The 111,068-nt window shown below is 72.4% G+C and carries 106 protein-coding genes and 1 pseudogene (1 of these 107 running past the window's edge); 54 read left to right on the top strand and 53 right to left on the bottom strand.

Annotated features, from left to right (window positions below; genetic code table 11):
- Positions 1-3,855, top strand: partial view of a Pls/PosA family non-ribosomal peptide synthetase gene (locus ACLJOU_RS35005; RefSeq protein ID WP_410573540.1) — the 3' portion only. Its footprint begins 177 nt before the window's first position; 3,855 of the gene's 4,032 nt are visible here — the last part of the coding sequence; its start codon lies beyond the left edge, outside the window; its stop codon occupies positions 3,853-3,855.
- Positions 3,856-3,935: 80 nt separating this feature from the next.
- Positions 3,936-5,351 (top strand): M1 family metallopeptidase, encoded by a 1,416-nt coding sequence (locus ACLJOU_RS35000; protein WP_410573539.1) that lies wholly within the window; start codon positions 3,936-3,938, stop codon positions 5,349-5,351.
- A 14-nt stretch (positions 5,352-5,365) separates the two neighbouring features.
- Here the strand turns inward: ACLJOU_RS35000 and ACLJOU_RS34995 are convergent.
- Positions 5,366-6,195, bottom strand: a pseudogene (locus tag ACLJOU_RS34995) (class I SAM-dependent methyltransferase).
- A gap of 55 nt (positions 6,196-6,250) precedes the next feature.
- Between ACLJOU_RS34995 and ACLJOU_RS34990 the strand changes: the two are divergent.
- The 5 genes from ACLJOU_RS34990 (at position 6,251) to ACLJOU_RS34970 (ending at position 13,397) form a co-directional block, all read left to right on the top strand.
- Positions 6,251-6,895 (top strand): TetR/AcrR family transcriptional regulator, encoded by a 645-nt coding sequence (locus tag ACLJOU_RS34990; protein ID WP_410573538.1) that lies wholly within the window; start codon positions 6,251-6,253, stop codon positions 6,893-6,895.
- Positions 6,896-7,020: 125 nt separating this feature from the next.
- Positions 7,021-9,315: a glycosyl hydrolase family 95 catalytic domain-containing protein gene (locus tag ACLJOU_RS34985; RefSeq protein ID WP_410573537.1), complete on the top strand. Its 2,295-nt coding sequence runs from the start codon at positions 7,021-7,023 to the stop codon at positions 9,313-9,315.
- Positions 9,316-9,341: 26 nt separating this feature from the next.
- Positions 9,342-11,615 carry a glycosyl hydrolase family 95 catalytic domain-containing protein gene (locus tag ACLJOU_RS34980; RefSeq protein ID WP_410573536.1) on the top strand — a complete coding sequence of 758 codons (2,274 nt, stop codon included), beginning with the start codon at positions 9,342-9,344 and terminating at the stop codon, positions 11,613-11,615.
- Positions 11,616-11,657: 42 nt separating this feature from the next.
- On the top strand, positions 11,658-12,542 hold the full coding sequence (locus tag ACLJOU_RS34975) for a peptidylprolyl isomerase (protein ID WP_410573535.1): 885 nt from the start codon (positions 11,658-11,660) through the stop codon (positions 12,540-12,542).
- Between the two features lie 162 nt (positions 12,543-12,704).
- Positions 12,705-13,397, top strand: coding sequence for a DUF4184 family protein (locus tag ACLJOU_RS34970; protein WP_410573534.1), 693 nt, complete (start codon positions 12,705-12,707; stop codon positions 13,395-13,397).
- On the opposite strand, the gene ACLJOU_RS34965 is transcribed toward ACLJOU_RS34970, so the two are convergent.
- Positions 13,371-14,237 (bottom strand): PDR/VanB family oxidoreductase, encoded by an 867-nt coding sequence (locus ACLJOU_RS34965; protein WP_410573533.1) that lies wholly within the window; start codon positions 14,235-14,237, stop codon positions 13,371-13,373. The two genes, ACLJOU_RS34970 and ACLJOU_RS34965, sit on opposite strands and share 27 nt — an antisense overlap.
- Before the next feature lies 1 nt (position 14,238).
- Positions 14,239-14,859 (bottom strand): MSMEG_1061 family FMN-dependent PPOX-type flavoprotein, encoded by a 621-nt coding sequence (locus ACLJOU_RS34960; RefSeq protein ID WP_410573532.1) that lies wholly within the window; start codon positions 14,857-14,859, stop codon positions 14,239-14,241.
- A gap of 57 nt (positions 14,860-14,916) precedes the next feature.
- Here ACLJOU_RS34960 and ACLJOU_RS34955 point away from each other — a divergent pair, with 57 nt between their 5' ends.
- On the top strand, positions 14,917-15,534 hold the full coding sequence (locus tag ACLJOU_RS34955; RefSeq protein WP_410573531.1) for a TetR/AcrR family transcriptional regulator: 618 nt from the start codon (positions 14,917-14,919) through the stop codon (positions 15,532-15,534).
- Positions 15,535-15,548: 14 nt separating this feature from the next.
- Here ACLJOU_RS34955 and ACLJOU_RS34950 read toward each other — a convergent pair whose 3' ends face one another.
- Positions 15,549-16,451, bottom strand: coding sequence for a phosphotransferase (locus tag ACLJOU_RS34950; RefSeq protein WP_410573530.1), 903 nt, complete (start codon positions 16,449-16,451; stop codon positions 15,549-15,551).
- Positions 16,452-17,024: a LuxR C-terminal-related transcriptional regulator gene (locus ACLJOU_RS34945; RefSeq protein ID WP_410573529.1), complete on the bottom strand. Its 573-nt coding sequence runs from the start codon at positions 17,022-17,024 to the stop codon at positions 16,452-16,454.
- 22 nt (positions 17,025-17,046) lie between these two features.
- Between ACLJOU_RS34945 and ACLJOU_RS34940 the strand changes: the two genes are divergently transcribed.
- Entirely contained in the window at positions 17,047-18,015 is a 969-nt protein-coding gene (locus tag ACLJOU_RS34940) for a histidine kinase (RefSeq protein ID WP_410573528.1), read from the top strand.
- Here ACLJOU_RS34940 and ACLJOU_RS34935 read toward each other — a convergent pair.
- Positions 17,978-18,661 (bottom strand): TetR/AcrR family transcriptional regulator, encoded by a 684-nt coding sequence (locus ACLJOU_RS34935; protein ID WP_410573527.1) that lies wholly within the window; start codon positions 18,659-18,661, stop codon positions 17,978-17,980. The genes ACLJOU_RS34940 and ACLJOU_RS34935 overlap by 38 nt on opposite strands.
- A 94-nt stretch (positions 18,662-18,755) precedes the next feature.
- Here ACLJOU_RS34935 and ACLJOU_RS34930 point away from each other — a divergent pair, with 94 nt between their 5' ends.
- Positions 18,756-19,877: a serine hydrolase domain-containing protein gene (locus tag ACLJOU_RS34930; RefSeq protein ID WP_410573526.1), complete on the top strand. Its 1,122-nt coding sequence runs from the start codon at positions 18,756-18,758 to the stop codon at positions 19,875-19,877.
- Here the strand turns inward: ACLJOU_RS34930 and ACLJOU_RS34925 are convergent.
- Positions 19,835-20,563 (bottom strand): polysaccharide deacetylase family protein, encoded by a 729-nt coding sequence (locus tag ACLJOU_RS34925; protein WP_410573525.1) that lies wholly within the window; start codon positions 20,561-20,563, stop codon positions 19,835-19,837. The two genes, ACLJOU_RS34930 and ACLJOU_RS34925, sit on opposite strands and share 43 nt — an antisense overlap.
- Before the next feature lie 105 nt (positions 20,564-20,668).
- On the opposite strand from ACLJOU_RS34925, the gene ACLJOU_RS34920 reads away from it, so the two are divergent.
- Both ACLJOU_RS34920 and ACLJOU_RS34915 read left to right on the top strand, forming a co-directional pair.
- The gene (locus tag ACLJOU_RS34920; protein ID WP_410573524.1) at positions 20,669-20,884 is read left to right on the top strand and encodes a helix-turn-helix domain-containing protein; all 216 of its coding nucleotides are present in this window, start codon (positions 20,669-20,671) and stop codon (positions 20,882-20,884) included.
- Positions 20,884-21,546: a Clp protease N-terminal domain-containing protein gene (locus ACLJOU_RS34915; protein WP_410573523.1), complete on the top strand. Its 663-nt coding sequence runs from the start codon at positions 20,884-20,886 to the stop codon at positions 21,544-21,546. The genes ACLJOU_RS34920 and ACLJOU_RS34915 overlap by 1 nt, the downstream gene beginning before the upstream one ends.
- A 126-nt stretch (positions 21,547-21,672) precedes the next feature.
- Here the strand turns inward: ACLJOU_RS34915 and ACLJOU_RS34910 are convergent, their stop codons facing one another.
- Both ACLJOU_RS34910 and ACLJOU_RS34905 read right to left on the bottom strand, forming a co-directional pair.
- Positions 21,673-22,482 carry an NAD-dependent epimerase/dehydratase family protein gene (locus ACLJOU_RS34910; RefSeq protein ID WP_410573522.1) on the bottom strand — a complete coding sequence of 270 codons (810 nt, stop codon included), beginning with the start codon at positions 22,480-22,482 and terminating at the stop codon, positions 21,673-21,675.
- Positions 22,483-22,505: 23 nt separating this feature from the next.
- On the bottom strand, positions 22,506-23,315 hold the full coding sequence (locus ACLJOU_RS34905) for an IclR family transcriptional regulator (RefSeq protein ID WP_410573521.1): 810 nt from the start codon (positions 23,313-23,315) through the stop codon (positions 22,506-22,508).
- Positions 23,316-23,468: 153 nt separating this feature from the next.
- Between ACLJOU_RS34905 and ACLJOU_RS34900 the strand changes: the two genes are divergently transcribed.
- From ACLJOU_RS34900 to ACLJOU_RS34870, 7 genes are all read left to right on the top strand, one after another.
- Complete coding sequence (locus ACLJOU_RS34900) at positions 23,469-24,980, top strand: sodium:solute symporter family protein (protein ID WP_410573520.1); 1,512 nt, start codon at positions 23,469-23,471, stop codon at positions 24,978-24,980.
- Positions 24,981-25,031: 51 nt separating this feature from the next.
- Complete coding sequence (locus ACLJOU_RS34895; protein ID WP_410573519.1) at positions 25,032-25,967, top strand: 5-dehydro-4-deoxyglucarate dehydratase; 936 nt, start codon at positions 25,032-25,034, stop codon at positions 25,965-25,967.
- Positions 25,967-27,223 (top strand): glucarate dehydratase family protein, encoded by a 1,257-nt coding sequence (locus tag ACLJOU_RS34890; protein WP_410573518.1) that lies wholly within the window; start codon positions 25,967-25,969, stop codon positions 27,221-27,223. Before ACLJOU_RS34895 ends, ACLJOU_RS34890 begins: the two co-directional genes overlap by 1 nt.
- A gap of 4 nt (positions 27,224-27,227) precedes the next feature.
- Positions 27,228-28,355 carry a hypothetical protein gene (locus tag ACLJOU_RS34885; protein WP_410573517.1) on the top strand — a complete coding sequence of 376 codons (1,128 nt, stop codon included), beginning with the start codon at positions 27,228-27,230 and terminating at the stop codon, positions 28,353-28,355.
- 15 nt (positions 28,356-28,370) lie between these two features.
- The gene (locus tag ACLJOU_RS34880; RefSeq protein ID WP_410573516.1) at positions 28,371-29,816 is read left to right on the top strand and encodes an aldehyde dehydrogenase (NADP(+)); all 1,446 of its coding nucleotides are present in this window, start codon (positions 28,371-28,373) and stop codon (positions 29,814-29,816) included.
- Positions 29,817-30,209: 393 nt separating this feature from the next.
- On the top strand, positions 30,210-32,585 hold the full coding sequence (locus ACLJOU_RS34875; RefSeq protein ID WP_410573515.1) for a polysaccharide lyase 8 family protein: 2,376 nt from the start codon (positions 30,210-30,212) through the stop codon (positions 32,583-32,585).
- Positions 32,586-32,655: 70 nt separating this feature from the next.
- The gene (locus ACLJOU_RS34870) at positions 32,656-34,131 is read left to right on the top strand and encodes a flavin-containing monooxygenase (protein ID WP_410573514.1); all 1,476 of its coding nucleotides are present in this window, start codon (positions 32,656-32,658) and stop codon (positions 34,129-34,131) included.
- 3 nt (positions 34,132-34,134) lie between these two features.
- Here the strand turns inward: ACLJOU_RS34870 and ACLJOU_RS34865 are convergent, their stop codons facing one another.
- Positions 34,135-34,764 carry a winged helix-turn-helix transcriptional regulator gene (locus ACLJOU_RS34865; protein WP_410573513.1) on the bottom strand — a complete coding sequence of 210 codons (630 nt, stop codon included), beginning with the start codon at positions 34,762-34,764 and terminating at the stop codon, positions 34,135-34,137.
- An 88-nt stretch (positions 34,765-34,852) separates the two neighbouring features.
- Here ACLJOU_RS34865 and ACLJOU_RS34860 point away from each other — a divergent pair, with 88 nt between their 5' ends.
- The gene (locus ACLJOU_RS34860) at positions 34,853-35,221 is read left to right on the top strand and encodes a VOC family protein (RefSeq protein ID WP_410573512.1); all 369 of its coding nucleotides are present in this window, start codon (positions 34,853-34,855) and stop codon (positions 35,219-35,221) included.
- A 249-nt stretch (positions 35,222-35,470) separates the two neighbouring features.
- On the opposite strand, the gene ACLJOU_RS34855 is transcribed toward ACLJOU_RS34860, so the two are convergent.
- The 6 genes from ACLJOU_RS34855 to ACLJOU_RS34830 form a co-directional block, all read right to left on the bottom strand.
- Positions 35,471-35,593 carry a 50S ribosomal protein L36 gene (locus ACLJOU_RS34855; RefSeq protein ID WP_410573511.1) on the bottom strand — a complete coding sequence of 41 codons (123 nt, stop codon included), beginning with the start codon at positions 35,591-35,593 and terminating at the stop codon, positions 35,471-35,473.
- A gap of 75 nt (positions 35,594-35,668) precedes the next feature.
- Positions 35,669-36,877, bottom strand: coding sequence for a VWA domain-containing protein (locus ACLJOU_RS34850; protein ID WP_410573510.1), 1,209 nt, complete (start codon positions 36,875-36,877; stop codon positions 35,669-35,671).
- Positions 36,874-39,057, bottom strand: coding sequence for a DUF5682 family protein (locus tag ACLJOU_RS34845; RefSeq protein WP_410573509.1), 2,184 nt, complete (start codon positions 39,055-39,057; stop codon positions 36,874-36,876). The genes ACLJOU_RS34850 and ACLJOU_RS34845 overlap by 4 nt, the downstream gene beginning before the upstream one ends.
- Complete coding sequence (locus ACLJOU_RS34840) at positions 39,054-40,139, bottom strand: ATP-binding protein (protein ID WP_410573508.1); 1,086 nt, start codon at positions 40,137-40,139, stop codon at positions 39,054-39,056. Before ACLJOU_RS34840 ends, ACLJOU_RS34845 begins: the two co-directional genes overlap by 4 nt.
- Entirely contained in the window at positions 40,136-41,521 is a 1,386-nt protein-coding gene (locus ACLJOU_RS34835; protein WP_410573507.1) for a DUF5691 domain-containing protein, read from the bottom strand. The genes ACLJOU_RS34840 and ACLJOU_RS34835 overlap by 4 nt, the downstream gene beginning before the upstream one ends.
- A 280-nt stretch (positions 41,522-41,801) precedes the next feature.
- A complete protein-coding gene (locus tag ACLJOU_RS34830; protein WP_410573575.1) occupies positions 41,802-43,109 on the bottom strand; it encodes an SWIM zinc finger family protein in 1,308 nt (435 codons plus the stop codon).
- Between the two features lie 166 nt (positions 43,110-43,275).
- Between ACLJOU_RS34830 and ACLJOU_RS34825 the strand changes: the two genes are divergently transcribed.
- Both ACLJOU_RS34825 and ACLJOU_RS34820 read left to right on the top strand, forming a co-directional pair.
- Positions 43,276-43,785, top strand: coding sequence for a PadR family transcriptional regulator (locus ACLJOU_RS34825; RefSeq protein WP_410573506.1), 510 nt, complete (start codon positions 43,276-43,278; stop codon positions 43,783-43,785).
- Positions 43,785-44,384 (top strand): GyrI-like domain-containing protein, encoded by a 600-nt coding sequence (locus ACLJOU_RS34820; RefSeq protein WP_410573505.1) that lies wholly within the window; start codon positions 43,785-43,787, stop codon positions 44,382-44,384. The genes ACLJOU_RS34825 and ACLJOU_RS34820 overlap by 1 nt, the downstream gene beginning before the upstream one ends.
- On the opposite strand, the gene ACLJOU_RS34815 is transcribed toward ACLJOU_RS34820, so the two are convergent.
- The 3 genes from ACLJOU_RS34815 to ACLJOU_RS34805 all read right to left on the bottom strand — a co-directional run bounded on the left by ACLJOU_RS34815 (position 44,369) and on the right by ACLJOU_RS34805 (position 47,942).
- On the bottom strand, positions 44,369-44,632 hold the full coding sequence (locus tag ACLJOU_RS34815) for a hypothetical protein (protein WP_410573504.1): 264 nt from the start codon (positions 44,630-44,632) through the stop codon (positions 44,369-44,371). The two genes, ACLJOU_RS34820 and ACLJOU_RS34815, sit on opposite strands and share 16 nt — an antisense overlap.
- On the bottom strand, positions 44,632-46,698 hold the full coding sequence (locus ACLJOU_RS34810) for an AMP-binding protein (protein WP_410573503.1): 2,067 nt from the start codon (positions 46,696-46,698) through the stop codon (positions 44,632-44,634). The genes ACLJOU_RS34815 and ACLJOU_RS34810 overlap by 1 nt, the downstream gene beginning before the upstream one ends.
- 305 nt (positions 46,699-47,003) lie before the next feature.
- A complete protein-coding gene (locus tag ACLJOU_RS34805) occupies positions 47,004-47,942 on the bottom strand; it encodes a helix-turn-helix transcriptional regulator (RefSeq protein ID WP_410573502.1) in 939 nt (312 codons plus the stop codon).
- A gap of 85 nt (positions 47,943-48,027) precedes the next feature.
- On the opposite strand from ACLJOU_RS34805, the gene ACLJOU_RS34800 reads away from it, so the two are divergent.
- Positions 48,028-48,420, top strand: coding sequence for a VOC family protein (locus ACLJOU_RS34800; protein WP_410573501.1), 393 nt, complete (start codon positions 48,028-48,030; stop codon positions 48,418-48,420).
- On the opposite strand, the gene ACLJOU_RS34795 is transcribed toward ACLJOU_RS34800, so the two are convergent.
- Positions 48,374-48,814: a hypothetical protein gene (locus ACLJOU_RS34795; RefSeq protein WP_410573500.1), complete on the bottom strand. Its 441-nt coding sequence runs from the start codon at positions 48,812-48,814 to the stop codon at positions 48,374-48,376. The two genes, ACLJOU_RS34800 and ACLJOU_RS34795, sit on opposite strands and share 47 nt — an antisense overlap.
- An 87-nt stretch (positions 48,815-48,901) precedes the next feature.
- Between ACLJOU_RS34795 and ACLJOU_RS34790 the strand changes: the two genes are divergently transcribed.
- Genes ACLJOU_RS34790 through ACLJOU_RS34770 form a run of 5 tightly spaced genes read left to right on the top strand, consistent with a single transcriptional unit; the run spans position 48,902 to position 53,968 of the window.
- Complete coding sequence (locus ACLJOU_RS34790; protein WP_410573499.1) at positions 48,902-49,747, top strand: helix-turn-helix domain-containing protein; 846 nt, start codon at positions 48,902-48,904, stop codon at positions 49,745-49,747.
- Positions 49,744-49,932: a DUF397 domain-containing protein gene (locus ACLJOU_RS34785; RefSeq protein ID WP_410573498.1), complete on the top strand. Its 189-nt coding sequence runs from the start codon at positions 49,744-49,746 to the stop codon at positions 49,930-49,932. Before ACLJOU_RS34790 ends, ACLJOU_RS34785 begins: the two co-directional genes overlap by 4 nt.
- A 49-nt stretch (positions 49,933-49,981) precedes the next feature.
- Entirely contained in the window at positions 49,982-50,731 is a 750-nt protein-coding gene (locus tag ACLJOU_RS34780) for a 3-hydroxybutyrate dehydrogenase (RefSeq protein WP_410573497.1), read from the top strand.
- A 53-nt stretch (positions 50,732-50,784) separates the two neighbouring features.
- On the top strand, positions 50,785-52,110 hold the full coding sequence (locus tag ACLJOU_RS34775) for an MFS transporter (protein ID WP_410573496.1): 1,326 nt from the start codon (positions 50,785-50,787) through the stop codon (positions 52,108-52,110).
- Position 52,111: 1 nt separating this feature from the next.
- Positions 52,112-53,968 carry a helix-turn-helix domain-containing protein gene (locus tag ACLJOU_RS34770; RefSeq protein ID WP_410573495.1) on the top strand — a complete coding sequence of 619 codons (1,857 nt, stop codon included), beginning with the start codon at positions 52,112-52,114 and terminating at the stop codon, positions 53,966-53,968.
- Between the two features lie 3 nt (positions 53,969-53,971).
- On the opposite strand, the gene ACLJOU_RS34765 is transcribed toward ACLJOU_RS34770, so the two are convergent.
- Complete coding sequence (locus ACLJOU_RS34765; RefSeq protein ID WP_410573494.1) at positions 53,972-55,054, bottom strand: hypothetical protein; 1,083 nt, start codon at positions 55,052-55,054, stop codon at positions 53,972-53,974.
- A gap of 210 nt (positions 55,055-55,264) precedes the next feature.
- Between ACLJOU_RS34765 and ACLJOU_RS34760 the strand changes: the two genes are divergently transcribed.
- The 3 genes from ACLJOU_RS34760 to ACLJOU_RS34750 all read left to right on the top strand — a co-directional run bounded on the left by ACLJOU_RS34760 (position 55,265) and on the right by ACLJOU_RS34750 (position 58,462).
- Positions 55,265-55,552, top strand: coding sequence for a hypothetical protein (locus tag ACLJOU_RS34760; RefSeq protein ID WP_410573493.1), 288 nt, complete (start codon positions 55,265-55,267; stop codon positions 55,550-55,552).
- Positions 55,549-57,744: a TOMM precursor leader peptide-binding protein gene (locus ACLJOU_RS34755; RefSeq protein ID WP_410573492.1), complete on the top strand. Its 2,196-nt coding sequence runs from the start codon at positions 55,549-55,551 to the stop codon at positions 57,742-57,744. The genes ACLJOU_RS34760 and ACLJOU_RS34755 overlap by 4 nt, the downstream gene beginning before the upstream one ends.
- 289 nt (positions 57,745-58,033) lie before the next feature.
- Positions 58,034-58,462, top strand: a complete 429-nt coding sequence (locus ACLJOU_RS34750; protein ID WP_410573491.1) for a hypothetical protein — start codon at positions 58,034-58,036, stop codon at positions 58,460-58,462.
- A gap of 60 nt (positions 58,463-58,522) precedes the next feature.
- On the opposite strand, the gene ACLJOU_RS34745 is transcribed toward ACLJOU_RS34750, so the two are convergent.
- Complete coding sequence (locus ACLJOU_RS34745) at positions 58,523-59,737, bottom strand: alpha/beta hydrolase family esterase (protein WP_410573490.1); 1,215 nt, start codon at positions 59,735-59,737, stop codon at positions 58,523-58,525.
- 192 nt (positions 59,738-59,929) lie between these two features.
- Here ACLJOU_RS34745 and ACLJOU_RS34740 point away from each other — a divergent pair, with 192 nt between their 5' ends.
- The gene (locus tag ACLJOU_RS34740; protein ID WP_410573574.1) at positions 59,930-61,258 is read left to right on the top strand and encodes a 3-hydroxybutyrate oligomer hydrolase family protein; all 1,329 of its coding nucleotides are present in this window, start codon (positions 59,930-59,932) and stop codon (positions 61,256-61,258) included.
- A 413-nt stretch (positions 61,259-61,671) separates the two neighbouring features.
- Positions 61,672-62,076, top strand: a complete 405-nt coding sequence (locus ACLJOU_RS34735) for a hypothetical protein (protein ID WP_410573489.1) — start codon at positions 61,672-61,674, stop codon at positions 62,074-62,076.
- 41 nt (positions 62,077-62,117) lie between these two features.
- On the opposite strand, the gene ACLJOU_RS34730 is transcribed toward ACLJOU_RS34735, so the two are convergent.
- From ACLJOU_RS34730 to ACLJOU_RS34715, 4 genes are all read right to left on the bottom strand, one after another.
- Complete coding sequence (locus ACLJOU_RS34730) at positions 62,118-62,906, bottom strand: aminotransferase class IV family protein (protein WP_410573488.1); 789 nt, start codon at positions 62,904-62,906, stop codon at positions 62,118-62,120.
- Between the two features lie 69 nt (positions 62,907-62,975).
- Complete coding sequence (locus tag ACLJOU_RS34725) at positions 62,976-63,950, bottom strand: TolB family protein (protein ID WP_410573487.1); 975 nt, start codon at positions 63,948-63,950, stop codon at positions 62,976-62,978.
- Entirely contained in the window at positions 63,947-65,200 is a 1,254-nt protein-coding gene (locus ACLJOU_RS34720; RefSeq protein WP_410573486.1) for an MFS transporter, read from the bottom strand. Before ACLJOU_RS34720 ends, ACLJOU_RS34725 begins: the two co-directional genes overlap by 4 nt.
- A 4-nt stretch (positions 65,201-65,204) precedes the next feature.
- Positions 65,205-66,080: an alkaline phosphatase family protein gene (locus ACLJOU_RS34715; protein ID WP_410573485.1), complete on the bottom strand. Its 876-nt coding sequence runs from the start codon at positions 66,078-66,080 to the stop codon at positions 65,205-65,207.
- A gap of 222 nt (positions 66,081-66,302) precedes the next feature.
- On the opposite strand from ACLJOU_RS34715, the gene ACLJOU_RS34710 reads away from it, so the two are divergent.
- The 6 genes from ACLJOU_RS34710 (at position 66,303) to ACLJOU_RS34685 (ending at position 69,978) form a co-directional block, all read left to right on the top strand.
- On the top strand, positions 66,303-66,548 hold the full coding sequence (locus tag ACLJOU_RS34710; RefSeq protein ID WP_410573484.1) for a hypothetical protein: 246 nt from the start codon (positions 66,303-66,305) through the stop codon (positions 66,546-66,548).
- Positions 66,545-67,513: an FAD:protein FMN transferase gene (locus ACLJOU_RS34705; protein ID WP_410573482.1), complete on the top strand. Its 969-nt coding sequence runs from the start codon at positions 66,545-66,547 to the stop codon at positions 67,511-67,513. Before ACLJOU_RS34710 ends, ACLJOU_RS34705 begins: the two co-directional genes overlap by 4 nt.
- Positions 67,510-68,061 (top strand): ferric reductase-like transmembrane domain-containing protein, encoded by a 552-nt coding sequence (locus ACLJOU_RS34700; protein WP_410573481.1) that lies wholly within the window; start codon positions 67,510-67,512, stop codon positions 68,059-68,061. The genes ACLJOU_RS34705 and ACLJOU_RS34700 overlap by 4 nt, the downstream gene beginning before the upstream one ends.
- A complete protein-coding gene (locus ACLJOU_RS34695; RefSeq protein ID WP_410573480.1) occupies positions 68,058-69,185 on the top strand; it encodes an NADH-ubiquinone oxidoreductase-F iron-sulfur binding region domain-containing protein in 1,128 nt (375 codons plus the stop codon). Before ACLJOU_RS34700 ends, ACLJOU_RS34695 begins: the two co-directional genes overlap by 4 nt.
- Positions 69,182-69,376 (top strand): ferredoxin, encoded by a 195-nt coding sequence (locus tag ACLJOU_RS34690; RefSeq protein ID WP_410573479.1) that lies wholly within the window; start codon positions 69,182-69,184, stop codon positions 69,374-69,376. The genes ACLJOU_RS34695 and ACLJOU_RS34690 overlap by 4 nt, the downstream gene beginning before the upstream one ends.
- Positions 69,377-69,471: 95 nt before the next feature.
- On the top strand, positions 69,472-69,978 hold the full coding sequence (locus tag ACLJOU_RS34685; RefSeq protein ID WP_410573478.1) for a GNAT family N-acetyltransferase: 507 nt from the start codon (positions 69,472-69,474) through the stop codon (positions 69,976-69,978).
- A 29-nt stretch (positions 69,979-70,007) separates the two neighbouring features.
- On the opposite strand, the gene ACLJOU_RS34680 is transcribed toward ACLJOU_RS34685, so the two are convergent.
- The 3 genes from ACLJOU_RS34680 to ACLJOU_RS34670 form a co-directional block, all read right to left on the bottom strand.
- Positions 70,008-70,298 (bottom strand): hypothetical protein, encoded by a 291-nt coding sequence (locus ACLJOU_RS34680; protein WP_410573477.1) that lies wholly within the window; start codon positions 70,296-70,298, stop codon positions 70,008-70,010.
- Positions 70,299-70,502: 204 nt separating this feature from the next.
- The gene (locus tag ACLJOU_RS34675) at positions 70,503-72,434 is read right to left on the bottom strand and encodes a serine/threonine-protein kinase (RefSeq protein WP_410573476.1); all 1,932 of its coding nucleotides are present in this window, start codon (positions 72,432-72,434) and stop codon (positions 70,503-70,505) included.
- 37 nt (positions 72,435-72,471) lie between these two features.
- Positions 72,472-73,437: an SDR family NAD(P)-dependent oxidoreductase gene (locus tag ACLJOU_RS34670; protein WP_410573475.1), complete on the bottom strand. Its 966-nt coding sequence runs from the start codon at positions 73,435-73,437 to the stop codon at positions 72,472-72,474.
- Between the two features lie 129 nt (positions 73,438-73,566).
- On the opposite strand from ACLJOU_RS34670, the gene ACLJOU_RS34665 reads away from it, so the two are divergent.
- Entirely contained in the window at positions 73,567-74,115 is a 549-nt protein-coding gene (locus ACLJOU_RS34665) for a DUF6069 family protein (protein WP_410573474.1), read from the top strand.
- Between the two features lie 2 nt (positions 74,116-74,117).
- On the top strand, positions 74,118-74,534 hold the full coding sequence (locus ACLJOU_RS34660; RefSeq protein WP_410573473.1) for a nitroreductase/quinone reductase family protein: 417 nt from the start codon (positions 74,118-74,120) through the stop codon (positions 74,532-74,534).
- Positions 74,535-74,555: 21 nt separating this feature from the next.
- Here the strand turns inward: ACLJOU_RS34660 and ACLJOU_RS34655 are convergent, their stop codons facing one another.
- From ACLJOU_RS34655 to msrA, 5 genes are all read right to left on the bottom strand, one after another.
- A complete protein-coding gene (locus ACLJOU_RS34655; RefSeq protein WP_410573472.1) occupies positions 74,556-75,359 on the bottom strand; it encodes an ABC transporter permease in 804 nt (267 codons plus the stop codon).
- On the bottom strand, positions 75,356-76,333 hold the full coding sequence (locus ACLJOU_RS34650) for an ATP-binding cassette domain-containing protein (protein ID WP_410573471.1): 978 nt from the start codon (positions 76,331-76,333) through the stop codon (positions 75,356-75,358). Before ACLJOU_RS34650 ends, ACLJOU_RS34655 begins: the two co-directional genes overlap by 4 nt.
- A gap of 63 nt (positions 76,334-76,396) precedes the next feature.
- Positions 76,397-76,912 carry an OsmC family protein gene (locus ACLJOU_RS34645; protein WP_410573470.1) on the bottom strand — a complete coding sequence of 172 codons (516 nt, stop codon included), beginning with the start codon at positions 76,910-76,912 and terminating at the stop codon, positions 76,397-76,399.
- Between the two features lie 74 nt (positions 76,913-76,986).
- Entirely contained in the window at positions 76,987-79,272 is a 2,286-nt protein-coding gene (locus ACLJOU_RS34640) for a M4 family metallopeptidase (RefSeq protein WP_410573469.1), read from the bottom strand.
- A gap of 315 nt (positions 79,273-79,587) precedes the next feature.
- Positions 79,588-80,103, bottom strand: a complete 516-nt coding sequence (gene msrA / locus ACLJOU_RS34635) for a peptide-methionine (S)-S-oxide reductase MsrA (RefSeq protein WP_410573468.1) — start codon at positions 80,101-80,103, stop codon at positions 79,588-79,590.
- Positions 80,104-80,242: 139 nt separating this feature from the next.
- Here msrA and ACLJOU_RS34630 point away from each other — a divergent pair, with 139 nt between their 5' ends.
- The gene (locus tag ACLJOU_RS34630) at positions 80,243-80,611 is read left to right on the top strand and encodes an STAS domain-containing protein (RefSeq protein ID WP_410573467.1); all 369 of its coding nucleotides are present in this window, start codon (positions 80,243-80,245) and stop codon (positions 80,609-80,611) included.
- 68 nt (positions 80,612-80,679) lie between these two features.
- Here the strand turns inward: ACLJOU_RS34630 and ACLJOU_RS34625 are convergent, their stop codons facing one another.
- Positions 80,680-80,976 (bottom strand): hypothetical protein, encoded by a 297-nt coding sequence (locus ACLJOU_RS34625; RefSeq protein ID WP_410573466.1) that lies wholly within the window; start codon positions 80,974-80,976, stop codon positions 80,680-80,682.
- Positions 80,977-81,098: 122 nt separating this feature from the next.
- On the opposite strand from ACLJOU_RS34625, the gene ACLJOU_RS34620 reads away from it, so the two are divergent.
- A complete protein-coding gene (locus ACLJOU_RS34620) occupies positions 81,099-82,010 on the top strand; it encodes a hypothetical protein (RefSeq protein ID WP_410573465.1) in 912 nt (303 codons plus the stop codon).
- A 121-nt stretch (positions 82,011-82,131) separates the two neighbouring features.
- Positions 82,132-82,557, top strand: a complete 426-nt coding sequence (locus ACLJOU_RS34615) for a L,D-transpeptidase (RefSeq protein ID WP_410573464.1) — start codon at positions 82,132-82,134, stop codon at positions 82,555-82,557.
- Here the strand turns inward: ACLJOU_RS34615 and ACLJOU_RS34610 are convergent.
- Positions 82,512-82,973: a hypothetical protein gene (locus ACLJOU_RS34610; RefSeq protein WP_410573463.1), complete on the bottom strand. Its 462-nt coding sequence runs from the start codon at positions 82,971-82,973 to the stop codon at positions 82,512-82,514. The genes ACLJOU_RS34615 and ACLJOU_RS34610 overlap by 46 nt on opposite strands.
- Before the next feature lie 122 nt (positions 82,974-83,095).
- On the bottom strand, positions 83,096-83,521 hold the full coding sequence (locus ACLJOU_RS34605; RefSeq protein WP_410573462.1) for a hypothetical protein: 426 nt from the start codon (positions 83,519-83,521) through the stop codon (positions 83,096-83,098).
- A gap of 104 nt (positions 83,522-83,625) precedes the next feature.
- Here ACLJOU_RS34605 and ACLJOU_RS34600 point away from each other — a divergent pair, with 104 nt between their 5' ends.
- Entirely contained in the window at positions 83,626-84,987 is a 1,362-nt protein-coding gene (locus tag ACLJOU_RS34600; RefSeq protein ID WP_410573461.1) for an NAD-dependent succinate-semialdehyde dehydrogenase, read from the top strand.
- 279 nt (positions 84,988-85,266) lie between these two features.
- Positions 85,267-85,638: a DUF742 domain-containing protein gene (locus ACLJOU_RS34595; protein WP_410573460.1), complete on the top strand. Its 372-nt coding sequence runs from the start codon at positions 85,267-85,269 to the stop codon at positions 85,636-85,638.
- Positions 85,639-85,654: 16 nt separating this feature from the next.
- On the opposite strand, the gene ACLJOU_RS34590 is transcribed toward ACLJOU_RS34595, so the two are convergent.
- Both ACLJOU_RS34590 and ACLJOU_RS34585 read right to left on the bottom strand, forming a co-directional pair.
- Positions 85,655-86,224 (bottom strand): DinB family protein, encoded by a 570-nt coding sequence (locus tag ACLJOU_RS34590; protein WP_410573459.1) that lies wholly within the window; start codon positions 86,222-86,224, stop codon positions 85,655-85,657.
- A 13-nt stretch (positions 86,225-86,237) separates the two neighbouring features.
- On the bottom strand, positions 86,238-89,513 hold the full coding sequence (locus ACLJOU_RS34585; RefSeq protein WP_410573458.1) for a glucodextranase DOMON-like domain-containing protein: 3,276 nt from the start codon (positions 89,511-89,513) through the stop codon (positions 86,238-86,240).
- Between the two features lie 122 nt (positions 89,514-89,635).
- Between ACLJOU_RS34585 and ACLJOU_RS34580 the strand changes: the two genes are divergently transcribed.
- Positions 89,636-90,046, top strand: coding sequence for an ATP-binding protein (locus tag ACLJOU_RS34580; protein ID WP_410573457.1), 411 nt, complete (start codon positions 89,636-89,638; stop codon positions 90,044-90,046).
- Between the two features lie 6 nt (positions 90,047-90,052).
- Here the strand turns inward: ACLJOU_RS34580 and ACLJOU_RS34575 are convergent, their stop codons facing one another.
- From ACLJOU_RS34575 to ACLJOU_RS34550, 6 genes are all read right to left on the bottom strand, one after another.
- Positions 90,053-90,784, bottom strand: coding sequence for an ANTAR domain-containing protein (locus tag ACLJOU_RS34575; protein WP_410573573.1), 732 nt, complete (start codon positions 90,782-90,784; stop codon positions 90,053-90,055).
- A gap of 275 nt (positions 90,785-91,059) precedes the next feature.
- Positions 91,060-91,362 carry an STAS domain-containing protein gene (locus ACLJOU_RS34570; protein WP_410573456.1) on the bottom strand — a complete coding sequence of 101 codons (303 nt, stop codon included), beginning with the start codon at positions 91,360-91,362 and terminating at the stop codon, positions 91,060-91,062.
- Complete coding sequence (locus ACLJOU_RS34565) at positions 91,359-95,438, bottom strand: SpoIIE family protein phosphatase (RefSeq protein ID WP_410573455.1); 4,080 nt, start codon at positions 95,436-95,438, stop codon at positions 91,359-91,361. The genes ACLJOU_RS34570 and ACLJOU_RS34565 overlap by 4 nt, the downstream gene beginning before the upstream one ends.
- Before the next feature lie 83 nt (positions 95,439-95,521).
- Positions 95,522-95,938 (bottom strand): ATP-binding protein, encoded by a 417-nt coding sequence (locus ACLJOU_RS34560; RefSeq protein ID WP_410573454.1) that lies wholly within the window; start codon positions 95,936-95,938, stop codon positions 95,522-95,524.
- Positions 95,935-97,524 (bottom strand): PP2C family protein-serine/threonine phosphatase, encoded by a 1,590-nt coding sequence (locus tag ACLJOU_RS34555; protein ID WP_410573453.1) that lies wholly within the window; start codon positions 97,522-97,524, stop codon positions 95,935-95,937. The genes ACLJOU_RS34560 and ACLJOU_RS34555 overlap by 4 nt, the downstream gene beginning before the upstream one ends.
- Positions 97,524-97,904, bottom strand: coding sequence for an STAS domain-containing protein (locus ACLJOU_RS34550; protein WP_410573452.1), 381 nt, complete (start codon positions 97,902-97,904; stop codon positions 97,524-97,526). The genes ACLJOU_RS34555 and ACLJOU_RS34550 overlap by 1 nt, the downstream gene beginning before the upstream one ends.
- A 168-nt stretch (positions 97,905-98,072) precedes the next feature.
- Here ACLJOU_RS34550 and ACLJOU_RS34545 point away from each other — a divergent pair, with 168 nt between their 5' ends.
- Positions 98,073-98,456 carry an STAS domain-containing protein gene (locus ACLJOU_RS34545; protein ID WP_410573451.1) on the top strand — a complete coding sequence of 128 codons (384 nt, stop codon included), beginning with the start codon at positions 98,073-98,075 and terminating at the stop codon, positions 98,454-98,456.
- Positions 98,457-98,475: 19 nt separating this feature from the next.
- Here the strand turns inward: ACLJOU_RS34545 and ACLJOU_RS34540 are convergent, their stop codons facing one another.
- Complete coding sequence (locus tag ACLJOU_RS34540) at positions 98,476-99,699, bottom strand: PP2C family protein-serine/threonine phosphatase (RefSeq protein ID WP_410573450.1); 1,224 nt, start codon at positions 99,697-99,699, stop codon at positions 98,476-98,478.
- An 82-nt stretch (positions 99,700-99,781) separates the two neighbouring features.
- Here ACLJOU_RS34540 and ACLJOU_RS34535 point away from each other — a divergent pair, with 82 nt between their 5' ends.
- Both ACLJOU_RS34535 and ACLJOU_RS34530 read left to right on the top strand, forming a co-directional pair.
- Positions 99,782-100,501, top strand: a complete 720-nt coding sequence (locus ACLJOU_RS34535; protein WP_410573449.1) for a histidine phosphatase family protein — start codon at positions 99,782-99,784, stop codon at positions 100,499-100,501.
- Positions 100,479-101,348, top strand: coding sequence for an NAD(P)H-hydrate dehydratase (locus tag ACLJOU_RS34530; protein WP_410573448.1), 870 nt, complete (start codon positions 100,479-100,481; stop codon positions 101,346-101,348). Before ACLJOU_RS34535 ends, ACLJOU_RS34530 begins: the two co-directional genes overlap by 23 nt.
- 187 nt (positions 101,349-101,535) lie before the next feature.
- Here ACLJOU_RS34530 and ACLJOU_RS34525 read toward each other — a convergent pair whose 3' ends face one another.
- The 3 genes from ACLJOU_RS34525 to ACLJOU_RS34515 all read right to left on the bottom strand — a co-directional run bounded on the left by ACLJOU_RS34525 (position 101,536) and on the right by ACLJOU_RS34515 (position 103,990).
- Positions 101,536-102,255 carry an SDR family oxidoreductase gene (locus tag ACLJOU_RS34525; RefSeq protein ID WP_410573447.1) on the bottom strand — a complete coding sequence of 240 codons (720 nt, stop codon included), beginning with the start codon at positions 102,253-102,255 and terminating at the stop codon, positions 101,536-101,538.
- Positions 102,252-103,100 (bottom strand): oxidoreductase, encoded by an 849-nt coding sequence (locus ACLJOU_RS34520; protein ID WP_410573446.1) that lies wholly within the window; start codon positions 103,098-103,100, stop codon positions 102,252-102,254. Before ACLJOU_RS34520 ends, ACLJOU_RS34525 begins: the two co-directional genes overlap by 4 nt.
- Before the next feature lie 68 nt (positions 103,101-103,168).
- Positions 103,169-103,990 carry a helix-turn-helix transcriptional regulator gene (locus tag ACLJOU_RS34515; RefSeq protein WP_410573445.1) on the bottom strand — a complete coding sequence of 274 codons (822 nt, stop codon included), beginning with the start codon at positions 103,988-103,990 and terminating at the stop codon, positions 103,169-103,171.
- Between the two features lie 256 nt (positions 103,991-104,246).
- Here ACLJOU_RS34515 and ACLJOU_RS34510 point away from each other — a divergent pair, with 256 nt between their 5' ends.
- Positions 104,247-106,544: a PHB depolymerase family esterase gene (locus ACLJOU_RS34510; protein ID WP_410573444.1), complete on the top strand. Its 2,298-nt coding sequence runs from the start codon at positions 104,247-104,249 to the stop codon at positions 106,542-106,544.
- Positions 106,545-106,623: 79 nt separating this feature from the next.
- Complete coding sequence (locus ACLJOU_RS34505) at positions 106,624-106,836, top strand: hypothetical protein (protein WP_410573443.1); 213 nt, start codon at positions 106,624-106,626, stop codon at positions 106,834-106,836.
- 182 nt (positions 106,837-107,018) lie between these two features.
- On the opposite strand, the gene ACLJOU_RS34500 is transcribed toward ACLJOU_RS34505, so the two are convergent.
- Positions 107,019-107,534, bottom strand: coding sequence for an ATP-binding protein (locus ACLJOU_RS34500; RefSeq protein WP_410573442.1), 516 nt, complete (start codon positions 107,532-107,534; stop codon positions 107,019-107,021).
- A 248-nt stretch (positions 107,535-107,782) separates the two neighbouring features.
- Between ACLJOU_RS34500 and rho the strand changes: the two genes are divergently transcribed.
- The gene (rho, locus tag ACLJOU_RS34495) at positions 107,783-108,844 is read left to right on the top strand and encodes a transcription termination factor Rho (protein WP_410573441.1); all 1,062 of its coding nucleotides are present in this window, start codon (positions 107,783-107,785) and stop codon (positions 108,842-108,844) included.
- A 4-nt stretch (positions 108,845-108,848) separates the two neighbouring features.
- Here the strand turns inward: rho and ACLJOU_RS34490 are convergent, their stop codons facing one another.
- A complete protein-coding gene (locus tag ACLJOU_RS34490) occupies positions 108,849-109,025 on the bottom strand; it encodes a hypothetical protein (protein ID WP_410573440.1) in 177 nt (58 codons plus the stop codon).
- Positions 109,026-109,399: 374 nt separating this feature from the next.
- On the opposite strand from ACLJOU_RS34490, the gene ACLJOU_RS34485 reads away from it, so the two are divergent.
- Positions 109,400-110,338: a PrsW family intramembrane metalloprotease gene (locus tag ACLJOU_RS34485; RefSeq protein ID WP_410573439.1), complete on the top strand. Its 939-nt coding sequence runs from the start codon at positions 109,400-109,402 to the stop codon at positions 110,336-110,338.
- A gap of 4 nt (positions 110,339-110,342) precedes the next feature.
- Here ACLJOU_RS34485 and ACLJOU_RS34480 read toward each other — a convergent pair whose 3' ends face one another.
- Both ACLJOU_RS34480 and ACLJOU_RS34475 read right to left on the bottom strand, forming a co-directional pair.
- Positions 110,343-110,543 carry a DUF3072 domain-containing protein gene (locus ACLJOU_RS34480; RefSeq protein ID WP_364287026.1) on the bottom strand — a complete coding sequence of 67 codons (201 nt, stop codon included), beginning with the start codon at positions 110,541-110,543 and terminating at the stop codon, positions 110,343-110,345.
- A 66-nt stretch (positions 110,544-110,609) separates the two neighbouring features.
- A complete protein-coding gene (locus ACLJOU_RS34475; RefSeq protein ID WP_410573438.1) occupies positions 110,610-111,032 on the bottom strand; it encodes a hypothetical protein in 423 nt (140 codons plus the stop codon).
- Between the last annotated feature and the right edge of the window lie 36 nt (positions 111,033-111,068).

Below are 111,068 nucleotides of genomic sequence, written 5' to 3'. Positions count from 1 at the left end.
CGGCGGCTCCTCGACGAGGTCGACGCCTACGGGCGCCGCCTCCGCGGCCACGGCGTCGGCCTCGGCGACCGCGTCGGCATCCGGATCTCCTCCGGCACCGCCGAGCTGTACATCGCCATCCTCGCCACCCTCTCCGTCGGCGCCGCCTACGTGCCGGTCGACGCGGACGACCCGGACGAGCGCGCCGAGCTGGTCTTCGGGGAAGCCCAGGTCGCGACGATCGCCACCGACGGCGAGATCCACGTCCACAGCACCCCGAGCGGCCGCGAAGGCCGTCCCGGGCCCGCGGACGACGCCTGGATCATCTTCACCTCCGGCTCCACCGGCAAGCCCAAGGGCGTCGCCGTCACCCACGCGAGTGCCGCCGCCTTCGTCGACGCCGAGGCCGAGCTCTTCCTCGCCGACGAGCCGATCGGCCCCGGTGACCGCGTCCTGGCCGGGCTGAGCGTCGCCTTCGACGCCTCCTGCGAAGAGATGTGGCTGGCCTGGCGCCACGGCGCCTGCCTGGTCCCGGCGCCGCGCGCGCTGGTCCGCACCGGCGTCGACCTCGGCCCGTGGCTGGTCGCGCAGCGCATCACCGTCGTCTCGACCGTGCCGACGCTGGCCGCCCTGTGGCCGGCCGACGCGCTCGAGGACGTCCGGCTGCTCATCTTCGGCGGCGAGGCGTGCCCGCCGGAGCTCGCCGAGCGCGTCGCCGTCGAAGGCCGCGAAGTCTGGAACACCTACGGCCCGACCGAGGCCACCGTCGTCGCCTGCGCCGCGCAGCTGACCGGCGAGGGCCCCGTCCGCATCGGCCTCCCGCTCAACGGCTGGCAGCTCGCCGTGGTCAACGACGAGGGCGAGCCGGTCGCCATGGGGGAGACCGGCGAGCTCGTCATCGGCGGCGTCGGCCTGGCCCGCTACCTCGACGCGGCCAAGGACGCCGAGAAGTTCGCGCCCCTGCCGTCGCTGGGCTGGGAGCGGGCCTACCGCTCGGGTGACATGGTCCGCGCGGAAGAGGAAGGCCTGCTGTTCCTCGGCCGCCTCGACGAGCAGGTCAAGCTCGGCGGCCGCCGCATCGAGCTGGGCGAGGTCGACGCCGCGCTGCAGGCCCTCCCGGGCGTGCAGGGCGCGGCCGCCGCGATCCGCCGCACCAAGGCCGGAAACCAGGTTCTCGTCGGGTACGTGGTCCCCAGCGCCGCTGTGTCGGATGCCGCCTCCGCGGGAAAGAGCGCGTCGGCGGTTTCGGATGCCGCCTCCGCGGGAAAGAGTGCGTCGGCGGTTTCGGATGCCGCCTCCGCGGGAAAGAGTGCGTCGGCGGTTTCGGATGCCGCCTCCGCGGGAAAGAGTGCGTCGGCGGTGTTCGACCACGACCAGGCGGCGACGCGCCTGCGCGAGCAGCTTCCCGCCGCGCTGGTGCCGCTGCTCGCCGTCGTCGACGACCTGCCGACCCGCACCTCCGGCAAGGTCGACCGCGCCGCCCTCCCGTGGCCGCTGTCCACAGTGGAGGCTTCCGGGCTGACGCCGACCGAGACGTGGCTCGCCGAAGGCTGGGCCGAGATCCTCGGCGTGTCGGTCGACAGCCCGAAGGCCGACTTCTTCACCCACGGCGGCGGCAGCCTGACCGCCGCGCAGGTGGTCGCCCGCATCCGCACCCGGCACCCGCAGGTGTCGGTGGCCGACATCTACGCCCACCCCAAGCTGGGCGCGCTGGCGGCGATGCTGGACGCGTTGAGCGGGCAGGCCACCGAACGCCGGGACGTCACCCCGACCAAGCGCCGGGCCGGGGTCATCCAGACGCTGCTGATGGTTCCGCTGATGGGCCTGGTCGGGCTGCGCTGGGCGACGCTGGCCGCCGCGCTGTCGAACGTCCTGTCGCTGCTCGGGTTCGCCTGGGCGCCGACGCTGAGCTGGGCCTGGATCGGCCTGGCCTGGGTGGTGCTGTTCAGCCCGGCGGGCCGGATCGCCATCGCCGCGGGCGGCGCACGCGTGCTGCTTTCCGGTGTCCGCCCGGGCACCCACCCGCGCGGCGGCAGTGTCCACTTGCGACTGTGGACGGCCGAGAAGCTGGCCGAGTTCTCCGGCGCGGACAGCATCGCCGGCGCGTCCTGGATGACGACGTACGCGAAGGCGCTCGGCGCGCGGATCGGCAAGGACGTCGACCTGCACTCGCCGCCGCCGGTCACCGGCTTCCTCAAGCTGGGCCGCGGTGCCGCGATCGAGCCCGAGGTCGATCTGACCGGCCACTGGGTCGACGGCGACGTCGTGCACATCGGCAAGGTCCGCGTCGGCGCGGAGGCCCGGGTGGGTGCGCGCAGCACGCTGTTCCCGGGGGTCCGGATCGGCAAGGGTGCGGAGATCGCGGCCGGGTCGACCGTCCGCGGCGCCGTCCCGGCCGGGCAGCGCTGGGCCGGTTCGCCCGCCGCGCGCGTCGCCAAGGACGAGCGGGACGCGCTGAAGTGGCCGTCGAGCCGGCCGCCGCGGTCGCACTTCTGGGCCGCCGTCTACGGGGTGACCTCCCTGGCCCTCGGGTTCCTGCCCGGCGTGGCCGCGCTGGCCGGGGTCGCCGTGCTCGGCTACGCGATCGCCGGTGCTCCGACGCTGCTGGACGCGTTCACCCGCGCCCTGGTCTTCGTCCCGGTCGCGACCGCCGCGTACTTCCTCGCGTACATGCTGCTCGTGCTGGTCGGCGTCCGGTCGCTGAGCATCGGCATGGTCGAGGGCTACCACCCGGTGCACGGCCGCGTCGCCTGGCAGGTCTGGGCCACCGAGCGCCTGATGAGCATGGCCCGCGAAGGGCTGTTCCCGCTGTACGCCAGCCTGTTCACGCCGGTGTGGCTGCGGCTGCTCGGCGCGAAGGTGGGCCGCAACGTCGAGGCGTCGACCGTGCTGGCGCTGCCGAAGATGACCAAGGTCGACAGCGGCGCGTTCCTGGCCGACGACACCATGGTCGCCACCTACGAGCTCGGCCACGGCTGGCTGCACGTCGCCCCGGCCCGGATCGGCAAGCAGGCGTTCCTCGGCAACTCGGGGATGACCGCCCCCGGGCGGTCGGTGCCGAAGCGCGGCCTGGTCGGCGTGCTGTCGTCGACGCCGCTGAAGGCGAAGAAAGGCTCGTCGTACCTCGGGATGCCGCCGCTGCCGGTCCGCCGCGCGGTCGGCGAGGCCGACACGAGCCGCACCTACACCCCGGCGCTGCACCTGAAGGCGGCGCGGGCGCTGGTCGAGCTGTGTCGGATCGTCCCGGTCATGTGCGGTGTCGCGCTGACCGTCGTCGTCGCGTTCGCCCTGTTGTGGACGGCGACGGCGTTCGGCTTCGGCGTCGCCCTGCTGCTGGCCGGGCCCGTGCTGCTGGCCGCCGGCGTGGTCGCGGCGCTGACCGCGACGGTGATGAAGTGGCTGCTGGTCGGGAAGTTCCGCGAGGTCGACCACCCGCTGTGGAGCTCCTTCGTGTGGCGCAACGAGCTGGCGGACACCTTCGTCGAGGCCTTCGCGGTGCCGTGGCTGATCGGCTCGGTCGGCGGCACGCCGCTGCTGACCGCGTGGCTGCGCACGATGGGCGTCAAGATCGGCCGCGGCGTCTGGCTGGAGACGTACTGGCTGCCCGAGGCGGACCTCGTTTCCCTGGGCGACGGCGCGACCATCAACCGCGGCTGCGTCGTGCAGACGCACCTGTTCCACGACCGGATCATGAGCATGTCGAGCGTGACCCTCAACGAAGGCGCGACGCTCGGCCCGCACGGCATCGTGCTGCCGGGCGCGGGAATCGGTGCGCGCACGACGGTCGGCCCGGGCTCGCTGGTGACCCGCGGCGACGAGGTACCCGCCGACACGCGCTGGCTGGGCAACCCGATCTCGGCGTGGCCCGGTAAGTAACGAATGCGGACCAGGCGCGCCGGGCTCACCCGCGGCGTGCGAGCCTGATGCCAGCACGCACGACGAAAGGTTCGCCACGGGTGATTGCGAAGGCTCCGGCTCCCGGCGCGGACACCTCCGGTGACCCCTACCTGCCCGCGCACGGCAACGGCGGCTACCGGACCCGGCACTACGACCTCGCCCTCGACTACAAGGTCGCGCCGAACCGGCTCTCGGCCTCGGCGGTGATCACCGCCGAGGCGACGCAGGCGCTTTCCCGCGTCAGCCTCGATTTCGGTGAGTTCCGGATCAACCGCGTGCTGGTCGACGGAAAGGCCGCGAAGTACCTCAAGCGTGGGGCGAAGCTGCACGTCAAGCCGGCCAAGTCGATCGCGGCGGGTGCGGTGTTCACCGTCGAAGTGCACTACGTCGGCAACCCGCGGCCGGTCGGGAGCCGCTGGGGCGACGTCGGCTGGGACGAGCTGACCGACGGCGCGCTGGTGGCGAGCCAGCCGGTCGGGGCGCCGTCGTGGTACCCGTGCAACGACCACCCCTCGGACAAGGCCGCGTACCGGGTGAGCGTGACGACGGCGTCGCCGTACCTGGTCGCGGCAACCGGCACCCTGGTCGAGCGTTCGACGTCGGCGAGCACCACCCGCTGGGTGTTCGAGCGGCGCGAGCCGACGGCGACGTACCTGATGAGCGTGCAGATCGGCCGCTACGACGAGGTCGAGCTGACCGGCCGCGGCTGGTTCCCCCACACCGGGGTGGGGCTGCGCCGGCTGAGCCTCGGCATCGGGCGTGCGAGCGGCCAGGTGGAGTCGATTTTCGAGACGGTGCCGCAGCGCGCGGCCGTGCCGCCGCGCCTGCGCCGCCTGTTCGACCGCGACTTCGGGCGGCAGGGCCGGATGATGGAGTTCCTGCAGCGGCTGTTCGGCCCGTACCCGTTCGCCGAGTACGTCATCGTGGTCACCGACGACGCCCTCGACGACCCGATCGAGGCGCAGGGCATGGCCATCTTCGGCGCCAACCACGTCGACGGCCGCCGCACCCACGAGCGGCTGGTGCTGCACGAGCTGGCCCACCAGTGGTTCGGCAACAGCCTCACGGTGGCGGATTGGCGCCACATCTGGCTGAACGAGGGTTTCGCTACGTACGCCGAGTGGCTGTGGTCGGAGGAGTCGGGCGGCCAGTCCGCTGCGGCGCTGGCCCATAGCTGGTACGCGCGCATCAAGGCCAGGCCGGCGGACGTCCGCATCGCCGACCCCGGGGTGTCCCGGATGTTCGACGAGCGCGTCTACAAGCGCGGCGGGCTGACGCTGCACGCGCTGCGGGCCGAGATCGGGGACCCGGCGTTCTTCGCGCTGCTGAAGTCGTGGGCCGAGGAGCACCGGCACGGGCTGGTCACGACGGAGCAGTTCGTGGCGGCCGCCGAGGCGCAGGCGGGGCGGTCGCTGAGCGCGTTCTTCAGCCGCTGGCTGTACACGCCGGCGTTGCCGCCGCTGCCGGGAGCCTGACGGGTGCCCGCCGATCAGCGCCGGGTGGCGCCGACCACCCACACCGCGCCGGGAATGCGGACGCCTTCGGGGGTTTCGTAGGGCTCGATCCCTTCTCGCAGCTGTCGCCGCGTCCGTTCGAGGACGTCCGGGGCGAGACCGGCCAGGTTCACGCGCACCGGCCCCTGGCCGAGGATGAACTCGGCCGCGTCGTCGGCGTCCCGGCCGTAGTCCATCGGTGCGGTGACCGGTTCGACCTCGACGGCGCCGAACCCGGCCGCGGCCAGCACCTCGTGGATCCGTTCCGGGTCGACCAGGGAACCCATGCCCCGGGAGGCGGGCGACGGTCCGCGCAGCAGCGGCTTCAGGGCCGCGGTGGCACGGGCGTAGTCGCTGTCCGGGGTGCCGCCCTGCGGGCCGAGGAACGCCAGCCGGCCACCGGGCCGCAGCGCGCGCCGGATGTTGGCGAAGGCGGCCACCGCGTCGGCGAAGAACATCACCCCGCCCCGGCTGATCGCGACGTCGAAGCCGGCGTCGGAGAGGGGTGGACCTGAGCGTCTCCCTGCTCGAACCGGACGTTGCCGATGCCCGCCGCGTCGGCGCGAGCGCGTGCCAGCATCGGGGCCGAGAGGTCGATGCCGACGACGTGCCCGCGGCAAGCCTGCCGCGCGGCCAGCAGCGTGACGTGCCCCGTACCGCAGCCGACGTCGAGGACGCGGTCGTCCGGGGCGATCGCGGCGGCGCGGAAGAGGCTGTCGTTGAAGGCGCCGACGATGGCGTTGTACCGGGCGCGGTGGCGCGCCCAGTGGGCCCCTTCCCAGCCGTTCCAGGCTTCGGCTTGCTGCGTGTTGGCGATCGTCGGCACGGCGGCCTCCCGGGGGCGAGCTACTAGAGTCGAACTCTAGAGTTACACTCTAGCCATGGAACAGCGCAAGAGCGGGCCGAAGGCGCCTCGCAACGCCACGCAGACCCGGGAGCGGATGCTGACGGCGGCGCGCGAGCTGTTCGTGCGCAACGGCTACGGCGCGACGACCCTCAAAGAGGTCGCCGACCGGGCCGGCGTCGCCGTGCAGACGATCTACTTCACCTTCGGCAACAAGCGAGTGCTGCTCAAGGAACTGGTCGACGTGGCGATCGCGGGTGACCTGGCGCCGGTGGCGACGCTCGACCGGCCGTGGTTCCGGGAGGCGCTGGCCGCCCCGGCCGCCGAAGCCCAGTTGCGGCTGCACGTCCGGGGCACACGCGGAATCCTGGAGCGCGTCGCTCCGATCGTCGAGATGCTGCGCGCCGCCGCCGCGGCCGACCCGGCGCTCGCCGCGCAGTGGGACGATGACGTCGACCCGCGGTTCGCCGTGCACCTCGAAGCCGCCCGGTCGCTGGTGACCAAACCGGGCGTGCGGGCCGGGATGACCGCCGGGCACGCGGCCGATGTCCTGTTCGGACTGCTCAGCCCGGAGCTTTACCAGGTGTTCGTCCGCGACCGCGGCTGGCCGGCCGAGCGGTGGGAGGGCTGGGTCGGCGACACGCTGGTCGCTCAGCTGTGCGCCCCGGGGCTCCAGGGTTGATTCATCGGATGTATCTGCCGCTGTCCGGGTGAACCTCTCTGGTTTTTCGGGCACCTCTCTGCAAGTATGGCCGGACGCCGCCGCATGATCTCGCCGAAACGTAGTATGAATTCGGAGGATGCTTCATGGACGCAGTGTCCCGGCGGACGGTGCTCCGCTCCGCCTCGGTGCTCGCGGGAGTCGCGGCCTTCGGGGGTCTCTGGGCCCGCGCGGCGCCTCCCGCGCTCGCGGGCCGGACCGATCCGCACCGGGAAGTCGCCGAAGACGCGCGGATGGTGTGGCGGCGGCTGCCGAAGAGCTGGCAGGACGGCCCGTTCCTCGCCAACGGCTACCTCGGTGCCCAGGTGTACGCCGGGAAGACCCCGAACACGCTCAAGTTCATGCTGAGCCACACCGAGGTGCAGGACCAGCGCATCCAGTGGGAAGCCGGGATCGGGCTGTCCCGGCTGCCCATCGGGTACCTCACGTTCACCCTGGCCGGCGCGATCACCGGCGTCGACTGGACGCTCGACCTCTACAACGCCGAGCTGGGCGGCACCATCACCACCACGCAGGGCTCGGTCGCCTTCTCCGCCGTCGTGCACAACGACCTGGGTGTGCTGCTCGTTTCGCTCACCGCGAGCGCAGGGGAGGCGAAGGCCGCGTGGGCGTTCCAGCCGCTGGAGTCGGCCACCACCCGGACCGTCCGCAAGCCACCCGAGTACGTCGCCAACCCGGCGCCCGAGCTCGGTGACGGCTACTGCGCCCAGCCGATGCTCGCCGGCGGCGGGTACACCACGGCGTGGCAGGAACGCGCCATCGGCACGCGACGGCTCCTCGCCGCCGCCGTTGCCTACAGCTTCCCGGGCACCACGCACACCGCGGACGCGCGCTCCGCCGTCCGGAAAGCGCTTGCCGGTCGGCCGGACGTGCTGCTCGCTCGGCACCGCCGCTGGTGGAACGACTACCACCGGCGCAGCTTCGTTTCGGTGCCCGACAAGCAGGTCCAGCGGTTCTACTGGATCCAGCTGTACAAGATCGCGGCCGCCACCCGCGCGGGCGGGCCGGTCGTGTCCGAATGGGGACCGTGGTTCCCCGAGGTCGGCAACAGCTGGACCGCCGTCTGGTGGAACCTCAACGTCCAGGTCACCTACCCGATCGTCAACAGCAGCAACCACCCCGAACTCGACGCCGTCACCGAAACCTTCCGGCGCGACCACGCGAACCTCGAGGTGTCGGTCCCCCCGGCGTACCGCGACGGCGACACCTACGCCCTCTCACACCCCGGTGACCGGCGGCTGCGCCCCGGCGGGACACGCTCGGTGGGTGTCCCCGGCACGACGTCGAAGACCGACCAGACCGGAAACCTGCTGTGGGGGCTGCACAACGTCTGGCTGGCCTACCGGCACCACCTGGACAAGCGCGTGCTCCGCGACGTCCTGTACCCCACGCTGGCGAAGGCGCTGAACTTCTACCGGCACTTCCTGTTCGCCAGCCCGGACGGGTTGCTCCACCTGCCGCTGACGCGGTCGCCGGAGTACGCCGACGCGCCCGACTGCACCTACGACCTGTCGCTGATCCGCTGGGCCGCGCGCACGCTCGTCGACGCCGCCCGGATCCTGTGCCTCGACGAACCGCGGGTGCCGATGTGGCGGGAGATCGGTGCAAAACTGGTGCCGTACCACGAGGATCCCGCCAACGGCGTGCTGATCGGTGACGGCGTCCCGCTCGCCGCGTCCCACCGGCACTTCTCGCACCTGCTGTGGTTGTACCCGTTGCGGGAGAAGGTCTGGGACCGCCCGGGCGACCGCGACCTCATGACGCGCACCTTCACCCACTGGGCCGCCGACCAGTCCGCCTGGCACGGCTACAGCTACGCGGCCGCGTCCTCGATGAACTCCGTGATGGACGCGCCCGAGGAAGCGTTGCGGTACCTGAAGTTCTTCCTCGACCGGAACATCGTGGCCGACACCGGACTGACCGCCAACACGATGTACCGCGAGGGCGCCAACTTCGCCATCGAGAGCCCGATCACCGCGGCCCAGTCCGTTGTGGACATGCTCATGCAGGGAGCCGGCGGGGTGCTCAAGGTGTTCCCGTCGGTGTCGGCGACCTGGCGAGACGCCTCGATCGCCGGTCTGCGTGCCGAAGGCGCGTTCCTCGTGGACGCCTCCCGCCGCGACGGCACGACGGAATTCGTCCGGGTGCACAGCGAAGCCGGCGAGCCCCTGGTGCTTCAGCACGGGATCGCCGGGGACATCGACGTCCGCGACGAGCACGGGCACCGGCTGCCGTGGCGCCCGGCCGGGCCCGGGCGGATCGCGATCGGGCTGCGGCGCGGCGGTACCGCCGTCGTCACCCCGCGGGGCGGGCGGCCGGACTTCGCGCCCCGGGACGTCCCCGCGCTCGGCCCCGCCCCGGTGTGGGGCCTGCCGAGCTGAGCCGGAGCTTTCGACGAGGAGGTCGGATGGACATCACCCGCAGGACCGTGCTCGGCGGCGCACTCGCCGGGCTGGCCGCAGGCGCGACCGGGCGCACGCCGGCGCTCGCGGAACCGGGGAGCGACGACTTCGGCTGGGCCGGGTTCCTCGGCACCGCGGACCTGCACTGGCGGCGGCTGCCGAAGACCTGGTACGAGGGTCCGTTCCTGGGCAACGGGTTCCTCGGCTCCGGCGTCTACGCCGAGCCCGGGCGGAACGCGATCCGGTTCAACGTCCAGCACAGCCAGGTGCAGGACCACCGGCCGGAGTTCGGCTCGCTGTTCGGGCTGGCCCGGCTGCCGATCGGGTACTTCACGCTCGAACCGGCCGGCGCGATCACCGCGATCGACTGGCGGATGGACCTGTGGAACGCCGAGCTGACCGGCACGATCACGACGGCGGCGGGCAGCCTGAGCCTACGAGCGATCGTCCACACGGCACAGTCGCTGCTCGCCGTCGAGATCCGGCCGTCCGAAGGGGAGCGCGGGTTCAAGTGGGTGTTCCACCCGGCGGCCGCGGTCAGCCCGCGCGCCGATCCCGTGTGGAACAAGCCGCCGCCGGCCGGGTACACCGCGAACCCGCCGGTGCAGCTGTCGGCGAGCGGTGACGCGCAGCTGGCCGTCCAGCCGCTGGTGGCCGGCGGCGAGCACGTGACGGCGTGGCGGGAGGTCACGCGCGGCGGCGCACGCACGTTGTACACGTCGGTCGCGTGGTCGCACCCCGAGAAGACGTCGGTGGCCCGGGCGCTGGGCACGGTCCGCCGCGCGCTCCCGTTCGCCGCGCTGACGCAGGACCACCGGCGCTGGTGGCACGACTACTACCGGCGGAGCTTCCTGTCCGTTCCGGACACCCGGCTGCAGAGCTTCTACTGGATCCAGCTTTACAAGGTCGCTTCGGCGGCTCGGCGTGACGCACCGGTGATGGCAACATCGGGGCCGTGGCTGGAGAACACGCCGTGGCCGGCGACGTGGTGGAACCTCAACGTCCAGCTCGAGTACTGGCTGATCCACGGTTCGAACCACCTGGAGCTCGACGCCGTCAGCTACGCGCTGGACAGGTACCGGGCCAACCTGACCAGCCAGGTCGCTTCGCCGTACCAAGCGGACTCGGCGGGTATCCCGCGGACGACGGACATGACGCTGCTCAACGGCGTCTCCAACACCACCAGCGGGTTCCCCGTCGGCGTCCCCGGGCAGGACACGCCGACGCCGGAGGTCGGCAACCTGACCTGGGCACTGCACAACGTCTGGCTGTCCTACCGGCACACCATGGACTCCCGGCTGCTCCGGAACACGCTGGTTCCCTTGCTGCGCAGGGCGATCAACTACTACCTGCACTTCCTCGCGCCGGGCCCGGACGGGAAGCTGCACCTGCCGCCGACGTTCTCGCCCGAGTACGGCGTCAACGCCCCGGACTGCACCTACGACCTTTCGCTGATCCGCTGGAGTTGCCGGACGCTGCTGCAGCACGCTCCGGGCGATCCGCTGGCGCCTCGATGGCGGAACGTCCTGGCGACCTTGGTGGACTACCCCGCCGACGGCAACGGCTACATGATCGGGGCCGGGGTGCCGTTCGCGAAGTCGCACCGGCACTATTCGCACCTGCTGCAGATCTACCCGCTCCACGACGTCACCTGGGAGCAGCCGGAGCACCGGGCGATCATCGAGACGTCGCTGAACCACTGGGTGGGCTTCGAAGGCGCGCTGCAGGGCTACACGTTCACCGGGGCGGCGTCGATCTCGGCGCAGATGCTGCGCGGCGACCAGGCGGCGTTCTACCTCGGCGAGCTGCAGCGGCGGTACATCCAGCCGAACACGATGTACAAGGAGTCCGGGCCGGTCATCGAGACGCCGCTGTCGGCAGCGAAGTCCCTGCAGGACATGCTGGTCCAGAGCTGGGGCGGCGTGCTGCGGCTGTTCCCGGCGGTGCCCACGGCCTGGGGCGACGTCGCCTTGCGGGACTTCCGCACCGAGGGCGCGTTCCTGCTCAGCGCGTCCCGCATCGGCGGGAAGACGCGGTGGCTGAAGGTGCACAGCGAGGCCGGGACGCCGTGCGTGCTGCGGCCGAGCATCGACGGCGAGCTCGCGGTGACGGACGCACGCGGCCGGGCGCGGCGCTGGCGTCGCCTGGCCAACGGGGACGTCCAGGTCGAACTGGGGTGCGGGGAGGAGGCGTTCGTGTACCGGAAGGGGGACCGGCCGGACTTCGGCGTCCGGCCGGTACCGCCGGGTGGGTCCGCCGCGCCGTGGGGACTGCCGTGACCCGTGGTTTCGCTATGGTGCTCTCCGACGAGGGGAGCGTGGATGAGCGAGCCGGGCGGCAGACCGGGGCCCTACCCGCAGTTGCCGCCGCCGAAGCGGCCGTCGGCCACGGCGGTGGTGCTGGTCACCGGGTCGGTCGTGGTCGTCGTGGTGATGGTGCTGGCCTTCCTGGCGTTCGGCTCGCCCGGGTTCCTGCGCAAGCCGGACGGGCAGGCCGACGGTGAGTTCTGGTCGTCGATGGCATCGCCGCTGCCTTCGTCCGGTCCGCCGTCGGTCACGCCCGGCACGCCGGCGGCGATCCCCGGCGAGCGGGCCCCGATGCCGAAGCGCACGAGGCCGTTGGCCGACCCCGTGACGTGCGCGTTCACCCCGGATCCCGGGGCACCGGCGCCGAAGAAGGTCGCGTTGCCGCCGGACGGCCCGGCGCCGTCGACCGGGACCGTCGCCGTGCGGCTGGCGACGACTGCGGGCGACATCGGGCTGAGCCTGGACCGCGCGCTGGCGCCGTGCACGGTGGTGAACTTCCTGAGCCTGGCCCGGCAGGGCTTCTACGACGGCACGTCCTGCCACCGCCTGTCGGTGACGACCGGGCTGCAGATGCTCCAGTGCGGCGACCCGGTCGGCGACGGCACGGGCGGCCCGGGTTACACGATCCGCGACGAGGTGTTCCCCGAGCTGACGTACGGCCGCGGCGTCCTCGCGATGGCCAAGACCACGGCCCCGGACACCGGCGGTTCCCAGTTCTTCCTGGTCTTCGGCGAGACCGACATCCCGCCGGACTACACGGTCTTCGGCAGCATCGACGACCCGGGCCTGCAAACCCTCGACGCGATCGCCCAACGCGGAATCGACCCGGCCAAACCAGGCATCGGCGACGGCAGCGGCCCACCCAAAACCCCCGTCACCCTCACCCACGTCTCTTCTTGACCGTGCAGCAAGAGGCATCACGCGTGATGCCCCTCCGATCACGCGTGATGCCCCTTCAAGTACGGGCTAGGAGGATCCGGAGGGTCGTGAAGAGGGTGGGGGAGAGGGGAGTCCGTTGCCGTTCACCTTCGCGCACCCGGCCGCCGTGGTGCCGCTGGCCCGGTGGCTGTGGCTGCCCGGCTGGTCGCGGGGTCGCTCGCACCTGACATCGCCTACTACGTGCCGCTCCCGGGCGGGGACCTGACTCACGAGCCCGTCGGCCTGGTGAGCGTCGACCTGCTGCTCGGGATGGCGCTGGTGGCGGTGGGGTACGGCGTCCTCGCGCCCGTGCTGGCGCTCGGCCCGGCCGGCTGGCGGGAGCGGGTGCCGCGGCCGGGGTACCGCTTCCCGTGGCCGGGCTCGGTCGTGGTGGGCGCGGCGACGCACCTGCTGTGGGACGCGTTCACCCACACCGGCGGGTTCGCCGTCCGGCACTGGGCGTGGCTGCGGGTGTCCGTCGTGGGGCCGCACCGGCTCTACAACGTGGTCGGGTATGTGTCGTCGGCCGGTGGCCTGGCCGTGCTCGCGGTGCTGGTGGTGCGCTGGTACCGCCGGGCACCACGGGCGGCGCGGGCGTGGCCGGTGCTGCCCCGCACCGGCCGGCTGGTGGTGGCGGCCGGGCTCGGTGCGGGACTGGTGGTGGGCGCGCTGGTCGGGCTGACGGACCCGGTGAGCCGGGTCAGCGGGTACGACTGGGTGCGCTGCCTGCTGATCGGCGCGGTCCGCGGCGCAGTGGTCGCGGTGGCTTGCTACGTTCTCGCCTGGCCCCTGGTCAGGCGCCGGCTGCGGTCAGAGGTCCAGCACCAGGCGGGGTGAGCGCGCGCGGGACACGCACGGGTACATCCGGCCCGCCGCGGCGCCGATGTCGTCGCGGTGCTCCGGTTCGCCCGCCAGGACCACGACCTCGCAACTTCCGCACACCCCTTCCCGGCACGCGGACGGCACCGGGCGGCCCGCGTGGTTCAGCGCGTCCAGGAGCGTCTCGTCGGCCGGAACCTGGATCGTGCCCCCGGACCGGGCGCACTCCACCTCGAACGGCGTATCCGGCCCGAACGTGCGCCGGGTCGGCTCGAAGCGTTCCGTGCGGAGCCGCGGGAACACCGCCTCGGCCGCGTCCACCATCGCCGCCGGGCCGCAGCAGTACACCTCCGCGGCCGGGAACTCCGCCGCCAGCGCCGCGAGGTCCGGGCGCCCGAGCCGCACGCGGTCTCCGTACCGCGCCGAGAGTTCCGCGGCGAAGGGACGGCCCGCGTACGCCAGTGTCACCGCGGCACCGGACGCGACCGCGGCCCGCAGCATCGGCACGATCGGCGTGATCCCGATCCCGCCCGCCACGAACAGGTACTCGGCCGCCGGCACCAGCGGGAAGTGGTTGCGCGGCAGCGAAATCGACAGCGTCCGGCCCGGTTGCAGGAACAGGTGGACGTACTCCGAGCCGCCCCGGCTCAGCGGGTCGTGGCGGACCGCGATGCGGTAGGAGGACAGGTCGGCCGGGTCGCCGCACAGCGAGTACTGGCGCGTCAGCCAGTTCGGCAGCTCCAGATCGATGTGCGCGCCGGGTTCCCACGGCGCCAGCGGGCCTTCGTCGCCGCGCAAGGTCAGCGACACGACGTCGTCGGTGAGGCGCTCGATGCGGTCCAGGGTCGTCTTCTGCATGTCAGTACAGCTTCCGGTAGCCGTCTTCGAGGAGCTGGTCGAGCAGCGCCGGTTCGAGGTTCATCTTCTCGGCCGCGATCTCGCCGGCCGACGGCAGTTCCGCCGCGAGCGCCTGGCTCGCCGGGTCCCACAGGCGTGACCGGATCAGCGCGCGGCCGCAGTGGAAGTACACCTCGGCCACGTCGACGACGATCGCGAACACCGGGGCCTTCGCCTCGGTGCGCATCCGGGCGAGCACGTCCGGGTCGTCGGTGACGTACGCACTTCCGTTGACGCGCAGGGTTTCCCGCATGCCGGGGACGAAGAACAGCAGGCCGACGCCGTCGTTCTCGGCGATGTTGCGGAAGGAGTCGGCGATCTTGTTGCCGGGCCGGTCGGGCAGGGCCAGGGTGCGCTCGTCGAGCACCTTGACGAAGCCGGGGTAGTCGCCGCGGGGCGAGCAGTCGGTGCGGCCCGCGGCGTCGGCGGTGGCGAGCGCCAGGAACGGCGAGTGCGCGATGAAGCGGCGGGCGTGCGGGTCGATGCGGTCGCCGATCTTGGCCTTGATCATCGCCTCGGGCTCGCCCAGCCGGGCCCGCACCTCGGCCACGGAGACGCGGCGCAGCGTGTTTGTGCTGGTCATGGCACAATTATGAGCAAATACTCAGATCTTGACTACTCGCTTTCGGGAGAGGTTGCCGTGCCACCGGACCAGCGCCGCATCCAGCCACGTAAACAGCCGCGGCAGGTGCGCGCCGAGCTGACCCGGCAGCGGATCCTGACCGCGGCTGCTCACGTTTTCGCCGACCACGGCTACGCGGCCGGCACCACCAACCGCATCGCCGAGCGCGCCGGCATCTCGATCGGCTCGCTGTACCAGTACTTCCCGAACAAGGACGCGATCCTCGCCGAGCTGCTGACCCGCCACCTCGACGACGGCACGGCGGCCGCGGCGAAGGTCCTGACCGGCCCGCTGCCCGCCTCGATCGAGGAGGTGTTGCGCGTGTTCGTCCGGCTCGCGGTCGAAGCCCACCGCGACGACCCGCACCTGCTGCGCATGCTGCTGGAGCAGGCCCCGCGGTCGAACGAGCTGCTCGAGCGGATCGGCCGGGTGAAGCAGGACATGGTCGGCCACACCCGCAAGCTCCTGGAGGGCCACCCGGAGGTCCGCGTCGCCGACACCGCGACGGCGGCCCGCCTGGTGATCGCGACGGTCGAGCTGGCGGTCCACGACCTGCTGGCCGAGCCCGACCCGATCGACCCCCGGCGGCTCGAGGACGAGATGGTCGCGATGCTGACCCGGTACGTCAAGGGGTGAGCTGCCGGACGGGCTCAGGCGTTCGCTCGCCGGAGGCGTTCGGCCGCCTGCTGTCGGACGGCCACCCCGCACACCGGGCGGTCGCCGTGCAAAGCTTCCCAGCGGGCGTTGTGCAAGGCCGGCCAAAGGCTCGCCGCCCACGCGATCTCCCGTTCTTCCGGGGTGAACCACCGTCCGCGCAGCTCCTGGTAGGCGATCAGGAACGCCGCCGAGCTCTCGATCGGGGCCAGGGCCGGCGGCGAGGCATTCGCGAACGCGCCCGACGCCGCGCCCACCAGGGCAGCCTCCGGTTGCCACGCCAGGCTGTCCCAGTCGTCGACCGACCGGATCGTCCCGTCACGCCAGCGGAGGTTCTGCGCTTCGAAGTCCGCGTGGCCCAGTGCGCACGGCAGGTCCGCGGCCAGCAAACGCTTGCGCGCCCGGTGCGCCGTCTCGATCACCACGGCCGGCACCACGCTCTGGTCGCGGGCATCCAGGAAGCCGATCGACGGCCACAAACCCGGGTCTGCGTGGTCCCAGCGCACCCACCGCGGATTCGGCAGCGGCGGCGGAACGTCCACGGCGGCCAGCTCGGTCATCAGCCGGGCGAACACCTCCGCGTAGCGCACGGCGACCAACGGGGTGTCGCCCGGCAACGGGCCGCCGCCGGGCCGGAACTCCTCCGCGTGCACGGCCAGAGTGGCGACGGTGGTCATCGAGGTCAGGGGCCGTGGGCACGGGAACCCGTTCGTCGCCAACCGGGCTTGCGCCGCAATACAAGCCGCGGCCCGGCCCGGGTTCGCCCGCGCTTTGACCACGACCTCGCGCCCGTCGGCCAGCCGCAGGCCCACCACGTCCGACAGGGATCGCCGGGCGAACAGCACTCCGGCCGGGGCCGCGCCCAGGTGGTACGTGCACCAACCCGGCAGCCAGTCCACTCAGCGGTCCCTGGCCACCAGGGCCGCCTGGGTGCGGCTGGTCACGCCGAGCTTCGCCAGCACGTTCCCCACGTGCACCTTCACCGTCCGCTCGGCCAGCCGGAGGCGGGCCGCGATGTCGCGATTGGACAGTCCCTCGCCGAGCAGCTCCAGCACGTCCCGCTCGCGGGGTGTCAGCGTGCCGCCGCTGCTCAGGGCCGCCGCCGCGGCCGGGCTCAGTGCCGTCATGCCCTCGTGGGCCGCCCGGATGGCCGCGGCCAGCTCGTCGCCCGAGGCGTCCTTCAGCACGAACCCCGCCGCGCCCGCGCCGAGGGCCTCGCGGATTTCGCGCGGACGGCCCACCGTCGTCAGCATCAGCACCCGGGGGCCGCTGAGCCGGCGCAGGACCTGGAGGCCGTCCATGCCGGGCAGGTACAGGTCGAGCAGCACGACGTCCGCCTCGACCGGCGACACGAGCAGCTGCGGCCCGCTCGCGTACTGCCCGACGACGTCGAGGTCCGGCTGTGCGCCCAGGATCAGCGCGATGCCCTCGCGCACCAGGGCGTGGTCGTCGACGACCTGAACCCGGATCATGCCCGCACTCTACTGTCGGCCCATGCGTCAGTCTTTCGGCACGACGGCGGCCGTCGCCGCGGTGTTCTTCGCCAGCGGGGCGTGGACGCCGCAGCAAGGGTGGGTCGCGGCCGGGCTCAGCGCGGCCCAGCTCGTCCCGCTGCTGTGGGCCCGCCGCGCCCCGGAGCTCGTGCTCGTGGTGGTGACCCTCGCGACGGCCGGACACCTGCTGCTCGACCAGCCGCGCAACACGATGTACGTGCCGGTGCTGCTCGCCCTCTACAGCACGCCCCGGCGGTGGCTCGCGGCCGCCGCGGCCCTCGTGGTCGGCGCCGCGGTGTTGCCGGCGAAGGGCCCGCTCGACGGCACCGTCCTCGCCGTCACGATCTCCGCGGTCGCCTGGCTGCTGGGTGCCGAGCGCCGCCGGGCGCTCGCCGAGCGGGCCGAACGCGCGGCCCGGCGGCTGCACGACACGCTCGCCCAGACCACGGCCGTCATGCTCGTGCAGGCCGAAACGCTGCGCGCGGTCGGCGACCTGACCGACGCCGACCGCGAACGCCTCGACACGCTCCTGGCGGCCGGCCGGGGCGCGCTCACGCTCGTCCGCCGCACGCTGGACGACCTGCGCGACGACGCCGACCGCGCCCCCGACCTCGCGGAGGTGCTGGCCCGGCTGCGCACCGCGGGCCTGGTGCTGGACCGCGATCCGGTGCTGCCCGCGTTGCCGCGGCCGGTGCGGGAGCTGGCCGAGCGGTTCGTCGCCGAAACCGCCGTGAACGCGTTGCGGCACAACGGACCCGGTGTCCGCCTCCGGCTCGACGTCGACACCGGTGCGCAGCTGACGATCACGGCGCGGAACCCGCTGAAGGGGTCGTCGCACGGAGGCGGCGGTTACGGGCTGGCCGGGCTCGCGGAGCAGGCCGCGGCGGACGGGGGAGCGGTGTCGTTCGGGCCGAGGGACGGCGAGTGGGTGGTCAGCCTCGCGCTGCCGGGCGTGCGGGTCCCGTCCTGACCGCGGCTTCCACGGCGGCGAGCTGGGCGGCGATGAGCTCCTCGAACGCCGCGCGGCGGTCGGCCCCGAGCGGCCGGACCTCGCGGGCGAAGTGGGCCAGGGCGGGGAAGCGTTCGGGATCGGCGCCGAGCACCGCGACGCGGAACAGCTCCATGCCCTGCTCGTGTTCCTCGGGGGTGACGGTGCTGACGCCGGCCTCGGAAGCGATCAGCGCGGCGAAGAGGATCGCGATCCGGTGGTAGCGCGCGGGAATTTCCGCGTCCGGCAGGCCTGACGCGCGCAGGGCCTGCAGCGCCTCTTCCATGACCAGCCGGGATCCCGTGCCGCTGGAGGCGTAGCGCCCCCAGACCACGGCGATCTGCGGCTGCTCGCCGAACGCCTTCCGCAGCCGCAGGGCCAACGCCGTCAGGCGCTGCTTCCAGTCCCCCTCGGGACGGTAGCCGTCCATCGCGCCCACGAGGATCCGGTCGGCGAGGGCGCGCAGCAGCTCGGTCTTGGTGCGGAAGTGCCGGTAGAGGCTCGAGGAGTCGGTCCCGAGCTCCGCGGCGAGCTTGCGCACGCTGAACGACTCGGCGTCGCTCCGGCGCAGCAGGTCCGCCGCCGTGTCCAGGATTTCTTCGGTCGTCCAACGCCTTCGGTTCGCCATCTCGTCCCTTCGCCGCCGTCAGCCTACCTCATGCACTTGCTGTTGCACGCGGTGCGTGCATAATGAGGACACTTCCCTTCCGAAAGGAGTCCCCATGGATTACGCGCAGCTGGACGCCGCGCTCGACGCGGTGCACCGGGCCGGCGTCCCGGGCGTGTTCGCCGAGGTACGGGCCGGTGACCAGGTCTGGCGCGGCGCCGCCGGGGTCGCCGACACCGACACCGGCCGGCCCGTCTCCGCCGGGATGCGGCACCGCGTCGGCAGCGTCACGAAGACGTTCACCGCCGCCGCCGTGCTGCGGCAGGTCGAGCAGGGCCGGATCGGGCTCGACACCCCGATCGGCCACTACCTGCCGAAGCTGGTGCCCGGCGAGCGCGGGCGGGCGATCACCGTCCGGATGCTGATCGACCACACCAGCGGGCTCGCCGAGTACCTCCCGTACGCCTACCCGAGCCTCAAGGCGTTCCCGGACCTGGCCGCCACCCGGCCGGACAGCCTCGACGAGCACCGGTGCACGCGGTTCGACCCGGTCGAGCTGATCGCCATGGGCGTCGGCGCGCCGCCGGTCGGTCCGCCCGGCGTGTACTCGAACACCAACTACCTGCTGCTCGGCCGGCTCCTGGCGCACGTGACCGGCGGCAGCGCGGAGGAGTGCATCACCCGCGACGTCATCGACCGCGCCGAGCTCCGCGACACCGCCTTCCCGGCCGGGACGCACGTCGAGGGGCCGCACTCGAAGCTGTACGAATCGTGGTTCGGCATGATCGACCCGCCTCGCGACTACAGCGTCTTCGACATGTCGTGGGTGGGCCCGGCCGCTTCGCTGATCTCGACGGTCTCGGACCTCAACCGCTTCTACGGGCGGTTACTGGCGGGCGACATCGTCTCACCGGCTTCGCTGGCGGAAATGCGGCGGACGGTCCGGATCGTCTCCCAGGAGGGCAAGCTGATCGACTACGGCCTCGGCCTGCACCCGGTGGAGCCGGTGGAGCCGGTGGAGTCGGCGGAGTTCTGGGGCCACGGCGGCACGGTCTGGGGTGGCGGAACCCTGGCGGCGGCCCGCGCGGACGGCACGCGGCAGTTCGCGATCGCGGTGAACCGGCAGCGCTGGAACCGGCTCGACGAGTCGGGCCGCCCCCAGCCGCACGCGATCGACGGCGCGCTCGCCGCCCTCTACCGGGAGGCGATGAGCTGTGACACCGTCACGAACCGGTAGCCGCGCTGCTTGAGCTGGTCGAGGATCGGTCCGATCGCCCGGCGTGTCTGCTCACGCGAGGCGTACATGGCGTGCAGCAGCACGATCGAGCCCGGCCGGACCTGGCCGACGACGGCCCGTTCGACCGTGGCCGCGTCGGGGGTGCCGTCCGAATCGGGGGCCACGTCCCAGGTGATCGTCGTGCGGTGGTGGGCCGCGAGGTACTGCGGGAGCGCGAAGAGCTTCTTGCCGTTCGGTGGCCGGAACAGGATTTCGCCGGTGTAGCCGGTCGTGCGGATGAGGGCGTCGGTGGCTTCGACCTCGTCGGCGACCCAGGACGGCGTCACCCCGATCATCCGGTCGTGGCTGAAGCTGTGGTTCCCGATCTCGTGCCCGGCGGCGGCGATGGCGCGGGCGAGGTCCGGGTGCGCGGCGATCTCGCGGCCGATGAGGAAGAAGGTCGCGGGCACCTGGCGGGCGTCCAGCGTGGCCAGGATCGCCTGGGTGCCCGCCGGGTCGGGTCCGTCGTCCAAGGTGAGGGCGACGACCTTCTCGGAAGTGTCGACGCGGTCGACGAGGGTGCCGAAGAACTGGAACGTCCGCGACTTCGACACCGCGAACAAGGTGATCGCGGCCCCGAGGACGACGACCAGCGCGCTCGCCACGACGAGGGCCCACTTCCGCGCGCGGCGGGATTTCAAGATCATGGCCGCCACCCTGGCGGTGGCGCCCGGATGAGGGGAAGCCGCGAAGGTACTAGTACCCGTCAGCATATGTTGACGCTGCCGCGTTCGTCAGCATATGCTGACACGGTGAGCTTGCCGACCGACCTCGACCACGCGGTGCGCAGCACCGACCCCGACGTCGCGCTGCGGGCCGTCGCGCGGTTGCGGCGGCTGACCGAACAACTGGAGGCCGACCAGGTGGCCGCGGCGCGGCGGGCCGGCTGGTCGTGGCAGGACATCGCCGAGCGGCTCGGCGTCACCAAGCAGACCGTGCACCGCAAGTACCGCGGCCGGGAGGGCTGATGTTCAAGGGGGACCATCCGGCGGTCGGCCGGGCGATGCGCCGGGCTTCGGTGCTGGCGCGGGAATTCGGGCATCCGCGGGTCGGCAGCGAACACCTGCTGCTCGCGCTCACCGAAGGACCGCTGTCCGGTGTGGACGGCGTCGAGCAGGCCGTGCACCGGGCGGCTCCGGACGGCGCGGGCGTGGCCGCCGACCGCGAAGCGCTGGCCGTGCTCGGTGTCGACCTCGGGGCCCTGCCGGGCGCCCTCGCGGACCGGCCGCCGGCGAAGGAGCCGGTGCTGCCGCTGGGGGTGGGGAAGGCGCGGTGGCGGTGCGCTCGGGCGGAGCCGCCGATCGGCCTGGACGTCCAAGCCGCGTACGCCGCGTCCCTGCGGCTCGCGCTCGCCCGCCGGGAACGTCAGCACCGCATCGAACACCTGGCGTTGGCGCTCGTTGCGCTCGATCCGGGTGCCGGGTGGGTGCTGCGGGCGGCCGGGGCCGATCGCGAAGAACTGCTGGTGCGCTTGGCTTCGGCCTTCCCGTCGCCGCGGCGGAACCGGCTGCTCATGGTGGAACGCCGGGTGGGGTGCCGGTCGCGGTGCCGGGACATCGTGCGCCGGTACCGGCACACGACTGGTCGCGCGGTCGTCTCGCCGTCCGCGCTCAGTGCTTTGGTGCACTGACGCCGGTTCCGCTTGTTGTCCAGTCGCCAGCGCCCCAAGGCGGCCTTCGGTGCGTCAGACGCACCGAAGGCCGCCTTGGGTGCGTCTGACGCAACCAAGGCCACATTGGGGCGCTTGGGGCCCGGGTCAGAGGGGGTTGAACACGCCCAGCGGCGCTGTGCAGAACGGGCCGCCGACGTACTCGGCCGCCGGGCCGGTCGGGGCGGGCTTCGAAGCCAGCTGCTCCGCGTACACCTCCGCGTCGTCCAGCGACTTGTAGCCCAGCGCCTCCGCCTCCTCCAGTGAGTAGATCCGGCGGGTGTTGTCCGAGACGCCCCAGATCAGGCGGTAGCCCGGGGAAGGCGCCGAAAGGCACGCTTCGAACAGGCGGGCGCCGTCGTCGGGGGAGAGCCACGTCTGCAGGCCGCGGGGGCCCAGCGGCAACGGTGTCTCGAAGCACGAACCGATGCGGATCACGATCACGTCCATGCCGAAGCGGGAGTGGTACAGGCTGCCCAGTGCCTCGATCGCCGCCTTGCTGACGCCGTAGTACGTGTCCGGACGCGGTGACGAATCCGCCGGGAGGTCGGAGTCGACCCGGCGGAAGCCCACCGCGTGGTTGCTCGACGCCAGGATGACCCGCCGGATCCCCGCGGCCTGCGCCGCCGCCAGGACCGTCTGCGTTCCGTTGATGTTGACGTCCAGCGTGGCTTCCCACGTGTTCTCGCGACTGTGGCCGCCCAGGTGGATCAGCGCGTCGACGCCTTCGCACGCTTCCGCCATCGCCGCCGGGTCGGTCACCGACGCCGTCACGATCTCTTCGGAAGCGTCGGCGGCGGCCGCCTGCGGGGCCAGGTCGAGCAGGCGCAGCACCCGGCCTTCGCGCTTCAAGCGGGGCCGCATCAGGGTGCCGACGACACCCGCCGACCCGGTGATGAGCACGCGCTGGTCCGTCATGGGGTTCCTCTCACACAGAAGGGTTAACGGATGCCGGCCCGGCGCAGCTGCTGCCCGAGCTCGGCGGTGGTCTCGGCGAGCAGCTCGCCGACGCGGCGGGCGTCGTCGTCACTCACCTGGGCGATCGGCATCGAGCAGCTGATCGCGTCGGTGCCGGGAATGCGGTACGGGATCACCGCGGCGACGCACCGGACGCCGAGCGTGCCCTCCTCGATCTCCGCGGCGTACCCGCGTTCGCGCGTCGCGGCGCACTCGGCATGCAGGCCCTCGAGCGTGGTGATGGTGTTCGGCGTCAGCGCGGTCAGCGTCGCCGGCATCAGCGCCTCGATCTCGTCGTGCGTGAGCTCCGCCAGCAGCGCCTTGCCCAGCGCGGTCGCGTGCGCGGGCAGCGTGCGCCCGACGCGCGAGACCAGGTGCGTCGAGCGCTGCGACTCCCGCGTCTCCAGATAGACGACCTCGGTGCCGTTGCGGCGCGCGAAGTGGGCGGTGAAGCCGGTCTTCTCCCGGATGCGCTCGAGGGCCTCGGTGGCGAACGGGACGACGGCGTCGCGGTCCAGGTACGCCGTGCCGCAGATCAGCGCGCGGACGCCGAGGCGGTAGCGGGCGGTGTTCGTGTCGGCCTCCAGCCAGCCCGCCTCCAGCAGCGTGCGCAGCAGGCCGTGCAGGGAGGAACGCGGGAACCCGGTGCGCGCGTGCAGGTCCGACAGGGACAGCCAGACGTCGTTGGCCGCGAAGGTCTCGATGAGGTCGACGGCCCGGCGGGCGGACTTGACGCCCGAGCTCTCGGCGGGGGCGCCATCGGCTGCCGCCGGATTGTCCACCTTCTGCGGCATTTGCGTGCCTCCGTCCGGCCGTTGACTTGTGACCCCGGCCATATTAGCGTCCCGAACAACGTTCTTATGGATGAACATAATCACTATAACAGACTCCGTTCATGGATGTGAACAGTGGCACCACATCGACGTGGACGCGGAAGGGAGCCTGCGGTGCACGCACTCGACTGGACGATGGTCTGCGCGTACTTCGCGCTGATGATCGTGATCGGCTGGTGGTCGCACAAGAGAGTCAGCGACGTGAAGGACTTCTTCACCGCCGGCGGCCGGATGCCGTGGTGGCTGGCCGGCATCTCGCACCACATGTCCGGCTACAGCGCCGTGCTCTTCGTCGCGTACGCGGGCGTGGCGTACACCAGCGGCGTCACCGTCTACTTCTGGGGATTCGCCAGCATCGGCATCGGCGTGGGCATCGGCAGCTGGCTGTTCGCCGCCCGCTGGAACCGGTTGCGCTCGAAGCTCGGCGTCGCGTCGCCGCTGGAGTACCTGGCCAAGCGGTACAACGTGCCGACGCAGCAGGCGCTGGCCTGGAGCGGCAGCCTGCTGAAGATCTTCGACATCGCGGCCAAGTGGTTCGCCGTCGCGACCCTGCTGCACGTCTTCGCCGGGCTGGACTACAACCTCGGCATCCTCATCACCGGCGCGGTCACCCTGGTCTACTGCACCATCGGCGGCCTGTGGGCCGACGCGCTCACCGACTTCGGCCAGTTCGTCATCCAGGCCATCGCCGCCGTCGTGATGATCGTGGTCGTCCTCGGCAAGCTGGGCGGGATCTCCGCGCTCTGGACAATGTGGGACAAGCTGCCCGAAGGCCACGTCGACCCGGTCACGTCCAAGTACACCACCATCTTCCTGCTCGTCTACGTGCTGGTGAAGACGCTGGAGTACAACGGAGGCATGTGGAACCTGGCGCAGCGGTACATGGCCGCGCCGACCACCCAGGAGGCGAAGCGGGGTGCGCGGCTCTCGTCGGCGCTGTACCTGTTGTGGCCGCTGGTGCTGATGTTCCCGATGTTCGCGGCGCCGCTGCTCATCCCGGGTGTCAAGGACCCGACGCAGTCCTACGCGATCATGACGACGACGTTCCTGCCGCCGGGCCTGATCGGCCTGGTGCTGGCCGGCATCTTCTCGCACACCATGGCGATGGTTTCCTCCGACGCCAACGCGATCTCCGCGGTCATCACCCGCGACATGATCCCGGCGATGTTCCGCCGCACCCGGCAGTGGACCGATGTCCAGGGCCTCAAGGCCGCGCGGATCACCACCGTGATCTTCGTCGCGCTGACCATGCTGGTGGCCACCCAGGCGCAGAACCTCGGCGGCGTGCTGCAGATCGTCGTCAACTGGGTCGCCGCGCTGATGGGCCCGATCTCGATCCCGCTGCTGCTGGGCATGCTGCCGTGGTTCCGCAAGTGCGGCCCGCGCGCGGCGCTGATCTCCTGGGCGGGCGGCCTGATCGACTACGCGCTGGTGTACTACGTCTTCAAGGCGAACCAGACCGTGCTGGTCGCGACGCCGATCCTGGTCTCGCTCGCGCTCTACGTCGGTCTCGGGCTGCTCGCCCCCGAGCGCAGCGCGGCCGCCGATGAGATCGTCGACACCGTGAACACCGCCGACGGCGACGACGTCGACCGCACGCAGGAAGGCACGACCGTGCCCGCCTGACGCAGGCCACACCCGGCCGAACCCGAAAAAGGAACGAGAGAGCAAAAACTGATGGCACAGAACGAGATCGAGCTGGACGGCCTGCTGGCGTTCCCCCTCACCCCGTTCACCGAAGACCTCGAGGTCAACCTCGACGCGCTCGCGGAGAACGTGGAGAGCCACATCGCGGCGGGCGCCGGTGCGCTGTTCGTCGCGTGCGGCACCGGCGAGTTCAGCTCGCTCTCGCCCGCCGAGGTCGCCTCGGTGCTCGCCCGGGCCCGGGAGGTGGCCGCCGGCCGCGTCCCGGTCTGGGTGGGCGCCGGGGGCGGTGCGGCGGCCGCGCGGGCCGGGATCGCGGCGGCCGGGGAGGGCGGCGCGGACGGCGTCCTCCTGCTGCCGCCGTACCTGGTCACCGGGCCGTCTTCGGGGCTGGTGGACTTCGTCCGCTACGCCGTCGGCGACTCGTCCGTGCCGGTCATCGTCTACCACCGCGGCACCGGCGTGTACACCGCGCCGGCGGCGGCTTCCCTGCTGGACATCCCGTCGGTGGTCGGCCTCAAGGACGGCTACGGCGACGTCGAGTGCATGACCCGGATCGTCACCGCGATCCGGTCGCTGGACACCGAGCGGTCGCGGAACTTCCTGTTCTTCAACGGGTTGCCGACCGCGGAGGTCTCGGCCAAGGCGTACGCCGCGATCGGCGTCGCCCGGTACTCCTCGGCGGTGCACTGCTTCGCCCCGGAGATCGCCCACCGCTTCCACCGCGCGCTCGGCGAGGGTGACACGCGGGTGATGGACGCCCTGCTCACCGGGTTCTACCTGCCGCTGGTGGCGCTGCGGGACGAGACGCCCGGCTTCGCCGTCTCGCTGGTCAAGGCCGCCGCCCGGCTGCGCGGCGACAAGGTCGGCCCGGTGCGGCCGCCGCTGGTCGAGCCGACGCCGGAGCAGATCCACCGGCTCGAGAAGGTCGTGGAGGACGGCTTCGTGACCCTGAAGGGGCTCGGCTGATGCAGATCCTCGACGTGGTGCTGACCCCGGTCGCGTTCGCCGATCCGCCGCTGCTCAACGTCATGGGCGTGCACGAGCCGTTCGCGCTGCGCAGCGTCGTGCAGGTCAAGTGCGAAGACGGAATCGTCGGGCTCGGCGAATCCTACGGCGACGAAGCGTTCCTCGGCGAGGTGCGCAAGGTGCTGCCGCGGCTGCGCGGCCACGACGTGTTCGACCTGCCCGGCCTGCAGCGGCTGGTCGCGGAGGCGCTGTCGGACACGGTGCTGACCGACGCGCACGGCCTGATCGGCGGGTTCTCCATCCGCAAGACCATCGCGAGCGTGTACTCGCTGTTCGAGGTCGCCTGCCTGGACGCGCAGGGGCACTACCTGGGCCGTCCGGTGACCGACCTGCTCGGCGGCAAGGCCCGCGACGCCGTCGAGTTCTCCGCCTACCTGTTCTACAAGTACGGCAAGCACGTCGACGGCCGCGAGGACACCTGGGGCGAGATCACCACGCCCGAGACGCTGGTCGGCTCGGCGAAGCGGATGATCGACGAGTACGGCTTCCGCTCGATCAAGCTCAAGGGCGGTGTCTACGAGCCCGCGCAGGAGGTCGACGGCGTCCGCGCCCTGGCCGAGGCGTTTCCCGGGCACCCGCTGCGGATCGACCCGAACGGCGCCTGGACCGTCGAGACGGGTATCCGGGTGGCTCGCGAGCTCGACGGTGTCCTGGAGTACCTGGAGGACCCGACGCCGGGCATCGAGGGCATGGCGCAGGTCGCGGCCGAAGCTTCGATGCCCCTGGCCACCAACATGTGCGTGGTGAACCACGGTGACATCGAGCCGGGGTTCCGGGCGCGGGCGATCGGCGTGCTGCTGTCCGACCACCACTTCTGGGGCGGGTTGCGCGCCACGCAGGCGTTGTCGGTGACGTGCGAGAGCTTCGGCGTCGGCCTGTCGATGCACTCCAACAGCCACCTCGGGATCAGCCTGGCCGCCATGGTGCAGGTCGCCGCGGCGACACCGCACCTGACCTACGCGTGCGACACGCACTGGCCGTGGAAGGTCGAGGACGTCATCGAGCCCGGTGTGCTGGAGTTCCGCGAAGGTGCCGTCGCGGTGCCCACGACTCCCGGGCTCGGGATCACCCTCGACGAGGACGCGCTGGCCCGCCTGCACGAGAACTACGTCCGATGTGGACTGAAGAAACGGGACGACGTGACCTACATGCGCCGGTACGTACCCGGGTTCGAGCCGAACACGGCGAGGTGGTGAGCCGGTGAAGGTGACGGGATACGCCTACCCGTGGGACGTTCTGGAATCCGGTTTCGCCGCGCGGGTCCAGGCGCTCGGCGTGGACGAAGTGGCCGTGGCGCTGTCGTACCACAGCGCACGGGCGGCGACGCCCTGGTCGCCGTCCCGGACGGCCGTCGTGGCGCGGCACGCGGCGTTCTACCGCCCGGTGGCCGACGGGTGGGGCGGGCTGCGTCCGTCCACTCCGGACTGGGTGGCGGGGCCGGATTCCGGGGGTGACGCCGTCCGGCTGCTCAACGAGGCCGGGATCCCGGCCGCCGCGTGGATCGTCCTGACCCACAACTCCCAGCTGGGCTACGAGCACCCGGACGTCGTCGTCCGCAACTGCTTCGGCGAGAGCTATCCGTGGGCGCTGTGCCCTTCGCGGCCCGAGGTGCGCGAGTACGCCGCTGCCGTGGTCGCGAATTCGGTCGCCGGGCTGGAGCTGGCGTCGGTGATCCTCGAGGCGTGCGGCCCGCTCGGCGCGGTGCACCAGCACCAGCACGAGAAGACCGACGGCGTGTGGGCGCCCGCGGTGGCGCGGCTGCTGTCGATCTGCTGCTGCGACGCCTGCGCCGCTGCGTGGGACATCGATGCGGAGACCGTCCGGGCCCAGCTCGTCGAGGAGGTCCGGCGGCTGATCGCCACCGGTGACCTCGGGATCACCGGTGACCGGTTGCCGCCGGAGCTGACCCAGATGCTGCTGCGGGTCCGGCAGCGGGCGACCGACGACCTGCGAACGGCGGTTTTGACCGCGCTGCCGCCGGGCATCCGGATCGTGCTGCACGGCGCCCTGGACCCGTGGGTCACCGGCGCGCTGCCCGGGTTGACGCCGTCGGCGCCCGACGACGTCGACGCGGTCGTATTGTTCGGGTGGGCCCCCGCCACGGGTGCCGAGGCCGTCGCGGCGGCCCGGGAGGCCCTGCCCGAACGGGTCGCGATCGGCAGTTACATCACGGCGGTCGCCGCCGCGCCGGTGCCGGACATCGCCGCGTACGTCGGCGAGCTGGCCAAGGCGGGGGCCGCCGAGCTGCACCTGTACCACCTCGGCTTGGCCGGTCCGGGTCGCTGGCCCGACCTGGAAACGGCCACCGCCGCCGCCCATGAGAACTGAGGAGCTGTACCCCACATGAGCCAGGCCACTGACGCCGCCACGCTCGAGAAGATCCTGGCGGGAGCCGCGGAAGCCGCTCGTCCCGCCGCCGAAGCCACCCCGGCCGAACGCGCCGGCTGGCTGACCGCCGTCGCCGACGCCCTCGACGCCGCCGCGGGCGAACTGGTCCCGCTGGCGCACGCCGAGACGCACCTGCCCGAGACGCCGCGGCTGGCCGGCGAGCTGAAGCGCACGACCTTCCAGCTGCGCCTGTTCGCCGAGGTCCTCGCGGACGGCGAATACCTCGGGGCCACCGTCGACCACGCCGACCCGGACTGGCCGATGGGCCCGCGCCCGGACATCCGCCGCGTCAAGACGGCGATCGGGCCGGTGCTGGTGTTCGCGGCGAGCAACTTCCCGTTCGCGTTCAGCGTCGCGGGCGGGGACACGGCGTCCGCGCTGGCCGCGGGCTGCCCGGTGGTCCTCAAGGCCCACCCCGGTCACCCGGAGCTGTCCGCGCAGACCGGGTCGGTCGTGCGGGAGGCGCTGATCAAGGCGGGCGCGCCCGCGGCGCTGTTCAACGTGATCTTCGGCCAGGAGGAGGGCGTCACGGCGCTGAAGGACCCGCGGATCGCGGCGGCGTCCTTCACCGGCTCGATCCCCGGCGGCCGGGCGCTGTTCGACATCGCGAACGCGCGGCCGCGGCCGATCCCGTTCTACGGCGAGCTGGGCAGCGTCAACCCGGTCGTGGTCACCGAGGCCGCGATCGCCGCGCGCGGGGAGGCCGTGGCGAAGGGGTACGCCGGGTCGTTCACCCTGGGCGCCGGCCAGTTCTGCACCAAGCCGGGCCTGCTGTTCCTGCCGGAGGACCACGGCCTGACCGACACGCTGCGGGCGGCGCTTTCCGGGGCGGTCGCCCAGCCGATGCTGAACGACCGCATCGCTGCCGGGTACGCCTCGCGGTTGTCCGAGCTGCGGAAGGTCCCGGGTGTGGAGGTCGTGTCTTCGGCGGATTCCCCGTTCACCCCGACCCTTCTGGCGACGACGGGCAAGCAGTTCCTCGAGGGCGGTGACACCGTGCACGAGGAGTGTTTCGGGCCGGCGTCCCTGATCGTCACGTACGCCGACCAGGCCGAGCTGCTGCGCCTGCTGGAGGTGCTCGAACCGGGGCTCACCGCCACCATTCACGGCGAAGAGTCCGATGTGGACTGGCTGCGGCCGGTGCTGCCGTCACTGGCCCGCATCGCCGGCCGGCTGCTGTGGAACGACTGGCCCACCGGCGTGACGGTGAGCTGGGCCCAGCAGCACGGCGGCCCGTACCCGGCCACCACGGCCCCGACGACGACTTCGGTCGGAACCGCGGCGATCGAGCGGTTCCTGCGCCCGATCGCCTGGCAGGGCTTCCCGGACGCGTTGTTGCCCGAACCCCTGCAGGAGGCGAACCCCTGGCAGCTGCCCCGCCGCACCGACGGCACCCGCTGATCGACTGACCCGCGGGGGCGCCCCCCGGTTTCCACACTACCGGCGGGCACCGACAGTTGCCGGCGCCACTGCTCCTCTCGGGGCGCCGCCGCTCCTCGGGCCGCCGGGCCCGCGGGGGCGCCTCCCGGTTCCAGATTACCGTTCGGCACCGACAGTTTCCGGCGCCACCGACCTCGCGCCACCGTCCCGACCTCACCGATCGCAAGCACCGGACCCGCGGGGGCGCCCCCTGGTTCCACTCTATCGCTCGGCACCAACAGTTTCCGGTGCCGAGAGCCGAAGACGTCACCCTCAGGACCACCAAACCCCGAGGGCGACCCGAAAAACCGACTCCGCCGCCGCACAACCGAAATTCCCCCGTAAGCCGAGGATGTCTTCTTGGGAGGCATTGCCATGCCCGTGAACCGGAGAAATGCCCTGCGCGGCGGTGCCCTGGCGGCCGCTTCCACCGTGCTCCTGACCCGACCGGCCTTCGCCGCGAGCGGTGCCACCGCACCCGCGGCCGCACCCGGGAGCGCGGTGCCCGCCGCGACCGCGCCCATCGTCGCCGCCTACCGGCAGCTGCAGACCGGCATCCACCGGCCGTCGCCGGAACGCGCCGAAGCCCTGGCCAACCTCGGCCGCGTCGCCAAGGCCTACAACGCCAGCCTGTCCGTGGCCGGCGGCGGTGCTCCACTGTGGACGGACCTGCCGCTCGTCCCGGGCAGTGACTACACTACGTCGATGTACGCGCGGCTGCGTGCGATCGCCGTCGACTGGGGCACGCCGGGCGGGGCACTGTCGGGTGACCCGGTCGTGCTCGACCGCATCAAGGCGGCCCTGGAACTCATCTACACCAGCCAGTACAACGAGAACGTCGGCGAGCTCGGCAACTGGTACACCTACGAAATCGGCATCCCGTACTACCTGCTGCACACGTTGTCGGTGGTCGCCGACCACCTGACCGCCGAGCAGCTCGCGCGGTACCTCAAGCCGGTCAAGCGGTTCGTCGGCAACCCGAACCTGCGCGCCAACAACACGTCCGTGGTCGAAACCGGCGCCAACCGCGCGGACAAGGCGCTCATCTCGATCGTGGCGGGCGCGCTGCTCGGCGACACCGCTTGGATCAGGACCGGCATCGACGCGCTCACCGACGTCGCCGGCGGGGGCGCGGCGAGCGTCGTCGCGAAGCTGGACCGCGCGGCGGGCGACGGCTTCCACGTCGACGGCTCCTTCATCCAGCACGACACCATCCCGTACCCCGGGCACTACGGCATCGTGCTGCTGACCGCGCTCGCCGGCGCCATCCACGTCACGCAGGGCACCGAGTACGCGCTACCGCAGCCGCTGAAGGACAAGATCTACGCGCTGGTCGCGGACAGCTTCGCGCCGTTCGTCTACGCGGGCGCGCTGATGGAGCCGGTGCGCGGGCGGATGCTGTCGCGCCAGGGCGAAACCGGTCACGACATCGGCCACCAGCTCACCGTCGCGACGCTGGTGCTGGCCCGGACGGCGGCCGGCAAGACGAAGACCGACCTCAACGCCCTCGCCGCGAAGTGGCTCAAGGAAGGCACGTACGCGCCGTTCCTCAAGATCCCGGACCCCGAACGGTTCGCGCCCGGCCCGGACCTGGTGGCGACGCCGGGCATCGAGTTCGCGCAGGACATGCTGGCGTCGGGCGCGCGGCCGGCCCGGGTCGAGGCCACCCACCGCATCTTCGGCCAGCAGGACCGGCTGGTGCACGTCACCGAAGGGTGGTCGGCGTCGCTGGGGGTCAGCTCGACGCGGATTTCGCGCTACGAAGCCATCAACGGCCAGAACCTCAAGGGCTACCACGTCGGCGACGGCGTGCTCTACACGTTCCTGCCGAACGCCAAGGGCCACTACACCGACGCCTACTGGCCGACGGTCGACCCGCTGCTGCTGCCCGGCACGACCGAGCACGACGGCCCGGTCGACCCCAAGTTCGGCGGGGTGCCGGTCGGCCCGAACGCGCACACGGGCGGCGTCCGCTGGGACGCGCGCCACGGCGCTTACGCGTTCGACTTCAGGAACTGGGACGGCTCGCTGGTCGCGAAGAAGTCGTGGTTCTTCACCCCGGCCGGGATCGTCTGCCTGGGCGCCGGGATCACCGGCACGTCGTCCGCCGCGGTCCGCACGACGATCGAGAACCGCAACCTCGGCGAGGGCGGCCGCGGCGTGCTGCTGGCCGACGGCCGTCGGGTGGCCACCGACCTCGGCAAAGCTTCGGTGCTGCGGCGACCGCGCTGGGCGCACCTGGAGAACGTCGGCGGGTACGTGCTCCTCGACGACGCTTCGGTGACGGCGTTGCGCGAAGACCGGACGGGTGCGTGGCGCGACATCGACACGGGCGCCAACACCAAGGGCACCACGACGCCGAACACGCGCCGGTACCAGAAGCTCGTCCTGGAGCACGGGGTGAAGCCGACGGACGCGAAGTACGCGTACGCGGTACTGCCGGGGGCTTCGGTGATCGACACGCTGACCGCGTCCTGGGCGTGGCGGGTGCTGGCGAACACCCCGGTGGTGCAGGCGATCCGGGTAATCGGCGGCACGGTGCTGGCGAACTTCTTCGCCGCGGGCTCGGCCGGCGACGTCACCGTGTCGGGCCCGGCGTCGGTCGCGGTCGGCCGTTGCGGAGCACGGACCCAGCTCGCGGTGTCGGATCCGACGCAGCTGCAGGACAGCGTCACGGTCACGGTCCGCGGCCGGTCGGTCGAAGTGCCGTTGAAGGGCACCTTCGGCGCCACGAAGGTGGTCGCGTTGTAGGCAGGCTTCCCGCCGGGCCGGTGCCCCGACCCGGTCCGGCGGGGTCCCCACCTCCGTTAGGCTGCCGGGCATGACTGTCGCCGAGCACGTGGACGTCCTGATCGTGGGCGCCGGCCTGTCCGGCGTCGGCGCGGCCTGCCGGCTCCAGGAACGCTTGCCGGGCAAGACGTACGTCGTGCTCGAGGCGCGTGACACGATCGGCGGAACCTGGGACCTCTTCCGGTACCCGGGCATCCGGTCGGATTCGGACATGTTCACCCTCGGCTACCCGTTCCGGCCGTGGAAGGACCCGAAGGCGATCGCCGACGGACCGTCGATCCTGAGCTACATCCGTTCGACGGCCGAGACGTTCGGCGTGACCCGGCACATCCGCTTCGGTCACCGGGTCACGCAGGCGTCCTGGTCGTCACCGGACGCGCGGTGGACGGTCTCGACCGCGCACGGCGCGACGTTCACCTGCCGCTTCCTGTACCTGTGCAGTGGTTACTACTCCTACGAGTCGGGGCACGTCGTCGACTTCCCGGGCCGGGACGAGTTCGCCGGCGAGATCGTGCACCCGCAGCACTGGCCCGATTCGCTGGACTACACGGACAAGCGGGTCGTGGTGATCGGCAGTGGCGCGACGGCGGTGACGCTGGTCCCCGCGCTCGCCGCACGCGCTTCGCACGTGACGATGCTGCAGCGGTCGCCGTCGTACATCGTGGCGCGGCCGGGCCGGGACGCGCTCGCCGACCGGATCCGCGCGCGCCTGCCGGAGAAACTGGCGCACCGCGTGGTCCGCGGCAAGAACGTCGTGCTGGGTACGGTGTTCTTCCAGCTGATGCGGCGGCTGCCGCGCCGGGCGGCGCTGGTGCTGCGCAAGCGCGTGGCGGCGCAGCTGCCGGCGTCGATCCCGGTGGATCCGCACTTCGTGCCCTCGTACGACCCGTGGGACCAGCGGCTGTGCCTGGTGCCGGACGCCGACCTGTTCCAGGCGTTGCGGTCCGGCAAGGCGGACATCGTGACGGACCGGATCACGCGGTTCACGCCGTCCGGCGTGGCGCTGGAATCGGGCCGCTCGCTCCCGGCGGACGTCATCGTGACGGCGACGGGTCTGCGCCTGGTGGCGTTCGGCGGGATTTCGCTGACGGTCGACGGCCGGGAGCTCGACCCGGGGGAGCAGCGCGCGTACAAGGGCACGATGTTCGGCGGCGTGCCGAACCTGGCGTGGTGCGTGGGGTACACGAACAGCTCGTGGACGCTGCGGGCGGATCTGGCGTCGCAGTACGTCTGCCGCCTGCTGGCGTACCTGGACCGCACCGGCTACGCGTTCTGCGTGCCGGACGCGACCTCGGCGGCGGGCGCGGGCCGGCCGCGGCCGATCGTGGACCTGCAGTCCGGGTACATCAAGCGGGCCGCCGCGGGCCTGCCGAAGCAGGGCGGGCGGCGGCCCTGGATGATGCGCCAGAATTACCTGCTGGACCTGGCGGACATGCGGTTCAGCCGCGTGGACGACGGCGTGCTGCGGTTCGGCCGCGCGGAGGACCGGGCAACCGCGGCGGGCTGAGGCTCAGCTCTCGCGTTCGCGCAGCAGGCGGCGGACGGCGTCCCGGTCGCCGTCGACCGTGACCTGGCCCTTTTCGATGGCGTCGTCGAGGTGGTCCGGCCGGTCGAGCAGGGCGTTCAGCGTCGCCGGATCGGTCCGGATCGTGGCGTCCGGGGCGCCGGGTTCGCCCGGTTCGACCGTCAGGCGGCCCGGCTCGGTGCGGACCGTCCACACGCGAGGGTCGAGTTCGACGCGGTAGCAGGCGGTGCCGCGCGGGCGGGCGGATCCGCGGAGGAACAGCAGCACGGACGTGACGTTCAGCGACGCGGGCGGGGGACGCGGGACGCGCGCGCCCCACGCGCCCAGCGCCAGGAGGACCGGTTCCAGCTCGCGACCCCACTCGGTGAGCTCGTAGACGGCCGACGCGGCCGGCGGCGGCAGCTTCCGGCGCGCGACGACGCCGTGGTTTTCGAGCTCGCGGAGCCGGTCGGTGACCAGGTTCGAGCTGGCGCCCGGCAGCGCGCGGCGGACGTCGGAGAACCGCTGCGGCCCGAGCAGCAGCTCGCGCACCACGAGCAGGGCCCAGCGTTCCCCCACGACGTCCAGCGCGCGGGCGATCGTGCAGGCGTCCCCGTAGCTGCGGCTCGTCGGCATGGTCTGACTGTACAAGTACGTAGTTGTTTTTAACAACTGCCAGCGCGTACGGTGGGCCGCGTTCGGACGTCGAGAGGAAGGAACGGTCATGGGCCGACCGGTCGTGCACTTCGAGATCATCGGCACCGACCCGGCGCGCCTGCGCGGGTACTACGGCGAGCTGTTCGGCTGGCGGTTCGACACGTCCGGCCCGGTGTCGGACCAGGTGTCGGAGCCGGGCGAGTACGGGTTCGTGCAGCCGGACGGCATCCCGGGCGGCGTCGGCGGCGGCGCGGGCCACGAGAGCCACGTGGTGTTCTACGTGGGAGTCCCGGACGTCGCGGCGGCGCTGGCGGAGGCCGAACGCCTCGGCGGCACCCGCCGGATGGGCCCGGACCGCGCCCCGGGGCGGGACCTGGTGGTCGCCCACTTCATCGACCCGGAGGGGAACCTGGTCGGCCTGGCAGGTCCGGCCTGATCAGCCGGAGGGGCCTCGAGTGCTGCTGAGGGTGCGCCAAGGGACGTCACACGTGATCAGGAAGCCATCACGCGTGATTGAAGGGACATCACGCGTGATTGAAGGGGCATCACGCGTGATTGAAGGGGCATCACGCGTGATTGAAGGGGCATCACGCGTGATTGAAGGGGCATCACGGTGATGCCCCTCCAATCACGGGTGGGCCCCGGAACCGCGTGGGTTCCGGGGCCTGGGTGCGTCTGTCGCGCGTCAGCCCTGGCGGGCCTTCGAGCGCGGGTTGTCCTTGTTGATCACCAGCACCTTCGTCCCCCGGCGGATGACCTGGGCACCCGGCTGGCGGGCGAGCGAGCGGATCGAGCTGCGGACCTTCATGGCGAGCCGTCCTTCCTGCGGGAGCTGCGTCCCACGTCCTCTTCAACCGGCCGCCGGTCAGTTTCATTCCGCAACTCAGCTGCTCGCGCGAGCCACCCAGCTCTGCAGGTCGTCGCCGCGGATGGCCGCGGCCATCAGGTCCGGGAACTGGTCCGGGGTGCACGCGAAGGCCGGGATGCCCAGCTCGGCCAGGGCTGCCGCGTTCTCGTGGTCGTACGAGGGCGCGCCCGAGTCCGACAGGGCCAGGAGCGTCACCACCTGGACCCCCGCGCCGGCCAGCTCGGCCATCCGGTGCAGCAGTTCCTCTTCGTCGCCGCCCTCGTAGAGGTCGCTGATCAGCACCAGCAGCGTCCGCTCCGGGCGCTCGACCAGACTCTGGCAGTACGCGATCGCCCGGTTGATGTCCGTGCCGCCGCCCAGCTGGGTGCCGAACAGGACGTCGACCGGGTCGGCGAGGTGCTCGGTGAGGTCCGCGACCTCCGTGTCGAACGCCACGAACGAGGTCTTCAGCGCCCGCATCGACGCCAGTACCGCGCCGAACAGCCCCGAGTACACCACCGACTCCGCCATCGAGCCCGACTGGTCGACGGCCAGAACCACGTCCCGCTGCACCGCCTGCTGCCGCCGCCCGAAGCCGATCAGCTTCTCCGGGACGATCGTGCGCAGGTCGGGGGAGTAGTGCTTGAGGTTCGCGTGGATCGTGCGCGCCCAGTCGACGTCACCCGGCCGCGGCCGGTGCGTGCGCGACGCCTTGTCCAGCGCGCCCCGGATCGCCGCGCGGGTGCGCTCGGCGAGCCGCTCCTCCAGCTCGGTGACGACCTTGCGGACGACCTCGCGCGCGGTCTCCTTGGTCTCCTCCGGCAGCACGCCGTTCAGCGACAGCAGCGTGCCGACCAGGTGGACGTCCGGCTCGACCGCCGACAGCAGCTCCTTTTCCAGCAGCATCCGGGTGAGCCCGAGCCGGTCGACCGCGTCGCGCTGCATCACCTGGACGACGGTGCTGGGGAAGTAGCGGCGGATGTCGCCCAGCCAGCGCGCGACCCGCGGCGCGGAGGCGCCCAGGTTCGCACTGCGCGGGCCGCCCGTGGCTTCTTCGTCGGGTTTGTCGTAGAGGGCGGCCAAAACCGCGTCCACGCCACTGTCCTCATCGGACAGTTGTGCGTCCTCGAGCCCGGTCCCGGGCCCGGCGCCATCGCCGCCCAGCACCAGCCGCCAGCGCCGTACCCGGTCGGGCGCGGTGTCGATTGCCGCCTCCGCGGGAGGGAGTCCGTCGGCGGTGCTCATGCTCCCACCCCCAAGAGCGTCGCCAGGACCGGCAGCACGCGCTCGGCCCGGTCCTCGTCCAGTTCGTCGGCCACCGGCACCGCCCGCGCGGCACCGGTGAGCCCGGCCGCGCGCTGCCCGATCGCCCGCTTCTCGGGCCCGCTGAACGCGCCGAACGTGCGGCGCAGCAACGGAAGCACCTCGGTGAAGACGTCGGCGGGGATCGCCGCCAGCCACGCGTCGATCACCCGCAGCAGGCCCTCGTCGTGCACCAGCAGCAGTGCGCCGCCGTCGAAGAAGCCCTCGACGTACGCCGCGCCCGCCGACGGGACGACGCCCGGCGTGAGCGCCCGGCCCAGCCGCAGTTCGACGTCGAGCGCGTCGAACAGCCCGGCGTCGTGCAGGATCCGGGTGAGCCGCCCGGCCAGCAGCGGGGGCAGCGACGGCCGTTCCGCCAGCCGGGCCAGCGCCGCCAGCCAGCGGTCCTTCGGCTCGTCGCCCAGCAGGGAGGTCGCGTCGTGCACGCCGTCGACCAGCTTGGCCAGCCGAGCCGCGGCGTCGTCGTCGATGCCGTGGGCGGCCGGAGGCAGGCCGGCGCAGATCCGGTCCAGCATCCGGTCGGCGACCGCGCGCAGCGCGGCGGTGTCGGTGCCGCGGACGTTCCCGTACCGCGTCGCCCTGGCCAGCGCGGGCAGCGCGGACATCAGCCGCGCGACGTCCGCGTCCGCCGCCGCCCGGGCGTCCAGGGCCGCGAGCGCCTCCGGCAACGCCTCGGGCAGGTCGGCGAGCAGGCAGTTCTCGACCGCCGTGGTGACCTCGTCCAACGGTGGGGTGCCCTCGACGGTGGCGCGCACCGCGGCCGTGGCCGCCGACGGCACGGTGGTGCCGTACACCGCCGCCGCGACCAGGTCGACCTCGAACGACGGCTCCCAGGCCAGCGCCCACGTCTCGCGGAAGGTGCCCTTGTTCCGCCGCGCCGACGCCTCCCGACTGCCCCATTCGATGCCGAGGATCCGCAGCCGGTGCAGCAGCTTCGACCGGTCGAGCCCGCCCGGCGTCCGCAGATCGAGGTCCAGCTCCTTGACGACCGGGTCCTTCTTGAGCCGCAGGCGTTTCGCCGTCGCGGTCAGGTCCGCGGCCAGCGGTGGCTGCGGGACCCGGTCGGGCACCTCGCCGAGCCGCTCGCCGACCACCAGCCGCCGCGTGACCAGCTCGACCTGCACCTCGTCGCCGCCGCACAGCACCGATCGGGTGGCTTCGATGACCTCGGCGAGCCCGGCCGACGAGCGGCCCCGCAGCGTCGCGAGGGTTTCGGCGAGGCGGACCGCCTCGATGACGTGCGCGGTCGAGACCGGCAGGTCCTCTTCCCGCAGCACGGCGGCGACCTGGGTCAGCCAGCGCGTGGTGACGTCGTCGGCCGTCGTGAAGAGGTGGTGGTACCAGCCCGGCGACCGGACGCCCGCGCCGTAACCGCTGGCCGTGGCGAGCCGCCCGTGCGTCCACGGCACCCAGGTGCAGGCGACCTTCCGCTTCGGCAGTCCTTTGAGGACGGCCTGGTCGTGCGACGCCGGCGGCAGCGGGTCCGCCAGCGCGGGCACGTGCCAGGCGCCGCAGACGACGACGATGTTCTCGAAGCCGTCCTTGCGGGTGCGGCGCAGCACCGACCGCATGTACGCCTCGCGGCGGGCTTCGTTGCCCTGCGGCGGCTTTTCGTCCTCCCGCACCGCCGTCATCGCCTCGGCGATCACCTCGAACGGGCTCTCGGCGGCCCGCCGCGACTCGACCACGTCGTCCCACCAGCGTTCCGGGTCGTCGTAACCGCCGGCCGAGGCCAGCAGGGCCAAGGGGTCGACCGGCGGGCCGGTGTGCTCGTCCGGCGGCGCCGCGAACGTGTGCGCGGCCGGCAGGTCGCAGAACCGCACCGGGATCCCGGCCTCACGGGCGTAGGTGAGGGCCTGCCACTCCGGGCTGAAGACGGCGAACGGCCAGAACGCGGCGCGCGAGACGTCGTCGGTCGCGTACGCCAGCAGCGCGACCGGGGGCTGCATCGCCGGGTCTTCGGTCAGCTCGACCAGGGCGTCGGCTTCGGGCGGCCCTTCGATCAGCACGACGTCGGGTTCGAGCTCGGCGAGCCGCCTTGCCACGGCCCGGGCGGACCCCGGGCCGTGGTGGCGGATGCCGAGCAGGTGGGTGGCCGTCACGAGATTTCCTGGCCCGCCCGGTAGAAGTCGGCCCAGCCGTCGCGCTCGCGCACCACGGTCTCGAGGTACTCGAGCCAGATCGCGCGGTCGGCCACCGGGTCCTTGACCACCGCGCCGTGGATGCCCGCCGCGATGTCGTGCGGGCGCAGCACGCCGTCGCCGAAGTGGGCGGCCAGGGCGAGCCCGCCGGTGAGCACGCTGATCGCCTCCGCGGTCGACAGCGTGCCGGACGGCGACTTCACCGCCGTGCGGCCGTCTTCGGTGCGGCCCGAGCGCAGCTCGCGGAAGACGGTGACGACCCGGCGGATCTCGGCCAGCTCGGCGGCTTCCGCGGGCAGCTGCAGCGAGGCGCCCAGCTCGGCGACCCGCCTGCTGACGATCTCCACTTCGGCCTCGGCGCTGTCCGGCAGGGGCAGCACGACCGTGTTGAACCGCCGCCGCAGCGCGCTCGACAGCTCGTTGACGCCCTTGTCGCGGTTGTTCGCCGTCGCGATCAGGTTGAAGCCGGGCCGCGCCTGCACCTCGGTGCCCAGCTCCGGGATCGGCAGCGTCTTCTCCGAGAGGATGGTGATCAGCGAGTCCTGGACGTCGGCCGGGATGCGGGTCAGCTCCTCGAGCCGGGCGAGTTTGCCGTCCCGCATCGCGCGCAGCACCGGGCTTTCGACGAGCGCGGCGGCGCTCGGGCCTTCGGCGATCAGCCGGGCGTAGTTCCAGCCGTAGCGGATCGACTCCTCGGACGTGCCCGCGGTGCCCTGCACCAGCAGCGTCGAATCCCCGCTGATGGCGGCGGAGAGGTGTTCCGAGACCCACGTCTTCGCCGTACCGGGCACGCCGAGCAGCAGCAGGGCGCGGTCGGTGGCCAGGGTGGCGACGGCGACCTCGATCAGCCGCCGCGGGCCGACGTACTTGGGCGTGATCACGGTGCCGTCGGGCAGGGTGCCGCCGAGCAGGTACTCGACGACGGCCCACGGCGAGAGGTTCCAGTTCGGCGGCTTGGCCCGCTCGTCGGCGGCGGCCAGCGCGGCCAGCTCGGCGGCGTGGTCCTGTTCGGCGTGCGGCCGGAGGACGGTGGGGGCGGTCATGCGAGCTCCTCGTACATTTCGCGGCGGAAGTTCAGCGTTTCGGTGAGCGCCCGGCGCCACGGCCCGGCGTCCATGGTCAGCCGGGTGGTGGCGAGCGGGTGGCGCAGGCACTGCGGCGGGACCGCGCGGGCGATCACGACGGCGGCGTGCGAGACCAGCCGGTGGTCGTCCTGGCGGGCGATCCAGTCGAGCAGCGCGGTGCCGAGCTCCTTCGTCCACGGCCGGGGCAGTTCGTGCACCAGCCGGGCGAAGGATTCGACGGGCAGCCGGCCGATCAGGTGCCCGACCGTGGTGGCCTGGCTGGCCGGGCTCAGCACCCCGAGCAGGGGTGGCGTGGTGCGGCCGCCGGGGTCGGCGCCGATGAGCGCCTGCGCCCAGGTTTCGTCGCGCTGCCGCAGGGCCGCGGTGGCCCAGGAGTCCCGCAGGACGGCGGCCGGGCAGCCTTCGACGGTCATCCGCACGACCTCGGCCGGCGGGCCGAACTCGGCCCAGAAGGACAGGGGCGCGGCGGCGACGAGCGTGCGCAGCCGGACCGTGCCGTCGCCGCGTTCGCCGGGCGGCAGGGCGATGATGAGGACGCGGTTGCGGCGGTGGACCAGGGGCCGCAGCCGTTCGGCCATGCTTTCGCCGTAGCGCGTGCCGGGCAGCCGGCCGAGCAGCTCGGCGGCCTGTTCGCGCACGGCGGCGGCGCGGTCGGTGAGCGCGGCTTCGAGGAAGGCTTCGTCTTGGGGGCGCACGTGCCCGGCGAGCACGCCGAGGAAGTCGGCCCGGACGTCGGCGGGTTCGCTCTTCCAGGAGGCGGCGAGGGCTTCCCGGGCGGCCTCGGGGTCTTCGGCGAGTTTGCCGGCGAGCCAGCGGCGGCGCTGGGCGAGGCTGCCGTACTGCCAGACGTCACCGGACTCTTCCGCGGGTGCGGAGAGGAAGGCCCAGTCGGGGTTCCGCTGCCCGAGCCAGGCCCCGACCGGCCCGGCCACGGCGACCAGCGGTCCCCGCAGAGCGGCCTTGGTGCGCGCGGCTTCGGCGAGCAGCGGCAGGGTTTCGGGCGGGACGCGGTACTCGGTGCCGGCGACGATGCCGAGCCACTCGAGCAGCAGATCGGGGTGACTGGCGGCGAGCAGCCGCCCGAGCCGTTCCCGCGCGAGCGGCGGCACGAAGGGGCGTTCGTCGGCGGCGGCGACGGGGAGTGGCCGGACGTCGTGCAGTGGCTGCCGCCCGGCCCGCCGGTAGGTGGCGAGCACGGCCGCGGCGGCGAGCAACTGCTCGGCGGGTTCGGTCCGGTCGGCGATCAGGTCCCGGACGGCGGGGGGCTGGGCCGCGGGGTCGAGGGTGCGCCGCCGGGTGCCGAGGAGGGCGGTGCCGACGAGATCTTCCCAGGCTTTCACGGCTTCACCGCCTTTCGGAGGGGGTCGGTGGGGCAAGGAACAACGGCTCGGGCCGAGTCGAGCGCGGGTTGGTGGGGTGGAGTTGCGGCCTCCGTGGGCGGGGTGGCCGGGTGAGTGGGCTGTGTCGGGTTGGCGCGCGGCTCGGCGGCCGCGCTGGGGCGGCGGCGCGCGGCTCGGTGGAGCGCGCTCGCGGTTTTCGCCGGTCGCGAGTCGAGGGTGCCGAGCGCGGGTGCGCGCTGCCCGGCCGGAAGGCCGAGCGCGGTCGGGCGGGCGGAGAACTTCACAGCCGCACCGCCCGGCCCTCGTGCCAGCACGTCAGCGGACGCAGGCCCGCCGGGCTCCACTCTCCCGCCACCGTCAGCGGGCGGCCCGCCGACAGGGCCAGCAGTGACCACGGGAACGCGTACGGGACCAGCGGCATCGCCGTTCCGTCCTTTTCGGACAGACACCAGCCGCTCGCGTGCTCCGCCGGGGTCACTCCCGACAGCAGCACCGGCCAGCGCTCCAGCCACGGGTCCGCCGCCATCGCCTGGGAAAACGCCGCCAACGCCTCCGGTATCGAGCCGCCCTCGGCCGAGGGGGCCGCCAACGGGATGCCGCGCTCCGCCACCAGGGCCCGCAGCGGGGCCGCGCCCGGGTAGAACGCCAGCTCCGCCGTCAACCGGTGGCCCGGTGGCAACGACCCATCCAGGGGACGGCCCGGTGGCGCGAACGACAGCACCAGCGCGTCCCGGCCCGTGCCGAGGCCGCGCAGCCACGTGCGGCGGGTGAGCAGCCGGTCGTTCTCGTCGTCCGCCGCGCCCGTGATCAGCCAGTCGTCCGCGACGCGTTCGCCGCTCTCCAGCACGCGGGCTGTTTCCACCGAGAATCCCAGGCGCGTGCGGACCGTCTCCGCCAGCGCGGGCGGCAGTGAATCCAGGCGGGTGGCCGCGTCCGCGAGCAAGTACAGCTGGGACAGCTCGGCCAGCAGCGCCTCCGGCCAGTCGCGGCGGCCGACGACGCCGGCTGCCCGCCGCAGGCCGCCCGCGAGGCCCGGCGCCTGGGCGTCGACCATCCGGGCGGCCACCGTGCGCAGTTCCTCGTCGCCGTTGCGCTCGAAGCCCGCGAACCCCGCCCCGATCCGGTCGGTGAGCCACACCTTCAGCTCCGCGACGCCGCCTTCGACGCGGGCCACCCGCTCGGAAGCGCGTCGCGCGGCCGCCTCCTCGTCCTTCGGGCCGGCCGCCTCCGCGCGCTTCTCGGCGCGACGGGCTCGATCGGCTCGTTCGGCCAGCCACGTGTGCACCCATTCGGGCGCCTCGGCCGGGGAAACCCGCCCGGCCGACCACAGCAGCATCAGCCCCAGCGCGTGCTTGCACGGGAACTTCCGGCTGGGACAGGAACACCGGAACGCGGGCTCGGCGAGCTCGACGCACGTCTGGTACGGCTTCTTGCCCCTGCCCTGGCAGAAGCCCCACACGGCGTCTTCGGACGCACCCGCGCCCGACCACTTCGCCGGCGTGGCGAGCGCCCGGCCCGCCTTCTCCGAAGCGGGATCCGGCGCCAGCCCGGCCACGCGTTCCGCGGTCCACGGCACCGCCGTCACCACCTGTCCCCCCACTGTTCTCCCTCGCTTTCCGGTTCGAGGTGAAGCATGCCAGCACCCACCGACATTTTTCGGGGGGCTCGGGTGGCGGAGCCCCCGACCTGGGGCGAAGCCCCGGATATCACCGACGATTTCCGGCAGGCGGCTATTCTAGTGCTAGAGTATGCCCGTGCTGACCGACGCGGAGCTGACGGTGCTGGGCCTGGTGGCCGAGCGGCCGAGGCACGGCTACGAGCTGGACGAGGTCGTCTCCGAGCGCGGCATGCGCGACTGGACGGCGCTCGGCTTCAGCTCGATCTACTACGTCCTGGGCAAGCTGCGCGACCGCGGTCTGGTCGCCGAGGTCGAGGGGGAGCGCGCGCACGCCAAGGCCAAGAAGACTTTCACGGCCACCGAAGCGGGCCGCGCGGCGTGTGCGGCGGCCGCCGAAGCGGCCATCGCGGAGCTGCGGCCGATGCACCAGCCGGTGCTGGTGGGGCTGGCCAACACCCCGGCCATCCCACCCGAACGGCTGACGGCGGCGCTGGCCCGGCGCGCCGAAGCGGTCGCGCAACGGCTGGCCGAGGTCCGGCAGGCCGCCGCGGCACAGGACCACGCCCCGCCGTTCGTCCGGGCGATTTTCGACTACTCCATCGCGCAGCTCGAGGCGGAAGCCCGGTGGCTGGAAGGGATGAGCTGATGCCGTACGACATCAAGAAGGAACTGAAGGAGCTCTACGCTCCGAAGAACCGCGACTGGGCGTTGCTCGACGTGCCCGAGCAGCGGTTCCTCGCCATCGACGGCCGCGGCAACCCGAACACGGCGGAGAGCCACAAGAAGGCCGTCGAAGCGCTCTACGCCTTCGCGTACACGATCAAGTTTTCGGCGAAGCAGCGCGGTGAGGACTTCGTCGTGGGCCCGTTGGAAGGGCTGTGGTGGGCGGACGACTACACGGCGTTCACCGTGCGCGCCAAGGACTCCTGGCAGTGGACGATGCTGATCGCGCAGCCGCCCTGGATCGGGGAGGACGCGGTCGAGGAAGCCCGGGAAACCGTGTGGCGCAAGAAGAAGATCGATGCGCCCGTCCGGTTCGAGAAGCTGCACGAGGGCCGGTGCGCGCAGGCGCTGCACGTCGGCTCGTACGACGACGAAGGCCCGCTGCTCGCCCGCCTGCACGACGAATACGTTGCGGAGCAAGGCTTGAAGCTCACCGGCCTGCACCACGAGGTCTACCTCGGCGATCCGCGGCGGACCGAGCCGGCGAAGCTCAAGACCGTGCTGCGTCAGCCGGTCGGCTGATCCAGCTCGGCCAGGCCGCGTTCCCACCGCGCGCGGCGTTGGGCGGACGACTGCTCCCACCAGGGCTCACCGCGCTCGCCCAACGCCACCTTCGCTACTTGGGTGCGCGCGCGGTCCTGCACGCGCCGGGCCGCCATCAGGTGCTTCTGCAGGCGGTCGCGGACGTCGTCGGGGATTTCGGGGTCCGTCGCGCGCCAGCGGCGGCCCTTCACGACGATGTACCGGCCGTCCGGCGTGTGTTCGGGCATCAGTACTCGCTGGTCGCCGGCCAGGTGTCGTCGTGGAGGAGCCGCTTGAGGATCTTGCCCGTCGCGTTCCGCGGCAGGTCCGGCACGAAGTACACGTCCCGTGGCACCGCGAACCGGGCCAGGCGGTGGTGGATGTACTGGCGGATGTCCTCCGCGTGCAGCGATGCGCCCCGGCGCGGGACGACGTACGCCGCCAGGCGCTGGCCCCATTCCGCGTCCGCCACGCCGACCACCGCGGCGTCGTGCACGCCCGGCAGCGCGACCAGTGCCTCCTCCACCGGGCGCGGGAACACGTTCTCGCCGCCCGAGACGATCATCTCGTCGGCCCGGCCGGTGACGAACAGCCGGCCCGCCGCGTCCAGGTAACCGACGTCACCGCTGGCCATCATGTCCGCCGCGCGGGCCGGGTCGGTGCCGCTCGTGTAGCCCTCGAACAGCATGTCGTTGCCGACGAAGATCTGGCCTTCGCCCCCCGGGGGTACCGGCTTGCGGTCCTCGTCCAGGATCGCCAGCCGGGTGCCGAGCGGGCAGCGGCCGGCCGTCGTCGGGGCCGCGCGCAGGTCGGCCGGGTCCGCGATGCTCGCCCAGGACACTTCGGTCGAGCCGTAGAAGTTGTAGAGGACGTCGCCGAAGGTGTCCATGAACGACGTCACGAACGACCCGGACATCGCCGAGCCGCTGCTGGCCACGATCCGCAGCGACGACAGGTCGTAGCGCGAGCGGATCCGCTCGGGCAGGTCCATGATCCGCTGCAGCATGATCGGCACGGCGAACAGCGCGTCGCACTTCTGCTCGGCGATCGTCCGCAACGTCTCTTCGGCGTCGAACTTGCGGATCAGCGCGAGCGACGCCCGCAGCGCCATGCCGATCTGCATCGCGGCGAGGCCCCACGTGTGGAACAGCGGCGCCGCCACCAGCAGCCGGTCGCCGGCGCGCAGCGGGATCCGGTCGAGGATCGCCGCGGCCGTGCCCAGCCCCTTCGGCGTGGGACGGCGGGCGCCCTTCGGCGTCCCGGTGGTGCCGGAGGTCAGCACGATCAGCCGGCCCGGCCGCTCGACCGGCTTCGGGCGGTCGGCGGGGGCGGCGGCGATCAGCTCGTCGACGGTCGGGTAACCGGCGTCGGCGTCCGGCCAGGTGCTGATCCGCGCGAAGTCGCCGGGCACGTTCGCGATGGTCTGCGCGAACTCGTCGTCGGCCAGCACGGCGGACGGCCGGTGCTCGGCCAGGACGTCCTTGACCGAGGCGGCGGACAGGCCGGTGTTCAGCAGGATGACGTCGGCACCCAGCTTGCTGGCGGCGACGAACGACTCGATCATCGCGGCGTGGTTGCGGCACATCAGCGCGATCCGGTCGCGCTCGACGACGCCGAGTTCGCTCAACGCGTTGGCGAGGCGGTCGCTGCGCTCCTGGACCTGGCGGAAGGTGCGGAGGCTGCGCTCGTCGTGCAGGGCGGGCTCGTCCGGGACGCGGGCCGCCGCGGCCTGGTAGCCGCCCGCGACCGTGGCGCCCCACTGCGCGAGGGAGTTCAGCTGGCGCGCCAGCTTGTCCGGCCGCCCGGCGCTGAGCACGCCGGCGCGCAGCAGGATGCTCGTGGTGCGCAGCTTGGTGGCCTTGTTGGCTTCGGCGTCGGCGTCCGGGTCGGCTTCCCCGGCCAGGTGCAGGTCGAGGCGCCGGGCGAGGGCACGGACGTCCTTCTTGATCGACGAGACCAGGTCCAGGTGCGCCGGCGGCAGCATCATCCGCACGAACAGTTCGGTCTTCCCGCCGGCCAGCGGTCTCAGTTCCAGGGAGACCCAGGTGCCCTCGTCCGGGACCCCGCACCACACGACGTGCTCGCCCGGCCGGTGGACCACGGCCTGCATCTGCGTCTCGAGCATCGGTCCCCGCGCGGGGACGATCCGGATCGCGCCCTTCGGGCCGCGCCCGCGCGCGGCCGGCTCCTGGATCTCGCACCAGCTGATCTCCGGCACGAACCGCGAGTACCACTCCGGCGATCCGACGATCTGCCAGACCACGTCCGGCGGGTGCCCGACCACGGCACTCGCTTCGACCACATCGTCACGCATTGTCTGCCCTCACCGAAGTGTCACCGAACGCACGTTCAGGTCACGGAGGCGTCACAATAGCAGCAAACGGGTGATTAAGGATACTCCGAACGGCCAGATACCGGCGGGTAACGGACACTGCGAGTGGGCCTGCGAAGAGTCCATTGTAGATCCATCAATGGCGTTCACCAGGCCCGGCGACGCCGAAGTCGTTCGACGTGGTCGACGACGGAGTTGCGCGGGGCGCGTCGCCGTCCGGGGCGAAGCCGGGCCGCCGAATGGGGCATTCGCGACAAAAAGGCGCGAAGTGTGGCGGCAGCGGATGATCACTTTCCGTAGCGGTCAACCAGCTCGGCGCCCAGCCGGGCCAGCTCCGCTCGCACCGACTCGGGGCCCTCCACCTCGACCAGCGCGCCCCAGCCCGCGAGCTCCTGGGCGATCATGACCGGCGCCGGCGCCGCGACCCGCGCGCGAACCCGGTCGCCGGGCAGTTCGGCGAGCAGCTCGCAGTGCCGGCCGAACCGGTCGCGGAGCACCCCGAAGTACCGCCGGTCGAGCACGACGACCGCGCCGAGCAGCGAGCGGCGCTGCTCCACCTCCTCGACGACCTCCCGCCACACCGCCGCGAGTTCGAGGTCCGACGGGCGGTCCGCGGGCTCGCCGGTCGGGGTGGCCGAGACGATCCGGTCGACGCGGAACGTGCGACGCCCCTTCGCCGTTCCCGCGACCAGGTACCAGACGTCGTCCTTGTCGACCAGGCCCCACGGGTCCACGAGCCGCTCGGAGCGCTCGCGCCCGGCGTAGGCGAGGCGGACCCGGCGCCGCGCGATGACGGCGTCCCGCAGCAGCGAGACCATCGGCGGCTGTTCCTTCGGGTGCTCACCCCAGCCCGCCTGGTCGACGACGACCGCGTCCGCCGCCGCCTCGGCGTCCGCGCGGAACGTGCCCGGCAGCGCGCCCATCAGCTTCCGCAGCGCGGACTTGACCTCCGGCGCGCCCGCCGCGGCCGGACCGGCCAGGAGGAAGAGCGCCTGCGCCTCGCGCGCGCTCAGGCCGGAGAGGTCGGTGCGCGCGCCGCCGACGAGCTGCCAGCCCCCGCCGCGCCCCGGCTGCGGGTAGACCGGCACCCCGGCGGCCGAGAGCGCTTCGAGGTCACGGCGGGCCGTGGCGACGGACACTTCCAGCTCGCTCGCCAGTTCGGCCGCCGTGACGCGGCCGCGGGTCTGCATCAGCAGGAGGGTGGCCACGAGGCGGTCGGCGCGCACGGGCCAAGTGTGGCAAACAAAGTGGTCAGTGGATGAGCACTTTTCCGCCGCACGATGAGCCCACACCGCTGGAGAGGAGCAGGACATGCTGCGAGGAATGGCCACCGTCACCTACTACGCCGAGAACCACGAAGCCGCGAAGGCCTGGTACACCGAGTTCCTGGGGGTCGAGCCGTACTTCGAAGTGCCCGGGTACTCGGAGTTCCGGATCGGCGACTACCAGCACGAACTGGGCATCATCGACCGCGAGTACGCCCCCTTCGCGTACACCGAGCCGGGCGGCGAGATCGTCCGCTGGCACGTCGACGACCTCGAAGGCACCTTCGCGCGCCTGCTGGAACTGGGCGCGAAGGAGTACGAGCCGATCATCGAACGCGGTCCCGGGTTCGTGACGGCGTCGGTCGTCGACCCGTTCGGCAACGTTCTCGGGATCATGACGAACGTGCACTATCTCGCGGTGCTGGCGGAACGCTCATGAGCCGGTACGCCTCCTTGACGCACTTCTCGCACCGTTCGTGCCGCGCGGTCTTGCCCGCGGGATCGGTGCCGTAGAAGGGGAAGCAGCCCGCGCCGCAGCTCGCGAAGTAGATCAGGCCGAGCCGCACCTCGCCGCGGCCGACGTAGTGGGTGAGCCGGCGGCGCGGCTCCGGGCCGCATTCGGGAATCCAGCCGTGGGCGGGCAGGCGGGCGGCGGCGATCTCGTCGAGGACGCCGGCGCGGCTGATCAGATCGGCACCCAGGCAGCTGAGGCGCTCGCCGAGGTCGCGCAGGCCGTCCGCGCGCAGGGGCGGGCCGGTCAGCCAGGCGAGGTCGCCCGGGAGGGTTTCCGCGAGGTCGCGAAGACGGGTCAGAAGAGCGTGGTCCGGGTCCATGACCAGCAGCGAACCTGACGCGGATCCGCGACACCAGCCGCCGGGCGGCCCGGCGGAAATGCCGGACCCCGATGACAGAATGCGGTCATGGCGACACCCTTCGCGACACCCCGGGCGAGAGCGCTCGGCTTCGGGCTGCGCACCTGCCGGGAAGCGCGGAACCTGGGAGTGCGGCAGCTGGCCCGGATCATCGGCGTGCACGCGCAGGAACTGTCCAACTGGGAGTACGGGAAGCGGATCCCCAAGGTGGAGCAGGTGGCGCTGCTGATGGGGGCGCTGGTCGTGGAGCCGGAGGAGCGGGCGAGGCTGCTGGACCTGGCCCGTACCGCGGCCGAGCCGAGCTGGCTGGAGAAGGCGGTGCCCGGTGTGGCGGCTCGCGCCTCCAGCTACGCGGAGAACGAGCGCGCGGCATCGGCGATCTTCGACTGGGAGCCCGCGGTGATCCCGGGACTTTTCCAGACTCCGGACTACATCCGGGCCCTGCTGAGCGACCAGGAACAGCCCGAGCGAATCGAGCGGATCGTGCATGCGCGGATGGCGCGGCGCGAAGTGCTGACGAGGCACTACCCGCTGGACTACCACGTGCTGGTCGGCGAAGGCGCTCTGCGAGCCGAGGTCGGCGGTGTGCCGGTAATGGCGGAGCAGCTTCGGCACCTGCTGCGGGCTTCGATGCGACGGAACATCCGGCTTCAGGTGCTTCCGGCACGAGCCAGTGCGCAGGCGGTGACCCACAACTTCGGTGTGCTCGAGTTCGATGCGCTCCCGACCATTGTTTTCGTCGAGCTCTACCGGGCGAGCGCCTACCTCTACGATGACGATCAGGTGGCCAGTTATCGCGCGGCGGCGAAGAACATGGCGGCGCTGGCGATGAATGAGCACGAGAGCGGCGAGTTCATCCGGGAGGTGATCGCCGACCTGGGAGAGGCAGCATGATCTGGCGGAAGTCCAGTTACAGCGCAACAGAGGACAAGTGTGTCGAAGTGGCGCTCGGACCTGCGGCAAAAATCCGCGACACCAAGGACCGCTCCGGCGGCACCCTCGAAATCTCCACCCGATCGTGGGACGCCTTCCTCGTCACCCTATGTGCGCCTGACCCACTGGATCTTCCGAAGCTGTAGCGGTTGCACACATAGCTAGCGACCGGGGTCACGCTTACCGTTCCCGTCCATGACCAGCGATCTGGACGGGCGCACCGCCCTCGTCACCGGGGGTGCGAGCGGCATCGGCCTCGCCTGCGTCCGCGCCCTCGCCGCGGCCGGGGCCAAGGTGCACGTCGTCGACATCGACGAGCGCCGCACCGAAGCCGCCGCCGGCGAAGTCGGGGGCTGGGCGCACGTTGCCGACCTCAGCGATCCCGCCTCCATTGCCGCCCTGCCCGCCGAAGTCGACATCCTGGTCAACAACGCCGGCGTCCAGCACGTCGCGCCGATCCAGGACTTCCCGCCCGACCGGTTCACCCACATCCAGTCCCTGATGGTGACCGCTCCCTTCCTGCTCATCCGGCACACGCTCCCCGCCATGTACGCCCGGGGGTGGGGGCGGATCGTCAACATGTCGAGCGTCCACGGGCTGCGCGCCTCCGCCTTCAAATCCGCCTACGTCGCCGCGAAGCACGGCCTCGAAGGGCTCTCGAAGGTCGCCGCGCTCGAAGGGGCCGAGCACGGCGTCACCAGCAACTGCGTGAACCCGGGTTACGTCCGCACGCCGCTCGTCGACGGTCAGATCGACGCCCAGGCCGCCGAGCACGACATCCCGCGCGAGGACGTCGTCGCCGAGGTCCTCCTCAAGCGGGCCGCGATCAAGAAGCTCATCGAACCCGAGGACGTCGCTTCCCTGGTGGTGTGGCTGTGCTCGCCGCACGCCGGCCACATCACCGGGGCGTCCATCCCCCTCGACGGCGGCTGGACCGCCGCATAACGACCCGCGCAGGACCCGCCGCGCAACCAAACCACAAGGAAGTGGAGCCCGCAGTGAGCCAACCCCACCGGTCGGCGATCGCCAAGATCGTCGGCGCGAGCCTGATCGGCACCACCATCGAGTGGTACGACTTCTTCCTCTACACCTCCGCCGCCGCCCTCGTCTTCAACAAGCTGTTCTTCCCGACGGCGGATCCGCTCACCGGCACGCTGCTGGCGTTCCTGACCTACGCCGTCGGCTTCCTCGCCCGCCCGATCGGCGGCCTCGTGTTCGGCCACTTCGGCGACCGGCTCGGCCGGAAGAAGCTGCTGGTCCTCAGCCTCGTCCTGATGGGTGGCTCGACCTGCCTGATGGGCGTCCTGCCGACGTACGCGAGCGCCGGCGTCGCGGCACCTCTGCTGCTGACGCTCCTTCGGCTCATCCAGGGCTTCGCGCTCGGCGGCGAGTGGGGCGGGGCCGTCCTGATCGTCTCCGAACACGGCGACGACCGCCGCCGCGGCTTCTGGGCGAGCCGGCCGCAGTGCGGCGCGCCCGGCGGCAACCTGCTGGCCACCGCCGTGCTGGCGATCCTGTCCGCGACGCAGTCCGACGCGGCGTTCATGTCCTGGGGCTGGCGCGTCCCGTTCCTGCTCTCGGGCGTGCTGCTGCTGATCGGGCTGTGGATCCGGCTGGCCGTCGCCGAGTCGCCGGTGTTCCTCGCGGCCCAGCGCCAGGCCGAGGCGCGCACCGAAAAGCACGTCCCGGTGGTCGAGGTCTTCCGCCGCAGCTGGCGGCAGGTGCTCGTCACCATCGGTGCGCGGATGGCCGAAAACGTCTCGTACTACGTGATCACCGCGTTCATCCTCGTGTACGTCACCACCGGGCTGCACCTGCCCAAGGGAGTCGGCCTGACCGCGGTGCTCATCGGCTCGGCCGTGCACTTCGTGACGATCCCGCTGTGGGGCGTGCTGTCCGACCGCGTCGGACGGCGCCCGGTCTACCTGTTCGGCGCGATCGGGATGGCGCTGTGGGGCTTCGCGTTCTTCGCCCTGCTGGACACGAAGTCGTCGCCGGTGATCGTGCTGGCCGCGACCGTCGGGCTGGTGCTGCACGGCGCGATGTACGGCCCGCAGGCCGCCTTCTTCGCCGAGCAGTTCCCGACCCGGGTGCGCTACACCGGCCTTTCGGTCGGCGGCCAGCTGTCGTCGATCGCCGCCGGCGCCGTCGCGCCGCTGATCGCCGTCGCGCTGTTCTCGGCGTGGCACAGCACCGTGCCGGTGTCGCTGTACGTCGCCGCGATGTGCGTGATCACGGTGGTCGCGCTGCTGTCCGCCCGCGAGACGCGCGGCGAATCGCTGCACGACGACGTCGAGGCGGAAGCGGCGACCGTTTCGCCTTAGCATGACCGCCGTGACCGCACCCTCGGACGCGCTGCGCCGGCTGCTCGACCTGCTCGCCTCCGGGGCGAGCACCGAGCAGCTGGCGCACGTCGTCGTGGCCGCCCGGGCCGGGGGCACCCTCGGCCCGGCCGACCTGGCCGCGCTGGCGAGCGCGGGCGAGCTGGCGCTGCGGATCCGCGAAACCCTGGCCGAGCACCGGCGGCGGGAAGCCCAGCTCACCGCGTTGTTCGAGACCGCGAGCGAGCTGGCCGGGCTGTCCGACCCGGACACCGTGCTGCGGTCGATCGTCCGGCGGGCGCGGGCGCTGCTCAACGTCGACGTCTCGTACCTGAGCCTGAACAACGAGGCCGAAGGCAAGACCTACATCCGGGTCAGCGACGGGTCGGTGTCGGCGGAGTTCCAGCAGATCGTGCTGGGCATGGGGGAGGGCCTCGGCGGACTGGTCGCGCAGACCGCGCGGCCGTACGCCACCTCGGACTACTTCAACGACGACCGGTTCAAGCACACCCGCCACATCGACTCCGGCGTCGAAGACGAGGGCCTGACGGCCATCCTCGGCGTCCCGCTGGCCATCGGCCCGAAGGTGCTCGGCGTGCTGTTCGCCTCCGACCGGGCGACCCGGGAGTTCTCCGCCGACGAAGTCGCGCTGTTGTCGTCGCTGGCCGACCACGCGGCGATCGCCCTGGACAGCGCGAACCTGCTCGACCAGACCCGCCGCGCGGTCGCCGAGCTCAACGAGGCCAACGCGACGATGGAACGCGCCGAGGACGCCCACGACCGGCTCACCGACCTCGTCCTCCGCGGCGGCGACCTCCCGGACGTCGCCGACGCCGTCGCGGCGGTGCTGCACGGCGACCTCACGGTGTACGACGCCGACGGCACGCTCCTGGCGAGCTCGTCGGCGCCGGTGGCCCTCGACGCGGACGCGCTCGCCGCGGCCCGCGCCACCGGCCGCGCGGTGTCCACAAAGGACAGCTGGGTGTGCGCGGTGCAGGCCGGGCCGGAACTGCTCGGCAGCCTGGTGCTGGCCGGGCGGGCCGGGCTCAGCGACCCCGACCGGCGGCTGTTCGAACGCGCGGGCGTCGTGACGGCGTTGCTGCTGATGCTGCGGCGATCGGTGGTGCGCGCGGAGGACGAGGTCCGCGGCGAGCTGCTGACCGATCTGCTCACCGCGCCCGGCCGCAACCCCCGGGCGCTGCTGGCCCGCGGGCGACGGCTCGGGATCGACCTGTCGGCCCCGCACGCGGTCCTGGTCGCGCACGCGGACGGCGGCTCGCGGCGGCGCGTGGCGAGCGCGGCCGCCCGGCACGCGACGCTGGTGGGCGTGCACGCCGAGGAAGTCGTGCTGCTCGCGACCGGCGACCCGGACGAGCTGGCCCGCCGGGTCGCGGCCGACCTCGGCTCGGCCACCGGCCGCCCGGTGACGGTGGGGGCGGCGGGCCCGGCGAGCGGCCCGTCGGCGATCGCGGACGCCCACGCGGAAGCGGCCCGCTGCGTCCGCGCGCTGCTGGCGCTGGGCCGCACCGGCGAAGGCGCGGCGATGGCGGGGCTGGGGTTCCTCGGCCAGTTGCTCGGCGACCGCGCGGACCTGGACGCGTTCGTCCGCCAGACCCTGGGCCCGGTCCTGGACTACGACGAGCGCCGCGGCACCGAACTGGTCGCCACGCTCCGGGCGTACTTCGCGAACGGTTCGCAGCTGGCGCGCACGAAGGACGTGCTGCACGTCCACGTGAACACGGTGGTGCAGCGCCTGGAACGGGTGGCGTCGCTGCTGGGGGAGGACTGGCAGGCGCCGGACCGCGCGCTGGAGATCCAGCTGGCCCTGCGCCTGCACCGCCTCGGCGCACCGCGTGGGTAGCGGTCAGCTCCAGCGTTCGGCCAACGGCCTGCTGTCGTTCGGATCCTGGTTGGGCCGCCAGTAGCCGGCGGCCCGGCACACGGTGGCGGCCGGGCAGCTGACCCCGGTGAAGACGGTGAGGGTGCTGCCTGACGGCACGGGGGCGGCGGTCGCGGTCCAGCTGCTGCCGTCCCACCGGTAGGCGACCGGCGTGATCGGGCTGTTCTGCGTCGAGCCGACGGCCATGCAGTTCGTCGCGCTGGCGCAGGAGACGCCGTCCAGCCGGAAGTACTGGCCGACGACCGAGGTGACCCAGGTGGTGCCGTTCCACGTTTCGATGTCGGCGCCGAGGTACGAAGACACGAAATAGCCGGCCGCGACGCAGAAGGTGGCGGAGGCGCAGGACACCCGGCTGAGCCCGTCGTTGCTGTGCGCGGCCGGCTGGGCGGTCCAGGTTCCGCCGCCGCTCCAGCGTTCGATCAAAGGTTGTGACGCGGCGGTCCGGCCGACAGCGGTGCAGGCGCCGCGCTGGGTGCACGACACGCCGGTCAGCTGGTCGCCGGCGGCGGTGCCGGGCACGGTCGTCGGCGCCCACGTGGTGCCGTTCCACAGCAGGGCCACGGCACCGGCGGCGGACCGGCCGACGCCCAGGCACCAGGTGAAGCCGGCAACGCAGGACACCCCGTACAGCTCGCCGCCGGCGATCACCGGCAGCGTCTGGCGCGACCACGCGGTGCCGTCCCAGCGCATGGCCAGCGGAGTGGTGGCCCCGCCGGCGACGGCGTAGCCGACCGTCGTGCAGGCGGTGGCCGACGTGCAGGAAACGTCGCTCAGGTGCGTGTCTCCGGCGACGTTCGGCAGCGGCGACAACGCCCAGCTGCCGGCGGTGTACTCCTCCGCCAGACCGGCGACCTGCGTCTCCTGCTTCTTGCCGACCGCCATGCAGAAATCGGCCGAGACGCACGAAACCGCGCCCAGGGCGGAGCCCGTGGGATCGGCGGGCAGCGCCGTCGGCTCGATGTGCCACTGCAGCGACGCCCACGCCGGGGTCCCCGGTATCAACAGCGCGGCCATGACCACGACCAGAAACGCGACCGTTCTGCGCACGACCACGACCCCTTCCCCAGTGGATCTTCGTTGGTACACCGGCGAAATCCGTCGCTCGGCCAGAGGCACGGTACAGAACGGCGAACGCGCGGCAAAGCCATGGCACCCGCTGGGCAGCGCGACTGCGGGCGCGTCAGCCACCTGGCCCTAGCGGAACCTCGCCGAACCGGGCACGGTGGGAGTTGACGGATACCGAACCGAGGGGGTCTCGTGAAGGAATTCGAAAGCGCACTCGCGGCCGCGTTCGACGTGCGCCCGGCCGAACTGCCCGCACTGGCGATCGACCAGCTCGACGGCCGGCTGCCGGCCGGTGCGCCGACCGGACTCTGTACCGGCTGTGCCACCCGAGCCGAGCCGGTGGCGGGTTCCATCTGCCGGGTCGAGCCGGTTCGCGGGTGCATCTGCGCGTGCGTGGCCGAGCGTCCCGAGCCGGTCGAGGTGCGTGCCTGCTACTGCCGGGTGGACGTGCCCGAGCCGGTGGCCGCGACCGCCGGGTGACCGAACCGTCCCCGCCGCTCGTCGGGTTCAAACGGCACCTCAGCACCGCCGTGGTGCCCGGCGACGCGGTCTACGTCCTGTCCGAAGACGGTGCCACCGCGCTGCGCGGGCCGCACCTGGAGTCCCTGGTCCCGTTGCTGGACGGCACCAGGGACTTCGCGGCCCTGCGCCGTGACCTGCCCGCCGGCGTCCCCGCGGACGAGGCTTCCGGGGTGCTGACCCGGCTTGCCGAAGCGGGGCTGATCGGCCTGCGCCCGGCGGCGGCCACGCCCGAATCGGCCTACTGGGACGCCGTGGGCGGCGAGCCGGTCCGCGGGCGGGTCGCGCTGATCGGCGGTGATGCCACGGCGGCCGGCGTCCTGCATTCGGCCGGGCTCACCGTGGCCGAAGACGCCGACCTTTCCATTGTGCTGTGCCACGACTACCTCGACGAGCGGCTGTCCGAAGTGGACGCCGAGCACCGCGCCGCCGGGCGGCCGTGGCTGCTCGCGAAACCGCTCGGGGCGCGGGTGTGGATCGGCCCGTTCTTCACCCCCGGCGACGGCCCCTGCCGGCACTGCCTGGCCGCGCGGCTGTGGGGCAACCGGCCCGCCGAAGCCCACGTGCGCGAGGCACTCGGCCTGCCCGGTCCCGTGCCGCGCCCGGACGTCACGCTGACGCCGCTGACCGCCGTCGCGCTCAACCTGGTCGCCCTGGAAGCGGTCAAATGGCTGGCCGGGCAGCGGTACCCGGGCCAGCGGACCCTGTGGACGTTCGACAGCCGCGACCTGACCGGCGAGCGGCACGAGGTGCGGGCCCGGCCGCAGTGCCCGTCGTGCGGAAACCCCGGCCTGGTGCGGGAACGGACCCGCCGTCCCGTGGTGTTCGAGCCGCGGCCCAAGTCGCACACCGGTGGCGGCGGGCACCGCGCGTGGCCGCCGGAGCAGGTGCTCGCCACCTACCGGCACCTCGTCAGCCCGCTGACCGGCGTGGTCAAGGAACTGCAGCGCGACACGCGCGGCCCGGCGCTGTTCAGTTCGTTCCGCTCCGGTCCGAACATCGCGCTCGGCCGCCGCGGCGCCGAACGGCTGAGCACGGCGTTGCGGAGCGAGAACGGCGGCAAGGGAGTCACCCCGCTGCAGGCTGAAGTCGGCGCGTTGTGCGAAGCCCTCGAACGGCACAGCGGGCACCACGACGGCGACGAGGAACGGGTGCGCGCCACTTTCCGTGCGCTGGACGGCGAAGCGGTGCACCCGGACACGTGCCAGCTGTTCCACGAACGCCAGTTCGCCGACCGCGCGCGCACCAACGCCAGCCACGGCCCGTTCCAGTTCGTCTGCGACCCGTTCGACGACGACGTGGTGCGCGACTGGACGCCGGTGTGGTCGCTGACCCGCGGCGAACACCGGCTGTTCCCGACGGCCATGCTGTACTTCGGCGTGCCCGCGCAGCCGGGTTCGGCGTCGTTGTTCGCCGACTCCAACGGCAACGCCGCGGGCAGCACCTTGGAGGACGCGGCACTCCAGGGGATGCTCGAGGTCGTCGAGCGCGACGCCGCCGCCCTGTGGTGGTACAACCGCACCCGGCACCCGGCCGTCGACCTGGACGCCTCCGGTGACCCGTGGCTCGCCGAGCTGCGGCAGGCCTACGCCGACCTGGGCCGCGAGGTTTGGGTCCTCGACATCACCGCCGACCTCGGTGTGCCGGTGATGGTGGCGCTGTCCCGGCGGACCGGCGGCCCGCCCGAGGCAATCATGCTGGGGTTCGGCGCGCACCTCGACCCGGCCGTCGCACTGCGGCGCGCCATGACCGAGCTGAACCAGATGCTGCCCCCGGTCCTCGACGGGTGGCACGGCGGCGGCGACCCGGACGCGGTCCGCTGGCTGCGGGACGCGACGGTGGCTTCGGAGCCGTACCTGCTGCCCGACCCGGCCCTCGGCCCGGCCCGGTCCGCCGACCTCTCGTCGCCCGACTTGCTGACGGATCTGCGATTCGTGCAGGCCAAGCTGGAAGGGGCCGGGCTGGAGGTGTTCGTGCTCGACCAGACGCGGCCGGACATCGGCTTGCCCGTGGTCAAGGTGATCGTGCCGGGGATGCGCGGGTTCTGGGCACGGTTCGCGCCCGGCCGGCTCTACGACGTGCCGGTCCGGCTCGGCCGCTTGGCGGAGCCGACCGCCTATGAAGACCTCAACCCGATGCGGATCTTCCTCTAGCGCCTGTCCGCAAAGCCGCGAGCAGGGGCGTTCATATTGATTTCGCAGGTCACAGCCCGGCGCGCAAAGGTTCCCGTGTTCGACGACCCTTCGGGCAGGGGTAAAACGTTTGAGGGCGCTTGACGACGTTCAGCCGCGGCTGGCACGGTCGGCCTGGCGAGAGTGTCTCACCCCGCTGGGACCGCGGGAGTGATTCCGGCACTCTCGGCAACTGGGGTTGTTTCCTGGGGGTCAATCAACTACTGCTCGCCCGTTTTCCCTGTGCGAGTACGAGAATCGGAGTCATTCGATGCGCAACAAAATTGCGGCCGTGGTCGCGACGGCGGCTTTCGTCGCCGGTGGGTCACTCATGACCGCGACGTCGGCGTCGGCCACCGTGGACCCGCCCGGCGGCACCTGGGACCACACGTGGACCACCACGGACAGCGCCAAGGGCGGCACTGTCTACGTCGAAGAGCACGGTGACGTCGTGTCCGTCTGCGACTCGGCGGCCGACGGGCTCTCGGCCCGGGCCGACGTGGCCGTCCAGCAGAGTTCGGGCGCCTACGTCGTCCGTTACCAGCTCGTCGCCTCCGGTGGCTTGGGATCCTGCGCCACCGCCAGGGCTTCCGACGGCGGCACGCACGACCTCCCGGAAAACGTGAGCATTGGCGTCGGGGTCTACCTGGGCCCGAACTACCAGCACACGAGCAACCACTACTACCTCAACGACCACTAGGTCTCCGACGTCCCGGCCCGGTCGTCGGATCCGACGACCGGGCCGGGACGCCACAGGGTTCTAACACTGCCCGTCGGCCAGCACCCAGTAGCCCGGGGAGGTCTCCCGCAACGCGTGGATCGTGAACGTGTTCCACAGTCCCATCGCCTGGTTCGAACCGTTCGCGTACGTCTGCCCGGCCCTCTGGTGCGCACGGCCCGCCTGCGTGTGGGCGTAGTTGCTCGCGCTCACGCAAGTTCCCGCCGGTGTGGTGGCCGTCGTCGTGGTGGCCGTGGTCGTGGTGGTCGACGACGACGGCGGCGGGGTGCTGCCCGATCCCTTGTCCAGGCCGAAGAACACACCGGTGTAGTAGCTCGAGCAGATGCCGGCCAGGAAGTACGCGCCGGTGCTGCCGCACTGCGTCGAACCGGTGCCCGGGTCGACCGCGGTCCCGTGGCCCATGCCCGCGATCGAGTACAGCTGCACCCGGTCGGCGTAGTTCGTCAGCGTCGTGCCGCCCGGCAGGGACTGCGTGCTCGTCGGGGTCTGCGAGACGCCGTGCACCGCGGTCCACTGGTCGCGCAGTTCGGTGCCGTTGACCGGGTAGACCGTGTAGTCGCCGGTGCCCTGCCAGATCGCCACCCGCGGCCACGGCCCGCCGTAGCCGGGGTACTGCGCCTTGACCTTCGCCGCCCACTGCGCCGGGGTCAGGTGCTGGTCGTTCTGCTGACAGTTCGTCGCTTCGGTGACGCTCGTGGCGCACTGGGCGGGCAGCCCGGCGTCGATGCCGCCCCCGGCGAAGACGTCCGGGTACGCGGCGAGCAGGTCGGCGGTCATGCCCCCGCCCGCCGACAGGCCGGTGACGAACACCCGGGAGCGGTCCGAGCCGTGGTCGGCGACCGCCTTGTCCACCATGGACCTGACCGACGCGGCTTCGCCGTTGCCGCGGGTGTCGTCCGCGGTGGAGAACCAGTTGAAGCACTTCAGCGAGTTGTTCGCCGTCGACTGCTGCGGGAACACGACCTCGAACCGCCAGCGGTCGGCCAGTTCGGGCCAGCCGGAGTGGGCGTAGTAGTCCGCGGCGCTCTGCGTGCAGCCGTGCAGCGCGACGACCACCGGGCGGCCGGTCTCGAGCCCGGCGGGGGTGTAGGTGTACATCGCCAGAGCACCGGGATTGGCGCCGAACGACGAAATCTGGACGAGGGACGAAGGCGGCGGATCCGCGGCGGCCACCCCGACGGTGGTCAGCACGGCGGCGGTGATCGCGGCGAGGCCGGCGAAGGCGAGTTTGCGCATGGTGAGTTCCTTCTCGTCGTTGAGAGGGTTCCCAGTGACGCTAAGACGGCCGCCCGGCCGGAGACCATGTGGCCGTGCACCACATCGGCCCGCCGTTTAGTGGTGGCCGCCGGGATGGCTTCCGGCGGGCGCACGCGCTTGGGTTCGGTCCATCGGAAGAGGCGGAGGTGGACCGTGCGGGGTTGGCTGGTTCTGGTTCTGGCGGGAGCGCTCGCGGCGGCGCTGCCCGCGTCGGCTTCGGCTTCGGCCGGTCGTTGCACGGCGAACGTGCCCGGCGCCGAGAAGTCCGTGGCCGTGTGCCTGGACGACTTGACGACGACCGGCACGCTCGCGTCCGGGCACACCGTCGAGGCCGACTGGGCGGGGCTGACGTCGGCGGGGCTGCCGACGTTCGGCGCGGTGCCCGGTGTGCAGGTCGACGGCTACTTCCCGGACACGTCGACGGCGAACGCCAACAACGGCTGGAACCACGACGCGCAGTTCGTGCTGCGCCTGCCGGACCGGTGGAACGGCGGCCTGGTCGTCGCCGGCTCGCCCGGCGTCCGGCGCCAGTACGCGAACGACCGCGCGATCGGGGACCAGGCGCTCGCGGAGGGCTACGCCTTCGCCGCGACCGACAAGGGCAACACCGGCGCGGCCTTCTACACCGACGGCGTCCGGCCGGGGGACGCGCTGGCGGAGTGGAACTCGCGCGTGACGCAGCTGACGCTCGCCGCGCGGGCCGCGGCGGCCCGGCACTACGGCCGTCCGGTCGCGAAGACCCTCGCGGCCGGGCTGTCCAACGGCGGGTACCTCGTGCGGTGGCAGCTGGAGAACCGGCCGTGGCTCTACGACGGCGGCGTCGACTGGGAGGGGACGCTGTGGCGGGCCGACGGGCCGAACCTGCTCACCTTCCTGCCGCCGGCACTGCGTGCTTACCCGGCGTACGCGGCGGGATCGGCGTCGGCACACCAGTCCATTTTGGACGCCGGCTTCGCGCCGGGGTCGGAGTTCCTGTGGGACTACCACTACCGGGTCTACTGGGACCTGACCCAGCGGATCTACCGGGAGGAGATCGACCCGTCGTTCGACGGTGCCCTCGAGGCCGGCACCCCGTTCTGCGCCTCGGGAACGCCGTCCTGTGACGCCGACTACGCGTATGCCTCACGGCCGGCGTCGGTCGCTCGGGCGGTCGAGCGGATCTCGCTGACCGGGCGCATCGGCAAACCGCTGCTGACCCTGCACGGCACGCTCGACACGCTGTTGCCGATCACCCGTGACTCGGACGTCTACGACCGGATGATCACGGCCGCGGGCCGCGGGGCACTGCACCGGTACTACCGGGTCGAGGGCGGCAACCACGTCGACGGGCTCGTCGACGCCTTCCCGGACCGGCTGCGCCCGCTGGGCCCGTGCTTCCGGACGGCGTTCGACGCGCTGGCGGGCTGGCTGCGCGGAGTGCGTCCGCCGGCCTCGGCGACGATCGCGCGTCCCGCCGCGGCGACCCCGGCGGAGCTGGCGAGGTCGTGCTCGCTGGGCTGACCCCGCAAGCGCCCCAAGGCGGCCTTCGGTGCGTGTGACGCACCGAAGGCCGCCTTGGTTGCGTGTGACGCACCGAAGGCCGCCTTGGGTGCGTGTGACGCACCGAAGGCCACATTGGGGCGCTTTGCGGGGGCGAATGGGCGGAAAATTGCGCTGAACCGGATCGAACCCACGTCCGTATTACCGGGTGAGGGGCGCGGTCTACCCGCCGCGAAACCCGCGCTGAGCTGCTGTTTCACCGTCCGGACGGGCGACCCCGTTCGGCCGCTTGCGGGAGCGTCGACCGTCATTCATGATGGCTTCGGGGTCCGCGAGATTCGTCGAAATCGAATATCCAGGTGTCGGCCATGCTGCGGAAGAACCGTCCGTCCGGAAGTGAACGTCATGCTCCTACCTGTGCCCGGGGCCGCCTGATGGCCGTCGACCTGCCGGGTCTCGCGATCGTCGCCGGAGTGCTGCTGCCGGCCTTCGCCGCGGCCGCTTGGGCGATCACCCTGGAGCGGCGGCCGCGCCGGGCCGCGGCCGTTGCCGACCCGGAACCGGACTTCACCGTGGCCGGGATCCAGTCGCGCCTGCGCCGCGAGCTGGCGGCGCGGAAGCTGGCGGAGGCGGGCACGGTCGCCCTGCCGACCCTGCCGATCCCCGCGCAGACGCGCCGCGAACCGGCCCCGCTGCCCCGGCTGCCGTGCCGCGTGGCGGGCATCCTCCCGCCACCGGCCCCGGCGACCGTCGGGTTCCCGGCGCCGCGGTTCGCCTTCGCGCCCCCGGACACCGACCTGATGCGCCGCATCCTGGACGGGTTGCGCAAACTGGACTGACGCCGCAGGGCGACGTGGATCGGCCGGTGACGAGCCGCGCCTCACGGGGCGGTGAGCGGCTCCTCCTCGTACGCCCGGTGCAGCAGCTCGAGGAAAGCCGGCGCCTCGGGCAGCTCCACGGAACCGATGCGCCGCACCGCCACCCCCGGCGTCCACGAGTTCAGCACCACACCGCCGGCCAGCTCCGCCAGGTCGGCCTCGGTGACTTCCCGGACGTGCTGGGGTACGCCGAGGCGGTCGAACTGCCGGCGCACGATGCCCATCGTCACGCCGGGCAGCATCGGGGCGTCGGGCCAGACCACCGCGGTGCCGTCCCAGAACGCGATGTTCCAGATGGTGGCTTCGGTGAACCGGCCCCGGCGGTCGACGAACACGGCGTCGTCGGCGCCCTCGGCCACCGCCCGGTGGAGCAGGTACGTCTTGGCCACTTCGCCGACGTGCTTGCGCGCCGGGAGGAACCGTTCGTACTCGCTGACGGCCAGCGTCAGCGGTCCCGCCGGCTCGGCGGCCGGTGGCCCGGTGCGGACCAGCACCTCCGGTTCCGGGGAAGGTTCCCCGGCCGGGGAGAACACCGTCGCGGTCAGCGAGACGTCGGCGGGGCCGGCGGCCAGCGCCGTCCGCAGCAGCGAGCGCACCCGGTCGTCGGGCAGCGCCCGGCCGAACATCTCCAGCGAGGCCGCCCGCAGCCGGGCCAGGTGGAGGTCGAGGCCGCGCACCCGGCCATCCCGCACCTGCATGGCGGTGAAGTGGGCGTAGCCGGCGAACGCCAGCGGCGCCAAGTCCTCGGCCGTCGCCGCCCGGCCGTTGCGTTGCACCACGAAGAACGTCATGCGGCCACCGTAGGAGCTCCCACCGGGTGAGTTTCCGGCGGATGGGACAGATCACCTGGAGATCGGTGATCACAGCGCCGCGGGGGACTCCGCGTCCGGGATCAGCAGCCGGGGTGCGCCCCGGCCGTCGGCGGGTACCGACCAGACGTCCGCGTGGCCCGGGCCACGGGGCAGGCCGTAGCCGATCGTGTGGTCGTCGAGCCAGGCGGGCTGGTCGTCGACGCTGCGGGACTCCGCCAGCGGCGTCACCTTCGACGTCGCCAGGTCCAAGACGGACAGCCGCCACCCGCGCGCCGGGTCACCGTCCACGGCGGACTTGAACGCCACCCGCGTGCCGTCCGGGGACAGCGACGGGCACTCGACGTTCTCGTGGACCGTGCGGACGGTGTGAGCGGCGAAGTCGCCCGCGACCAGGTAGCGGCGGCCGGCTGTCGACATCGTCGCGTAGAAGTGGCGGTCGTCGCGGGTGAACGTCACGCCCCAGAAGTTGAGGTCGGCGGCCTGGTACGGCCGGCCGTCCAGCGTCACCGCGTAGTCCTCCAGCGTGCCCGCGAGGTCGCCGTTCGCCGTGTCGAGGATGCCGGCGCGGGTGGAGAACAGGCCGCCGTTGTAGGAATCGCCGGTGACGAACACCGTCCACGCCAGCATCCGGCCGCTCGCCGACACCCGCGCCCGGTTCGGCAGCCCGACCAGCGGGATCTCCCGCTGCACGCCCAGCCCCCGGTCGAGCACCGCCAGCTGGTAGGTGGTGAGGTCGCCGTCCTGGCGCAGGCAGAGCCCGGTGCCGCCGGCGGCGTACACCCGCGCGCACGACAGCGGCGACACCGTCCGCGGGCCGCCGGGGTCGGTGACCGCCACCGTGGCGACGTGCCCGCGGTCGGCGTCGGCGGTGCTGCGGAACAGCAGCCGCGGGCCGGGGGCGAGGCTCACCGCGCCGGTCGCGGCGACGTCGTGACTGCGTGCGCTGGCGAAGCCGACGTACGCGACCGCGGCCCCGGCGAGCACGAGCACGCCGACGACCGCGATGATGATCCGCGTCCTCACGCCGCCGCCTTCCGCGGGGAGAGCACCGCGAACGTCACGGCGATCGCGACCACGGCCCCGCCCGCGGCGACCGCGATGGCGAGGTTCGCGCCCCAGAACTGCCACGCCAGTCCGAAGAGGACGGACGAGGTGAAGTAGGCGAGCGCCTGCGCGGTCTGGACGAGCGAAATCCCCGTGGTGCGCAACGACTCCGGCAGCAGCGGCCCGGCGAGGGCCATGAGGACGCCGTCGGTCGCCGCGTAGAACGCGCCGTACAGGGCCAGCGCGGCCACCAGCAGCGGCCAGCCGGACACCGGCCCGGCGAGCAGCAGGTAGACCAGCGCGAGCGCGCCGTACCCGCCGAGCACCACCGGCAGCCGCCCGACCCGGTCGGCGAGCGCGCCCAGCGGCGTGGCCAGCAGCAGGTAGCTCAGGTTCGTGCCGACCGCGAGCAGCGGGAACCAGCCGGTGGCGATGTCCTCCCGGTGCTGCAGGAGCAGGTAGACGAACCCGTCGCCGACCGTGGCCAGCCCGAGCACGCACGCGGCCACCAGCAGCCGGCGCACCCCGCGGCCGCGCAGCAACGCCGCCGCCGCACGGGGCGAGACCGGGTTCGCGGTCGATTCCGGCGTCCGGCGGTCGCGGACGAACAGCACCAGCAGCAGCACGCCGATGGCGGCGATGCAGAAGCTGACGACGAACACGGCGTCGAACGCCTCGGGGTCGGCGGCCCCGAAGGCGGCGAGGACGGCGAGCGCGACCAGCGGACCGGCGAAAGCGCCCATGCTGTCCATCGCGCGGTGCACGCCGAAGGCGCGCCCGAGCAGCGGCTCGGGAGCCGACAGCGTGATCAGCGCGTCGCGCGGCGCGGTCCGCAGGCCCTTGCCGGTCCGGTCGAGCGTGATGACCGCGCCGATCGCGGCCGCCGACGCCCCGGCCGCGAGCAGGCCGAGCTTCGCCACCGCGGACAGCGCGTAGCCGGCGCCGGCCACGACCTTGCGCCGCCGGACCCGGTCGGCGACGTACCCGCCGACGATCCGCAGCAAGGCCGTCGCGCCGGTGTAGAGGCCGTCGACCAGGCCGTAGGCGGCCGGCCCGAGGTGCAGGCCGAGCACCAGGTAGACCGGCAGGACCGCGGTGACCATCTCCGAGGAGACGTCGGTGACCAGGCTGACGGCACCCAGCGCGAAGACGTTCGCGCCGACCGCCGAGAGCTTGCGCCGGGACACCGTCCCAGCATGCTCTCGGCGGCCGATGGTGGACAGGTACACGCGGTTACTGCCAGACGTCGGTGATCGGCGACTTGCTCGCGGCGTTGCCGATGCCGGGCAGGCCGTAGGACGCCTCGATCGTGCGCAGCACGGTGTAGTGGTTGATCGACTCGCTGTAGCTGCCGACCTTGACGCCGGCGCCGGTGAACGTCGTGAAGATCTGGTTGACCGAGGTGCCGCTGTCCTCGTCGAAGGTGGTGATCAGCAGGCTGTTGTGCGTCTTGGCCCACTGGGCGTAGGCGTCGAGGTGGTTCTTCAGCCACGTGTCGCCGGTGCCGATGGAGCAGTCGTGCATGTCGTTGCACATGTCGGGCGTGACGAACGAAACGGTCGGCAGCTGGGTGAAGTCGGACGGGAAGCTCGAGAACCGGACATTGCTGGCGGAGGGGACGTTCGAGAAGTCCACCCAGCTGTTGTGCTTGCGCCGGTAGGTGCCGCTGGAGCAGCCGGTGTAGCCGTCCGACGGCATCGCTTCGGAGTAGCCCTTGAAGCTCTTGCCCGCGTCGATCAGCTGTCGGCCGAGGTTGGCCTTCGCGCCGAGGTTCGCGGGGCAGGTGTCGTCGGTGACGCCCTGCGTCGCGCCGGAGAAGAGGGCGACGTAGTTCGGCTGGCTCGGGTGGGTGATCGCGAAGGAGTTCGTGAACTTCGCGCTCTGCGAGGCGAGGGTGTTGAAGTAGGGCGCGCTGGAGCTGCCGTTGATCGAGGAGTACTTCTTGTTCTCGAACATCACCAGGACGATGTGGTCGAACGCCGGCACGGTCGACGCGGTCGGCCGGATCGCGGCCGGCTCGGCCGTTCCGGTGACGACGGCCGCGCCGACGACACCGGCGGTGACCAGGGTGGCGGCGGCGAAGGCGGCGAAGATCCGCTTGCGGATCATGGGTCCTCCAACGGTGGCGGGTGAGGGCGCCTCATGATGTCCACGGCAGGGGGCCGGGACGTGCCGTGCCGTGGTCCGGCTCGTGAACACCAGGAAACCTCCGGCGGACAACGGAAAGAGTGGGTGAATGCCTTTCCGGTGTCAACCTCCTTTGGTTGGTGCGCCAGGGCTTTGACAGGTCGCTCCCAGCTCGTTCAAAGGAACGAAGCCGACACTCGAACCATGGAACCCACCACCCCGGCCGGACCCGCCCGCCGCGAGCAGGGACGCCGCAAGGCCGCACTGGCCACGGCGGCCGCCGCGGTACTGGGCGCCGCGGCCGTCGGCGCCATCGGCTTCGGCCTGTCGACGGCTTCGGCTGCTGTGTCCACCACCACTTCGGACGATTCCCCGGACCGGCTGCAGGCGCCCGACAGCGGCTTGAGCAGCGGGTCCGGCCACGCGCACACCGGCTCGGGTGCGTCATGACCACGGCGTTCCCGGCCCTGGGCACGACGGCGGAGCTGCTGGTGACGGACCCCACCCGGCTGGGGGAGGCGGTCGCGCTCCTGCGCGAGGAAGTGGCGGCGATCGATCTGGCGTGCAGCCGCTTCCGCGAGGATTCGGAGATCTCGCGGCTGCACGCGGCGGCGGGGCGGCAGGTCCGGGTGGGGCGGTTGCTGGCGGAGGCGGTGGACGTGGCGTTGCGCGCGGCCCGGCTGACCGGCGGCCTGGTCGATCCGACGGTGGGCGCGGCGGTGCGGGCTCTCGGGTACGACCGGGATTTCCCTTTGGTGGCCGCTGATCGGGACATCGCGACCGCTGATCGGGACACCGCGGGTTCCCCGGCCGGTGCAGCGAGCCGCGGGGCCGCACCCCACCCCGCCCCCGGCTGGCACCGCGTCCTGTTCGATCCCGGCCGTCGGCTCGTCGTCCTCCCGCGCGGGGTCCACCTCGACCTCGGCGCGACCGCCAAGGCCCTCGCCGCCGACCGGGCCGCCCGGCGGATCAGCGCCACCGTCGGCTGCGGGGTCCTCGTGAACCTCGGCGGCGACCTCCGCGCCGCCGGGCCGCCGCCGCCCGGGGGCTGGCTGGTCGCGCTCGGCGACGATCACGCCGAGGCCGCCGCCCACCCGGATGCCACCGTCGGGCTCCACCGGGACGGGGCGCTCGCCACCTCGGGCACCACCCGGCGGCGCTGGCGGCGGGGTGGCCGGACCGTCCACCACATCGTCGACCCGCGCACCGGTGACGTCCCCGAAGCGCGCTGGCGCACCGTCACCGTCGCGGCGGGGTCCACTGTGGACGCCAACACCGCGAGCACCGCGGCGATCGTGCTCGGGGCGGACGCACCCGGCTGGCTCGCGCGGCGGCACCTGCCCGCGCGGCTGGTGGGCGTCGGCGGCGACGTCGTCACGACGCCGGGCTGGCCGGCCGAACGGGAAGCGGCATGAGCACCGCGGTGTGGTACTTCAGCCGCGCGAGCGGGCTCGTTTCGCTGGTGCTGTTCACCGGCGTCGTCGTCCTCGGCGCGCTCGGCGCCGGCCGGTTCGCCACGCGCGAGTGGCCGCGGTTCGCCGTCGCCGCCGTGCACCGGAACCTCGCGCTGACCAGCCTCGCGTTCCTCGCGGCGCACATCGCGTCGGCGGTCCTCGACGGTTACGTCCCGCTCGGCTGGCTCGACGTCGTCCTGCCGTTCGGCGCCGGTTACCAGCCGCTGTGGGTCGGGCTCGGCGCCGTCGCCATCGACCTGCTGCTCGCGATCGTCGTCACCAGTCTCGTGCGCACCCGCCTGCCGGCGCGGGCGTGGCGCGCCGTGCACTGGCTGGCGTACCTGTGCTGGCCGGTCGCGCTGGTGCACGGCTTCGGCATGGCCGAAAACGACTCCGCGTACGGCTGGATCGTCGCGCTCGACGTGCTGTGCGTGCTGGCGGTGCTGGGCTCCGCCGGCTACCGCGCGGCCGCCGCCCGCAAGTTCGCCGCCCTGGGAGGCCTCCGATGAGCATCCTGCCCCCGCACCGGCTCGACCTGGCCGGCCACCGGCGCCGCAACGGCGTCGTGCCGTGGGTCGCCTACCACGGCGACGACGGCCGCGACCGGCTGATCGAGGCCGTCGAAGCGGCCGGCCTGCGTGGCCGCGGCGGCGCGGGCTTCCCGACCGCGGTCAAGCTGCGCGCGGCCCGGTCGAAACGGTCGGTCGTCGTCGCCAACGGGTGCGAAGGCGACCCGCTCAGCCGGAAGGACGTTGCGCTGCTGACCCGTTCGCAGCACCTCGTCCTCGACGGGCTGCAGCTGGCCGCGCACGCCATCGGCGCCACCGAGGCCGTCCTCTGCGTGCACACGGGCAGCCCGGCGTTGGCGAGCGTCGCCGCGGCCTCGGCCGAACGCGAGGACCGGGTGCCGGTGCGGGTCGTTCAGGTGCCGCGCCGGTACGTCGCCAGTGAGGAGACCGCGCTCGTCCGGTACCTCACGTCGGGGGACGCGCGGCCGACCGGCAAGCGGCCCCGGCCCGCCGAACGCGGTGTGCGCGGCCGGCCGACCCTGGTGTCCAATGTGGAGACACTGGCGCAGCTCGCGTCGGTGGTCCTGCTGGGGCCGCACCACTATCGCGCGGCCCGGACGGAGCTGGTCACGGTGACCGGCGCGGTGCGGCGGCCCGGCGTCGTCGAGGTGGCGGCGGGAACGCCCATGGCCGGGATCCTGGCCGCGGCGGGCGGCGAAGCCGAGCCGGTGCAGGCGGTGCTCGCCGGCGGCTACGGCGGGACGTGGACCGCGGACCGCGACGGCGGCCTGACCGGGATTCCGGCCTTGTACGCGCTTCCGGCCCGTGCTTGCGGGCTCGCGTACACCGCCCAGGTGCTGGCGTTCCTGGCGGCCGAGTCGGCCCGGCAGTGCGGGCCGTGCACGTTCGGCCTGCCCGCGATCGCGGCGGACTTCGCCGAGTTGCTCTGCGGCGGACCCGCGACGCCCCGGCTGGCCCGCCGCCTCCCGCTGCTCACCGGCCGCGGCGCGTGCGCCCACCCGGACGGCGCGGCCCGCCTCGCGGCGAGCGCGTTGCAGGTCTTCGGCGCCGACGTCCACGCGCACCAGGCCGGCCGGTGCCGGGTCCCGGCCGGTGTGGCATGAAGGTGACGGTCGACCCGATCGGGTGTCGCGCGCACGGGTTGTGCGCGGACTTGCTGCCGGAGCTGGTGCGGCTGGACGAGTGGGGCTACCCCGTGGTGGCCTCGGGCCCGGTGCCCCCGGAACTGGTGGCGGAGGCCCGCGGCGCGGCGGCGGCGTGCCCGGCACTGGCCTTGCGGCTGCGGCGGGAGTGAGCGCACAACCTGCGGCCGGGCGCTGCGTCGACGTTCCCCGGCCGGCGCCGCAAATCCGGTCGTGCCGGCGCTGGTGGTCCTCTACTCTCAGGACCATGGGCGCGGCGATGACCACGGTGATCCGCGAGGCCCGCGCCGACGACTGGCCGGCGATCTGGCCGATCATCCACGACGTCGGCACCGAGCAGCGGACGTTCCCGTACGACCCGGCGATGACCGAGTGCGCCGCCCGCGGGATGTGGCTGCTCGCCCCGCCGGCCCGGGTGGTCGTGGCGGTCGGCGGTGACCGGGTGACCGGCACGGCGAACATGTACGCCAACCGGCCGGGGCCCGGCAGCCACGTCGCTTCCGGCAGCTTGATGGTGGCGCGGGAGGCGCGCGGCACGGGCGTGGGCCGGGCGCTCGCGACGGACCTGATCGGCTGGGCCCGGCGAAGCGGCTTCGCGGCGATCCAGTTCAACGCGGTCGTCGACGTGAACACGGCCGCGATCCGCCTCTACGAGAGCTTGGGATTCGTGACGCTCGGAACGGCGCCCGGCGCGTTCCGCCACCCGGCCGACGGCGACGTCGGGCTGCGGATCATGTGGCTCGATCTGCGCTGACCCGGGATTCCGTCACCGGTGCGTATTGATCAAACGGCACGCTCGGGTGAATCCGACAGTTCTTCCGCGAAGATCGAGTCGATCTTCCGGCTCGCGCCCCGCAGTTTCGCGACGGCCGCCACGATCAGGGCAACTGCCGCGGCGGGCACCACCAGCAGCACCGGCGACCACCCGAAGGCGAAGACGGCGACGGCGCAGATCAGGGCGGTGACCAGGAAGACTGCCCGGCCCGCGACCCGCGGCCACGCGGGGCGGGGCTTGGCGTGCCGTCCGCTGGGTGTGCGGAAAACCGGCCGCGCGAGGGCAGCGTGGACACTCATCCAGACCTCCGGGAATGGTCGTCGAGCCGTCCGGGAGGGGGATTCCCGGCGGCGGCACCGTGGAGTGAGTCGGGCCCGGTGCCGCTCCGGTTACCTGTCGTTATTGGTTCGAGTCCCGATTCACGAAATCGAATTACCCGCGGTTTCGGGCCGGTTTCCGCACCAGGGCCGTTGGACCCGGTTTCGCGCGCCGGAGGTCCCGGCTCAGGAGGTCTGGCCGGAACCCTTGCCCTTGGTCTGACCGGGCGGGTCGGTCTTCTCGGGCTTGCCGGGCTTCGACGGCTGGCCGGAGTTCGACGGCTGGCCGCCGTTCGAAGGTTGACCGCCGTTCGACGGCTGGGCGGCGTTGGACGACTGGGCGCCGGGCGCCGGGCCGGCGGCGGTCGCCGGGCTTTCGTGGGTAACGGCGGCCGGCTCGAGCGAGGCGGGTCCGCTGGGGCCCGGCTGCGGACCCGAGCCGCCGGAACCCGGGTGCGGTACGCGGGTCCCGTTTTCGGCGAGCGGGGTCGAAGACGCGGGAGTCGAGGAAGCGGCGGGGGAATTCGCACCCGGCTGGGACGGCGTGCCGGTCCCGGGTCCCTGCTCGAAAAGCAGCATCGCGGCGACGGCGGCCGCGGCGGCGGTCAGCCCGGCCGTGACGGCCAGCCGCCGGCGCCGCCGGCTGCCGGCCGGGACGTCCTGGACGCGGGTCGGCGCGCCGAGGGACCGGGCGTGGCCGGAAGGGTCGAAAACGGAGGTGGCGCCGGCAACCGAAGCCACTCCGACGGGGCGAAGACGTTCCGTCGGGTCCGCGCCGGCGGCCGAAGCCGCACTGGTGGCGGGCCAGTCGTGTCCTGCCGGTTCGCCGCCCGGGGCTGCGCCGGCGGCGGGCCCACTCTGGTCGGCGGAGTCGGCGGCCGAACCCGCCCCGGCAGCGGGCCAGTCGTGTCCTGCCGGGTCTCCGCCCGGCGTCGCGGCCCCGGCGGCGGGCATTGAATCCGCACCTGAGGCTGCCCCGGCAGCGGGCCAACCGGGGTTGGCGGAGTCGGCGGCCGAAGCCACCCCGGCAGCGGCCACCGCCCCGGCCGCGGGCCAGTCCTGCCCAGCCGAGTCCGCCACCGCCCCGGCGGCGGCCACGGCAGCCGTACCGCCGGTCGAACGGCGGCGCCACCGGGGGCTGCGCTCCGTCCGGGTCCACGGCAACGGCGGCGGGGGCGCGTGCAACATGTCCAAGGCCTTCGCGGCCGTCGGCCGATCGGCCGGTTCGCGCTGCGTCATCCGGCGCAGCGTGTACCCCAGCGCCGGCGGTGCGTCCTCCGGGATCCGCGGTGCTCTCGTCAGCCGGGCCATGGCCGCCTCGACCAGGGTGCCCGGGTACTCCCGTTGGCCCGTCAGGCATTCCAGCAGGATCAGGCCCAGCGCGTACACGTCGGCCGGCGGGCCCGCCGGTTCGCCCGACACCTGCTCCGGCGCCAGGTACGCCGCCGTGCCCGGGATCAGGCCCGTGCCCGTGATGTGGGTCGTGTCGAGGGCGTGGGCGATGCCGAAGTCACCGATCAGGGGACCGTCCGCGGACAGGAACACGTTGGCCGGCTTCAGGTCGCGGTGCACGATCCGCTGCGCGTGGACGTGGGCCAGCGCCTCGGCGAGCCCGTCGGCCAGCGCCACCACGTCCGCCGCGGGCATCGGGCCGCCCAGCAGGCGCTCCGCGAGGTTCTCGCCCTCGACGAGCTGCATCACCAGGTACGTCCGGCCGTGCTCGGTGCCGCTGTCCAGCAGCGCCACCACGCCCGGGTGGCTGATGCTGCCCTGGATCGTCATCTCGCGCAGCCGGCGCCGCTGGTCGAGCGCCACCGCGTCACGGTCGTAGATCTTGACGGCGACCTCGCGGTTCAGCCGCACGTCGTAGGCGCGGTAGACGCGGGCGGTGCCGCCGCTGCCGATCAGCCTGCCGACTTCGTAACGGCCACCCAGCAGACCCGGGGGCCGCTCGTCGTCGAGGGCGCTGCGCGGGGTGATGGTGAACTCGCCGAGGGCGTATCGGCCACGGGTGACCCCCGCCCCGTCGTCAGTCGGCGGGCGCTCCGTTCTCCCCGCTTCGTCGGCCACGGGCGCCAGGTACCCCGGACCCGTGCCCGGCAAACGTCGGAAGATCACGGGGAAAGTATCGTCCGGGGGCCCGCCGACGTGACAATCAGGGCCGTGCGAACGCGTCCACACCGGTGAGCTGGGCCGAGAGCCTCCACAGGCGGGCGGCCTGCTCGCGGTCGACGGCGTACCGCCGGACGCCCGACCCGGCGAGGCCCTCGGCGTCCTCCGGCGCGAGCTCCGCGACGTCGCAGTCCTCCAGGTACAGCCCGCCCAGCCCGGCCAGCTGCGGCGAGGTCGCGGCCCAGACCGTGGTCGCGGCGCCCTGCTCGGGCGTCTTGAACTGCACCAGGTAGTTCCCGGCCTCGTCGATCCAGCCGCGTTCGATCATCTCTTCCCGCGGCAGGTGCCGCTGCAGCGGCGTCATGATGCCGCCGGGGTGCAGCGCGAACGCGTGGACGTCCTTTTCGGCGCCGAGCTCGTCGAGCCGGACGGCGAAGAGGACGTTGGCCGTCTTCGCCTGCCCGTACGCCTGCCACTTCTCGTAACCGGTCTCGAACTGGACGTCGTCCCAGCGGATGGGGGAGTAGTGGTGGCCGCGCGAGGACAGCGAAACCACGCGGGCACCCTCGGCGACGGCCGGCCACAGCCGGTTGACCAGCGCGAAGTGGCCGAGGTGGTTGGTGGCGAACTGGGCCTCCCACCCCGGGCCGACGCGGGTCTCGGGGCAGGCCATGACGCCGGCGTTGGCGATGAGGAGGTCGATCCGCCGCCCGGTCGCCAGGAAGCGCTCGGCGAAGGCGCGGACGCTGTCGAGGTCGCCCAGGTCCAGGTCGTCGACCTCGGTGTTCGCGATGCCGGCGAGCGCTTCCCCGGCGGTCTCGCGGCGGCGGGCCGGGACGACGACGTGGGCGCCGGCGCCGGCCAGCGCGCGGGTGGTTTCCAGGCCGATCCCGGAGTAGCCGCCGGTGACGACGGCGAGCTTCCCGGTGAGGTCGACGCCGGCGACGGCCTCGGCGGCCGTGGTGGTGGCGCCGAAGCCCGAGCCGATCTTGTGCTGTGCGGTGGTCATGTCTTCGACGCTACGAGCTGGAGCGCGCTCCAGCGCAAATCGCGGGCGGAGCCGAAACAGGGGACAATCTCCGGAGAGAGGCGCAGCCGACCCAGGAAGGCCGACCCAGGAAGGCCAGGAAAGGCACTGATGTCCGACTACTACGGGAACCAGCCCCAGGACGTCCGCCCGGGGATCGACGCGCGCCGCCTGTGGGCGGGCGGCGTGGCGACGGCGGTGGTCGCGGCCCTGCTGGCCGTCGTCGGGTTGTTGATCGCGCGCGGGATCTTCGAGGTCGAAGTGCTCGCCCCAAAAGGCGAAGGCGTCTGGGGCAACGCGAGCACCACGACGTACGCGCTGGTCGCCGCCGCGGTGGCCCTGCTCGCCACCGGGCTGATGCACCTGCTGAGCGTGGCGACGCCGGCGCCGTCCCAGTTCTTCGGCTGGATCATGGTGCTGGTGACGCTGATCGCGGTGGTGCTGCCGCTGACACTCACGGTGACACCGAGCGCGAAGATCGCCACGGCGGTGATCAACCTGGTGATCGGCCTGGCGATCGCCGCGGTGGTGAACAGCATGGCGGCCAGCGCCCGCACCCTGCACCGGCGTCGCACGCAGCAGACCAACGCGGCGCCGCCGCCGCCGACCCGCCAGCAGTGGACCCAGCAGGACCCGCCGACCCGCTACTACGACCGGTGACCATGGACATCCGGGAGACCAATCGCCGGGTGATCGAGCAGTTCCGCGCGGGGGGCGAAGTGGAAGGGATGCACCGGGAGCGCCTGGCCCTGCTGACGACCACGGGCCGCACGTCCGGAGAGCCGCGCACGGTCCCGCTGATGGTCCACCGCGACGGCTCCCGGTGGCTGGTGGTGGCGTCGAACGTCGGCGCGCCCCGCCACCCGGACTGGTACCTGAACCTCGACGCCGACTCGCGGGTGCACGTGGAGGTGGACGGCCACGAGTTCGACGCGGAGGCGCTGCCGCTGCTCGGGGCGGACTACGTGCGGACCTGGACGGAGCTGGAGAAGGAGTACCCGTTCCTGGCGGACCACCAGGCCAAGGCCCGGCAGGCGAAACGGGTGATCCCGGTCGTGGAGCTGTCCGAAGAGGACTGACCTGGTCCTCTTCGGACACTCCTACTTGCTCGCCACCCGGCGGTACCGGGCCGTGGCCAGCGGGGCGAAGACCGCGATGATCACCACGCAGCACAGGATCGCGTACAGCGCCGCGTGCTCCGCCGGCCAGCCCGTCTGCTGCGGCCCGAACCGGTTGCCGAACAGGTCCCGGGTCGCGTTGATCACTGCCGTGAACGGGTTCCAGTCCGCGATCGCCTTCAAGAACGGCGGCAGCGTCCCCGTCGGGACGAACGCCGAGGAGATGAAGCTCAGCGGGAACATCCAGATCAGCCCCAGGCTCTGCGCCACCTCCACGCTGCGCGCCGCCAGGCCGATCAGGGCGCCGACCCAGGACAGGGCCCACGCGAACATCAGCATCACCAGGTAGCCGAGCAGCGCGTCCCAGAAGCTGCCGCGGATCCGCCAGCCCACCAGCAGCCCGCACAGCGACATCACGACCAGCGCCACCACGCTCACGACCAGGTCCGACGTCGTGCGGCCCAGCACCACCGCGATGCGCGACATCGGCAGGGAGCGGAACCGGTCGATGATGCCCTTCTGCAGGTCGTTGGCGAAGCCGATCACCGTGAACGCCGAGTTGAACGCCACCGTCTGGGCGAAGATCCCGGCGATCAGGAACTCGCGGTACGCCGCGCCGCCCGCTTCGCCGCCGATGGCGTTGCCGAACACATACGCGAACAGCAGTACGAACATGATCGGCTGCAGCGTCGCCGCCATCAGCCAGTCGGGATTGCGGCGGACGTTCATCAGGTTGCGCCACGTGACGATGCCGCCGTCGGAAATGCCCTTCGCCAGCGCGTTCATTTCGCCACCTCCTCGGCCGAAGACGTGCCGTGGCCGGTCAAAGACAGGAAGACGTCGTCCAGTGTCGGGCGGTGCAGGCCGACGTCCTGGACCGTGATGCCCTGGGAGTCGAGCCGGCGCAGGGCCTCGATCAGCGCCTTCGGCCCGGTGTCGACCAGGATTTCGGCCCGGCGCGTGTGGTCGTCGCCGGCCGGCTCGCCCGTGCCCACCTCGCGCAGCACGGCCAGTGTCGCCGGCAGGTCCCGGGCCGAGGCGACGACCAGTTCCAGCCGCTCGCCGCCGGTCTGGGCCTTGAGCTCGTCCGCCGTGCCGCGGGCGATCACCCGGCCGTGGTCGATCACCACGATCGAGTCGGCGAGCTGGTCGGCCTCTTCGAGGTACTGGGTGGTCAGGAGCACCGTCGTGCCGTCGGCGACGAGCTCCTTGATCACCGCCCACGTGTCGAGGCGCCCGCCCGGGTCGAGCCCGGTGGTCGGCTCGTCCAGGATGACGACGGCCGGCTCCGCGACCAGCGCGCCGGCCAGGTCGAGCCGGCGGCGCATCCCCCCGGAGTAGCCCTTCGCCGGCCGGTCGGCGGCCTCCTCGAGCCGGAACCGCGTCAGCAGCTCCCGGGCGCGCGAGCGGGCCGCGGCCTTCTTGCGGCCGTAGAGCCGCCCCACCATGTACAGGTTCTCGAACCCGGTCAGGTTCTCGTCGACGGCCGCGTACTGGCCGGACAGCCCGATCCGCTGCCGCACCTCGTCCGGTTCGGCCAGCACGTCGTGGCCCGCCACCCACGCCTCGCCCGAGTCCGGCCGCAGCAGCGTGGTCAGGATCCGCACGGTGGTGGTCTTCCCGGCCCCGTTCGGGCCGAGCAGGCCGAGCACCTGCCCGGCCGGGATATCGAGGTCGACGCCGTCGAGCGCGCGCGTCGATCCGTAGGTCTTCACGAGCCCGCGTACCCGGACGGCGACGCCCGGTTCCGGTGCTGGCATGTCGGCTCCCCCTTCAGGTGACCCCGACAAGCTAGGCCACCCTGCCCGGTTTGTCCTCCGGGTTTATCCCTGAGCCGCCGACAGCTCGACGGCGAACTCGGGCGGGTGGCGCAGCGACTGGAACACGACGCAGTAGCGCTCGGTCAGCTTCTTCAGCGTGGCGAGCTGCTCCTGGGAAGCGTCGGTGTCCAGGGCGAAGGACAGCCGGATCGCGCGGAACCCCACCGGTGCGTCCTTCGCGACGGCGAGGGTGCCGCGGAAGTCGAGATCGCCTTCGGCGCGCACGCTCCCGCCGCGGACCTGCAGGCCCAGCGACGTCGCGACGGCCCGCAGCGTCACGCCCGCGCACGCGACGAGCGCTTCGAGCAGCATGTCGCCCGAACAGGCGAGGGTGCCGTCGCCGCCGGTGGCCGGGTGCAGGCCGGCTTCGACGAGCGCGCGCCCGGTCTCGACCTTGCACGAGATGCCGAGGCCGTCCAGCCGGGCGTCGGCGTGCAGCGTGACGAGCGCGCTTTCCGGGTCGTCGCGGTACTTGTCCTTCAGCGGCGCCTGGGTCGCCCGCAGTTCCTCGGTGTCCATGCGCCGATTCTGCTCCGGGGAACGCCGAAGCGGGGAGACCGGTTTCCCGGCCTCCCCGCCTCAGCGAGCCGGCGTCAGCTCAGGGTGACGGCCACGTCGTCGATGACGAACGAGGTCTGCAGCGAGCTGTCTTCGGTGCCGCTGAACTTGAGCGCCAGGGTGCCGCCGGCCGCCGACGAGACGTCGATGGTCTTGAGGGCGTACCCGGTGTTCTTGTTCAGGTTGGAGTAGCTGCCCAGCGTCGTGCTGCCGTTGGAGACGGTCAGCTTGTCGTAGGCGGTCGTGGTGGTGGTCTCCGCGGTGTCGATGTGCAGGTAGAACGTCAGGCTGGCGTGGCAGCCCGCCGGGATGCTCACCGACTGGGCGACGGCCTCGGTGTGGGTCGAGCCGTAGCCGTCGAGGTAGGCGGAGTAGGTGCCGCCGTGGGCCGCCTCACCGGAGGACGCCCACTGGCCGATGCTGCCGGTGTCGCCGGTCCAGCTGGTGGCGCCCGACTCGAAGCCGCCGTTGGCGACCTTCTGGCCGGAGCAGCCGCCGGTGGTGCCGACGGTCCAGGTGAACGACGCCGTGCCGGTCCTGCCGGCCGCGTCCTTCGCCGTCACCGTGACGTTCGAGGTGCCCGCGGTGGTCGCGGTGCCCGAGATCGTGCCGGTGGAGGCGTTGATCGACAGGCCGGCCGGGAGGCCGCTGGCGGACCAGGTGTAGGGCGCGGTGCCGCCGGAAGCCGACAGCGGCAGGTTCACCGAAGCGCCGGTCACGGTGGACTGGTTGCCCGGGTTGGACACGGTGACCGTGCCGGTCGCCGAGCACGTCGGGTCGGCCGACTGGGCCGGCACGCTGATCGCGTCCCACGCCGCCTTGACGGTGTTGAACTCGGTGCAGCTGCCCGGGAAGAGGTTCTTCGCCGCGGTCAGCGTCCAGGTGCGGTACTTCAGGTACGAGCTGCCGGAGGTCTTGAGCAGCATCGCGTTGTAGAAGATCTTGACCGCGTTCTGCACGCCGAGGCCGGTGATCGACGAGCTGTTGCACGTCGTGCTGGTCGGCTGGCCGTTGCTCGGGTTGGTGCCTTCGGCCAGCAGGTAGAACCAGTGGTTGCCGGGGCCGGCGGCCGCGTGCACCTCACCGTTGGGGACGGAGCTGTCGTAGCAGTTCTTGTCGCCCAGCGCCGACGGGTTGTACATGTTGCGGATCGGGCCGGAGCCGACCAGGTTGATCTGCTCGCCGACGAGGAAGTCCGGGACGTCGTAGGGAGCGGGCTCGTTCGCGAACCACTCGGTCGAAGCGCCGAAGACGTCCGCGACGAACTCCTGCGTGCCGTTGCCGGAGATGCCGCCCGGGGTGTGGTCGTCGATGCCGTGGCCGTGCTCGTGCGCGACGACGTCGATCGAGCCGATCCACTGGTTCTGCGAGTTGTGGCCGATCTGGACCTGGGTGCCGTCGTAGTAGGCGTTCTCGTCGGCCAGGCCGACGCGGATCGGCCAGCCGCCGCCGTTGCCGTCGAAGCTGTTGCGGCCCAGCCACTGCGAGAGCATCTTGTTCTCGGTCTGGGCGGCGAACAGCGCGTCGACGCAACCGGTTTCGCGGCTGGTGGCGTTGCCGTTGCCCCAGCTGTCGGTCGTCTTGCTGAAGGTGGTGTTGTTCGCCGCGTCCTGGCAGGACGTGTTGGTGATCGTCGGGTCCTTCAGCGTGTACGTGCTGCCCGAGTGCGTGGTGTCGAGGTGCACCGGGTTCGGGCCGTTCCAGGCGGAGGTGCCGTCACCGTGCAGGACGTGCTCCTGCGTGTGGAGGACCTTGCCGGTGGCGGCGTCGACGATGACGTCGAGCCGGCTCGGGCCTTCGGCATCGCGGCCGACGACCGTGCTCTTCCAGGCCAGCGTCGGCGTGCCGAGGGCGAAGACGACCTGCTCGGCCGGGCTCACGCTGTCCACCGAGGACAGCTGCTGCCGCGCGGTGGCTTCGGCGGCGGCCTTCGTCACCTTGGCACCGGTGGTGGCGAGGTTGATGGTCTGGTCCTGCGCGACGGAGGTCCCGAGCACCTGGCCGGTCGAGTTGGTCGCGACCACGAAGTCACCGCCGACGACCGGCAGGCCCTTGTAGCTGCGCTCGTACGGGATGTACTGCAGCCCGTTGGTGGCCGAAATCGCTTTCTGGGCCAGGAAAACGTCGTCCGCGCTGGCGTGCAGCGCGGCCGGCCTGCTCGCCACCAGGCCCGCGGCCGCGGTCGCGGCCTGGGCCACGGCGCTCGGGGCGGCGTCGGGGGCGGCGTTCGGGGTGGGTTGGGCCTGTGCGGTGCCGGTGATGCACAGCGCACCGACGAGGACGCCGGTTGCTGCCAAGACGACAGGACGTCTCAGATCCATCGAGGAATTCCCTCCGGGCAGGGTGAACCAGACCCGGGTTCATGGCCGGGCCGGATCAAGGGGACGAGAGATGTTGCCGTGGAACGAAAATCAGGATCCGGTGCTGAAGCCCCGTGAACAAGCGACTAACGTACGGTCTTATCCACCGGACGCAATAACTCCCAAAAAGGACAATAGTCACCATTGGGATTCGATTGCGCGATCGTCCATACTGGACTGGAGGTGGATCACCGCCGTTCGGGCGATCTTGCCTTCGGCTGAGACGACGAAGGCCCCCTCGCCGGAGCCGGCGAAGGGGCCTTCGGTGGAACTGTGTCAGGCGGTCGTCTCACGCTTCGGGAGCTTCCAGCCCGGGCGCACGAAGTGGCACGTGTACCCGTTCGGGATCCGCTGCAGGTAGTCCTGGTGCTCCGGCTCGGCCTCCCAGAAGTCGCCCACCGGGCTGACCTCGGTGACGACCTTGCCCGGCCACAGCCCGGAGGCGTCGACGTCGGCGATCGTGTCCTCGGCGACCCGCTTCTGCTCGTCGCCGGTGAAGAAGATCGCCGAGCGGTAGCTCAGGCCGATGTCGTTGCCCTGGCGGTTCTTCGTCGTGGGGTCGTGCACCTGGAAGAAGAACTCGAGCAGGTCGCGGAACGTGGTCTGGGCGGGGTCGTAGACCACCTCGATGGCCTCGGCGTGCGTGCCGTGGTTGCGGTACGTGGCGTTCGGGACGTCGCCGCCGCTGTAACCGACCCGGGTCGAGAGCACCCCGGGCTGACGGCGGAACAGCTCCTGCATGCCCCAGAAGCAGCCGCCGGCCAGGACGGCCCTTTCGGTTGACGTGGTCACGGCGTCACTCCTTCTTCTCGTGCGGTGCTACCGCCTGGTACAACCGCCACCGGCGTCCCATGATTCCACGCGGGTATTACGGAAGCCTGACGTCCGTGCGACCATGGGCGCGGGACGGGGACGGCTCCCGGGAGGCGCGATGCGCGACGACGACATCGCCTCGGAACGCTCCGGCGGCGCACTGGTCGTCGAGCTGGGTGGCACGACGGCGCCGCGCTGGGCGACGATCCTCGAGACGGCGCTGGGCGAGCTCCCGTGGCCCCGGCTGCTGGTCGTCGACCTCGGCCGGCTGGACTTCCTCTCGGCCCCCGCGGTCCACGGGCTGCTGGACCTGGTCGAGCTGTGCCGGACGGGCGAAGTCGCGGGCTGCCTGATCGTGCCCGCCGGCGGTGACGTCGAGCGGGTGGTCCGGCTCACCGGGCTGGCCGGCCAGGTGCCGGTGTTCCCGCACCGCCTGCTGGCGATCGCCCGCTACCAGCCGGCCGAGATGCGCTGGCTGCCCTGCTGAGCGGCTGGTCCCGGGCCCGGCCGGCGCGATGTGCCGGCCGTGACCCACCGAGGGTCAGGCGTGCGGGCTCACTCGCCGCGCAGGGAGCGGCGGATCTCGGCCAGCCGGTCCTTCGCCGCCTGGTCGCGCTCGGCGATCTGCTTGTCGAGGGTCTCGGCCGTGTGATCGGTGCCCAGGCCGGCGACGTCCACCGAGCCCAGCGACGTCGTGTAGCGGTTCTCGATCTTGTCGCGGACGAAGTCGAAGCTGGGCACCCCGCCCTCGCTGTAGTCCGGGTCCGGCAGCGGCGGCGAGGGGACCGCCAGGGCCGCGGTGGGGGTGTCGTCGACGATCTCGCCCTCGACCACGTTCGGGTCTTCGCTCATCTCCCGACCTTAGCGCCGGTGTGGGCAGTCCGGCCGCGGTCAGTGGGTAATTCGGCCGTGGGCCTGCCGGGCGCGGTGGGGAATCCTCGACGCGCACAGCCGGTGTCCGGAGGGAGCAGACCATGAGTGCCGGGGCCTACCGCGCCGAGACGGCGGAGATGGGGGCGGTCGTCAGGGCGGTCGAGGACGTCGGGTCGTCGTTCCTGTCCGCCACCCGCGACCTCGAAGGCCTGGTGCTGGACGCGCTGTCCTTCGCCGGGATCGGCAGCGGGGTCGCCGCCGCGAACACGGCGTTGCACTCGACGCTCGGCAGTGCGCTCCAGAAGCTGATCGGCCTCCTGACGACCGTGAACCAGAACGTCCGGACGGCCGCGGACGGCTACCGCGCCGCCGACTCCGACGTCGCCCAGGCCTACGGCGGCGCGCCGGGCGGGGGTGGCGCCGCCGCGGCGGCGGCCGTCGCGCCGCCGCAGCTGGACCCGCGCGTCGTCGACTCGATCATGCGGTCCGAAGGCGCGACGGGGGAGCAGGGCGGCGTGCCCGAGGCCTACGGCTTCCGGCAGAACATGCACAACGGCTACGACCGGATCATCGCCGCGCGCGAGCAGTACGGGATCGGCAGCGCCGAGGAACGCGCGGTCGTCGCCGACCTGATGACCGCCAACGCCCGCACCGCCGGCGCCCTCAACTTCAGCGATCCGGGCACCCAGGCCGCGATCATGTCCGGCGCCCACATGCGCGGTGCCGGCGGGGTGCGCGCGATCCTCAACCACATGGCCGGCGACGACATCGTGCGCAGCTCGCGGACGCTGAGCGACGCGGCGATCCAGCACGTCCAGGGGTTGACGCCGGAGCAGTTCCAGCAGGAGTTCCGTGACGCCCGCGTCGAATACGACCGCCAGGTCTACGGCGGGACGACGACCACGCAGGGCGGGCACACGCAGAACTGGTGGGACCGGTACGGCAACGGCCTGACCCGCCGCTACGACCGGGAGCAGGCGGAGTTCCTCGGGCTTTCGCAGCCGCCGGACTGAATCGCCGCCTCGCCGATTCCCGGGTTGGCGAATTTCCGGATCCGCCGATTCGATCACCGCCCGGCTGGGCACTCTCTTTGTGTAGCCGAACGACAACGGGAGGCACACGATGTACCGGAGGATGATCGCACTTCTGGGCGGGGTCGCCGCGATGGCGGGGACCGTGGCGTTCGCGGGAACGGCCGAGGCGGCGTCGACGCCGTGCAGTGCCGAAGCGAAGGCCTGCGTCCAGCGCAGCTCGAATACCGCGTGGCTGACCGACGGCGCCGGGAACGTGACCTACGGCGGCGTCCCGATCACGGTGGGGCTGCCGAAGTACCCGACCCCGCTGGGGAAGTTCCACGTGCAGTACAAGGACATCGACCACTACAGCAAGCAGTACAACGGGCCGATGCCGTACTCGGTGTTCTTCACCACCACCGGGGTCGCGTTCCACCAGGGCAGCCTGAAGGCGAAGTCCCACGGGTGCGTGCACCTTTCGCACGCGGACGCGGTGAAGTTCTACAACTCGCTGAACCCGGGTGACGTCGTCGAGGTCGTGTCCTGATCCGTCCCGTGTGGACGGTCGAGCAGCGCGCCGGCGACGGCGCCGAACACCAGGTGGTCCAGGATCTGGGGCCCGCGCGGCAACGCCCGCACGGCGGGGTACGCGCGGGCCACGATCCCGAGGTCGAAGGCCGCGATGGCCAGCCCGGCGAGCGCGCCACCGCCGGCTCCGATTCGGTGGTGGCGGGCGATCGTGGCGAGCACGCAGGTCCATGCGGTGGAGACGACGAAGTGAGCGACCAGCCCGGCGGCGACGCCGGGCTGGTCGTGTCTTCTGGGTAGCAGGGTCCCGGCGGCGCGGGTGGCGGCGAGGACGTCCCGGCCCGTGAGAAGGGCGTGGACGGTCGACGGTATACCGCTGACGACGGCGGCGATGGTGCCCGCGCGTGCTGCTCGGCCGGTGAGGGTGGCGCGCATGGCGACGGTATACAACCTACGGTCGCGCAGCGCATGTTCGAGTCGTTGACCAGCGCGGGAAGGGCGGCTCGCGCCCGCCCTGGAGTAGACCGTATACCGGCTGCGCGCCGTTCTCGCCGCGCTTACCGGGCCAAGTACGCCGCGACCCGGATCCGCAAGCCTCGCACGCAGGCGAGCGGGATCGTGAACGCCGGCGCCGGCCGGTAGCCGGGCCACGGGCCGCCGTGGGTGCACGGGCCCGCGAAGTACACGAAGCCGTCTTCGTCGTCGTAACGGCCGGGGGACCACACCGTCGCGTCACCCCGGTGGCCGTCCCGGGCCAGCCAGTAGGCCTTGTGCTTCATGACGCGCCGCAGCTGCTCCGCGAACCCCGCCAGCTCGGCCTCCGGCAGCCCGAGACCGTGGCCGCTCCACACGCGCGGGGTGCGTTCGGGGGGCCGGAAGGGGCAGCCGAACGTCACCGCGGCGCCCGGGTACTGCCGGGTCCAGCGAGCGTTTTTCGGGGCCTGCGCGGCGAAATCGGGTCCGCCGGTGAGTTCCAGCGTCATGGGGGAACGATAGTCGATCAAGCAGGAACGGGTACCGCCGCGCGGGTGCCGATCACTGCTCACATAGTGTATACAGTATTCTGTAGTCTGCAGAGGAGGCCGCTTTGTATACAGTCACCAACCCGGCGACGGGCGAGCTGGTCGACGAAATCCCGAACGCGGCCGACGAGGAGGTCCGCGCCGCCATCGACCGGGTGCACCGGGGTTACCCGGACTGGCGTGCGCGACCGGTGGCCGAACGGGCCGCCGTCGCGCTGCGGGCCGCGGAGCTGTTCGCCGAACGGGCCGACGAGCTCGCCGCGATCATGACCCTGGAGATGGGCAAGCGGATCAACGAGGGCCGCGGTGAGGTCGGCGTCGTCGCCGACATCTTCCGGTACTACGGCGAGCGCGGCCCGGACCTGCTGGCGGACGAGCCGCTGGCCATCCGCGGCGGTGCGGCGGTGCTGACGAAGGAGCCGATCGGCGCGCTCTTGGGCGTGATGCCGTGGAACTTCCCGTGCTACCAGGTGGCCCGGTTCGTCGCGCCGAACCTGGTGCTGGGCAACACGATCCTGCTCAAGCACGCGTCGATCTGCCCGCGTTCGGCGGTGGCGATCGAGTCCGTGCTGCGGGACGCCGGGGTCCCGGCGGACGCGTACGTCAACGTGTTCGCGTCGAGCCGTCAGGTCCCGTGGATGCTCGCGGACCCGCGCCTGGCCGGGGTGTCGCTCACCGGCAGCGAACAGGCCGGCATTTCGGTAGCGGCCGAAGCCGGGCGGAATCTCAAGAAGTGCGTCCTGGAACTCGGCGGTTCCGACCCCCTGATCGTGCTGGACACCGACGACCTGGACCAAACGGTCAAGACCACGGCGACGGCCCGGATGCGCAACTGCGGCCAGTCGTGCAACGCGCCCAAGCGCATCATCGTGCTGGGCAAGCTGTACGAGGAGTTCACCGACCGGTTCGCCAAGCGCGTGACGGAGTACTACGTCCCGGGCGACCCGGCGAACCCGTCGACCACCCTGCCCCCACTGGCCTCGACGGCGGCGGCGGACGAAGTGGCGGCCCAGATCGAAACGGCGACCAGCCAAGGGGCGACAGTGCGCGCGGGCGGCCACCGCATCCCGGGCCCGGGAGCGTACGTGGAGGCAACGGTCCTGACGGACGTGACGCGCGAAATGGCGGCGTACCACGAAGAGATCTTCGGCCCGGTGGCCCTGCTGTTCCGCGCGGAGACGGAGGAAGAGGCGGTGGCACTGGCCAACGACACCCCCTTCGGCCTGGGAGCAAGCGTGTTCGCCACGGACCGCACCCGAGCAGCCCGCGTGGCCCGCGAACTCGAGGCGGGAATGGTCTACCTGAACAAATCGGGAGGTTCGGAGGCGGACCTGCCGTTCGGCGGCATCAAGCGATCCGGCATCGGCCGCGAGCTGGGGCCACTGGGCATCGAGGAGTTCATGAACAAGAAGCCCATCCGCCTCTGAGCCGGGGCGGGGTCACCGCCCGAACCCATCGACCAGACCACCGGGTGCTGCCGGCCTCGGCCTCGGCGGCGCGGGCGATGAGGAAGGCGCGGAGACGGCCGGCTTGTCAGAAGTCTGATAATCCGGCTTGATGACCTTCCTCCCTCGGGGTGGTGTCGGTCAACGGTGTTCCACTGACCAGCAGTTTACCGTCCGTTAGCCTGTTCGGACGATTGCGGTGGAGTCGATCACGGTGTCGAATAATCGCCGAGAAGGATTAATCGCCGTGAGGAGCTGGCTGTGCACTGGGGGACCGCGCTCGACGACGGAGGGGCCGCTGGGCTCGTCCGACCGTACTTCCGCACCCACGGCCGGACGCGTCCGACGCGTGACCTCCCCGTCGAGACGCTGGTCTCGACCACCGCACGCGGGCGGGCGATGACGCGCGGGAGCACGGCGGAAGAGTCGGAGATCTGCGTGCTGTGCCGCACTTCGCAGTCCGTGGCCGAGGTGGCCGCGCGGCGGCGGCTGCCGCTCGGTGTGGCGCGGGTGCTGCTCTCCGACCTCGCCGACCGCGGGCTCGTCGCCGTGCACACCGCGAAACGCAGCAACGGCAACCGGCCGAGCATGGACCTGATGAAGCGCATCCTCCACGGCCTCAGCCGGCTCTGACCACCCCGGCCGGGGCCTACTGCGGAGCGCCGGCCGCCCGCGCGGCCCGCTCGACTTCGGCGTGCCGGGCGGCCCAGAACTCCGCGTCGTGGTGGCTGTCGGTCGCCAGCGAGCCGTCGAGCTGCTCGCGCAGGATGTCGGCGTGCCCGGCGTGGCGGCTGGTCTCGGTGAGCACGTGCACCAGCACGTTGAACAGCAGCACGTCCGGGCGCGGCCACCACGGTACGTGGCCCGGCGCGTCGACGGGGAGCGCGGCGATCGTCGCGTCGGAGTGGGCCCAGGCCCGCCGGTAGCGATCGACGATCTCCGCGCGCGTCTCCGTTTCGGTCGCCCACATGTCCGCGCCACGTGCCGCGCGGTCGTCCCACCGGGGCAGCGGTCCGGGGAACGGACGGCCGAAGATCTCGCCGAAGTACCGCGCCTCGGTCAGGGTCAGGTGCTTGACCAGCCCGAGCAGGTTGGTGCCGGTCGCGGTCAGGGGACGGCGGATGTCGTACTCGTTCAGCCCGGCCAGCTTCCCGACCAGCTCTTCGCGGATTTCGCGCAGGTCGCCGTGCAGGTAGTTCTTCGCGAATTCGTCGATCACGCCGGCCAGCCTGTCAGACCACGGGCACCCCGCGCACGGAAACCGGCCCCCGGGTCGGGTCCAGCTCGAGCTTCTGGTCCACTCCGGACGGCGTCAGGACGTCGAACGCCTTGGGGGCGGCCGCCGGGTCCGCCGCGCAGATCGGCGTCGTCCCGCCCGCCGGGCACAGGCCGAACGTGTACTGGCCCGCCGTCGGCGTGAACGGCCGGGCCTGGTCCGGCGAGTTGCCGTCCTGCCCGGTGAGCACCACGGCGAACGTCCAGCCCGGGCCCGGCGTCCCGAAGGCCGCCTTCGCCACGCTGATCGTGATGTACCGCGTGGCCTGCGAAGCCTGCACCGACGGCGTCGCCAGCGAAGCGCCCGAAGCGTCGACGAGCGTGGGCTCGGCGAAGCCCTGGACCTCGATGCGCCGGCTCCAGGCGTCCTGCGGTGCGATCGTGTACGCCCGGCTCGGGAACGGCGCCGCGGTGGACGTCGCCGTCGCCGCGGGGTCGTGTCCGTAGACGGTCAGCAGCTGGGCGCCCAGCGGTGAGCCGAACGTCGGGGTCAGGTCCCGGACCTGCGCCCGGAAAACCAGGTTGGCGCCCGCATCGATGACCTGGAACCGCTGCAGGTCGAACGCGCCGGCGTGGAAATCGCCCGCCGTCGGGTAGGTGTACGTGCCCGGACCGTTGTCGTCGCCGTCCGGGTCGGTCGTGTCCAGCAGGACCGACCCGGTGACGAAGTCCGAGCTGATCGTCTTCTGCGCGTACCCGGTGCCCGCGCCCGTCGCGGTCGCCGTCACGACGTTCGCGCCCAGCGGCGTCGGAACGGCAGCGCTGAACGTCCCCGCCGCCGAAGCCCGGGTCGACAGCACCGAAGTCGTGCCCGCGTCGGTGGCGGACACGGCGATGTCGACCCGGCTGCCGGCCGGGGCGGTGCCGGTGACCTGCGCGGTCGCGGTGGACACCGACGCGGGCGCGGTCAGGGTCACCGGCAGTGCCGCGGGCGGTGCGTGCGAGACGTACCGCGAGCGGACGTCGGCGGGCTGCTCGGGCAGCCGCCCGTCGTCCAGCGCCCTGGCCAGCCGCACCGACTGCGACTGCGCCCAGCTCAGCGGCGCCACCGAGCCGGCGGACTGCCCCGGTGTGAAGCCGATCGACGCCGTCCGCGGGTCCGACCCGTACGGCGACGCGGGCAGCGCCGGGTCTTCCCAGACCTGCTCGGGGATCAGGCCGGTGCCGCCGGTCTGCGCCCGCATCGCGCGCAGCAGCGCCGCCGCGCCGGCCCGGTCGCCGGTCTGCACGGCCTGCTCGCCGCGTTCGCCGGCGAGCACCGGCCAGAGGTGCCCGGACCCGGTGTTCGTCGACGGCCAGGGTGCCCCGGTCGGGCCGCAGTTCGTCGGGTCGGGCTCGTAGCAGTCGCCGTAGCCGTCCTCGCTGCCCGCCGCCGAAGTGCCGTAGCGGTACCAGCCCGGCCCGGCCGGGGTGTTCCGTTCGATCACGCGGTCCACGACGGCCAGCGACGCGGTGACGTCGGGGTCGTTCGCGGGCAGCACGCCCAGGCGCGTCAGCTCGAGGAACCCGGCGTCGACGACGGCGCGCTGGTCGGCGTCGATCGAGCCGTTGCCCAGGTTGTAGTTCCACTCCGAGTTCGGGTCGCCGTTCTTGGTCAGCCGCAGGAAGTACCGGCCGCCGTAGGGCCCGTTCTGCGTCACCGTCCAGCCCTTGATGCTGCGCTGGAAGTGGTCGGCGGTGGCGCGGTAGACGTTCGCACGCGCCGGATCGCCGTTGCGGTCGGCGATGACGCCCGCCGCGACGAGCCCGGCGATCTCCGCGGCGATCGTCGAAGGGGAGTAGCCGCCCTGCTCCTCCCACCGCTCCGAGCCGAACGCCGGTCCGTGGGCGACGACGAAGTCCGCGGCCGCGCGGATGTGCTCGGTGTAGAGCGTGCGGTCGCGGTCGAGCCCGGCCTGCAACGCCATCAGGATCGGGTACGCGCTCTCGTCGAGCTGGTCACCGCCGGAGTCGGGCGCCTTCTTGCCGTTGAGCAGCGAGTTGCGCGGGAACCGCCCGTCCGGCTGCTGCTGGCGGGAGAACAGCCAGCGCACGCTCGCCCGCGCTGTCTCGCGGTCACCGGCGGACAGCAGGCCGGAGAAGCTTTCGTAGAGGTCGCGGGCGAAGATCTCGCGGTAGGAGCCGAAGTAGACCGGCTTCCCGCCGGGTGCGTCGCCCGCCGGCACCGCCTGGCCCCACGGGCTGCCGAGCGAAGCCACGACCGCGCCCGGGAACGTCTTGTCCTCACTGGCCTTCAGCACGTTGACGGACTGGTAGTACGCAGTGGTGTTTTCGGAATCCTTGCTGCGCACCGGAATCAGCCCGTTGTCGTAGTCGCGCCATTCCCGCGCGTACTGCCGGTAGCTCTGGTCGAACGGGGTCCGCAGGCTCGCCCCGGCCGTGGCGACGGCGGCCCGCGCGTCCGTGCCGAAGCCGAGCGCCAGCACGGCCGGGCGCCGCGGCTGGAGGTCCAGCTGCGCGGTCTGCACGACGTTGCCGTTCACCGCCGACGGCGTCGTGTCGGTGAGCCGGTGGTCGCGGTCCAGCTGGGCCAGCCCGTCGCCCGCGGTGCCGGCGAAGCCGCTGCTCGTGGCCAGGAAGCGGTGGTCGGCGCGCAGCGCGGCGGCCAGCGGGGTGCCGTAGTCGCGGGCCGGCGCGCTGGACACCGTGTTGGTGTCCGCGCTGACCAGTGCGGACGTCGCCGCGTCCACGGTGGCCGTGTCGCCGCCCCCGTTGGCCGGGCCGCCCCCGCCGTTGCCGTTGATGCTCGCGTCGAACCGCACGTAGACCTTGAGGTCCCGCCCGGAGTCCCGCAGCGGGTCCAGCCGGGTCCGGATGAGCACGCCGGTGCGCGCGGGGTCGGCCAGGTAGTCGGTGACCAGCCGGTACCGCCCGCTGCGCGGAGTCGACGTCACCTCGCACGCCATCCCGCCCGCGCCCGTGCGGACGGTGTAGGTCATGTCCCGCGCCTGCAGGTCGGTGAAGGTGGCGCCGTCGGTGACGGCGAACTGCAGGGTTTCGACGTTCGTGTTGTCGATCACCGGGGCGTAGACGTCGGACAGCACGCCGCCCGCCACGGTGAACCACGCCTTGCTCGCCGTGTTCCGGGCGGTGCCCAGGCAGTCCTTGCGGGCCAGGCCGAAGTGCGAGAGGGCCCCCGGTCCGGGCGCCGGTGCCGCGGTGGCCACCGGGGCGGGCAGGAGGGTCGCGGCCAGCACCGCGCACAGCACCACGGACGACGTCGACCGAATCATCGGCCCATCCGATCACGACCGCCCGGGGCGCACCAGGGCCGAACGGCGCCACCGCGGCTTTACCGGTGATTGAGAATCCGGACCGGTGGGTAGCAAACCGGATGTCCCCCGAGGAGGTGAACGTGGAAGAGCTGGGATCGGACGGATGGCGGTACCGCGGCACGATTTCGCCACGGACGCTGCCGAGCCTGCGCCGGCACCTGGTGTCCTGGTTGCGGCGGCGGGCCGGCGACGAAGTCGGGCGGCAGGCGGACGACGTCGTCCTCGCCTGCTGGGAAGCGATGGCGAACGTCCTGGACCACGCCTACCACGGGCACCCGGGGCTGATCGACGTCCGCGCCCGGATCGACCAGGACGTGCTGACCGTGACCGTCGCCGACCAGGGCCGGTGGGCGACGCTGGCCGAGCGCGCGGACGACGGCCGCGGGCTGCGGCTGATCCAGGCCCTCGTCGACGGCCTGGACGTGCGCTCGACCGGCGGCGGCACCGTCATCACGCTCACCTGGCCGTTCCCGGCCCGCCGCACCGCCTGAGCGGTTTCAGGGCGACTGCGTCGAAGACAGGTCTTCGACGAACCGGGTGGCGATGTCCCGGAGCTTCACGTTGGTCCGCTGGGACTCGGTGACCAGCAGCTTCATGGCGTCGTCGGCGCTGATCCGGTGCACGGCCATCAGGATGCCCTTGGCCTGCTCGATCACCGCCCGCGACCGCATCGCCGCCTCGAGGTCGACGGCGCGCTGCCGGGCCCGGTGGTAGCGCCGCGTGGTGCGCAGCCCGAACGAGACGACCGTGGTGTAGAGCCGCAACAGCCGCGAGTCGGTCTCCGCGAAGCCGTGGTCGCCGTAGCCGAAGAGGTTGAGCGCCCCGGACAGGCGGTCGTCGACCCGCAGGGGCGCGGCGAGGTAGCTGCCGACCCCGAGTTCCCGGGCGCGCGTGGTGAACTCCGGCCACGCCGCCCCGGCCGTGGCGAGCGGCACCCGGACGATCTCGCCGGTCTCCGCGGCCTGCAGGCACGGGCCCGCGCCCGCCGCGTACTGGGCCCGGTCGATTTCGACGGCGCGTTCGTCGGTGAAGGCCGCGGTCGTCGGCTCACCGTCCCGGATCGCCGTGATGCTCGCCATGTCGGCGCCGGGGATGGCGTGGACGGCTTCGGCGCAGACCGCCTCCAGGACCTCCGCTTCCGCCGGTTCGGTTTCCAGGGCACCCGTCAGGTCCGCCATCGCGGCGGTCAGCTCGTCGAGGTGCTCGGGCAGGATCGGCTCACCGGTCACTGGCGTCATCTCCGTCCCGGGCGGCTGCGGCTCGTGCCGAACCGCTGCTGCTTCAACGGAACGGCAGAACCTTACTCGCGTGCGCCACGTCGTTCGCAACTTGGGACGCAACAGGGCACGCAACACGGGACCGGAGGAAAGCGGTGGCTCCGGCCCGGCGCTCGCTGCTGAACGTCGAGGGTTGGGCGCCGGGGCCACCTGGCGACGGACGGCAGCACAACCCTCCCGCGGCCGTCGCTGCCGCCCGCTTACCCCGTCGAGCGGAAGTCAACCGTTCAGCGGATCATGACCTTCGCGACCCGGGTGAGCCCGGACACGCGCAGTACCCGGTCGAGCAGCCGCGGTGCGAGCAACCGGACGTCGTGGTCACCGGCCCGGTCGAACAGCACCGCGACTCCGGCGCTGTCGAGGTAGGTGACCCCGGTGAGGTCCACGGTGACGGCGGCGCCCGCCGCCAGCTCGCGGTCCAGTGCCGCGCCGAACTCCGCGGCGTTGCTCATGTCGATCTCGCCGGTTACGGACAGGACCCGGTCGCCGTCGTCCCCCGGGTCGCTGACCAGCGTGAGTGCCGTCGTCACGAACCGATCCTCCATTCCAGCGTGACGGTGGTCCCGGCGGGGTCGTGCCGGAAGGTGACCGTGTCGGCCAGCGCTTCCATCATCGGCACGCCCCGCCCGCGCAGCACGTGGTTGTCCGGCGGCGGCTGCCGCCAGCGGCCCCGGTCGGTCACGGTGACGACCAGGTGCGCGCCGGTGAGCCGGGCCGCCAGGTGCGCGGTGGCCCCGGCGTCGCTGCCGTAGGCGTGCTCGACGGAGTTGGCGCAGGCCTCGCCCGCCGCGACGAGCACGTCCTGGGCGAGGTCCGGCTCGATGGCCGCGTTCGCCAGCCAGGCGCGCAGCCAGTGCCGGGTCGAGGCGAGGTGGTCCGGGTGCGCCGCGAACTCGAAGTCCAGCGGCGGCACCGACCGGCGGTAGAGCAGCAGCGCGACGTCGTCCTCGTAGCCGTCGGCCGGGCGGAGCCGGTCCATCAGCGCGGTCGCCACGTCGGCGAGCTCCGCGTCCCGCGTGTCGTGGGTGACCGTGGTGGCCCGGTCGATGCCGTCGTCCAGCGACTCGCGGCGGCGCTCCACCAGCCCGTCGGTGTAGAGCACCAGCAGGGAGCCGATCGGCACGACCGCCGTGGCCTCCGGGCGCGGCTCCGCGACGCGGACGGCCAGCGGCACGCTGCTGCCTTCGTCGAGGAGCTGTGCCGTCCCGTCGCGGTGCACCAGGGTGGCGGGCAGGTGCCCCGCGCTGCTGTAGGTGAGCGTGCCGGTGGCCGGGTCGAGGACGCCGCAGAAGACGGTGGTGCACAAGGCGCCCGGCAGCCGCCAGGCGAAGCGGTCGAGCGCGGTCAGCGTGTCCCGCGGGCTGCTCGCTTCCAGCAGCAGCGCGCGGCAGGCGCTGCGCAGCTGCCCCATCACCGCGGCCGCGGCGAGTCCCCGGCCGACGCAGTCGCCGACGACGATGCCGATCCGGTCGCCGGCCAGCGGGACGACGTCGTACCAGTCGCCGCCGACCTCCAGGGGCGGGTTCGCCGGCTCGTAGCGCACCGCGAAGCCGTCGGGGAGGTCGGCCGGGCCGAGGATGGAGCGCTGCAGCGCGAGGGCCACCTCACGCTGCCGGTCGTCGCGGTGGGCCCGGCGCAGCGCGTGCGCGAGCGTCCCGGCGAGCAGGGCCAGCAGCGTGCGGTCTTCGGTGCCGAGCGGCCGGCCCGGTGCGGGGTCGACCCACAGCGTCAGCCGGCCGCCGGGGTGGTCGACGGTGGTCCCCGCGCCGCTTTCGGCCGGGGTCGCGTGCAACGCGGGGAGCGAGCGGACGTGGTCGAGGGTCGCGCGCAGCGGCTCCGCGAGGTCCGTCCAGTGCCGGTCGGCGGGATCGGTGGAGGCCAGCTCCGGTTCGCCGTCGCGCGGCCAGGTCACCGCGAGCACGCGCTGGGCGTCCCACAGCTCGCGCAGCAGCTCCAGCGCGGTGCGCAGGACCTCGGGTGCGCCGCTGATCCCGGCGAGGCGCTGGTTCATCGACGCCAGCGCGCTTTCCCGCTGGACGGCGTAGCGCTCGGCCGTGACGTCGCGGATCGTGCCGACGAGCCGGCGGCGGCCTTCGTCGTCCTGCAGCTGGTTGTAGGCGACCGCGACCCACAGCCGGTGCCCGTCGCGGTGCCGCATCGGCAGCACGAAGCTGCCGCCCGGCTGGTCCCACGCGCCGCCGAAGGCGTCGGCGACCTGGCGGTGGGCGGCGGGTTCCGCGGCGGCGTCCGGCCACCACGGGAACGGCGGGGCGTAGGGCAGGCCGCCGGTGCCGTAGCCCAGCAGCTCGGTGAACGCCGTGTTGATCTCCACCACGCAGCCCTCGGCGTCGCAGACGAAGAAGCCCTCCTGCAGCGAGTCGATCATCGCCGCCCGCCACCGCGCGTGCTGCGTCCGCAGCCTCGCCAGCTGGACGGTGGTGCGCACGCGCGCGAGCAGCTCCTGCGCCGAGAACGGCTTCACGAGGTAGTCGTCGGCCCCCGCGGCGAGCCCGTCGACGGCGGCTTCCTGACCGGCGCGCGCCGACAGCAGCAGCACCGGCACGGCGGCGGTGCGCGGGTCGCCGCGCAGCTCGGTGAGCAACCCGAGGCCGTCGAGCCGCGGCATCATGACGTCGCTGATGATCAGCTCGGGTGGTTCGGCGCAGGCGGCGGCGAACGCCTCGACGCCGTCGCGCACCGCGGTCACCGCGTAGTCGTCGCGCAGCAGCCGGACGAGGTAGTCGCGCATGTCGGCGTTGTCGTCGGCGACCAGCACGCGGGCCCCCGCGGCCGGGGCGGGCACGGCCGCGGCGGCCTGGTCGTCGCCCGGCAGCCAGCGCAGGGCTTCCTGGACGTACGCCTCCGCCGACTCCGCGGCCGGCCCGCCCGTCGTCGGCTCGTCGACGACGTGCTCGGCGGGCAGGTGCCGGGTGCCCAGCGGGACCCGGACCCGGAACGTCGTCCCGGCGCCCGGCGCGCTGTCCACGGTGACCGTGCCGCCGTGCATGCCGACGAGTTCGCGCACCAGCGCCAGGCCGATCCCGCTGCCCTCGTTCGACCGCGCCCGCGCCGTCGGGATCCGGTGGAACCGCTCGAACAGGCGCGGCAGCTCGGCGGCGTCGATCCCGATCCCGGTGTCGGACACCGCGACCACGGCGTGGCCGTCGGCCACGGTGCTCGTCACCCGGATCGCGCCGTCGAAGGTGAACTTGACCGCGTTGGACAGCAGGTTGAAGACGACCTTCTCCCACATCCCGCGGTCGACGTGCACCGGCTCCGCCGACGCCGGGCAGTCGACTTCGAACACCAGGCCGGCCCGTTCGACGGCGGCGCGGAAGACGCTGGCCAGCTCCGCGGTGAAGGTCCCGAGGTCGACCGGTTCGAAGCGCGCCTGCATCCGGCCGGCTTCGATCCGGGAGAAGTCGAGCAGGTTGTTCACCAGCCGGCCCAGCCGCAACGCGTTGCGCTGGATGACGTCGACCTCTTCCCGCACCCGCTCGCCGGCGCCGTCCAGCGCCTCCCGCAGCTCGGCGGCGGGGCCCTGGATCAGGGTGAGCGGGGTCCGGAATTCGTGGCTGATGTTGGCGAAGAAGGTCGTCTTCGCCGCGTCGAGCGCGGCGAGCTCCTCGGCGCGCTGCTGCTGGACCTGGTAGGCGATCGCGCCGTTGACCAGCGCCGTCGTCTGCTGGGCGACCAGCCCGAGGAAGGTCCGGTAGGACTCGTCGAGCGCGCGACCGGCGCTCGCGGCCAGCACGATCACGCCGGTGGCGGCGTCCCCGGCGTCACCGGGCAGCGGCAGCACCATCGCCTCGGTCGGCGGGGTGGACCAGCCGCCCGCGGGCAGCTTGCCGAACGCGCCACCCGAGACCGTCCGCGGAACACCGTCGGCGAGCACGTCCTTCAGCGGCCAGGCCCCCGCGTCGCCCGCGCCTTCGCCGCCCGGGGTGACGGCCGCGAGCGCGAGGCCGCCGTCGTCGTCGCGGATGTGGATCGCGGCGTACGGGACGTCGGCGCCGGCCCGGCCGAGCACCCCGGCCACCAGCTCGCAGGCCTCGCCCACGCTGCGCGCGAGGCCGGCCTGGGCGCTCAGCTCGCGCAGCGTCGCCAGGCGCCGGGCGCCGATCACCCGCTCGGTCGTGTCCGACACCGCGGTGAACACCGCCCGCACGGCGCCCTCGTCGTCGTGCACCGGGCTGTAGGAGTACGTCCAGTACGTCTCTTCCCAGTAGCCGTGCCGGTTCATCGGCAGCAGCATGTCCTCCGACCAGGTCGCCTCGCCGGTGGTCATCACGCTGTCGAGCATCGGCCCGATGATGTGCCAGATCTCGGCCCAGACCTCCGAGCCCGGCTTATCCAGCGCCGGGTGCTTGGTGCCCAGCAGGGGCAGGTAGGCGTCGTTGTAGAGGAACCGCAGCTGGGGACCCCACCAGACGATCATCGGGAAGCGGGAGGTGAGGCAGATCCGGACCGCCGTCGTCAGGCTGGACGGCCAGCCACGGGGCTCGCCCAGCGGGGACGACGCCCAGTCGAAATCCCGCATCCGGGCGGCCATCCGGCTGGTCCCCGGAAACACGGCCCGGTGGCCGGCCTCTTCCCCGACGCTCATCACACTCCAGGTTCATGCGGCCCGGGCCGAGCCTACTCGACCGGTCACCGACCCGCCGGGTGCCCGGCCCGCTCCGGGGCGCGTCAGGCGATCAGCCAGGTCATGGTGACGGTGGTGCCGTCGTCGCGGTGCACCTGGGCGCAGTGGTCGGCGAGGGTGTCGATGAGCAGCAGGCCGCGTCCGCGCAGCCCGTTCGACGAGGCAGGCGGGCGCCAGGTGCCGTAGTCGGTGACCGTCACGGTCACCCGGCCGGGCAGTGCTTCGGCCCGGACGTCGACCGGGCCGGCCTGGCCGTCCGGGTAGGCGTGCTCGGCCGAGTTGGCCATCGCCTCGTAGCCGGCGAGGACGATGTCCTCCCGGCGTTCGGCGCTCAGGCGGAGCGTGGCCAGCCACCGGGCCAGGGCCTCCCGCAGGGCGGGCAGCCGTTCGGCGTTCGCGGCCGTGCGCCGGTGGAAGGAGGCCGGGGGAGCGGGTGCGTCCGGCGGGAGGGGGTCCGTCATGGGCTGTCCTCTCCGCGGTGGCGCACGTGGATCACGGCGATGTCGTCGTCGTGCCGGCCACGCGTCAGTTCGTCGACGAGCTTGTCCCACGCCGTTTCGAGGTCGGCCGCGGTCAGCAGGGCGGGGATACCCGCCAGCAGCCATTCGATGCCCAGGGTGAGATCCCGGGTGCGGCTTTCGACCAGCCCGTCGGTGTAGAGCACCAGGTCCGCGCCCACCGGGAAGCCCGCGGTGCGCTGCGGGAACACCGAGCCGACGCCCAGTGGCTGCGCCAGCGCCTCGCCGATCTGCTCGGGCGGCTCGCCCGGGCGGACCAGGATGGCGGGCAGGTGGCCGGCGTTCGCGTACGCGAGCGTCCCGTCGGCGGGCCGGTGGACCGCGTAGAAGCAGGTCACGAAGCTTTCGCCGAACAGGCCGGTGGTCAGCTCGGAGACATTGCGCAGGACCTCCGACGGCGGCAGCTCCAGCCGGGCGTAGCTGCGGATCGCCGTCCGGACCTGGCCCATCACCGTCGCCGCCGTGACGCCGTGGCCGACGACGTCGCCGATGACGAACGCGGTGTCGCCGGACGGCAGCCGGAGCACGTCGAACCAGTCGCCGCCGACCTTGCTGCCGGTGGCCGCGGGCAGGTACCGGGTGAGCACGTCGAGGCCCGGGGTGGGCGGAGCGACCGGCAGCATGCTCCGGGACAGCTCCGTGGCGAGGGTGCGCTCGCGCTCGTAGAGCCGGGCGTTGTCCAGCGCGATGGCCGAGTAGGCGGCGATGCCCTCGGCCAGGTACTCGTGCCGCGCGGTGAACCGGTCCGGTTCCGGGTGGCCGAAGAAGAACCCGCCCAGCACCTCACCGGACGTCGGGCTGATCACGGAGACGGCGAGGTAGCTGCAGACGGGCAGGTGCCCCTCCGGCATGCCGTGGTGCGGTGCGTTCTTGCCGAACCGCGGGTCCTGCGTGATGTCGGGGCTGCGGACGGTCCCGAGGCCGTCGAACGTCGGCCCGAACACCTCGGTGTTGCGCGGCATCGGGAACCGGGCGAACGCCTCCCGGGGCACGCCCGAGATCGTGTACAGCGTGTACGACTCGCCGAACTCGTCGATCAGGTTGTAGAAGAACGCGCCGAAGGCGGCGCCGGTCGCCTTCGTGGCGGCATCGGTCGCGTCCTGCACGATCCGGTCGATGTCGAGCTGCGCGGTCAGTTCGCGGCCCGTGGAGTGCAGCGCGTCCAGGACCGCGGCTTCGCCCCGCAGCCGGCGGACGGTGGCCGCCAGGCCGGCGGTGGCGGCCTCGATGGCGGCGGCGACGGCCGCGGGGGCCTCGCCGACCTGCCCGGTGGTGTAGACCAGCGCGCCGCGCTCGCCGTCGTCGGCCGCGACGGCGATCGCGCGGGTGATCTCCTGACCCGGCACCAGGTCCGCCAGCACCCCGCGGTCGGTCACCGCGGCCGCGACGCGGTCGCCGAGCACCGCGCGCAGCTCGGCCGGCCCGAGGGCGCGGACCTCGGTGGCCGCCGGGGCGCCGTCGACGAAGGCGCCGCGCACGGCGTCGAGGACGGTGTTGAATTCCGGGTCGGATTCCGGCGGTGGCGTCATCACGGCACCAGGGCGTCGGACAGCGACGGGTAGATGGCGAGCTCGTCGTCCAGCCGGGTGAGCTGCAGCGGGCGGAGGGTGATCCGGCCGGTGGCCACCACCCGCAGCGGGACCGACGCGGTGGGCCCGCGGTGCGCCCGGACGAGCTCGGCCATGCCCGCCGAGGCCAGGAAGGTCACGTCGGTGAGGTCGATGACGAGCATCGACGGTTCCAGGCGGGCCGCCCGGTCCGCCAGTTGGCGCAGTTTCGGGGCGAGTGCGAGGTCGAGTGCGCCGTCGACGCGCAGCACCGCCACGCCGTCCCGGGTCTCCAACGCCACCGATCCCGCGGAGCCGGCGGCGTCGTCGAGTGAGTCCCCGGTCACGTCCCGTTCGCCCATGGCGCCCATCCTGCCTGCTCGGGGGCCCGGCGTGAAGCCAGGGGGGTGCTGACGCGGCGGCGGGCCGCCCGGGCAGGCATGATTGAGAGCGGTTGAGCAGACAGCCTTCGAGATCACGCATGCCCATCGGTCGCCCGGCGGTGCCTGCTGAAGGCGAGGAGAAAACACATGACCGAGCACGCCCACTTCGAGAGCTCGGCCACCGCTGTGCCGTTCGGGGAGTTCCGGATCGCCCGGACGGAGCAGGAGGACGCGGTCGTCGTCGAGGTCACGGGGGACGTCGACACGACCACCGCGCCGGCGCTCGTGCAAGCCGCCGACGAAGCGCTGGCGCAGCAGCCGCCGGTGCTGGTCGTCGACCTCACCCGCGTCGAGTTCCTCGCTTCGCCGGGCCTGACCGCGTTGCTGACCATCCACCGCAACGCCGGCACCGGCACCGCGGTCCGGATCGTCGCGTCCGGCCGGGCCACCCTGCGCCCGATCCAGCTGACCGGGCTCGAGGAGAGCCTTTCGCTGTTCCCGACCCGCGAAGCGGCCCTGGCCGCGTCCTGACCCGATCGTCCCGGCCGCGTCACGCACCGGCCGGGACGCCATGGCGCCGGATGGCCAGCACGGCGACGTCGTCCTGGGCCGGCCGGTTGCCGATCATCGCGGCCATGACCTGCGCGCAGACCCGTTCGGGATCTCCGGCGCGCAGGGTGTCCGCCAGTTGCTGCATCCCGACGTCGACGGGCCGGTCCCGCCGCTCCACCAAGCCGTCGGTGTAGAAGACCAGCACGGCGTCTTCCGGCAGCTCGATCACGGTCGTCCGGCGCTCGGGCACGCCGATGGTGAGCCCGATCGGGGGATCCGGCGGCGAGTCGACCAGCCGGCCGGCCTCGCCCGGCCCGGCGAACACCGGGGGCAGGTGGCCGGCGAGCGAGAGCGTCAGCGCCTCGCGGTCCGGGCCGATGATCCCGTAGGCCACCGTGGCCATCGCCCCGTGCTCGAAGTGGTTGGCCTTGCGGTCGAGCTTGGCGAGCACCTCGGCGGGGCTTTCGGAGTCGAGGGCGTAGGCCCGCAGGGCGCTGCGCAGCCGCCCCATGATCACGGCCGCGTCGAGGCCGTGGCCGGACACGTCGCCCATCACGACGCCGAGCCGGTCACCCGGCAGGGAGAACAGGTCGTACCAGTCCCCGCCGAGCCCGGTTTCCGCACCGGGCACGTACCGGGCACCGAAGTCCAGGCCGGACACCTCGGGCAGGCTGCTGGGCAGCAGGCTGCGCTGCAGCGCCATGGTGGCGGTGCGGTTCTCCTCCTGGGCTTCCAGCTGGATCGCCATCGCGAGCCGGTCGGCGACCAGCTGCATGGTGGCCACTTCGGGCTCGCCGAACTGCCGGAGCTCCTCGGAACCGATGTGCAGCACGCCGACGAGCTCGCTCCCGGCGAGCATCGGGACGCCGAGCATGGAGTGCAGACCGCGTTCCCACAGCAGGGAGTTGACGACGTTGGTTTCGTCGACGTGGTCGAGGATGACGGGGGCCCGCTCGAGCGCGACCCGGCCGGCGAATCCGCTGCCCACCGGCACGCGCACGCCCTGGTGGACCTCTTCCTCGATGCCCGCCGCCGCGAAGGCCACCAGCTGGCGGCCGCTGTGCTGGTAACGCAGGACGGTCGCGGTGTCGACCTCCATCACCTCGCGCAGGCGCTGGAGAGTCTCCGCCAGCAGCTCGGCCAGGCCGAGGTGCGCGGCCGGAGCACCGAGGATCGCCTCCAGCTGCTGCAGCCGGTTCTGGGCGTCGAGACTTCGCGACATGGAACGACCCTAGCCGCAACTGGTTTGCCGGCCTAACCATCCCGGGTTTCGGCGGCGGGTCGCCCGGGGTATCCAGGCCGGCGTGAACGTCGACTTGGACTGGGTGGGTGTGCTGCGGCACGGCCAGAGCACCGGGAACATGGCCAGGGAAGAGGCGGAGGCCGCGGGCGCGGACGTGATCGACATCGCCGAACGCGACGCCGACGTGCCGCTGACGGACCTGGGCCGGGAGCAGGCATCGGCGGCGGGGGAGTTCCTGGCGGAGCACCCGCCGGACGTCATCATCACTTCGACGTACCGCCGCACCTGGGACACCGCGCGGCTGGCCGCGCCGGACGGGGTGCCGATCATCCCGGACGAACGGCTGCGCGACCGCGAACTCGGCGTGCTCGACCTGCTCACGTCGCACGGGGTCCGCGAACGGTGGCCCGACGAACTGCGGCGCAAGCAGCGGCTGGGCAAGTTCTACTACCGGCCCCCGGGCGGGGAGTCGTGGGCGGACGTCGTGCTGCGCCTGCGATCCCTGCTGAACGAGCTGAGCGCGGAGCACGCCGGAAAGCGCGTTCTGCTGGCCGCCCACGAGATGACCGTCTTCGCCCTGCGCTACCTCCTCGAGGGGCTGCCCGAGCCCGACCTGCTGCGGGCCGCCGACGCCACCGAGGTCCCGAACGGCTCGGTCACGGCGTGGGAACGCGACTCCGACGGCGGGTTCACCATGGTGCTGGCCCAGGAGGTCGGCCACCTGCACGCCACCGACACCCCGCCCACGGCGGACGACGATGCCGCGCAGCAGCTCACCTGACCCGGCGCCGATCAGCCCGGCCCTGCTGCGGGACTGGCGGATCGGCGCGGACGACCGCGGCACCGTGCTCGTCATCGGCGGCGCCCGGACCGTGCCGGGGGCACCGGCGCTGTCCGGAACCGCCGCCCTGCGCGCCGGCGCGGGCACCTTGCAGCTGGCGGTCGCCGAACGGCACGCGACGGCGATCGGCGTCTCGGTCCCCGAATCGTCGGTGTCCGGGCTCCCGGAAACCGGCACCGGCGCGATCGCCGCCGCCGCCGTCGACCGGCTGACGGACGTGCTGCCCGGGGCCGGCACCGTCGTGGTCGGCCCCGGCCTGACCGGCGTCACGGAAACCGAGGACCTGTTGCGGCGCTTGGTCCCCGCCATCGCTCCGGACGCGCGGGTGGTGCTGGACGCGTTCGCGCTCGGCGCGCTGAGCCGCGATCCCTCGCTCGCCTCGCCGTTGGCGGGCCGGCTCCTCCTGACGCCTAACCGCGTCGAAGCCGCCTACCTCGACGGCTGCGAGGAGAAGGACGTCGACGACCTGGAGACGGCGGTCCGCATCGCCGAGCGCTACGGCGGGGTGGTGCTGCTGATGGGCGTGGTCGCTTCGCCGGACGGCGGGGTCTGGCGCGACGGCAGCGGCCACGTGGGACTGGCGACCTCCGGCAGCGGCGACGTCCTGGCCGGGCTGACGGGCGGCTTCCTCGCCCGCGGCGCGGCGGTCGACCAGGCCGCCTGCTGGGCGACGCACGTCCACGCGGTGGCCGGCCAGCGCCTGATCCCGGACACCGGCAGTACCGGCCTGCTGGCGCGAGAGCTGGTGGCCCAGATCCCGCGGGTCATCGCCGAGCTGGAACGCTGAGCCGCACCCCGTGTCGACCCCGCAATCACGCGTGTCGACCTCCTGATCACGCGTGTCGACCCTGCGATCACGCGGGCCGGCCGCCGGGCGCTCCGGGCGCCGTGATGGAAGGGGCGACACGCGTGATGGAGGGGTCGACACGCGTGATGGAGGGGTCGACACGCGTGATGGAAGGGTCGACACGGGATCAGCGCTGGGCGGTGGGCCGCACGATGACCTCGTTGACGTCGACGCCGTCCGGCTGGCCGATCGCGTAGGCGACCGCCGCGGCGATGGCGTCGGCCGGGAGGGTCACCGCGCGGTAGGTGCGCATCGCCTCCTGCGCTCCCGGCTCGGTGATGGTGTCGGCCAGCTCGGACTCGGTGACGCCGGGGGAGATCGTCGTCACGCGGATGCCGGGGTCGGCTTCCAGGCGCAGGCCCTCCGTGATCGCCCGGGCCGCGTACTTGGTGCCGCAGTAGACCGCGGCCGTCGGCACCACCTCGTGTGCCCCGGTCGAGGCGATCGTCACGAAGTGGCCGCCGCCCTGCCTGCGGAAGTGCGGCAGGACGGCCGCGATCCCGTGCAGCAGGCCGCGGACGTTGACGTCGATCATCCGGTCCCACTCGTCGACGTGCAGGGAGTCCAACCGCGACAACGGCATCACGCCCGCGTTGGCGACGAAGGCGTCGAGCCGCCCGTGCGCCTCGACGGCGGCGTCGGCGAACGCGGCGACGTCCGCGCGGTCGGTGACGTCGAGGCGGTGCACGTCGGCGGTGCCCCCGGCGTCGTGGATCTCCTTCGCCAGCGCGGTCAGCCGGTCTTCGCGCCGGGCCCCGAGCACGACGTGGTGGCCTTCGCGGGCGAGGCGCAACGCGGTCGCGCGGCCGATGCCGCTGCTGGCGCCGGTGATGAGCACGGTCTTCACAGGGTTCCTTCCGGGAAGTCGGCGGCGAGGGTGGTCTCGCGCCAGGTGTCGAACGTGGCGCGGAGGGTGTCGAGCCGGGCGGTGGCGATGTCGTAGGCGGCCCGCCCGAGCAGCAGCCGCAGCGGCGGTTCGTCGCTGCCGACGGCGGTGAGGATCGCTTCGGCCGCGCGGGCCGGGTCGCCCGGCTGGCGGCCGTAGGTGGCGAACGTCGCCTCGCGGCGGGCGCCCGCGGTTTCGGCGTAGTCGTCGATGTGGACCGCCGACTGCCGCATCGAGGGCCCGGACCAGTTGGTGCGGAACGCGGCGGGCTCCACGATGGTCACCTTGATGCCCAGCGGCGCCACTTCGGCGGCCAGCGACTCGGAAAGCCCTTCCACGGCGAACTTCGTCGCGTGGTAGTAGCCGGTGGCGCCGAAGGCCGCCAGGCCGCCGAGCGACGACACCGTGACGATGTGACCGCTGCGGCGCGCACGCATGCCCGGCAGGACCGCGCGGGTGACGTCGGCGAGGCCGAACACGTTGGTGTCGAACAGGTTCCGGATCTCTTCGTCCTCGCCTTCTTCGACCGCGGCGAGGTAGCCGTAGCCGGCGTTGCCGACGAGGACGTCGATCCGGCCGAACGTCGCTTCGGCCCGCTCCACGGCGTCGACGACCTGGGCGTGGTCGGTGACGTCGAGCGGCAGGGCCAGCGCGCGGTCGCCGTGTGCCTCGGCGAGGTCGGCGACCCGCGCCGGATCGCGGGCGGTGACCACCGCGCGCAGCCCGCGGCCGAGCACGGCTTCGGCCAGGGCGCGGCCGAGGCCGGTGGAGCAGCCGGTGATGAACCAGACAGCGTTTTCGGGCACGACGAACTACTCCGTCCATTGTGGAAGGTCCATTATGGAAAGTAAATTGTGGATGATTGGGAAACGGTTCAGGACGCGGCGAGACTGCCCAGCAGGGCCAGCGCCGCTTCCGACGGGCTGCCCGGCTCGGCTTGGTACACGATCAGCTGCTGGCCCGGGGCGCTGTTGACGGTCAGTGCCTCGTAGCTCAGTTCCAGCTCGCCGACCAGCCGGTGGCGGAACCGCTTCGTCTCGTGGGTCTTCTGCCGGATGTCGTGGCGGGCCCACAGCCGGCGGAAGTCGGCGCTCTTGACCGACAGCTCGCCGACGGTGTCGATGAGCTGCGGGTCGTCGGGGTCGAGCCCGGCGGCCGCCCGCAGGCCGCCGACCGTGTTGACCGCCACGCGCTCCCAGTCCGGGTAGAACTCGCGGGCGTCCGGGTCGAGGAAGACCAGCCGGACCAGGTCACCGCTGTGGGTGTGCCCGGCGAACAGCGCCTCGCCCAGCGCGTTGTGCGCGAGCACGTCGAGGCAGCGGCCCAGGACGACCGCGGGCGTCCCCGGCCAGCCGGCCATCAGGCGGACCAGGTTCGGGCTGACCCGTTCCGGCCGCCGGGCCCGCCGTCGGCGCGCCGGCGCCGGCTGGGCGAGCCGGTGGAGGTGGGCGACGGCGTCGTCGTCCAGGGCCAGCCCGCGGGCGAGCGCCTCGACGACCTGCGCCGACGGGTTCCGCTCCCGGCCCTGCTCGAGCCGGACGTAGTAGTCGGTGCTGACGCCGGCCAGCAGCGCCACCTCCTCGCGGCGCAGGCCGGCCACCCGGCGCGACCCGCCCGCGGGCAGGCCCAGCTCCGCCGGCCCCACCTGTTCGCGGCGGGCCCGGAGGAACTCCCCGAGTGCGTTCTCCGTGACCATGATCCGAGGCTAACTCGAAATCCCGCCACGAGGGTGGCCGTGCCACACCCACCCGGACCAGCCGGATCGGCTCCTCGTCCTCGGCGGGTGCCGCAGCAGCTCGGTCACCCCGGGATCCGGTCAGCGCCGCGCCGGGCCGGCCGAGCGGTGACTCGTTCGAAAGTTCCCGAAAGGTTTCGATAATCGTTGACCGGCCGGTCCGGGAGACGAACGATCGTCGCAGCTGCGCTCCCGTCCCCGGAAAGGATTTCCTCGAGTGCGAAGACTCCTCACCGCCCTTTCCGCCGCCGTGCTGGCGATCGCCGCGGCGATCGTGCTGGTCGTGGCGGCGCAGCCGGCGTCCGCGGCCACGTTGACCCGCGTCACCGACTTCGGCAGCAATCCCAGCAACCTCAACATGTACACGTACGTGCCCGACCGCGTCGCCGCCCGCCCGGCGCTGCTGGTGGCGATCCACTACTGCACGGGCTCGGCGTCGGCGGCCTTCAACGGTCCCGCCCGCGACTACGTGACCGCGGCGGACCAGTACGGGTACGTCATCGTGTTCCCGGAAGCCACCCGCAGCGGGCAGTGCTTCGACGTGTCCTCGCCGCAGGCCCTCACCCGCGGCGGCGGCAGCGACCCGGTGGGCATCCTCTCGATGGTCAACTGGGCCAAGCAGCGCTACAACGTCGACTCCTCCCGTGTGTACGTCACCGGGTTCTCTTCGGGCGCGATGATGACGAACGTGCTCGCGGCGGAGTACCCGGACGTGTTCGCCGCCGGCTCGGCGTTCATGGGCGTGCCCGCCGGCTGCTTCGCCACCACCGACGGCTCCAGCTGGAACAGCCAGTGCTCGGGCGGTCAGCTCATCAAGACCGCGCAGCAGTGGGGCGACCAGGCCCGCCAGATGAGCGGCGGCCGCACCGGCCCGTTCCCGCGGATGCAGCTGTGGCACGGCACGGCCGACGACACGTTGCGCTACCCCAACTTCGGGGAGGAGATCAAGCAGTGGACGAACCTGCAGGGGGTCAGCCAGACGCCGTCGTCGAGTGACAGCCCGCAGTCCGGGTGGACCCGCACCCGCTACGGCGGCACCGGCACCCAGCCGCCGGTCGAGGGCATCAGCGTCCAGGGTGCCGGGCATTCGCTGCCGCAGAACGGGATGGTGCAGTACGCGATCGCGTTCCTGGGCCTGAACAGCAGCTCGACGAGCACCACCCCGACCACCACCCCGACGACCACCACCCCGATCAGCCCGAGCACGCCGACGACCACGACGTCTTCGCCGCCGCCGGCGGGGAGCACGCTGGGCAGCGCGGCGGCCCGCACCGGGCGTTACTTCGGCACGGCGGTCTCGGCGAGCAAGCTGTCGGACAGCGTCTACACCGGCATCCTGAGCCGGGAGTTCTCCATGATCACCCCGGAGAACGAGATGAAGATGGACGCGACCGAGCCCGCGCAGGGCCAGTTCTCCTACGCCAACGCGGACCGGATCGTGAACCAGGCGGCGAGCCAGGGCGCCCGCATGCGCGGGCACACGCTCGCCTGGTACTCCCAGCAGCCGGGCTGGATGCAGGGCATGGAGGGCTCGGCGCTGCGGCAGGCGATGCTGAACCACGTCACCCAGGTCGCGTCCCACTACCGCGGCAAGATCTACGCGTGGGACGTGGTGAACGAGGCGTTCGCCGACGGCGGTTCCGGCGCTCGCCGCGATTCGAACCTGCAGCGCACGGGCGACGACTGGATCGAGGCGGCGTTCCGCGCCGCGCGCTCGGCCGACCCGGACGCGAAGCTGTGTTACAACGACTACAACACCGACGACTGGAACCAGGCGAAGACCCAGGCGGTGTACCGGATGGTGCAGGACTTCAAGTCCCGCGGCGTGCCGATCGACTGCGTCGGTTTCCAGTCGCACTTCAACGCCAACAGCCCGGTGCCGTCGAACTACCGGACGACGTTGCAGAACTTCACGGACCTGGGCGTCGACGTCCAGATCACCGAGCTGGACATCGAGGGCTCGGGGACCACGCAGGCGGACAACTACCGCACGGTCACGCAAGCGTGCCTCGCGGTCACGCGCTGCACCGGCATGACGGTGTGGGGCATCCGAGACACGGACTCGTGGCGGTCGTCGGCCACGCCGTTGCTGTTCGACGGGAACGGCCAGAAGAAGGCGGCGTACACGGCGGTCCTCGACGCGCTGAACGGCGGCGCGCCCCCGGACACCAGCACGCCGACCACCACGCCGACCACTCCGACCACGACGACCACTCCGACCACGACGACCACGTCTCCGGCGCCGGGCGGCTGCACGGCCGTCTACGCCAAGACGGCGGAGTGGAACGTGGGGTTCAACGGCCAGGTGACGGTGACGGGCTCGAACAACTGGGTGCTGACGGTGACGTTCCACGCGCCGCAGAAGGTGATCGGCAGCTGGAACTACACGGGAACGTGGGACAGCACGGGTTACGTGCTGACGGCCAGGCCCAACGGCAGCGGCAACGTCATCGGCTTCACGGTCCAGCACGGCGGCAACCTGACGGACCCGACGGTGACGTGCGCGACGGGCTAGTCCACAGTGGCCGCCGTCACAGTGCCCGGGCGACGAAAACCGCGGGAAAACTGTCGGTGGTGACGGATAGCCTCAGCGCATGAAAACGGACGACGCGACAGTCCCGGCGCACCAGCTCACCAAGGGCCAGTGGTTCTGGCACGAGCCGGCGCCGGGGCTGCCCGCGTGGCAGCTGCAGGTGGATTCGGCCGAGCTGGTCGAGGACTCCGTCGAGATCTTCACGACGGATGGGGAGCGGGAGCTGGTTTCGTACCCGCGGAACAGGTTGGTGCGGTTGGCCGAGGTGGCTTGAGGGGACGCTGGGGGTGGGGGATCGAGGTTTAACGGCCTTGCGGGTGAGCAGCCGCGCGGGATTGGGGCTCCGCGGGTTTCTCGGCACCTCGCGTAGCCAGGTGAGCCGGTCGGCAAAGCCCGCCGACGCGCGGTCAGGCGAGCCGGCGGGCTTCGAGTGGTGCGGCGCGGCCCTCGCCTGACCTAACTTGCGTTGCGCAGGGCTACCGGGCGCCACGTCATGTGGACTGTTGTTCCGGTTGTGCCCGTCTCTATCTCGGACTGGTCCGTCACCTGGTCGATCAGCACCAGGCCGCGGCCACCCGAGGTGCGCAGACCCGCCGTTCGGGGGCGTGTTGCCGGGATTCCGCAACCGGTGTCCGTCACCGTCACCGTTATCGCGTCGCCCTCGCGGTGGGCCTGCAGGCGCGCCCAGCCGTGGTCATCCGGGTAGGCGTGCGCTGCCACGTTGGCCAGGGCTTCGTAGGTCGCGAGCGTTATGTCGTGCTTGTTGTCCGCGTCCAGCGGGAACTCGCTCAGCCACTGGATCAGCTTGCGGCGCAGGCCGGCCATCTCGTTGGGCAGCGCCGGCGCCAGTTCTTCGAAGGCCGAGACGACCACGGCTCCGGCGGCCAAGCGCCCCGGGGCCGTGGTCCCGGCTTGGTCGGCGTCGGCGCTCTCGCCCGTATCGACGCCAGTTTCCGGGGTATGTCGATACACGATTCGCTCCCATCGTTCAGCCGCGTTTCCCCAGTGCCAAAAAGGGCTCTCCGAAGGACTACCCACCGCCACGAAGTCTTACCCGTTGTGCTTCGTGAGATGTGTCGCTACAGTGGAGGTGCTCCTCGCGGATGCCGGCCCTCAGGCCGCCCGGAGGCAGCTTCCCGGATCCAGGCCAGTCGGCCTCTTTCCTTCACTTCCGGCCTCGCCGTCCGTGCGCGGGCCCATCGTCACTCCAGGAGACACCCATGTCTTTTCACGGCATCCTCGACCTGTCCGGCAAAACCCCGTTCGTGCGGCCCGGCTACCGGCCCGCGCCCGACGACGTCGCCCTCCCGGTTTCCCTGCTTCGCAAGTACAACCTGCGGCCCGGCGACGAAATCACCGGCACCACCGAGCAGCTCACCAGCGTCAACGGCCACGACCCGAGCGAGCCGCGCCCGCGCTTCGCCGACCTCGTCCCGGTGCACCCGGACCGCCGGCTGCTGCTCGAAACCACGCCGACGCGGCTGCTGCCCCGCGTCATCGACCTCGTCACCCCGCTCGGGCGCGGGCAGCGTGCTCTGATCGTGTCCCCGCCCAAGGCGGGGAAGACCACCGTGCTGCAGGAAATCGGCCACGGGCTGTCGGTCAACCACCCCGACTGCCGGCTGCTGGTCCTGCTCGCCGACGAACGGCCGGAGGAGGTCACCGAGCTGAGCCGGACCGTGCGCGGGGAGGTGATCGCGTCCACTTTCGACCGTCCGCCCGCCGAACACGTCGCGGTGGCGGAACTCGCCGTCGAGCGCGCGAAACGCTTGGTGGAGCAGGGCGAAGACGTCGTCCTGCTGCTCGACTCGCTCACCCGGCTGGGCCGCGCGTACAACCTCTCGGCCCGCCCGTCCGGCCGCACGCTGTCCGGCGGCGTCGACGCGGCCGCGTTGCAGCCGATGAAGCGGATCCTCGGCGCCGCACGCAATGTCGAGGGCGGCGGTTCGCTCACGATCATCGCCACGGCACTGGTGGAGACCGGTTCCCTGGCCGACACGGTGTTCTTCGAGGAATTGAAGAGCACCGGCAACGCCGAACTGAAGCTCGACCGCAAGACGGCCGAGCGGCGCGTCTTCCCGGCGGTCGACGTGGCGGCCTCCGGCACCCGGCGCGAAGAACTGCTGGTGACGCCGGGCGAACTGGCGGCGATGCGCGAAGTCCGGCGGGCGTTGCCGGGCCCGCACGCGATCGAGCAGTTGCTGGAGCAGCTGCGCAAGACCGGTTCCAACGCCGAGTTCCTGCTCCGCGTGACGGGCGCGGCCCTGCCCGCGGCGGCCTGATCGCTCAGCTGTCGCGCCGCGCCCGCAGTTCGCCGATCACTTTGGCCCCGACACCACGGGCATCCTCGGGACTGTCGGCCGGTTCACCCTCGCCGGGCCGGTAGAGCCGGTCTTCGGCGCGGCCGAGATCGGGCGTGTCGGCCCGCGCGATCTCAGGTTGCTGCTCGTTCGGTTGGGACATGCCCAAGGGTTACCCGCTGGACGGCCGTTCGACTCATCGAGGCGGCTGGTAGGGGGCCCAGTCGGGTGTGCCTCGAGTGCCTGAACCGCAGTGCCTGAACCGCAGTGCCTGAACCGCAGTGCCCGGACTGCCGTCGTGGTTCCGCGCTGGCGGAGTCGCGAGTGCGCGGGCTAGGTCCGCCGCGCCGCAGTCTCCCAACGTTCCGCCCGCGGCCTTGCCCCGGCGGATCGGGCGGGACGAACGCTCAACTTCCCGAACCACCCGCGCGCGCCAACCGAACCGGCGAGCGTCAGCCTCCGCCCGTTCCGGCCGCGAACCTGCACCTCCGCGGCCCAGCGGGTGCGGACCCCCGGGAACCGGAGCACAGTACCCCCATGGCCCTTCCGTCCGCTCGGCCCGCCGCGGCCCGGTCACGCCGGGTCTGGCTGCGCATGTTCTTCACCGGCGCCCTGCTCTGGGTGCTCGCCGTCGTCGTCACCTTCGTCACCGGCAACCCGAATCTCGTGCCCACCGTGGTGCTGCTCGGGAGCTTCCTCGTGCCCGTCACCTTCGTCGCCTGGGCCTTCGGGCGGCGGCGGAGCGGGGAGGTGACCTCCGAACTGCTCTTCAGCACCTTCGTCGCCGGTGGGGTGCTCGGCGTGCTCGCCGCCTCACTGCTCGAGTCCTACCTGCTGCATCCCTCCGCCTGGCTGTTCGCCGGGGTCGGGCTGATCGAAGAAGCCGTCAAGCTCGCCGTGCTGGCCGTCCTCACCCGGCACCTGCGGGTCAAGTTCGCCACTGACGGCATGGTGCTGGGCGCCGCCGTCGGGTTCGGGTTCGCCGCCTTCGAATCCGCCGGGTACGCCTTCACCGCGCTGTTCACCGAACGCGGGCTCTCGCTGATGGACCTCGTCCAGACCGAACTGCTCCGCGGCGTGCTCGCCCCGGTCGGCCACGGCCTGTGGACGGCGATCCTCGGCGGCGTGCTCTTCTCCGCCAGCGACCACCGCCACTTCGCCCTGACGCTGCGGCTGCTGCTCAGCTACCTCGGCGTCGCCCTGCTCCACGCCCTGTGGGACGCCATGCACGGCATCGCCCTGGTGCTGACGCTGCTGCTCACCGGCACGCCGTGGCAGTACGTCCAGCTCGAACAGGGCTACCAGCCACAGCCCACCGCCCTGCAGGCCGACGTCTTCACCGTGCTCTCCTGGGGCGGCCTCGCCCTGGTGTCGGTGGTCGGCATCGGCTGGCTGCTCGCCGTCCGGGCCCGCGCCCGGCGCGGCGAGCGGGAAGCCGCCGTTCTGTGGCGGATCCCCGCCGGCCGCCCGCGGTGACCCGTCACGCGCCGCGGCCGGTCGTCTTCTGCAGGGCGTCGATCCGCTCCGACGCTTCCGCCTTCGTCAGGTTGTCCGGCACCTCCTCGCCGGCCTCCTGCGCCAGCGTCTGCAGGTAGGACTTCTGCGGCCCGGTCATCGGCTCGTCGCCGGTGGTCCAGTCGCTCGGGTCCTTCTCCGGATTGGGCTCCACCTGATCAGTCATCACAGCTCCAATCGAACGTTTGTTCGTGCGGGTCCGACTCTAGCGCAGGGGTCCGACAACCGCCGCTCACGAGCCCGCCGGGGGCGTGCTCGGGCCGCCCGCCTCGTGGCCCGGCCGCCCGTGCGTCCGGCGCTCGTCCTTCATCTGCTGTTCGTGCAGGTGTCGGCGCCCTCCGGTGAGCGAGGTGAGCAGCTCGCGCTCGAGGTCGCGGCAGGCCTTGTAGTAGCCGTCGTCGTACTCCTCGACGACCTGGAACGTCCACCGATCGGGTAACACGTTGAGCCCGATGAGCTCTTCGGAGATCCGCCGCGCCCAGTCGCCGTGCCCGGCCTTCTCGAGCTGCTCCACGGCCTCGCCGAGCGCCAGGTCCGCGCTGCCGGTCAGCTGGTGGAAGGAGTACAGGTGCCCGCGGGCGCGCTCGATCGTCTCGAGCGCCTCGGTCACCTTGCCGACAGCTTCGACGGTGGCGGGGTCAGGGTTGTTTTCCATGCGCGCAAAGTGCCCCGTTCCGCGATTTCTACACGT

Source organism: Amycolatopsis sp. cmx-4-61 (genome assembly GCF_046548775.1).
In the GTDB taxonomy this organism is placed as follows: domain Bacteria; phylum Actinomycetota; class Actinomycetes; order Mycobacteriales; family Pseudonocardiaceae; genus Amycolatopsis.
This window is presented reverse-complemented; position numbering and strand designations above follow the sequence as displayed.

What these genes read in the sequence shown, in the direction of transcription:
- ACLJOU_RS34990 (WP_410573538.1), top strand. Translation starts at nt 6,251, where the DNA reads ATGGAACAGCGCAAGAGCGGGCCGAAGGCGCCTCGCAACGCCACGCAG.
- ACLJOU_RS34985 (WP_410573537.1), top strand. Translation starts at nt 7,021, where the DNA reads ATGGACGCAGTGTCCCGGCGGACGGTGCTCCGCTCCGCCTCGGTGCTC.
- ACLJOU_RS34980 (WP_410573536.1), top strand. Translation starts at nt 9,342, where the DNA reads ATGGACATCACCCGCAGGACCGTGCTCGGCGGCGCACTCGCCGGGCTG.
- ACLJOU_RS34975 (WP_410573535.1), top strand. Translation starts at nt 11,658, where the DNA reads ATGAGCGAGCCGGGCGGCAGACCGGGGCCCTACCCGCAGTTGCCGCCG.
- ACLJOU_RS34965 (WP_410573533.1), bottom strand. Translation starts at nt 14,237, where the DNA reads ATGCAGAAGACGACCCTGGACCGCATCGAGCGCCTCACCGACGACGTC.
- ACLJOU_RS34960 (WP_410573532.1), bottom strand. Translation starts at nt 14,859, where the DNA reads ATGACCAGCACAAACACGCTGCGCCGCGTCTCCGTGGCCGAGGTGCGG.
- ACLJOU_RS34945 (WP_410573529.1), bottom strand. Translation starts at nt 17,024, where the DNA reads ATGATCCGGGTTCAGGTCGTCGACGACCACGCCCTGGTGCGCGAGGGC.
- ACLJOU_RS34940 (WP_410573528.1), top strand. Translation starts at nt 17,047, where the DNA reads ATGCGTCAGTCTTTCGGCACGACGGCGGCCGTCGCCGCGGTGTTCTTC.
- ACLJOU_RS34935 (WP_410573527.1), bottom strand. Translation starts at nt 18,661, where the DNA reads ATGGCGAACCGAAGGCGTTGGACGACCGAAGAAATCCTGGACACGGCG.
- ACLJOU_RS34930 (WP_410573526.1), top strand. Translation starts at nt 18,756, where the DNA reads ATGGATTACGCGCAGCTGGACGCCGCGCTCGACGCGGTGCACCGGGCC.
- ACLJOU_RS34925 (WP_410573525.1), bottom strand. Translation starts at nt 20,563, where the DNA reads ATGATCTTGAAATCCCGCCGCGCGCGGAAGTGGGCCCTCGTCGTGGCG.
- ACLJOU_RS34915 (WP_410573523.1), top strand. Translation starts at nt 20,884, where the DNA reads ATGTTCAAGGGGGACCATCCGGCGGTCGGCCGGGCGATGCGCCGGGCT.
- ACLJOU_RS34910 (WP_410573522.1), bottom strand. Translation starts at nt 22,482, where the DNA reads ATGACGGACCAGCGCGTGCTCATCACCGGGTCGGCGGGTGTCGTCGGC.
- ACLJOU_RS34905 (WP_410573521.1), bottom strand. Translation starts at nt 23,315, where the DNA reads ATGCCGCAGAAGGTGGACAATCCGGCGGCAGCCGATGGCGCCCCCGCC.
- ACLJOU_RS34895 (WP_410573519.1), top strand. Translation starts at nt 25,032, where the DNA reads ATGGCACAGAACGAGATCGAGCTGGACGGCCTGCTGGCGTTCCCCCTC.
- ACLJOU_RS34890 (WP_410573518.1), top strand. Translation starts at nt 25,967, where the DNA reads ATGCAGATCCTCGACGTGGTGCTGACCCCGGTCGCGTTCGCCGATCCG.
- ACLJOU_RS34880 (WP_410573516.1), top strand. Translation starts at nt 28,371, where the DNA reads ATGAGCCAGGCCACTGACGCCGCCACGCTCGAGAAGATCCTGGCGGGA.
- ACLJOU_RS34875 (WP_410573515.1), top strand. Translation starts at nt 30,210, where the DNA reads ATGCCCGTGAACCGGAGAAATGCCCTGCGCGGCGGTGCCCTGGCGGCC.
- ACLJOU_RS34870 (WP_410573514.1), top strand. Translation starts at nt 32,656, where the DNA reads ATGACTGTCGCCGAGCACGTGGACGTCCTGATCGTGGGCGCCGGCCTG.
- ACLJOU_RS34865 (WP_410573513.1), bottom strand. Translation starts at nt 34,764, where the DNA reads ATGCCGACGAGCCGCAGCTACGGGGACGCCTGCACGATCGCCCGCGCG.
- ACLJOU_RS34860 (WP_410573512.1), top strand. Translation starts at nt 34,853, where the DNA reads ATGGGCCGACCGGTCGTGCACTTCGAGATCATCGGCACCGACCCGGCG.
- ACLJOU_RS34855 (WP_410573511.1), bottom strand. Translation starts at nt 35,593, where the DNA reads ATGAAGGTCCGCAGCTCGATCCGCTCGCTCGCCCGCCAGCCGGGTGCC.
- ACLJOU_RS34850 (WP_410573510.1), bottom strand. Translation starts at nt 36,877, where the DNA reads ATGAGCACCGCCGACGGACTCCCTCCCGCGGAGGCGGCAATCGACACC.
- ACLJOU_RS34840 (WP_410573508.1), bottom strand. Translation starts at nt 40,139, where the DNA reads ATGACCGCCCCCACCGTCCTCCGGCCGCACGCCGAACAGGACCACGCC.
- ACLJOU_RS34820 (WP_410573505.1), top strand. Translation starts at nt 43,785, where the DNA reads ATGCCGTACGACATCAAGAAGGAACTGAAGGAGCTCTACGCTCCGAAG.
- ACLJOU_RS34815 (WP_410573504.1), bottom strand. Translation starts at nt 44,632, where the DNA reads ATGCCCGAACACACGCCGGACGGCCGGTACATCGTCGTGAAGGGCCGC.
- ACLJOU_RS34810 (WP_410573503.1), bottom strand. Translation starts at nt 46,698, where the DNA reads ATGCGTGACGATGTGGTCGAAGCGAGTGCCGTGGTCGGGCACCCGCCG.
- ACLJOU_RS34800 (WP_410573501.1), top strand. Translation starts at nt 48,028, where the DNA reads ATGCTGCGAGGAATGGCCACCGTCACCTACTACGCCGAGAACCACGAA.
- ACLJOU_RS34795 (WP_410573500.1), bottom strand. Translation starts at nt 48,814, where the DNA reads ATGGACCCGGACCACGCTCTTCTGACCCGTCTTCGCGACCTCGCGGAA.
- ACLJOU_RS34790 (WP_410573499.1), top strand. Translation starts at nt 48,902, where the DNA reads ATGGCGACACCCTTCGCGACACCCCGGGCGAGAGCGCTCGGCTTCGGG.
- ACLJOU_RS34785 (WP_410573498.1), top strand. Translation starts at nt 49,744, where the DNA reads ATGATCTGGCGGAAGTCCAGTTACAGCGCAACAGAGGACAAGTGTGTC.
- ACLJOU_RS34780 (WP_410573497.1), top strand. Translation starts at nt 49,982, where the DNA reads ATGACCAGCGATCTGGACGGGCGCACCGCCCTCGTCACCGGGGGTGCG.
- ACLJOU_RS34770 (WP_410573495.1), top strand. Translation starts at nt 52,112, where the DNA reads ATGACCGCCGTGACCGCACCCTCGGACGCGCTGCGCCGGCTGCTCGAC.
- ACLJOU_RS34750 (WP_410573491.1), top strand. Translation starts at nt 58,034, where the DNA reads ATGCGCAACAAAATTGCGGCCGTGGTCGCGACGGCGGCTTTCGTCGCC.
- ACLJOU_RS34745 (WP_410573490.1), bottom strand. Translation starts at nt 59,737, where the DNA reads ATGCGCAAACTCGCCTTCGCCGGCCTCGCCGCGATCACCGCCGCCGTG.
- ACLJOU_RS34735 (WP_410573489.1), top strand. Translation starts at nt 61,672, where the DNA reads ATGGCCGTCGACCTGCCGGGTCTCGCGATCGTCGCCGGAGTGCTGCTG.
- ACLJOU_RS34730 (WP_410573488.1), bottom strand. Translation starts at nt 62,906, where the DNA reads ATGACGTTCTTCGTGGTGCAACGCAACGGCCGGGCGGCGACGGCCGAG.
- ACLJOU_RS34715 (WP_410573485.1), bottom strand. Translation starts at nt 66,080, where the DNA reads ATGATCCGCAAGCGGATCTTCGCCGCCTTCGCCGCCGCCACCCTGGTC.
- ACLJOU_RS34710 (WP_410573484.1), top strand. Translation starts at nt 66,303, where the DNA reads ATGGAACCCACCACCCCGGCCGGACCCGCCCGCCGCGAGCAGGGACGC.
- ACLJOU_RS34705 (WP_410573482.1), top strand. Translation starts at nt 66,545, where the DNA reads ATGACCACGGCGTTCCCGGCCCTGGGCACGACGGCGGAGCTGCTGGTG.
- ACLJOU_RS34700 (WP_410573481.1), top strand. Translation starts at nt 67,510, where the DNA reads ATGAGCACCGCGGTGTGGTACTTCAGCCGCGCGAGCGGGCTCGTTTCG.
- ACLJOU_RS34695 (WP_410573480.1), top strand. Translation starts at nt 68,058, where the DNA reads ATGAGCATCCTGCCCCCGCACCGGCTCGACCTGGCCGGCCACCGGCGC.
- ACLJOU_RS34690 (WP_410573479.1), top strand. Translation starts at nt 69,182, where the DNA reads ATGAAGGTGACGGTCGACCCGATCGGGTGTCGCGCGCACGGGTTGTGC.
- ACLJOU_RS34685 (WP_410573478.1), top strand. Translation starts at nt 69,472, where the DNA reads ATGGGCGCGGCGATGACCACGGTGATCCGCGAGGCCCGCGCCGACGAC.
- ACLJOU_RS34680 (WP_410573477.1), bottom strand. Translation starts at nt 70,298, where the DNA reads ATGAGTGTCCACGCTGCCCTCGCGCGGCCGGTTTTCCGCACACCCAGC.
- ACLJOU_RS34670 (WP_410573475.1), bottom strand. Translation starts at nt 73,437, where the DNA reads ATGACCACCGCACAGCACAAGATCGGCTCGGGCTTCGGCGCCACCACC.
- ACLJOU_RS34665 (WP_410573474.1), top strand. Translation starts at nt 73,567, where the DNA reads ATGTCCGACTACTACGGGAACCAGCCCCAGGACGTCCGCCCGGGGATC.
- ACLJOU_RS34660 (WP_410573473.1), top strand. Translation starts at nt 74,118, where the DNA reads ATGGACATCCGGGAGACCAATCGCCGGGTGATCGAGCAGTTCCGCGCG.
- ACLJOU_RS34655 (WP_410573472.1), bottom strand. Translation starts at nt 75,359, where the DNA reads ATGAACGCGCTGGCGAAGGGCATTTCCGACGGCGGCATCGTCACGTGG.
- ACLJOU_RS34650 (WP_410573471.1), bottom strand. Translation starts at nt 76,333, where the DNA reads ATGCCAGCACCGGAACCGGGCGTCGCCGTCCGGGTACGCGGGCTCGTG.
- ACLJOU_RS34645 (WP_410573470.1), bottom strand. Translation starts at nt 76,912, where the DNA reads ATGGACACCGAGGAACTGCGGGCGACCCAGGCGCCGCTGAAGGACAAG.
- ACLJOU_RS34640 (WP_410573469.1), bottom strand. Translation starts at nt 79,272, where the DNA reads ATGGATCTGAGACGTCCTGTCGTCTTGGCAGCAACCGGCGTCCTCGTC.
- ACLJOU_RS34630 (WP_410573467.1), top strand. Translation starts at nt 80,243, where the DNA reads ATGCGCGACGACGACATCGCCTCGGAACGCTCCGGCGGCGCACTGGTC.
- ACLJOU_RS34625 (WP_410573466.1), bottom strand. Translation starts at nt 80,976, where the DNA reads ATGAGCGAAGACCCGAACGTGGTCGAGGGCGAGATCGTCGACGACACC.
- ACLJOU_RS34620 (WP_410573465.1), top strand. Translation starts at nt 81,099, where the DNA reads ATGAGTGCCGGGGCCTACCGCGCCGAGACGGCGGAGATGGGGGCGGTC.
- ACLJOU_RS34615 (WP_410573464.1), top strand. Translation starts at nt 82,132, where the DNA reads ATGATCGCACTTCTGGGCGGGGTCGCCGCGATGGCGGGGACCGTGGCG.
- ACLJOU_RS34610 (WP_410573463.1), bottom strand. Translation starts at nt 82,973, where the DNA reads ATGCGCGCCACCCTCACCGGCCGAGCAGCACGCGCGGGCACCATCGCC.
- ACLJOU_RS34605 (WP_410573462.1), bottom strand. Translation starts at nt 83,521, where the DNA reads ATGACGCTGGAACTCACCGGCGGACCCGATTTCGCCGCGCAGGCCCCG.
- ACLJOU_RS34585 (WP_410573458.1), bottom strand. Translation starts at nt 89,513, where the DNA reads ATGATTCGGTCGACGTCGTCCGTGGTGCTGTGCGCGGTGCTGGCCGCG.
- ACLJOU_RS34565 (WP_410573455.1), bottom strand. Translation starts at nt 95,438, where the DNA reads ATGAGCGTCGGGGAAGAGGCCGGCCACCGGGCCGTGTTTCCGGGGACC.
- ACLJOU_RS34560 (WP_410573454.1), bottom strand. Translation starts at nt 95,938, where the DNA reads ATGACGGACCCCCTCCCGCCGGACGCACCCGCTCCCCCGGCCTCCTTC.
- ACLJOU_RS34555 (WP_410573453.1), bottom strand. Translation starts at nt 97,524, where the DNA reads ATGACGCCACCGCCGGAATCCGACCCGGAATTCAACACCGTCCTCGAC.
- ACLJOU_RS34550 (WP_410573452.1), bottom strand. Translation starts at nt 97,904, where the DNA reads ATGGGCGAACGGGACGTGACCGGGGACTCACTCGACGACGCCGCCGGC.
- ACLJOU_RS34545 (WP_410573451.1), top strand. Translation starts at nt 98,073, where the DNA reads ATGACCGAGCACGCCCACTTCGAGAGCTCGGCCACCGCTGTGCCGTTC.
- ACLJOU_RS34540 (WP_410573450.1), bottom strand. Translation starts at nt 99,699, where the DNA reads ATGTCGCGAAGTCTCGACGCCCAGAACCGGCTGCAGCAGCTGGAGGCG.
- ACLJOU_RS34530 (WP_410573448.1), top strand. Translation starts at nt 100,479, where the DNA reads ATGCCGCGCAGCAGCTCACCTGACCCGGCGCCGATCAGCCCGGCCCTG.
- ACLJOU_RS34515 (WP_410573445.1), bottom strand. Translation starts at nt 103,990, where the DNA reads ATGGTCACGGAGAACGCACTCGGGGAGTTCCTCCGGGCCCGCCGCGAA.
- ACLJOU_RS34505 (WP_410573443.1), top strand. Translation starts at nt 106,624, where the DNA reads ATGAAAACGGACGACGCGACAGTCCCGGCGCACCAGCTCACCAAGGGC.
- rho (WP_410573441.1), top strand. Translation starts at nt 107,783, where the DNA reads ATGTCTTTTCACGGCATCCTCGACCTGTCCGGCAAAACCCCGTTCGTG.
- ACLJOU_RS34490 (WP_410573440.1), bottom strand. Translation starts at nt 109,025, where the DNA reads ATGTCCCAACCGAACGAGCAGCAACCTGAGATCGCGCGGGCCGACACG.
- ACLJOU_RS34485 (WP_410573439.1), top strand. Translation starts at nt 109,400, where the DNA reads ATGGCCCTTCCGTCCGCTCGGCCCGCCGCGGCCCGGTCACGCCGGGTC.
- ACLJOU_RS34480 (WP_364287026.1), bottom strand. Translation starts at nt 110,543, where the DNA reads ATGACTGATCAGGTGGAGCCCAATCCGGAGAAGGACCCGAGCGACTGG.
- ACLJOU_RS34475 (WP_410573438.1), bottom strand. Translation starts at nt 111,032, where the DNA reads ATGGAAAACAACCCTGACCCCGCCACCGTCGAAGCTGTCGGCAAGGTG.